The following is a 106,239-nucleotide window of genomic DNA, read 5'->3' as shown; positions in this document are numbered from 1 at the left end:
AGGCCCTGGCCGACGCCCACATGCCCCAGCTCCAGGTGGTGACCGAGGGGTTGCTGGCGCCAAGGCGTCTTCTCGGCCTCATCCGCGATTTCATCGTGTTCGAGGACGACGGCGGGGGACACATCGCCAAGAAGATGGCCGGCTACCACCAGTTCTACGCGGTGCGGGTGGCGGTGGGAGAGACCCTGCGGGCAGCGGAGCTGGCCCGTGCCGACCAGGTGGCGGAACCCGAGGGCCGCTACGAGGCGGGCGGGCAGCCGGGCGGCAGGCCCGGGGACCGCCGCGTGGGGGTGGTCTGGCACACCCAGGGTTCGGGCAAGAGCCTGACCATGGCTTTCTATGCCGGGCGGATCATCCGCGAGCCGGCGATGGAGAACCCGACTCTCGTCGTTCTCACCGACCGCAACGACCTGGACGACCAGCTCTTCTCGACTTTCTCGCGCTGCCGGGAGCTGTTGCGCCAGCCACCGGTTCAGGCCGAGAGCCGCGCACACCTGCGCGAGCTTTTGCGCGTGGAAGCCGGCGGGGTGGTGTTCACCACGATCCACAAGTTCTTCCCGGAAGAAAAGGGCGACCGTCACCCGGTGCTTTCCGAGCGGCGCAACATCGTGGTCATCGCCGACGAGGCCCATCGCAGCCAGTACGATTTCATCGACGGCTTCGCGCGCCACATGCGCGATGCGCTGCCGGGGGCGTCTTTCATCGGCTTCACGGGAACGCCGATCGAGCTGCAAGACGCCAACACCCGCGCGGTCTTCGGCGACTACATCAGCGTCTACGACATCCAGCGCGCCGTCGAGGATGGCGCCACGGTGCCGATCTACTACGAGAGCCGGCTGGCGAAGCTGGTGCTCGACGAGGCGGAGCGGCCGACGATCGACCCGGACTTCGAGGAAGCCACCGAGGGCGAGGAGGTCGAGCGCAAGGAAAAGCTCAAGACCAAGTGGGCGCAGCTCGAGGCCATCGTCGGCTCGGAGAAGCGACTCGCCATCCTCGCGCGGGACATCGTCGAGCACTTCGAGAAGCGCAACGAGGCGATCGACGGCAAGGCGATGATCGTGTGCATGAGCCGGCGCATCTGCGTCGAGCTGTATCGCGAGATCGTCCGGCTGCGGCCGTCCTGGGAGAGCGACGACGACCAGGAGGGCGCCGTCAAGGTGGTCATGACCGGCTCGGCGTCGGATCCGCCGGACTGGCAGCCGCACATCCGCGGCAAGAGCGGGCGCGAGGCGCTGGCCCATCGCTTCCGGAATCCCGGCGATCCGCTGCGGCTCGTGCTCGTGCGCGACATGTGGCTGACGGGCTTCGACGCGCCGAGCCTGCACACCATGTACCTCGACAAGCCCATGCGCGGGCACGGCCTGATGCAGGCCATCGCGCGCGTGAACCGGGTGTTCCGGGACAAGCCCGGTGGGCTCGTGGTCGACTACCTGGGCCTGGCCCACGAGCTGAAGCAGGCGCTGGCCACCTACACCGAGAGCGGTGGCACCGGCCGGACCGCCCTCGATCAGGACGAAGCGGTGGCGGTGATGCTGGAGAAGTACGAGGTGTGCTGCGGGCTCTTCCACGGCTTCGACCGGTCGACATGGACGTCGGGTTCGCCGCAGGATCGGCTGGGGCTGCTGCCCCAGGCCCAGGAGCATGTCCTGTCGCAGGAAAACGGCAAGGACCGTTGCCTGCGCGCGGTCCGGGAGCTGTCCCAGGCCTTCGCGCTGGCGGTGCCGCACGAGGAGGCGCTGCGCATTCGCGACGACGTGGCCTTCTTCCAGGCGGTGCAGGCCGTGCTCGCCAAGCGCGCTCCGGGGGACACGCGGCCGACGGAGGAACTCGACCACGCGGTCCGCCAGATCATTGCGCGCGCGGTGGCGCCGGAAGGAGTGGTCGATATCTTCGCCGCGGCCGGGCTGGACAAGCCCGACCTGTCGATCCTCTCGGACGAGTTTCTGGCCGAGGTCCGGGGCATGCCCCAGCGCAACCTCGCGGTGGAGCTGTTGCAAAAGTTGCTGAAAGGCGAACTGAAGACCCGTCGCCGCAAGAACGTGGTCCAGGCGCGCTCCTTCGCGGAGATGCTGGAGCGGACCATCCGCCGCTACCAGAACCGGGCCATCGAGGCGGCGCAGGTGATTGAGGAGCTGATTCAGCTTGCCAGGGAGATGCGCGAAGCCGGTGCGCGTGGCGAGCAACTCGGACTGACCGAGGACGAGCTCGCCTTCTACGACGCCCTCGAGACCAACGACAGCGCCGTCGAGGTACTCGGCGACGAAACCCTGCGCGGCATCGCCCGGGAACTTGTCCAGACGGTGCGCAACAACGTGACCATCGACTGGACGCTCCGTGAGAACGTTCGCGCCCAGCTCCGGGTCCTCGTCAAGCGTATCCTGCGCAAACACGGTTACCCTCCCGACAAGCAGGAAAAGGCGACCCAGACCGTTCTCGAGCAAGCGGCGCTGCTGTCGGAAGAGTGGGCGGCGGCATGAAGCCGTGGCGTGCCGCGCCGGCCGGCGATTCCGCCGCCTGAGGGCCCGCGCTCGCTGGAAGCTTGTCGCCACCGCACGATCCGCACCACAATGGGCGCCGCGCCGGGGGATCGCCCCCGGCCTGGAGGAATCCAGCGATGCCCCGTTCTCCGTTTCCGGCTTTCCGCAGGCCCTGGCCCTGGATCGTCCTCGCCCTGCTGCTGCCCGCCATCCCGCCGGGCGGCGCTTGGGCCCAGGATCCGGGGGCCGCCCCCCCGGTGCAGGCCGGGGGGCAGACCGGCTCCTCCGTGCCGGCCGCCCTGGCTTCGCCCCGGGCCACCTTCCGCACCTTCCTCGACGCGATGGTGGCCGTGCGCCGGGGAGAGAAAGACCGCCTGCGGGAGGCGGTGTCCTGCCTGGACCTCGCCGATCTGCCGCCGGCGGCCCGGGAGGAGGCGGGCCGCAAGTTCGCCCGTGACCTGAAGATCTTCCTCGACAAGACCGAGTGGGTCGACCTGGAACAACTTCCCGCGGAGTGGGCCGAACCGGCCTATGTCTGGCGCCGTTTTCCGGCGGGGGTGATCGCCCTCGAGCGTGACGACGACGGACGCTGGCTGTTTTCCCGGCAGACCCGCCAGGCGTTGCCGGATCTGCTCGAGTCCGTGCGCGACCGGGCCTTCATCGGCGGCCTGGAAGGGGGCGGTGGTGTGGAGCCCTCGGTGGCGGATCTGCTCCGCGCCCGGATGCCCGAGGCGCTGCGCGAACGAGCCTTCCTGCTCGAGAACTGGCAGTGGCTGGCCCTGCTCGCCCTGGTCCTGCTCGGTGTGATCGTCGACCGCGTTCTGCGCTACCTGGTGGGGGTGCGGATCCGCAAGCTGCTCGGCGGCCGCCTGCAGCGGGTGGATGCCGCGGTGATCACCCGCTTCGAGGCGCCGCTGGGCATTCTGACCATGACCGTCGTGTGGTCCATACTGCTGCCGCTGCTGGACCTGTCGATCAACGTGATCGGCGTGCTCGAACCGGCGATCCAGGTGTTGATGGCGGTGGCGGGGGTCTGGGCGACCTACCGGCTGGTGGACGTGGCGTCGGAGTACTTCGCCTCGCTCACCGCCGAGACGGAATCGAAGCTCGACGACCTGCTCGTTCCCCTGGTGCGCCGCGCGCTGAAAATCATCGTCGTCGCCTTCGGCATGGTCTTCATCGCCCAGAACCTGGACATCCCCATCGCCAGCCTGGTCACCGGCCTGGGCCTGGGCGGCCTGGCGTTCGCCCTGGCCGCCAAGGACACGGTGGAGAATCTCTTCGGCTCGGTGACGGTGCTGATCGACCGGCCCTTCCAGCTCGGTGACTGGATCGTCATCGGTGACCTGGAAGGCACGGTGGTGGAACTGGGCCTGCGTTCGACCCGCATCCGCACCTTCTACAACTCGGTGATCACCATTCCCAACTCCAAGCTGGTCAGCGCCGCGGTGGACAACCTGGGCGCCCGGGAATACCGCCGGATCAAGACCTACCTCTCGGTGAAATACGACACGCCGCCGGAAAAGATCGAGGCTTTCTGCGAGGGCATGCGCGAGCTGGTGCGCCGGCACCCCTTCACCCGCAAGGACTACTACAACATCTACCTCAACCGCTTCGGGGCCTCGGGTCTGGACATTCTCTTCTACGTCTTCCACAAGGCTCCCGACTGGACCACCGAACTGCGTGAGCGCCATCGCCTGTTCCTCGACATCCTCGAACTGGCCCGGCGCCTGGGGGTGGAGTTCGCCTTCCCGACCCAGACCCTGCACATCGCCTCGGTGCCCGAGGGTTTTGCGGGAGCCCCGGCGCCGCCGGCCCCCGAGGCCGTGCCCGGTTTCGAGGAGGTCGTCCGCCAGGGCCGCGAGCAGGCACGGCAGGTGATGGAGGAGAGCTGGGGGCAGGGGGTGCAACCGCCGGTGGATTTCGACGACCCCGACCGCATCCGTCCCACCCCCCTGGGCTGAGAGGTGGCCGACGGGGACAGCGGCGGCGCCCGAGGCGTCGAGCATCGGCTCAACGGCGACTTCGACCTCTCCCTGAGGGCGGGTTACCGCCCTCCTCCGCCGGGCAGCGAGATCGCCCGACAGGTGGCTGAACTGCTGCCCTTCGCCCTGTTCTTCGGCGGCCGGGAAGACACGGCCCTGGTCGACTCCCCCCTGCCCGAGAGCTGGCTGGCCCTGCTCGAGCAGGCGGGTGTCGAGCATGCCGCGGCCGTCACCGCGCCCTCGCTGAACGCGGGCCGGCCCCTGGCGCCTTTCGGCTGGAACGCCGACGCCGCCGAAAGGGCCCGGCGCTACGCGGTCCGTGGGGAGCATCCGCCGCTGGAGGTGGTGCGGCGGGTCAACGCCCGAACCTTCTCGGCCGCCATCGAGCGGGAGATCGACCCCGACTCGCCGTACGAGGGCCGGTTCGACTCGGTGGCCGCTGTCGAAAACTTTCTGCGCGACGCGTCCCCCGCCGAGCGTGTGGTCAAGGCCCAGCATGCCAACGCGGGGCTGGGCAATCGCCGACTGAGTGGCGCGGGCCTGGATCCGGCCACCCGGCGGCTGGTGGCGGAGTGGTGCGCCGGCGGCGATCCCGTGATCGTCGAGCGCTGGCTGCCCCGGCGGGAGGATCTCTGCCTGACGTTCCACGTCTCCCGGCGGGGTGCGATCGAAGACTTGGAAGTGCACGAGATGATCAACACCGCCGACGGGGCCTTCATCGGCGCGCTCTTCCCCGCCGGCAGGGACCGACCCGTCGCGCAGCGCGAAGCGCTGGGTCGGACCGCGGAGGTCGTCGCCCGTCGGCTGCGGGATGCCGGCTACTTCGGGCCCGTCTGCGTCGACGCCTTCACCTGGGGGGACGGGGGGCGCTTGCGCCCCCTGGCCGACCTCAACGCCCGGCGCCACGTCTCCGCGGGCGCCCTGGGGCTGTGGCGCCGCTGGGGGCGGGAGGTCACCGTCTACTGGCGGCTGTTCAAGGTGCCGCGAGTCCGCCTGCCGGATCCCGAACGGTGGACGGCGGTGCTGGGGCCCGACGCCTTCGACCCCGGTCACCGCCGGGGCGCGTTGCCCGTTTCGCCGCCGGTGGATGGCGCCGGTCGGCCCTGCCGGCGGGTCGCGGTACTCTTCGCCGGCCGGAACCGGGAAGATGTGTTCGCCATGGAGCGGCGGATGCGGGAGCGCTTCGAGCGATGAAGGTGAAACTGGTCGTGATCGCCGGGCCCACCGCCTGCGGCAAGACCCGGCTGGGAGTGGATCTGGCCCATCGGCTGGGGTCCGAGATCGTCTCCGCCGACTCGCGCCAGGTCTATCGGGGGCTCGACATCGGCACGGGGAAGGATCTCGACGAGTATTCCCGGGTGGACCCTCCCGTCCCCTGCCACCTGATCGACCTGGTGGACCCCGGCGAGTCGTTCAGCCTCTACCACTACCAGCAGGCCTGCTACCGGCTGCTGGCCCGCAAGGCCGTCGAGGAGCCCTTCGCCTCGGGCACCCCGCTGGTGATGGTGGGCGGGACGGGGCTCTACATCGAGGCGGTGCTGCGGGCCTATCGCCTGCCCAACGTCCCGGAGGACCCGGCGCTGCGGGAAGCCCTGGAGGCCGAGCCCCTCGAAGAACTGGTCCGTCGCCTGGAGGCCGCCGATCGGGAGCTTTTCGCCAGGACCGAGATCGCCAACAAGCGCCGGGTGATCCGGGCCCTCGAGATCGCCGCCCACGGCCGGGAGCACGAGGTGGTCTACAGCCGGGGGCCGGCGGTGGAAGTGGACTACCGGGTCTTCGCCGTCCACCCCGACCGGGCCGAGCTTTACCGCTGGATCGGCGAGCGGGTCCGCCGGCGTCTGGACGAGGGGATGATCGAAGAAGTCGAGGGGCTGGTGGCGGCGGGCCTGGACCGTCGGCGCCTGGAGTGGTTCGGCATGGAGTACCGGCAGATCGCGGCCTACCTGTGGGGAGACAAGAGTCGCGAGCAGATGGTCGAAGACCTCGAGCAAGCCATCCGCAACCTGGCCAAGCGCCAGCTTACCTGGCTGCGCGGCATGGGCCGCCGCGGCATCGCGGTGCGGTGGATAGCGCCCGGGGACCTGGAGACGGTGCTGGAAGCCGTCGGGAGCTGGTCATGAGCAGAGGTCTGTGGGTGGTGGTGCTGGCGTGGAGCGTGATCGGACTCGGTGGCTGCGGGCCGACGGGGGCGCCGCCGGCGGGTCCCGACCGGCTGGAGTTCAACCGCCTGGCGGTGCGGCTCGATCTGCCCTGGTTCTGGGTGGCCGACCGTAACGCCAACGGCGTGCCGGATGCCGACGAGGTGGTCAGACTGTTGTTCTATCCCGACGGGGGGAGCTGGGAGCAGGGCTATCGCCGGATCCTCGAGCTGGCGAGGCGCCCGGAGCCTGGCGCCGATCTCCCGGAGGCCGAGCGTCGGCGCCGACAGCGGGTGATCGACGATCTCGATCACGGCATTCCGACCCTGGTCTACAACGATCTGCGCGATCTGCCCGGGGATCACCGGGCACTGGTGCGGCACATGCTCGAGGTGGCCTACCGGATCGATGCGATCTACGCCCGCCAGACCGGGATGGACCGGCTGGAAACCCGGCTTCCCGACGACCCGGCCAGCCACAGCCTGTTCCGCCGCAACTGGGGTCCGGCCTGCCTGGCTCCCAAGACCCAGGACGATCCGGCGTGCTCGGCGATTCCCGGTGCGCCGCGGCCGGTCTACGGCGTCTATCCCGCCGCGTTGCAGGCCGACGAGGATTTCTGCCGGACGCTGGCGGCTCGGCCCGACGGCGAGGCACTGCTGGCCCCCTTCGTGGTGGTGCGGGGAGAGGGGCGGGAGCTGCGGGCCGTTCCCTACTCCGAGGCCTTCGCGCCGCAGACGCGGCAGGTGGCCGCCGAACTGCGCGCCGCCGCCGATGACTTGCGGGACCCCGACGAGGAGGCCCTGCGCGCCTACCTGCGGGCGGCGGCCCGGGCTTTCGAGGACAACGACTGGGAGCCGGCGGACGAGGCCTGGGCGGCGATGGGGCCGCGCAACTCCCGCTGGTACCTGCGGGTGGGCCCCGACGAGGTCTACTGGGAGCCCTGCGCGCGCAAGGCGGGTTTCCACCTGACCTTCGCGCTGATCAACAAGGGCTCGCTGGCGTGGCAGAACCGGCTGGATCCGGTGCGGCAGGAGATGGAACAGGCCCTGGCCGCGCTGATCGGCCCGCCCTACGAGCCGCGGGAAGTGTCTTTCCAGATGCCGGACTTCATCGACATCGTCTTCAACGCCGGCGACGACCGGAACGCCCTGGGAGCCACCATCGGCCAGTCCTTGCCCAACTGGGGGCCGGTGGCCAACGAGGGGCGGGGCCGCACGGTGGCCATGACCAACCTCTACACGGACGCCGACAGCCGCAGGATCCAGCGGGCCCAGGCCGCGTCGCTGTTCGACGCGGCGACGATGGAGGCCTACACCGACAGCGTCGAGCCGGGGCTGATGGCCACCATTCTCCACGAGGCGACCCACAACCTGGGCCCGAGCCACGAATATCTCTTCGAGGGCAAGAGCGACGCGGAGTGGTTCGGAGGGCCGCTCGCCTCGATCCTGGAAGAACTCAAGGCTCAGACCGGCGCCCTGTGGTACGTGGAGTTCCTGCGCGCCCGGGGGTTGATCACCGACGCCCTGGCCCGCCAGACCTATGTCGACTCCCTGCGCTGGGCGATGGACCATATTTCCCGCGGCATGGTCACCGCCACCGGCCATCCCAAGGCCTACAGCCAGCTCGCCGCGATCCAGGTCGGCTTTTTCCTCGATCAGGGCGCCCTGGGCTTCGACCTCCGGGCTCCGGCCGCCAACGGCAGCGACCGGGGCGCCTTCACGGTGGACTTCGACAAGCTGCCCCGGGCCGTCGAAGGGCTGATGCGCCGGGTCGGCCGGATCAAGGCCGGCGGGGACCGCGCCGCGGCGGAGAAGCTGGTGGCGCTCTATGTGGACGGCGACCGTCTGCCCCTGGAACTGATCGCCGAGCGCATCCTCCGCCACCCCAAGGCGAGCTTCGTCTACGCGGTGGACCCCTAGCCCCGGCAGTTCGGGGCGCGTCCCCGCCGGCGCCGTAAGTCTTTGTGTCCGAGTGAAGTAGTGCCGGGTCGGGGGGGCGTCCGCGGCCCTCGCCCCTCCTTGCCCGGGACTCTCGCCTCCCCGTCCACTACAATCCCGCGACCGCGCCCCCCCGCGGTGGGAGATGACCGATGGCTACAGCCGCCTCCTTCAATCCTTTCGCCATGGCCCAGGCTCAGTTCGACGGTGTGGCCGAACTGCTCGGGCTCGACGAGGCGACGCGGCAGCTTCTGCGGGAGCCGCTGCGGGAGTTCTCCTTCGCCATTCCCGTGCGCATGGACGACGGATCCCACCAGGTCTTCCGGGGCTTCCGGGTCCAGCACAACGATGCCCGGGGAGCGTCCAAGGGAGGCATCCGTTTCCACCCCCAGGAGAGCCTGGACACGGTGCGGGCGCTGGCGATGTGGATGAGCTGGAAGACCGCCGTGGTGGACATCCCCCTCGGCGGCGGCAAGGGTGGGGTGATCTGCGACCCGCACCACCTTTCCCTGCGCGAGCAGGAGCAGATCTGCCGCGGCTGGGTGCGGCAGGTGGCGCGCAACGTGGGGCCCCTGCTCGACGTACCGGCGCCCGACGTGATGACTTCCGCCCAGCACATGCTGTGGATGCTCGACGAGTTCGAGACGATCCACGGGGGCAAGTACCCCGGCTTCATCACCGGCAAGCCGGTGGGTCTCGGCGGCTCTCTCGGGCGTACCGAGGCCACGGGCTACGGCGTGGTCTACACCCTGCGCAATGCGCTTGCGCGCCTGGGCATCGAGGCGCGGGGGACCACCGCCAGCGTGCAGGGCTTCGGCAACGTGGCCCGCCACGCCATCGAGCTGTTCGCCCGGCTCGGCGGGATCACCGTTTGCGTGGCCTGCTGGGACCAGGCCGATCAGACTTCCTACTCCTACCGCCGGGCCGACGGCATCGATCTCGAGGAGCTGCGGGGGATCACCGACCGCTTCGGCGGCATCGACAGGGACCGAGCCCGCGACCTGGGCTACGAGGTCCTCGACGGCGGCGCCTGGATCGAACAGGAGGTGGACGTGCTGATGCCCGCCGCCCTCGAAAACCAGATCAACGCCGACAACGTGAACTCGATCGCCCCCAGCGTGAAGGTGATCGCGGAGGGAGCCAACGGTCCGACCACCCCGGAGGCCGACGCCGAGATCCGCCGCCGGGGCATTTTTCTGCTGCCCGACTTCCTGGCCAATGCCGGGGGTGTGACCTGCAGCTACTTCGAGCAGGTGCAGAGCAACATGAACTACTACTGGGAACGGGACGAGGTGCTGCGTCGCCTCGACCGGAAGATGACCACCGCCTTCGAGGGCGTGGTGGAACTGGCCGAGAGCCGCAAGCTCTACATGCGCGATGCCGCCTACGTGATCGCCGTCGACCGGGTGGCCCAGGCCTGCCATGATCGAGGTTGGGTCTGAGGAGATCCCGAGGGAGGCCCTCCATGCGGCCTGAAGAGCGTGCCGCCGCGATTCTCGCCTCACTGCGCGAACGGGCCCGGGAACTGGGTCGCGAACCGGAGTTCGAGCGCGCCGCCGCTCCCCTGTCGGCTGCGAAAGCCGAGCCCGGCTGGCGGGAACTGGTGGCGCTGATTCCCCGGGTGGACGCCGGCCTGCTGGGCCGCATCACCCGCCGGTTGATCAATCGTCTCTGTTGGGAGGACGCCGCCAGCGGGCAGGCCGAGGCGCTGCTGGCCCGTTACTCGGGAGTCGAGTCCATCAGCACCCACTCCCTCGACGAGAACGTTCCCCAGGCCCGCAACAAGCTGGGCACGCTGGGCTCCCTGCGTCACGAGACCTTCGAGCTGGCCAGTCGCACCTTCAGTGACGAACGCCTGCTGGCCATGCTGGCCCGCTGGATCCGGGAAGACCGGGCCTCGTTCCTGATCTCCGCCCTCGAGGCTCCCGACGCCTCCTTCCCCCGCATCGCCGCGGCGCTCGAGCATTACGCCGAGATCGAGCTGGAAGAAGACGACCTGTCCCGGGCCATGCGCACCGGCCTGCGGGTTTCCCTCCTGCGGCGTTTTTTCAGCGAGCAACTCGACTTCATCAATCACGCCAAGCCCCATGTGCGCGTGGAGGACTTCAGCGCCCTGCTCGACCACCTGATCGCCGAGGTCGATTCCCACGGCAAGCTGGGGGGCAAGAGCGCCGGGCTCTTCCTCGCCGAGAAGGTGATTCGCACGACCGCCGAGACCGACCCCCTCCTGCGCAACGTCAGGGTGCCCCGCACCTGGTACATTTCTTCCGACGGTCTGCTGGCCTTCATCCGCTACAACAACCTCGACGACGTCTACTCCCGCAAGTACATGAGCCTGGAGAGGATTCGCCGGGACTACCCCCACATCGTCCAGGTCTTCAAGAACTCGCCCTTTCCCCCGGGCATCGTCGCCGGCCTCGAGCGCGCACTCGACGACTTCGGTGAAGTGCCGTTGATCGTGCGCTCCTCTTCCCTGCTGGAAGATCGCTCGGGCTCGGCCTTTTCCGGCAAGTACAAGAGCCTCTTCCTGGCCAACCAGGGCACCCGCGCCGAGCGCCTCGAGGCTCTGACCGACGCCATCGCCGAGGTCTACGCTTCACTCTTCGGTCCGGATCCCATCGAGTACCGGGCCGAGCGGGGCCTGCTCGACGTGCACGAAGAAATGGGGGTGATGATCCAGGAAGTGGTGGGGCGTCGGGTGGGCCCGTACTTCTTTCCCGCCTATTCGGGCGTGGCCTTCTCCCTCAACGAGTTCCGCTGGTCCCCGCGGATCCGGCGGGAAGACGGCCTGATCCGCCTGGTGCCGGGGCTCGGCACCCGCGCCGTCGATCGCCTCGGTGACGACTACCCGGTGCTGATCGCCCCCGGCCAGAGCGACCTGCGGGTCAACGTCACTCCCGAAGAGGTGGCCCGCTATTCGCCCTCCCGGGTGGACCTGATCGATCTCGAGCGCAACGCCTTCGTCACCATGGAGGTACGGCAGCTCCTGCGCGAGACCGGTCTCGACTACCCCGGTCTGCTGCAGATCGTCTCGCTCTACGACTCGGGCCATTTGCGGCGTCCCTCGCCGGTGCGCCTCGACGTGGAAAAAGACGACCTGGTGGTGACCTTCGAGGGCCTGCGCACCGGCACCCCCTTCGTCCGCCAGGTGCGTAGGCTCCTCGAACTGCTCTCCGAGGCGACCGGCGAGCCGGTGGACCTGGAGTTCGCCAGCGACGGTGAGCATCTCTTCCTGCTCCAGTGCCGCCCCCAGAGCTACAGCGAGGAATCCCAACCGGCGTCGATTCCCGTCGACCTGCCCTGCGAGCGGATGGTCTTTTCCGCCCACCGCTACGTCTCGAACGGCCTGCTCGAGGGCATCACCCACGTGGTCTACGTCGACGGGGAAGGCTATGCGGCCCTCGAGACCCGTGAGCAGCTCCAGCAGGTGGCCCGGGCGGTGGGCGTTCTCAACGAGCGTCTGCCCCGCCGCGGCTTCATCCTGATGGGGCCCGGGCGGTGGGGCAGCCGGGGCGACATTCGGCTGGGCGTGGGGGTGACTTACTCCGACATCAACAATGCCGCGATGCTGATCGAAGTGGCCCGCAGGCAGGGCGGGCACCTGCCCGACCTCTCCTTCGGAACCCATTTCTTCCAGGATCTGGTCGAGGCGGGCATTCGCTACCTGCCCCTCTACCCGGACGACGAGGAAGCGGTGTTCAACGAGGATTTCCTGCTCCGCTCGCCCAACGGGCTCGAGGCCATCGCTCCGGAAATGGCAGCCTTGGGGGCCGTGGTACGGGTGATCGACGTGGAGGCGGTCAGCGGCGGCGGGCGCCTTCAGGTGCGCATGAACGCCGACCTGGATCGGGCGGTGGCCCTGATCGTCGGACCCGGCGAAGACGAGCCGACGGGCCCCATGGCCCCGGCCAGGTAGACTCGGTGCTTCGGACAACAGCCGAACTGGACAAGGGAGCCGCGACGATGACGAAGAGGAAGGGGGCCGGGCGCCTGAAGTGGATCCTGCTGCTGCTGGTGCTATGCGGTGGAGCCTGGGCCCTCTATGGTGCCACTCTCCGCGGGCCGAACGTGGCCATCGAGATCACTTCCGATCGGCCGGCGATCGGTCCGGGCACCCGGGTCCACGCTTCTTTCGCCGCCGAGCGCTGGGGCCTGGGCCGGATCCGCCTGGTCTTCGAGCAGGGCTCGTGCCGCAAGGTGCTGGCCGAGCAAACCCTCTCACGCCCCTCGGCTTTCGACCTGCTGGCCGCCGCCTCGGCGGGGGCCCGGGCGGAGCTGAGTGCCGAGGTCGGGAGGCAGAGCGTCGAATGCCTGGCCGAGGGATCGGCCACGATTCTCGCCGAGGCCGAGCGCATGTCCGGTCCTCTGCGGGGCGAGAAGTGGAGCCGGATCAGCGTCGAGCTGCCTGTCCGCCTGCGGCCGCCGTCGATCCAGGTGCTCAGCACGGCCCACTACGTCACCCAGGGCGGCAGCGGCGCGGTGGCCTTTCACGTTTCGGAGACCGCCGTGCGCTCGGGGGTGCGGGTGGGGGAACGCGACATTCCGTCCTATCCCCATCCCCGGGGGGGGACCGGCCACCGCGTGGTCCTCTTCGGCGTGCCGTGGGACATGGACAGCGCCAAGGAGATCCGCCTGTTCGCCGAGGACGACGCGGGCAACCGGGCGGAGGCCGCCTTCATCTTCGGCCGCCAGTTCCGCCGCAGGGCACCCCGCAAGGACGTCATCCGCCTGCCCGACAGCTTCCTCGAGCGGGTGGTGCCTTCCATCGAGGGGCAGACTCCCCGACTCGACACCAGCGGCAGCCTGATCGAGCGCTACCTGCGGATCAACCAGCAGCTTCGCGTCGCCAACCGCCGGACCGTCGCCGAGCTGGCGGAGAAGAGTGCCGGGGAGGCCCTGTGGGACGGCCCCTTCCTGCAACTCCCGAATTCGGCCCGCCGGGCCGGCTTCGCCGAGCGGCGGACCTACCTCTACCGGGGCCGGGTGGTCGACCACCAGACGCACCTCGGTCTGGACCTGGCTTCCGTGGCCCACGCCGACGTGCCCGCGCCCAACCGGGGCCGGGTCCTCTTCGCCGGCTATCTGGGGATTTACGGCAACGTGGTGATCCTCGACCACGGCCTGGGCCTGCTCAGCCTCAGCGCGCACCTCAGCCGGGTGGCGGTGTCGGTCGGCGACCTGGTGGACAAGGGGCAGACCGTCGGGGCCAGCGGGGCGACGGGACTGGCCGGTGGCGATCACCTGCACCTGGGACTCTTCGCCGGCGGGATCGCGGTCAGTCCCATGGAATGGCTCGATCCCCGCTGGATTCGCAACCGCATCGAGCCTGTTCTCGCCCACGGGGAGGCCCGGGAAACCGCCACGGGCAAGTAATCCGGGCTCTTTCGATGTGAATGGATGGCCGGTGCGGGCCTTGCTCGGCGGCCTTTTCACGGTACAGCCAGGGGGTCGATCCACCCGGGAGACCCGCCATGGACCGCTCCGCCCAGACCGTCGCCGAACTCATGGAGGCCCTGGCCCGCCAGACCGGCGCCTCCAGGCGTTTCGTGGAAAGCATACGCCTTGTTTTCGCCCAGCGGGGCGTCCTGCCCCATGACCCCGCCGAACCGTACTTCGACGCCATCGTCGACACCTTCCGGCGGGAAGAGGCGCTCGAGGCCCAGCGGGTGCGGAGTGCCGCGGCTCTCGAGAAGATGCAGCGGGCCCTGGTCACCTGGGAGCGCTGTCAGCGGGAGTTGGTCGCTCGGCTGCTGGCGATCGGCGAGGGCCTCGACGCCCGGGCCCGGCGCCTCGGCCGGGGCCGCTGATCTGCCGGCCGCGCACCCTTCCTATTGTCTTTTCAGCGATCGGGGCTTCAGGTTCCGGTTCCGCGGGCCGATAGGGAAGTAGGCGGTCGGTCCCCGTGGTGGGGAGCCGGCGCACCCCGTTGTCACAGTCCGACCCAGGAGGGAGGCGATGGCCATGAACATTCTTCTCGTCGACGATTCCGCCGTCATGCGGAAAGTTCTCACCCGAGCCCTGCGGCAAGCCGGTCTCGATATCGGCGACATCCTCGAAGCCGGGGATGGTCTCGAAGCCCTCAACGTGCTCGAGGGAGGGGCCAGCGTCGACGTGGTGCTCTCCGACTGGAACATGCCCAACATGAACGGTGTCGACTTCGTCGCCCAGGCGCGATCCAAGGGCTACGAGATGCCGATCATCATGGTCACCACCGAGTCCGGCGATGATCGCATCAGCCAGGCCACCGAGGCTGGAGCCAACGGCTTCGTCCACAAGCCGTTCACCCCCGATCGGCTGGCCGAGACGCTGGGTCGATTCGTTTGCGTTTGATTCGATTGGGCGAGGCTGCCCGGGGCGGGTGAAAAACATGACGCGTGCATGCTTGGAGATGGACGTGGCCTCCATCGTCGAGGAGTCGTTCCGCGAAGTGGTGGAGACCATGTTCGCTCTGCCCGTGGAGTCCATGGAACCTGCCGGAGTCGAGGATCCGGCCGTGGTCGGCATGATCGGCCTGGCCGGATCAGAGTTTCACGGGCTGCTTCAGGTTCACTGCACCCGGGCGGCGGCACGTCGGCTGGCCGCCGCGCTGCTCGGCGGAGAGGAGATGCTGGACGACCCGGCGATGATCTCCGACAGTCTCGGCGAGCTGGCCAACATGCTCGGCGGCAGCGTCAAGCAGCGCGTCGACTCTACGGGAAACAAGGTCGAAATCTCCCTGCCCTCGGTCCTCGAGGGGCAGTTCGAAACCCACGATGCCAGGGGCTCCGAGCGGAGCGAGAAGGCTTTCCGGGTCGACGGCGAACCAGTTCTCGTCTGCTTCGTCCGCGAGATCCAGGCGGCTGACTGACACCTGACAATCGTCGTCCTGCGAAGTTCAGCCGATCACGGCAGGTTCGGGGACCTGCGAGAGCAGGGACTCCAGCTTTTCCCGGGTCGCCGGCAGCACGAGGAAGCTGTCGGCGTGCCCGTTGCGTGCGGCGACCACCAGGTCCCGGGTCGGGCGGTCGGAGCACGCGACCACCAACGCCGGTCGCGAGGGAGGCGCCGCCAGGGACTTGAGCCGTACCAGGAGGTCCGTGGGGGAGCGGCTGACGACGAAGAGAATCTCACCCGCGCAGCAGCGGGGGCGAGCCTGCCCGACGGTGGCGCCGCACTCCTCGAGCATGCCACGCAGACCGAAGGCACCCGGGTCCGCCGGGTGAGCGGCGAGCAGAACCCGTCGCCCGGCGAGAGCTTCCCGCGCGGCGCCGCCCGCGCCGGACTCCGCGTCCGGAACGGCCCCACTCGCGGTACCGGGGGCCGCCCCCGGCGCCTGGTCTGAGTCGCCCCCCCCCGAGGCGGGTGCTGCCTGGCCGGGGGCGGGGGACTCGCCGGAGGATCGGTCGCCTTGCGCGGCGGGGCCCGCTTGCTGGGGGGCGCTGGGGTCGGCGGTCGCTCTCGCGTCGGCGGGCGGGCCGCTTGCGGTTTCCTGGGGCTGCCGGGGGGCTTGCGTCCCGGTCGCGGCGCCGACGCCGCCTGGATCGGCGGGCGCCTCGCTGTCCGCCGCGCCCGGCCCCGCCTGGGGATCTTTCGGCGCGTCCGCGGTGTTGTCGTCGTCTGCGCCGCCGGAAACCGCGCCTTTGCTGGCCTGGGCGATCTGCTCGGCGCTGATCATGCCCTGGGTGCGGTCGCTGGAAGCCAGCAACAAGGCTCCCTTGGGCTCGTCGGCGATGATGATGCGGCCTGCGATCACGTCCCAGGGGTGCGAGGCGTCCACGCGTGCGAGGATGCCCGGCCAGGGGGGCGGCGTGATCACTTCGAAGTCCGCGCCCCGGCGATATTCGGGGGCTTTGGGCATCTTTTCCCGCAGCACGTTGACCGCCGCGCCGCAGAGGATGTTGGCCACCTCGCCCACGGAATCGTGGAGGATCTCGGGGACTTCCCCGGTTTCGAGGACCTCCTTGACCTGCTCGGCGCCCATCAGGCTGAAGGAGGCGCCCGTGTGGACGGCTCCGACCAGGTCGAGGAGGAGAAGAGAAGGGAGCGGGCCTGACTGGTGGTCTTCCACGGGGAACACGTAGACCTGGGACCCGCCGAAAATCGACGCCAGTTCATCCCCTTCCAGATCGAGGGGCTGGATTTCCACCGAATGGCCGACGAGGGCCTCGACGTTTTCCGCGAGGACTTTGAGGAGTGTTTCCGGCTCCTCCCTCATCAACCTGGCCAGTACGGCTGCAGGACACTCGGCCACACTGCGTCTCCCGTGGGACACACGCTCCCGAAGCACTCTTCGGCAAGAAGCCGCACCACTTGAGGCTCGTGGTCTCAAGCGGGCAGAGTCTTCCCCCCGGGGCGGAAAAACCTGCCGGGTCCATCCTCACAAGACCCGGTTGCGGGGTTCCCGGGGCCGGCATCGATCTTGCGAGAGGGCAGGGTGGTCCAGAAGAGGATCGAGGGAGTCAGAGTGGACTTTCCCGTCCAGATGCCCGGTTCCCCTGCGACGAGCGCCGATCCGGCGCGCGGGAAGAGGCCGCCTCGGGATGAGGGCGGTCCGGCGACCTTCGCCGGTCTGCTCGAAACCCTCGAGCGGCGCCCCTTCCCCGCGCCCCGGCCGCCCGGCGATGCCGCTCGGGGGCGGGAGGAAGGGCCGGAGCGAGCTGACGAAGCCGCTTTCCCACCGCCTGTTTCTACCGCGGCCGCGAGCGCATCCGATCGCCAGCCCGCCCGCAAGGAGGCGAGGGATGCCGACAGGCAGGCCGAGGCTGCCGGGGCGGAGGTCCCCCGGGACCAGCAAACGCTCTCCGGGGTGATCGCCGATGGCCCCGTGTCGGCACATGCCGGGACGTCCCCGCCGGCCGGGGAAGTGACCCGGTCACCGTCCCGTGCCGGAGCGCTGCATGCCCTCGAACGGTGGTTTCCGACGGGTCCGCAGTCCCCGGCTTCGGAGACGGTCGCCGACCTGACCGCCAAGGTCACGCTGCGGCAACCCGGTGGCGGTCCACCGGCCGAGGGCTCCCGGGGGGCCGGCCGCGACGGCGACAACCTGCTCGCCCCCGCCCAGCCGGCGGCTGTCGAGTCCCAGGCTCAACAGGTGCGCAAACTCGACGGCCAGGCGGTCCGGCGAAGTGTCGAAGAAGCCCTCGAACGAGCCCGCCGGGGACGGCGTCCCGTGGTCCGCGCGGCGGCTCTGCCGCCGGAAGCGGCCCCGACCGCGCCGTCGAGGTCCACGCCTGCCGCGCCCTCTTCCCCGGAGTCCCCGGCTTCCTCTCCCGCCGATTCACCGGGTGCGTCCGAAGCGGCGCCCCGTGGGGAGGCGGGCCCGGCACCACGCGCCTCGGCCACGCCTGTGTCCCGGCCGGAGCACGCTCCCACCGCCGGGGGCCGCTCGCCGAAGGACCCGGGACCCGAGGGGGCCACGAGCCGGGGCGCGGGGTCGATGGCGCTCTCCGCCAGCGGGAGCGGGGGGGCGACACCCCCGGCCGCGGGGTCGGCTGTCACCGCCGGTAGAGCGACCCTGGTCGAGCAGATCGCCGCCAGGATCGCGCGCCTGACTCCGGGACAGAGCGTCACGGTGACCCTCGATCCGGCGGAGCTCGGCAAGGTGGCCATCCGCTTCGTGCGGCGAGGCAAGCAGTGGAAGGTGCAGTTGATCGCCGAACGCAGCGAGACCGCGGTTCTGCTGACGCGGGATCTTCAGCGTCTCGAGCCCCTGGTCGAGCGCAACCTTCCCGGCACACGGGTCGAGGTCGCCACGGGAGGAGACCCCCAGGGTGAGTTCCAGGACGGACCCGGCAACTCGGCTCGGGGGACCGAGGGCCGGGGCCTGCTCCCCGCCGACGAGGATGCTCCCGCCTCCCAGGGTCCGGGTGTGGTCACCGCACCCCGGCGCGTCGATCCCGACGCGTACCTCGACATTCTCGGCTGAAGCCGGTTCGCTCCGAACGGGATGATGCTTCCGCCCGACCCGGAAATTTTTGCCGCCCATCGGCCCCGTACCTCCCCCAAAACCCCGCCGGACGGGCGGCGGCGCTGGCACGGCGCTTGCTCTTTCCAGGATTCGCCGCACCACCGGCAAGGAGCAGACCCATGCAAGCAACGACTGGTGTCATCGATGCCTCGACTTACCGGCTGCAGAACGAGCCCAGCCTCTTCGCCACGGAAAAGCCGGAGCTGGGGCGTGACGAGTTCATGCAGCTTCTCGTGGCCCAACTCGAAAACCAGGATCCGATGAATCCGCAGGACGACTCGGAGTTCGTCGCGCAGCTCGCGACCTTCTCTTCGCTCGAGCAGCTGGTAGACATGAACAAGCGCATGGACAGCATGCTCGACAGCCAGGCGCAACTGGTCAACAGCCAGTCCCTGAACCTGATCGGGAGAGAAGTTCTGGCGGATACCGGGGGACAGGTTCAGCTCCGCAGTGACGGCGTCGCCGAAACGGTGGTCGTCGACCTGGCCGAGACCGTCACGTCGGCGCGTGTGGAAATCTACGACAGCCACGGAGGGCTGCTGCGTACGCTCGCCGTGGACGATCCGGGCCCCGGCAGGCACCAGGTGCAATGGGACGGACTGGACGAAAACGGCAACGCGATGACGGCTGGTATGTACGAATTCAGGGTCGTGACCCAGGACGGTGAAGGCCTCGAGCAGCAACAGCAGGGGTTCGTCCTCGTACCCGTCGAAGGCTTGCACGTCGGGGCCAACGGGCTGGCCTTCGTCAGCGGCAATCGCGTGATGACCTTCGACGAGGTCCTCGAGATCCGGGTCGGAGAGACGGAAGCCGAACCCGTCGAAGAGTCACCCTGAAGCAGGCGGACAGGGAATCACAGCGCGGAAATCAGCAATACCACCAGAGGAGAGGAGCATGGCACAGAGCGCTTTTTACACGGGACTTTCCGGCCTGCGGGCCCATTCGGCGGCGATCAACGTGATCGGTAACAACCTGGCCAACGTCAACACCGTGGGCTACAAGTCCGGGCGGGCGAGTTTTGCCGACTACTTCAATGTTTCCAGTGCCCGCCTCGGTGGTAACGGCAGCACGAACCAGGTCGGTCTCGGTGTGGGCATGATCGGGGTGCAGCAACTCTTCAACCAGGGCGCTCTCCAGCCCACCGAAGTGGAAACCGACCTGGCGCTGCAAGGCAACGGATTCTTCTACCTCAAGACGCCCGACGGGATGTCGACTTTTTCCCGGGCGGGGAACTTCTCGTTCAACGCCAACGGCGACCTGGTCGATCCCAACGGCAACCGGGTGCAGGGTTATATCGAGAAGGACTCCCAGGGCCGGATCATTCCCACCGGCGCGATCGGCGATATCAACATTCCCGTCGGGATGACCGCGCCGCCCGCCGTGACCAGCTATTTCGAGCCCCGCTTCAACCTCAATTCCGAAGCCCAGGTGGACGATCCCAATACGGCGGTGGACGAGTCGGAGCCTTTCCAGTTCAGCGTCGGCACCAGCGTCTACGACTCGCGGGGTGTCGAACACAACCTGACGATCCAGTTCGTGCCCCAGGACAGCGACGGCGACGGTCGCCTCGACCAGTGGTCCTGGGAGGCCCGCGTGCCGCGGGAGGACCTGGACATCACCATCAACCCGGGTGATCCCGACTACTACGTGGTGGACTCGGGCACGATGACCTTCGATGGTGACGGCAAGATGGTCACCCCCGCGGGCAACATCAGCCTGAGCATTCCCGCCTGGGCCAGCGGCGCCTCGGCCCAGACGGTCGAGTGGCGCCTCTACGATTCCCAGGGTTCTGCCCTGGCCCACAGCTACGCCGAAAACTCCGCCGTCGAGTCGATCGCCCAGGACGGCTATGGCCTCGGTCGGCTGCATTCTCTTTCGATCGGCCCCGACGGGTTGGTCTCCGGTGTGTTCACCAACGGTCAGACCCTCGAACTGGCGCAGATCGCCATCGCCAGTTTCAACAATCCCGACGGTCTCTTCCGCCGTGGCGACAACACTTACCTGACCTCCGTGGGTTCCGGTCAGCCGGCCATCGGCACGGCCCAGACGGGCGGGAGGGGCGCCGTCGTCGCCCGGGCCCTGGAGCTGTCCAACGTGGACATCACCGAGCAGTTCACCAGCCTGATCGTCGCCGAAAGGGGCTACCAGTCCAACAGCCGGGTGATCACCACCGCCGACGAGATCCTCCAGGAAACCCTCTCCATCAAGCGGTAATTCCAGCCTTCTTCTCCTGCTGCGCGTGAGGCGGGCACGGCCCTCGGCCGCTGCCCCGCCTCGCGCAAGGTGGGCCGTCAACTTCCCGTCGATCCGGCTCCTCCGGCTGCCGGGGCTTCGGCACCCACCTCCCGGGCCACCCGTCATCCAGCTCTCAAGTATCAGTCAGGAAAAGACATTCGGCATTTCGCCCGGACAGGCACGCGCCTTGCTCAAGGGCTGACCGGCGCCCCCCTTGCGGGCTGCCGGGAGAGCTTCGGATGGCCAAGGCCGAAAAGCAGACTTCCTTCGCGGCGTTGTTCGACCGGGAGGAGTTCCACGCCCTGCCCCTGAACATCGCCGCGCGCCTGGCCGAGGGCCGGGTCACCCTGGCTTCACTGCGCATGGTGGAGTCCGGTTCTCTGATTCCCCTCGAAACCCAGGTCGGCGAGCCCTCCCACCTGATCGCCGACGGCGCTGTCATCGGCCGCGGCGAGATCGTCGAGATCAAGGGCCAGCTTGCTTTCCGCGTGACGCGGTTGGGGCACAAGTCATGACTCCCGAACTGGCACCCTCCCTCGACCAGGGGCTCCAGGTGGTCGCCGCGCTGGCGGTGGTGCTGGGGCTGGTCATCGCCCTGGGCTACCTGGCCCGCCGGGGCGGGCTGAGGAGCGGGCGCGGTGTCCTGCGGGTCGAAGAGCGCCTGACCCTGGGCCGCGGTGTCCAGCTCGCCGTGGTCGTCGCCCAGGGGCGCCGCCTGCTGGTGGGAGTCAGCGAACGACAGGTCAGCCTGGTCAGCGATCTGGGCGAGGAGGAAGAAAAACCCGGCGGGGTGGAGAGCGAGGGATCCGACCTCCCTGACCGCCCGCGGGAGGGCGTGGCGAGTTTCGCCCACGAACTGACCCGCCGGCTGCGCCATGGGGAGATGTCCCGGTGAAGTGTGGTCCGCGCTTCGAGCCGCTCCTGCGCGTCGTCCTGGCGACGGCGCTGCTGTGGCTGCTGTTGGGACCCGGCACCGCGATGGCCGCACCCGGGGGATCGACCCTGGAGTTGAAAGTGACCGATCCGGCGACGGACGGCTTCGGCTCGAGCGCGGTGCGCATCATCGTGATGCTCACCCTGATCGCCGTGGCCCCCATGTTGCTGCTGCTGATGACCTCCTTCGTCAGGTTGATCATCACCTTTCACTTTCTCCGCCAGGCCCTCGGCACGCCCCAGATGCCGCCCAACCAGGTGTTGATCGCTCTCTCGCTCTTTCTCACGCTCTTCGTGATGAGCCCGGTGGTCGACGAGATTCACCAGCAGGCGTGGCAGCCCTACACAGAGGGCGAGATCGACACGCTCGAGGCGGTGCAGACCGCCGCCGGGCCGGTCAAGGAGTTCATGCTGCACAACACGCGGCAGAAGGACCTCAAGCTCTTCCTGCAGATGGGACGCTTCGAGCGACCGGAAAAGCCCGAGGATCTGCCGATGCGCGTCGTCGTTCCCGCCTTCGCCATATCGGAGATGCGCACCGGATTCGAGATCGGATTCTTGCTGTTTCTGCCCTTTCTCGTGGTCGACCTGGTGGTCGCGTCGGTGCTTTTGTCGATGGGCATGATGATGTTGCCTCCGGCGATGGTGTCGCTGCCCTTCAAGATCATGCTTTTCGTACTGGTCGATGGGTGGACCCTCGTCGTCGGTTCGCTGGTAGCGGGATTCCGCTAGGCGATCGGAGAGTCAGCGATGGATGAAATGACGGTCGTAGCTGTGGGAAGAGAAGCGATCAAGGTCGCCCTGATGGTAGGGCTGCCGGTCCTGCTCGCGGGGATGGTGGTGGGTGTGATGGTCAGCATCTTCCAGGTCGCCACCGGAATCCAGGACATGACCATCACCTTTATTCCGAAGATTCTCATCGTCTTTGCCGTGCTGGCCTTCGGTATGCATTGGATGATCAGCGTGCTCACCGGCTTTATCGAGCGGATCTTCACCTTGGTCTCGGGAGTGGGGCTCTAGCGTGGACACCCTGGCCATCCAGCTCCCCTGGGAGACCGCCATCGCCGGTGCGGCCCTGTCCATCAGGGCCCTGGCCTTCGTCTCCATCGCTCCCCTGGTGGGAGGCAGCGGCGTTCCCGTGCGGCTGCGGGTGGCCTTCGCCGTGATGCTCGTGCTGCTCCTGGCACCCGTGGTGCCGGCCCCCGATCCCGACGTGGGCCTGCTACGGCTGGTGCTGACGGAGTCGCTGGTGGGTTTCCTGCTGGGATTCGCCGGCAGGATGGTGATCGATGCCGCGCTCTACGCCGGCGGCGTGGCGAGCTACTCCTCGGGGCTGGCCATCGCCAACCAGCTCGATCCGATCACTCAGCTCAACCTGCCCATGCTCGGCGTGCTTTACCGACTGCTCGGCATTCTGACCTTCCTGGCCATCGGCGGTCACCGCCAGTTCGTCGCCGTGCTGGCCCGTTCCTACACCCTTCTGCCCGTCGGAACCGCCAGCCTGGAGGGTCCCTGGGTCGCCAGCGCCATTTCGCTGACCGGGAGGATGATCGTGCTGGGGGTGCGCCTGGCCGCCCCGGTGATCGTCTCCGGTCTACTGGTCGACACGGCCCTGATGCTCGTCGCCCGGGCCGTGCCGCAGATGCACATCCTCGTCGTTGGAGCGCCGATTCGGCTGGGTTTCGGTCTGCTCGCCGTGGGCCTGTCGTTGCAGATTCTCCTGCCTCTCATCGTCGAGTCGATCGATGGCTCGATGACTGACGCCGGCGCGCTGCTGCGCGCCCTGGGCGGGTAAGGGGAGGGGATATGGCGGGCCAGGAGAGCAAGAGCCAGAAGACCGAAAAACCGACCGGTCGCAAGCTGCGCAAGGCGCTCGAGAAGGGCAACGTGGCCCGCAGCGAGGACGTGGGCCAGACCGTGAGCCTGGCGGTCTTCCTGCTCTGGGCCAGTTTCGGCGGCGGTATCTTCCTCACCGGCCTGCTGGCCAACACCCGCTCGGCGCTGATCGAGGTGGGTCGGGCCCACGGGCCCGCGGTACTGCTCGACCGGTGCCTGAACAGCATGGTCGTGGCTCTCTCCCTGCTCGCGCCGCTGCTCGGCGCCCTGGTGGTTTTCGCGATCCTGGGCCAGATCGCCCAGTCCGGATTCCACCCGAAGAAGAATCCCATCGAGTTCGACCTGAAGAAGATCAACCTGGTCGAGGGGATGAAGAAACTGGTCGACGTCAAGAAGCTCTTCGCGGCGGGTAAGGCTCTGGTCAAGCTGTTGCTCTACGGCCTGCTTGCCGCGATGGTCGTCATACCGGAGTGGACGAAGATCTCCGCCCTGGCCTTTTCCGCGCCTTCGGGGATCTTCGACCAGGCGGCGACCATCGTCGGTCGAATCCTGACGCGCGCGTTCCTGCTGGGCGCCGCGATCTCTGTCATCGACTACGCCTTCACCCGCTATCGCTGGTACCAGGATCTCTACATGACCAAGCAGGAGGTCAAGGACGAGCACAAGGAGAACGAGGGAGATCCGCAGATTCGTGGCCGCATTCGCGGTATGCAGCGTGAGGCTTCCCGCAAGCGGATGATGTCGGCGGTGAAGACGGCCGACGTGGTGGTTACCAATCCGACCCACGTGGCGGTAGCCCTGAAGTACGACAAGGGCGATTTCGCGGCGCCGGTGGTGGTGGCCAAGGGTATCAATGAGCTCGCCCGGCGGATCAAGGAAGAAGCGCGGCGCCACGGCGTGCCGATCGTCGAGGATCCGCCCCTGGCCCGGGCTCTCGAACGGCTCTGTCCGCTGGGCGCCGCCATTCCCGAGGAGCTCTACCGGGCCGTGGCGGAGGTCTTCGCCTACGTTCTCGGCCGCCATTCCGGCGTGTATCGGCCCCATACCGAGAAAGAACTCGAAACATCGGACAAGGGAGATAGGCGGTGACCGGCGCGACGAGTCAAACCATGGGCGGCTCTTCCCAAGCCCATCTCGTGCTGCCGCTGGCGGTGTTGGCGACTCTCGCCCTGATCGTGGTGCCGCTTCCCACGCCCCTGCTCGACTTGCTGGTCACCGTCAATTTCGCCGGCGCGATAGTGGTGCTGCTCACCGCGATGTACGTGCCCGGTCCGACGCAGTTCTCGGCCTTCCCCTCGATCTTGCTTCTCCTGACCCTCTACCGCCTGGCGCTGAACATCGCCTCGACGCGGCTGATCCTGCTGCGGGGTGATGTGGGCACCAGTGCGGCGGGCGCCGTGATCCAGGCATTCGGGCAGTTCGTGGTGGGCGGCTCTTTCGTCGTCGGCCTGGTGGTCTTCCTGGTGCTGCTGGTCGTACAGTTCGTGGTCATCGCCCACGGTTCGACCCGCATCTCGGAAGTCATCGCCCGCTTCACCCTCGATGCCATGCCGGGCAAGCAGATGGCCATCGACGCCGACCTGAGCGCCGGCCTGATCACCGAGAAGGAGGCCGTCAGTCGGCGTGAGGCGATTCAGAAGGAATCCGAGTTCTTCGGAGCCATGGATGGTGCGGTGCGCTTCACCCAGCGTGACGCCATCGCCTCGCTGATCATCACCCTGATCAACGTCGGTGCGGGACTGCTGATCGGCGTGCTGCAGAAAGGTCTGCCCCTCGGCGAGGCGGTGAAAACCTACTCGGTGCTGACCATCGGCGACGGGCTGGTCTCGGCGATTCCCGCGCTGCTGGTGGCGGTGGCCGGTGGCGTGATCACCACCCGCGCCGCCCAGGAGCAGTCGCTGGGCGAGGCCGTGATCTCCCAGATCCTGATGTCGACCCGGCCGCTGCGCATCGCCGGCGGGACCCTCCTCGCCCTGGCCCTGATTCCCGGCATGCCCAAGATGGCTTTCATCGTGCTGGGCTTCGTGGCCTTTGCCGCCGCCCGGGTCGGTGACCGCAGGCGCCAGGCGGAGGAGATCGCCGAGGAAGCGGCGGCGGCCGAACCCGCCCCCGAGACGGAGGAAGAGGTCGAGCCCTTGTTGACCATCGACCCGCTCTGTGTCGAGGTGGGTTACGACCTGATTGCCGCCGTCGGTGCGGACCGTTCCGGTGGCATTCTGGACAAGATCAAGGGACTGCGTCGGCAGGTCGCCACGGAAATGGGTTTCGTCTTGCCCGCGGTGCGTGTGCGGGACAACTTGCAGCTTCCCCCCGACCGCTACCAGATCCTGCTGCGGGGGGTGAAGATCGCCGAGGGCCGGATTCCCCGGGGCAAGCTCCTGGCTCTCGATGCCGGCGCCACCCGGCAGATCGAGGGCGAGAAGACCACCGACCCCGCCTTCGGCCTGCCGGCGGTGTGGATCTCGCCCGAGAAGGCGGACGAGGCGCGGGGTGCCGGGTACACCGTGGTGGATCCGCCGTCGGTACTTTCAACCCACCTGATGGAAGTCATCCAGCGCCACGCACCGGACCTTTTGGGTCGGGAGGATGTGGCGCACCTGGTGGAGACCCTGCAGAAGACCCATCCCAAGGCGGTGGCGGAGCTGATCCCCGAGCGGATGACCATCGGCGAACTGCAGCGCGTGCTCCAGGGCTTGCTGCGTGAACGGGTGTCGATCCGCGATCTGCCGCTGATCATCGAGACCCTGGCCGACCACGCGCCTTCCGTGCGCGATACCCAGGCCCTGGTCGAACACGCCCGGCGCGCCCTGGGGCGGACTCTCGCCGACAGCCTGAAAACACCCCAGGGCGTACTCCAGGCCGTGGCCCTGGCCCCGGAGTTGGAGGCCGAGCTGACCGAGGCGTTGGCCGGTGAGGACGGAACGACGCTCTCGCCGTCCCGCGCCCGCGAGCTGGTGCAGCGGGTGACCACGGCCGTGGCGGGAACCGGCGGCCAGGCCGCAGTCGTCACCTCCCCGACCCTGCGCCCCTACCTGGCGACGCTGTTGCGACCCCACATGCCCCACACCCCCGTTCTTTCGACCCTCGAGATTCCCGCCGACGTGACCCTGCGCGCGGCGGCAACGGTGGCCTGAGATGCTGGTGAAGAGATTTCGTGCCCGTTCTTGCGCCCTGGCCCTGGACCAGGTCAAGCAGGCCCTGGGAGAGGACGCTGCGATACTCGAGACCCGGCGCACCGCCGACGGCGTCGAAGTCCTGGCCGCCGCCGAGCGCCCCGGGGCGAGTCGGGTGTCCCCCGGCGCCGCCGCACCTTCGGTTCCGGCCGCTGTCGGCGGGCGTGTCGGATGGCTCGCGGAGTCCCTCGAAAACGAAGGCTACTCGGATTTCCTGGCCGAACGTATTGCTGCCGCGGCCCAGGCCAACCTGGACGAGCAGGTGCTCGAGGACCGTCGCCGGGTGCTGGGCTACGCCCGGGATCTGCTCGCCCTCTGGCTGAGTACGCCACGGGAGGAGACTCCGTCCGGTACCAGCCTGCGGGTTTTCGTCGGTCCCCCGGGCGTGGGCAAGACCAGCACCTGCGCGAAGCTGGCGGCGCGGCACCTGGCGGCTCGACGGAACGTGGTGCTGGTATCCGCCGACGATCGGCGCCTTGGGGGCGCCGAGCAGCTCGAGGGCTACGCCCGCGTCTTCGGTGTGCCGTTTCACCTCGCTCGCAGCGCCGACGATCTCGAAGCCATCAGGCGCCGGGCCGGCTCCGAGGGCGCGGTGATCGTCGACACGCCGGGCGTCAGCCGGGGTGACGGCGAGTTGCTGGATCACCTGGTGGGCCTCTTCAAAAGTGTCGCCAGGGAGGAAATCGAACTCCTGCTGGCGGCGGATCACGACCTGGCCAGCATGGCCGACACCTTGCAGCGCTTTCGCCCCCTGGCCCCGGGGACCGTGGGCGCCACCCGAACCGACGAAGCCGTCCGGCGCGGTCCGCTGGTCAGTGCCCTCGCACGGGCCCGCATGCCCCTCGCCCACCTGGGCTGCGGGCCGCGTATTCCCGACGACCTCGAACACGCCGACGTGAAGCGACTGGCAGCCTGGGCGTTGCCGATGCCCGAGGAGAGACAACGAGCATGACCCAAGAAAAGCAACCTCAGAATCCTGCTCAACAGGCCGGGAAGGACGCACGCCGAAGACTCACCGACCGCGCGGCTCGCACCCTGACGCTGGCGATCACCTCGGGAAAAGGTGGCGTGGGGAAGACTTCCGTAGTGGCGAATCTGGCCTTTGCGCTGGCTCGCAAGGGGCTGCGGGTCACTCTGCTCGACGCCGATCTCGGCCTGGCCAACCTGGACGTTCTGCTGGGCATGGTACCGAAGAAGACCATCGAGCACTTTTTCGCCGAGGGGCTGCCTCTCACCGAGATCGTCCAGCAGGGACCCCTGGGTGTGCGGATCATTCCCGCCGGATCGGGTCTGCCGGAGTTGACGGCCTTGTCGCCGGGTGATCTCTACCGCTTCGTCGACCAGCTTCGAGGTCTGCGCGAGGACTGCGACGTGTTGTTGATCGACACGGCGGCGGGAATCAGCGACCAGGTGACGCGGATGTTGCTGCTGGCCGATCGAGTGCTGTTGGTCACATGGCCCGAGCCCACGGCCCTGGTCGACGCCTATGCCTCGCTCAAGGTCGCACTGCGACATCGCCTGACCCGGGAAGTCGGCCTGGTGGTCAACGGCGCGCGCAGCGAGGAAGAAGCCCGGCGGGTACATCATCGTCTTGCCACGGCGGCGCAAAAGTTTCTCGGCCGGGTCGTGGATTTCGATGGATGGATCGCCCTGGACGAGGCCGTGGCCGAGGCGGCGCGGCGGCAGCGCGCGGTGGTGCTTTCGAATCCTTTCGCTCCGGCCAGCCGCTGTTTCGAGCGCCTGGCCGCGACGATCACGACACGAGTGGAAGGACGCATGAGAGGAGCCGTCGACGATGGCTGGAGGAGCGATGAAAGGCCTGCGCAGCTCATGCACTGAGGAAGGAAAGGCAGTGAACCACGAATCCCCCCTTGTCGATCCCAACGCCGAGTGGACCCCCCAGGCCCGCGTGGCGGGATCTCCCGAGCGGGAGAAGCTGCTGCTGGCCCATGCCCCACTGGTCAAGTACCTGGCTCACCGCATCGGGTCGCGATTGGCCGGTCCGGTGGATTTCGACGACCTGGTGGGAGATGGGCTGCTGGGGTTGATGGAAGCGGTCGACCGTTTCGACCCCGCGCACAACGTACGGTTCAAGACTTATGCGGAATCCCGCATTCGAGGAGCGATTCTCGATGGAGTGCGCGGACGAGACTGGGCTCCGAGGTCACTGCGGCGGGCGGCCCGCAAGCTCGAGCAGGCGATCACCGCGGTGGAGCGGCGGCAGCGAAGACCGGCCACCGACGAGGAGATCGCCGCGGAGCTGCAAATCAGCATCGAGGAGCTGCAAGACCTCTACATGCAGGCCCGTGGCGTGCGTCTCAGTGCCCTGCCCGGGGCCGAAGAGGAGGGCCGCGATCCTGCCGATCCGGGGCTCGACCCCCTCGGCTGCGTGGAAGAAAAGGAGAAAAAGGCCCTGCTCGTCGAGGAGGTGGAGAACCTGCCCGAGAGGGAGCGGCTGGTACTCAGCCTCTACTACGAAAAGGGACTGACCCTCAAGGAAATCGGCGAGGTGCTCTCGGTGACCGAGTCACGGGTGTGTCAGATCCACACCCGGGCGGTCTCCCGGCTTCGTGCCCGCGTCGGTGATCGGCTGACCCTGCCGGAGTGTGCCCCATGAACGCGAGTCTTCGAACAAGAATCCTGCGTGCGTCCCGGCGCAGTCGCAAGCTCCTGGCGCTGGCCCGCTGTGTGCGCCGCAGGGAAGAGGAAGCGAAGAAAGTTCCGAGCCCGCCCCGTTGCCTGTCGGAGAAGCTGCGGCAGTCTGCGTTGGAGTGTGAAACATGAGTCGTCTGCTCAGCCAGGATGAGGTGGATGCCCTCCTGTCCTCTTTCGACTCGGATGTCGAGCAACCGGCGCTGGAGGGAGAGACCCTCTACGACTTGCGGGCCCCGCTGGTGCTGGCCGGCGACCGGCTGGCCCTCGTGCAGGCGGCGTGTGAGAAGCTGGCCCATTGCCTGGCGGACGTCCTGAGCCTCTTGCTGATCGCGGACAAACCGGTCAAGGGAAGATTCACCGGTATTTCTCAGCAGCCGGCGACGACGGTGCTCGGAACCCTCGCTCCCGGTGAGCCGCTGGGGGTCTTGCTCGACACCCACGAGGAGCCGGTGGGCGGGATCACCCTCCAGCCGGAGTTGGCGCTTTCGATCCTCGATCGCGTGCAGGGTGGTGATGGAGCGGTGCCCCAGGGGGCCCGTTCGCTGTCCAACGTGGAAAAGCGGTTGCTCGAAGAGTCCATGCGCCGGATGGCGCGGCACCTCGATACCCAGACCGCCCTGTCGCCGATACATGGCGGCGGCCTGGACCGCGACCCGATCTTCGGTCGTTTGGCCACCCGCGGTGGCACCTTGGCGGCCGCGGAATTCCTGATGAGCACGCCCCACGGTGACGCGGCCTGTCGGCTGCTGCTGACCCCGGTGCTGATTCACCGCCTGGTGGCGGACCGCCGGCGGGGGGACCCCGGTCCTCCGCCCGAGGAACTGCAAGCCGCGCTGGTCCGGGTGCCGGTTCGCGTCGAGCCGGTGATCCACGGGGCCCGGGCGACGCTGGCGGATCTCCAGCGACTCGGTCCGGGCCAGGTGCTGCAACTGGATGTCCTCGAGCACGAGGGCCTGGCCCTGCGCTTCAACGGCGAACTGCTGGCTGAGGGAACCCTCAAGCGGCAGGGACGGGAGCGGATCTTCGAAGTGAGTGCATTGACGGGCGCGCCGGCGGCGCCGCCCCGGGAGAAGGCGAGCTGATGAACGACGAAACCAAGCATGACGCCACCAGCGAGGAAGGCTCGACCCGCGTGGTCGACCCGAACCCCGGATCCGAGACGGCCTCCCTGGAGGGCGAAGCCTACCGCCTGGGTGAGATCGCCAAGATCAGCATGCTCGACCGGCTGGAACTGCCCATCGAGGTCCGACTCGGGCGCCTGAACTGGGAACTGGAGAAGGTCCTGCAGGTGCGGGTCGGCGACGCCGTTCCGATCGGACCCGACGGAGACGACGTGGTCACGCTCTACGTGCAGGACCGTCCTTACGCGGTGGGTGACCTGGTGGTGGTCGACGGCAGGTTCGCCTTCCGCGTCAGGGAGCTGGTTTCCGACTCGATGTTGGAGGTGGTCTGACCATGCGTGATTTCCTGCTGCTGCAGTTGATTTTCAACGTCCTGATCCTGGTTTCGCTGATGGTTCTCGCACGGGGTGCGGCGCCCGCGCGCCGTCGTCGTCGCCCGGCGTCCGATGCGGCGGACCGTCCGCCGGCGGCCGCGCCGGCCCCCCCGGCCCCGGTGCCGTCTCCGGCGGATCATCTCTCGAAACTGATCGAGCGGACCGAGCGCGAGGAACTGGTGGCCGAAGCCGCGCTGCGCGAACGCCTTTCGCGCTTCCGAACCCGGGTGGCGGGGTAGGCCGTGCTGCCCGCGCTCAAGGTGGGCGGCCGGTACAGGGCCGTGGTGGAGCGCATCGTCTCCAGTCGCCGGATCCTGCTCCGGCTCGGGGGCGAACGGATCTCCGCCCGGGTCGCAGCCCCCGTGCGCGAAGGCGAGGTGGTCACGGTGGAGGTCGAACACCTGGTGCCGGAGGTCGTGCTGAGAATCCGGCGGAAAGAAGTTCCCGCCGGGGCGGAAAAAAGTGCCGCGGTCGGTGGCGCCCTCCGTTCTGGAGACGGCACGGCGGCCGGCGGTGAAACGGAACGAAACTTGCAACAAGCGGATTGACGAGAACAAGAGGATTGACGAGTTGGAGACGCCGTTCCGGCCGGTGACCGGCCGCGCGGAACGGGAAGCGAGGAGAGGATGTTCCCACAGCTCTACACAGGGGCTTCAGGGATGGTTGCCGCCGAGAAGAACCTCGAGGTGGTGACCCACAACCTGGCCAACGCCAAGACGCCGGCCTACACCCCCGAAAGGGCCCTATTCGCGGCCTACCTGGACCAACGGCTGGGTGACGCCTCCGCGGGAGGCCCCCTGCCGGCGGCCCGTTCGGTGGCCCTGGGCGGGAACTGGCGCATCGAGCGACCGGGCCCGATGCGGTCGACGGGCAACCCCCTCGATCTGGCATTGGAAGGGCCGGGGTGGTTCCGGGTGATGACTCCCGGCGGTGAGCGGCTGACCCGGGCGGGCAGCCTGACCCGCACAGCCGATGGAGCCCTGGCCACCATGCACGGCATGAGAGTCCTGGACGATCAGGGCCGGCCGATCACGCTGCCCGAAGGCGAGTTGCAGATCGGGGCTGACGGGACCTTGACGGTGAACGACGAGGTGGTGGCGCGCCTGGGCATCGCCTCGGCGCCCATGTCGACCCTCGAACGGGACGGCGACACCTTGTGGCGGCCCCTCGGGCCCGTCCGTCCCCTCGAGCCGGAGTCCGTGCGCGTGGTCCAGGGGTTCATCGAGGATTCCGGGGTCCAGCCCGCCACCGAGCTGATCTCGATGGTCGCCGCCCAGCGGATGTTCGAAATGCAGCAGCGGGTGGTTCAGGCCACCGCCAATACCGTGGCCCGCAAGGCCCTCGAACTCGGTGGGGTGAAGTAGCCCCGCCGCACACGCTCCAGGAGGTACGCGCATGGAAAGATCGCTCTGGACCGCCGCCGCCGGCATGGCCGCCCAGCAGACCAATATGGACGTGGTGGCCAACAACCTGGCCAACGTCAACACCACCGGCTTCAAGAGATCCCGGGCGGAATTCCAGGATCTGCTCTATCAGACGCTCAATGCCCCCGGCACCGCCTCGAGTGCGTCGACGAATCTGCCCACCGGGATCCAGGTCGGACTGGGTACCCGTACCGCGGCGATCAAGCGGATCTTCGAGCAGGGTACCTTCAAGCCCACGGACAATCCTCTCGACCTGGTCATCGAGGGGGCCGGGTTCTTCAAGGTCATTCGGCCCGATGGGACCCAGTCCTACACCCGGGACGGCTCCTTCTCGGTCGACGAGAACGGCAATGTGGTCAACTCCCTCGGCTATCAGCTCGATCCTCCCGTGACCATTCCGCAGGATGCCAAGAGCATCACCATCGGTCGCGATGGAACGGTGAGTGTGCGCCTGGCCGACGAGACGGTCAGCCAGGTCGGCAACATCGAACTGGCGAACTTCGTCAACCCCGCCGGGCTGCAGAGCGTGGGGAACAACCTTTTCGTCAGCACCGTGGCGAGCGGCGATCCGGTGCTGGGAACCCCCGGTCAGGATGGTTTGGGGGAGGTCAGCCAGGGGTTCCTCGAGACCTCCAACGTGAACATCGTCACCGAGTTGGTGGACATGATCTCGGCCCAGCGGGCCTACGAGCTCAACTCCCGCTCGATCCGGGCCGCCGACGACATGCTCAAGCAGCTCGCGCAACTCGTCCGGTGAGGCCGTGATGCGATACTGCGTGCCTCTGCTGCTGGCGTTGATGGGTCTGGGTGCTGCCACGGCGCAGCATGGAGAGCCCCGGCTTCGCGTGCGCGTGCGTCCCTTCGAGAAGGTTCCTGCCTACCAGGAAGTGCGGCTCGGGCAGGTGGCGGATCTGCAGGGCCCGTCGGCGGAGTCGGTGGCGGACCTGTCCCTGGGGCGCGCGCCGGGACCCGGTCGGCGGCGCGTGGTTTCCCGGGCGGCGATCAGCCGGATGCTCGGTGCCGCTGGATTGGACGGCGAGGCCGTCGTGGTGGAAGGCGCCGCTCAGCTACGGCTGATGGGCATCGGTCAGCGCCTCGATGTGGAGCGAGCCCGGCAGGTTCTCGAGCAGGCGCTGCGCGCGAGCTTGCCGGGGGGAGAAGTGGAAGTTCTCGACCTCCAGGCCCCGGCGTCCCTGCAACTGCCTCCGGGTGAGTACGAGATCCGTCCCGGCCCGCTGCCGCGGCAGCCCCACAGCGGTCGCCAGCGCCTGGTGGTGGAAGCCGTATTCGCCGACGGAACGCGCAAGCGCATCGGTTTGCAGGCGCGGGTCGCGGTTCGCGGGCCGATGGTGGTTGCCGCCCGGGATGTTCCCCGGGGCGAGCCTCTGCGCGCCATGGACCTGCGCCTCGAAACGCGGGAATACGTCAGCGGCGCGCCGGTGGTACGAGACCCGGAGAGGATCGTGGGCAAGGTGCTCCGCAGCCCCCTGCGCCGGAACCAGCCGGTGCGGGCCAACCTGGTCCAGGAGGCCCGGGCTGTCCAGTCGGGCCAGACCGTCACCGTCGTCTATCGTCGAGGTGGCGTGTTGCTCGAAATGGAAACTCGGGCCCGGGGATCGGGGGGGGTCGGCAGCATCGTTCCCGTGATCGCCCAGGATGGGCGTCGGACGATTCGCGCGCGTGTGATCGGTCCCGGCAGGGTCGCCCTGCTCGGTTCGGAGGAGGAAGAGCGGTGAGTGTGCATCGGTTGGCATGGACGTGGGCTTGGAGCCTGCTCCTGCTGGTTGCGGTCGCTTCCGGCTGCGCGTCTCGAAGCGAGGTGGTGGAGCCCACGAACTACGCCGGTGATCTGCCGGAGCTGGAGCTTCCGCTCCAGCCCCGGAGCCTCTCCGAGGGTTCACTCTACGTCGAAGGATCGGCGGCCGAACTGGTCGGGGATTTTCGCGCGCGGCACGTGGGGGACATCCTCACGGTGAGAATCACCGAAAGTTCGCTGGGCAGGAGCAGCGCGGACGCGGACATCAAGAAGGACTCGAAGACCAAGCTCGAGGTGCCCGTGCTCTTCGGCTGGGAAAATAAAGTCAAGGGCAAGATCGGACCCGATTTCGACCCTTCCCTCGCGCTGCAAGCCGGGACCTCCAAGGAATTCAAGGGCGAAGGGGCGACCTCCCGGGCCCAGACCCTGACCGCCAACCTGGCGGTGCGGGTGATGGCCGTGGGGACCGGGGGGCGGATGTTGATCGCCGGCACGAAGAAGATCACCGTCAACCGGGAAAACCAGACCATCGCCCTGGCGGGCATCGTGCGGCCGGCCGATGTGCGTTCCGACAACACGATCCAGTCTTCGGCCATTGCCGACCTGACCATCCACTACGGCGGAACCGGTGACCTGGCCGACGTCACCCGTCAGGGCTGGTTTCATCGGCTGCTGACGAAGATCTGGCCGCTGTGATACGACGGCCGGAGCGGGCCCCGCTGGGGGGGACCTGCGGGAAGGAGCGACAGCTCGTGAAGACCAGACATGGCAGTTCCGGCTCTCGATGTACGGGCCTGGTGCCGGTGACTTTCGTCCTGGCTCTCGGTACAGCCCTCGCCGCGGGCACCGCCGTCACGCCGCCCGGCCCTCCACTGAAGGTCGAGCGGGTGGCGCCGACGTCGGACCGCTCCTCTCAGCGGGGCATGGTGCGCTTGAGAGACGTGGTGGACGTCCGCGGCGTGCGCGACAACCAGCTCGTCGGTTACGGGCTGGTCGTCGGCCTGGCGGGTACGGGAGACGGGACCCAGGCCAAGTTCACCATCCAGAGCCTGGCCAACGCGCTCCAACGCATGGGGGTCGTGGTCCCCCCTTCCTCGATCCGCGTGCGAAACGCGGCGGCGGTGATGGTCACCGCTGATCTTCCCGCCTTCGCGCGTCCGGGCAGTCGGCTCGATGTCACGGTGTCTTCCATCGGTGATGCCAAATCGCTCACCGGCGGGACCCTGCTGATGACCCCCCTCAAGGGGCCGGACGGGCGGGTGTACGCCCTGGCCCAGGGTCCGATCTCCCTTGGTGGAGCCTTTGCGGCGTCCGGGGGGGGCGGCAGCGTTCAGAAGAACCATCCGACCACCGGCCTGATTCCCTCCGGGGCCCTCGTGGAGCGCACGGCGGGCATCGACCTGGCGGGCCGGGACAGCTTCGAGTTGCAGCTTCGTTCCCCGGACTTCGAGACGGCCTTTCGCATCGAGAAGGCTCTCAACCAGGCCTTCGACGACTCGACCGCCCACGCCATCGATGCGGGGACGGTGAAGGTGATGATCCCCGATTTCCTGCGGGACAAGCCGGTGGAGTTCCTGGCCCATACCCTCGAGATCGGCGTCAGGCCGGATGTGCCCGCCCGGGTGGTGCTCAACGAACGGACCGGCACCGTGGTGCTCGGCGGCAACGTGATGATCTCCCAGGTGTCGGTGACCCATGGCAACCTGACCATCGCCGTGACTGAGCGCTACGGCGTCTCCCAGCCGGGACCCTTCTCCCAGGGCGGTGAGACCGTCGTCGTGCCCGAGGGGGAGGTGGTGGTGGACGAGGAGCCGGCCCAGCACCTGGATCTCGGGCCGGGGACCAGCGTGGAAGAGCTGGTCAAGTCACTCAAGAAGGTGGGGGTGACGCCGCGGGACATGATCGCCATCTTCCAGGCGATTCGCGCTGCGGGCGCACTCCACGCAGAACTGGTGGTGATCTGATGGATGGCGGCAACGAGGCGATCCGTAAGGCGGCCCGTGGGCTCGAGGCCGGGCTCCTGCGCCAGATGCTGCGAGCCATGGAAAAGGCCCAACTCGAGGACGGTCTCTTCGGCGGAGGAGCCGAGGGGAAGACCCGAGCGGCGGCCTTCGAGCTGATGCTCTCGGAGATGCTCGCCGAACGCGAGCCCCTGGGACTGGCCGAGCAGATCGCCGAGCAACTCGAGCGCGAGGAGGGGGGGGCTGCGGCCCTCGGCTCTCTACGAGACCCTTCTCCGGGTTGGTCCGATATTTTTCGGTGGGGGGCTCAAGAAACCCCGGAATCGGCCGATGAGTATGGCGGGTAGCCCCGTGGTAGCGCCCGTGGTAGCGAATGTGCGACAAAATACGGCCAAGGAGGAACAGTGATGAAGGTCAGTGGATCCGATCCCCTCAGCCGGCTTCGAGATCTGCTGCGGAAGATCGACGAGTCGGATCGCGCCCAGCGTAGCGACGATCGGTCGAGCCAGCGAAGCCCCGATCCCTCCGAGGTGACCCCCTCCGGCGATTCGGTGGATCTCTCCGCCCGGGCCAGGGAATTGCGCAGCCTGCGTGAGGCGGTGGAGTCCTCTCCGGAAAGTCGCCGCGACCTCGTCGAGCAACTTCGGGCGGAGATCGCCAGCGGACGTTACCGCATCGATGGCACCCGCATCGTCGAGGGCCTGCTTGCGGAAACGGACGAACTCGACCAGTGAGATCCGGGGCGACATCGGCGGTCGGGCGGCAGGACCCGGCGCAATCCCTCGCCGCCATTCTCGATGGTGAGCGAGAGGTGTTCGACGGCCTCGCCGAACTGGCCCAGGCGTTCCGCGCGGCTCTGACCGATGCCGACGCCCAGCGCCTCGACCGTCTGGCCGACCGGGCGCAGACCCTGGCGACCCAGTTCGAAATGCTCGAGGTGGAGCGCAACCGTCTCGAAGTCCAGGGTATCGAGGAGACGCGGGAGGTGAGCCGGGCGCGGGAGGCCTTCGCTCTCTCCTTGCAGCGTCTGTTGCGTGAAGGTGCTGTCGGCGGCGCGATTCTCGATCGTCTCGCTGACACGGCGGAGGCTCGCCGGGCCGCCGTGGCCGGTCTTTTCGGAAGCGCCTACCTGGCGGACGGGCGCTCGGCGCCCTGGAGGATCCAGGGTGCCGGACTCTCGAGGGAGGGCTGAAGATGGGAGTTTTCGACCAGTACTCCATCGGCACGAGTGCCATGCGGGCTTTCCGCCTGGGCATGAATATCGCCGGCTACAACGTGGCGAACGCCAACACACCCGGCTTTTCCCGGCGACGGGTGGAACTGGGCACCATGGCGACCATTGCCGTGCCTGGCGGCTATGCGGGCATGGGCGTCGACGTGGAGTCCTTGCACCGGATCCGGGATCCGTTCCTCGACTTCGCCGTGCGGCGGGAGAGCACGCGCTTCGGATTCGACAGCAGTCGGGCGGAGGTCCTCGGTGGCCTGGAGCCCGCCCTGGGCGAGGTGGACAGTGCCGCACTACGGGCTTCGATCTCCTCGTTCTTCGATTCCCTCGAGAACCTGGCGATCCAGCCCGACGACTCCGCGATTCGACAAGACGTCGTCTCGGCGGCGTCTTACATGGCGTCGACGATTCGGCAGGTCGATGGTTTCATCGGTGAGTCCCGCCGGAATGCCGATGACAAGGCCGTAGAGCAGGTCGATCGGATCAACGAGGTCCTCAGCCGCCTCTCCCGCCTCAACCTCGAGGTGACGGGGCTCGAAGCCGGGGGGCAGGAGGCCTCCGACGTTCGGGACCAGCGCGATCGGCTGCTTGACGAGTTGTCGCAGATGATCCCGGTGCGCGCCGTGGAGCAGGACAACGGCCAGGTCAGCGTCTTCCTCGAAGGCAGCGGAGACACGCTGCTGGCGGGCACGTCGGCCCACCCTCTCGAGATCGGTCGTGATGCGGACGGCCTGGCGCGTATCCTCGTCGACCGTTCCGGGGAACGGGTGGACTTGACGGATACGCTCCGGGGAGGGGCCCTCGGGGGCTATCTCGCGGCCCGCGACGAGCACCTGACGAGCTACCGCGAGCAACTCGATCTTCTCGCGGCGACCCTGATCGAGGAGTTCAACGCCGTTCACCGGGGTGCTTATGACCAGGCGGGCGACACCGGTCGCAACCTCTTCGAGCCGGATCCCCCCGGCGACAACGCTGCTGCGGCGATCCGGGTCAATGCCGAGATCCTCGACGATCCCACCAAGTTGGGGACGGCGGATGCTGCGGGAGAGCCGGGGAACAACGTGGCGGTGCTGGCGATGCTCGACCTTCGAACAGCCGGTATCTCGGGTCTGAGCGGCCTGACTTTCACCGGTTACGCCGCGGATGTGATCGCCAACGTGGGACGTGACCTGGCCGCGGCGGATGCCGCAACGGAGGCCAGCGAGGTGATCGTCGGGTCTCTCGAACTCAAGCGCCAGAGCGTGTCCGCCGTCAGCCTCGACGAGGAGGCGGCCAACCTGGCCCGGTGGCAGCAGTCCTTCGAGGCTGCCGCCCGTTTCCTGCAGACCGTCAATCGGGTCACCGAGACGGCGCTCAACCTGATACCCGGCTAGAGGGAGGCGCTGACGATGACTCTGCGTGTGAGTGACAGCCAGGCCCAGCAGGATTTCCTCCGCAACCTGCGCCGGGTGCGGGCGGACATGTTCGACGCCCTCGACCGCATGAACTCGGGTAAGCGGATTCGCTACGCTTCGGACGATCCCTATGCCTCCTCGGCGTTGATGCGCCTGCAGGAGGATGCCCAGTTGCTCGAGGCGCGGCGCCGGGGCATCTCTCAGAGCCGTGCATGGCTCGAACTGAGTGAGCAGGGTGTCAGCCAGATGGGAGACGTGCTCAACCGGGGCTTGACCTACGCGCTTCAGGCTTCTTCGGAGACCAACCAGCAGTCCGGCCTCGACGCGATCGCCGAGCAGGTGTCCGGGTTGATCAACCAGGTGCGTACCCTGGCGAACTACCGGGTCTCCGGGAATTACATCTTCTCGGGAACGATGACCGACCGCCCGCCCTACGACGATACCGGCGCCTACCAGGGGAACGATTCCGCGATCCGTATCCCCCTCGACGGTCAGAACCTCGAGATCAACTTCACGGCGGATGAACTCTTTGGGGTTTCGGGGGTTTCGGGCCCGCTCGAGCTGCTCGAACGATTCGAGGCGGCCCTCCAGGCCGGTGATACCGACGCCATCCAGGGCATGGTCGAGGAATTCCGGGATGCAGGCAAGCAGAACACCACTATCCTCGCGCGGATCGGAACCCGTCGACGGCTTCTGGAAGAGGCGGACATCAGGATTCAGAACAAGCAGCTCGAGATCTCCGAGCGGGCTGCGGAGTTGGGGTCGGCGGACATGGCCGAGGCCATCTCCGACGCGACGCGTCTGCAGACCGGCTACCAGGCGACCCTGGCGGCCGGCGCCCGGATCTTCGGCCCCTCCTTTTTCGACTACCTGAGCTGATGGTGTTGTGATGACGACCGTTTCCTGTACGCCGGAAAACACGCCCTCGCAAGCCGCGGGCCCTGCCCGCGGGGATGCGCCGGCGACGATCCGCTTTCCCGAGGCGTTGCCCGGTCTGGATGGGGCCGTGCTCTGGCAGCTGGTGGAGCACGAGGATGCCCGGCCCTTTCTCTGGCTGCGCTCCGAGGACCACCCGCCGCTCAACTTGCTCCTGATCGATCCGCGGATCGTCTGTCCCGGCTATGCCCCTGTCCTTCCACGCACGGACCGGGACAGAATCGGGCTCGCCGGTGGCGGCCGCCCCTTGATCCTGGCGATCGTGACCCTTGCGAAGAACAACGATGCGTTCGCCAACCTGCGGGCGCCGATCGTGATCAATCCCGACCGGATGCTGGGCGCCCAGGTGATTTTGGACGACGCCCGGTGGTCTTTTCGCGAGCCCATTCTGCCCCGACAGAATGGGGCTCCAGGGACAAGGAGGTCCCAGCCATGCTCGTGCTCAGCCGAAAAGTCGGCCAGTCGCTGATCATAGGAGAGGAGGTCCAGGTGAAGGTCGTCGATGTCCGGGGGCAGCACGTCCGGATCGGCATCGAGGCGCCGGATGGTGTTTCGATCGTCCGTGAAGAAATCCACCGCCAGGTGGCTGCGGCCAATATCGAGTCCGCGCGCGGCCAGGGCGTTCCCGAGGCCATCGCGGGACTCGCCTCCTTGCTCCGGCAGCAGGAAGATGTCGATGGCGGAGAAACTTCCGAGAACAGCCAAGAGGACTTGTGATGCCCATGACCACCCTGACCCCCGACCAGGTGGCTTCGAGGATCGGGGAACTGCCACCGATGCCGGCGGCGGCCTCGAAAGTTCTGAGGCTGCTCAACGAGAAGGAAACCACGGGGGAGGATTTGCGCAAGGTCATCGAGACCGATCCGGGTTTGACGACCTCTGTTCTCCGTCTGGTCAACTCCGCGCTTTTCAACCTCCCACAACGCATCACGACTCTTTCTCACGCGATCATGCTCCTCGGCTTCCTGCGTCTGCGCTCGCTGACGCTGGCCAGCGTGGTAGCGGGCCTCAAGGAGTTGATCCCTCCCGCCGCGGCCCAGGCGCGGGATGCCGTCTGGGAGCATTCGGTCAACGTCGCCGTGGCGGCGAGGGCCCTGTCGGTCAAGGCCAACCTGGCCTGGAGCGAGGAGGCCTTTGTCGCCGGCCTGCTGCACGACACCGGGAGCATGATCCTGCTGGTTTGCGAGCCCGACGCCTACGTCGCGATGCTGCAGTCCTGCGAGGGAGAACTGCCCGAGCCCGAGCAGGAGCGTGAGCGCCTGGGCCTGGATCATCAGCAGGTAGGCCGCTTGCTGCTCGGGAATTGGAATCTGGCTCCCCAACTGGTCGCCGCGGTCGGCGGGCACCATGGCGATGAGTTCGAGGAAAGCGAGCATGGCGCGCTGGTGGCGCTCGTGGCGCTGGCGGATCGCATGATGAGTCACGGGACCGCCCTGGAGGCTTGCGGGCTGGCGGCAACGCGTCTGGGGTTCGACACGGCTCAACTCGGGCAGCTGCGGGACGAAACGATGGAGACGGTCCACGAAGAGCGCGGAGAACTGCTGACCCTGTGAACTGTGCCCGGGGATGAGAAGGAAAAGGGGCGCCCGGGGGCGCCCCTTTTCGCCTGAGTCGATGCGGCGCTACTGGATGATGAATTCGACGAAGAGTACTTCCTTGACCGAGCCGGGAGGAAAGATCTGGGAGAACTCCCGGGTCAGCTCGCGCCGCAGGGATTCCTTGCCGAGGGGAGAGCTGACATCCTTGAACTGCTTGGATGAGAGGATGGAAAGCGTCTTGTCACGCAGGCGGGCCCGGAAGAGGTCATCGGACCGGATGCGGTCCCCCAGAGAGGGGTCGGTGACCACCACGCGGAGAGTCGCTTTCATGAACCGGTCACCCTTGGGATCGGCAAGATTGACCACGAAGGTGTCGAGAGTCGCGAGGTAGAACTGTTCCTCGGCCTTTGCGGGTGCGGCCCCCGTTTCAGACTCCGCCGCCGGGGTTTCACTGCCGCCCATCATGAACATCATTGCTGCACCACCGCCTCCGAGGACGACCAGTGCCGCCACCGCGATGATGATGATCAGGCCCATCTTGCCTTTTTTCGGCGTTTGTTCTTCCTGTTCCTTCTTCTCGTCTGCCATGATCCATGCTCCCTGGAGCCGAAGCCTATTTCGGCGGTTCGATCAACAACTCGACGCGACGGTTCTTGCGCCGACCTTCCTCGGTGTAGTTCTCGGTAATCGGCCGCGTGTCGCCAAAGGCGACCGCTTCGAGGTAAGCGCCTGGAACTCCCCGAGACTCGAGATATCGCACGACGGCGGAAGCACGCGCTCCGCTGAGTTCCCAGTTGCTGGGGTATATCTTGGACTTGATGGGCGCGTTGTCAGTGTGCCCCTCGATCCTGACTGAGGCGTTGGCGTTGAGGACCGTCTCGGCTACGTAGTCCAGGAAGAGCTTGGACTCGTCGGTCAGTTGCGCGCTTCCCGGCTTGAAGACCAGCTCGCCGTCGAGGCGCAACCGTACACCGTCGGCTTCCATTTCCGCGTTGGCCATTTGGTCGAGTTGTAGGCTCTCGAGCAGATCGACGATCTGCTCGTAAATCGTGGTGTTGCTCAACGACGGCGGGTTGAATTCCACGGTGACGACGGTGTCACCCGAGGGGATCTCGGTATAGCGCCTGTTCATCTGCACGCCGAATGCCTCGCGAATGTACCCGGCGACGATCTTGAAGCGCTCGGTTTCCATGGTGGAGAAGCTGAGTAGAAGAACGAAGAAACAGAGCAGGAGCGTCATCATGTCGCCGAAGGTCACGACCCATTCAGGGGCTCCTTCTTTGCATTCTTCCTGTTGCTGGGGGCACGACATGCGGGGGCTCCGGTTCAGGCGGCTTTCTTCTCGCCGTCCTTGCGCATCTTGGGATCGAGATAGGCGGCGAGCTTTTGTTCGACCGAGGCGGGGTGATCGCCCTCGACGATGGAGAGCACGCCCTGGACGACGACCAGGCGGGTGTTGACCTCCTCACGGCTGCGGTTCTTGAGCTTCTCGGCCAGGGGCTGGCAGAAGAGGTTGGCGATCAACGCGCCGTAGAGCGTGGTCAGGATCGCGACGGCCATGGACGGGCCGATAGTGCTGGGGTCTTCCATGGAGGCGAGCATCTGCACCAGGCCGATCAGCGTGCCGACCATGCCGAAGGCGGGTGCGGAGGAGGCCATGCCGTCGAGAATGTCGGCGCCGATCTTGTGCCGCTGCTGGAGGAAGGCGACCTCCGTTTCTAGCACCGTCCGGATCGCGGCGGGCTCCATGCCGTCCACCGCCAGGCGCACGGCCTTGGCCAGAAACGGGTCTTCGATTTCGACTTTCTCGAGAGAGAGCAGGCTCTCGCGCCGGGCCTTGCGGGACAGTTCGACGATGCTTTCGATCAGCGAGTCGATGGGGGTCACCTTGCCGAAGAAAGCGTTCTTCACCACGCCGATCGTGCCGAAAACGCGATTGAGAGAATTCTTGATGAAGGTCACCCCGAGGGTGCCGCCGACGACGATCAGGGCCGATTTGCTATCGATGAAAATCGTCGGGTCGTCGCCGATGACAATAGCGATCACGACCAGGGCAGTGCCGATCACCAGGCCGATGACTGTCGAGATGTCCACGCAACTCTCTCCCGGGCACGCAGGCCCCGCTACATCTCTTCTATCGGCCGCGGCCGGGAAAACTTCACCCGGAGGGGTCGGGAATCGTGATGTTCGTACCTCAGGTGTTCGGACGCGTTCGGCAAGCTCGCGGGTCCCGATCGGGACCGGTCGGCGGCGTTCAGTTCGTCCATCCGCGGCCGATAAGAAATGGCGAGAGGCCAAGATGGACTTTGTCGTAGGGCGCATTCCCCGGACCAACTCGTCCACCGAGAAGAACGTCACCCAAAGCCTGGGTATCGAGGCCCGCGTGCTCCACATGCGTGAGCCGCGGCGACGCAACCGGGACGCCGTCGAGGGCGAGGAGCGGCGCCGGGACCAGGGCACCGATCCGCCCGGCGCCAGGGTGCTGGTGGTACTGGTGCCCGAGGCCTACAAGCTGCCCGAGAATCTGGACAGCGGCGAGTACCGGGTCTTTCTCAGGTTCGTTCGCAAGTAGGCGGCCTGCCGGACCGCCCGCTCGAATTGCGGCCGAGATAGGGCATAATCAATGAAGCAAGCCGCGCTGGTGCCCTGCCGCAGCTTTCGCTTATTTTTCTCCATACGTGGGGGCGATCGGTTTCGACGGGGTGTGGAAAGCGCGGGTGGCACGCCGAGGTTTCCTGGCCCTCGTTAATCCCCGGGAAACGAAAATAGTCGCCAACAACGACTACGCTCTGGCTGCCTAAGAAGGCTGCCCGCCCCCTCCTCCCGGCTCGCGGGGGGGAATCGGGGCGTCAATTGACGCGAGCTGGCCAGAAGGTTGCCGGCCCAGCGGCCTTCGGTGAGAACAACGGGCTGGCGGTAGCGCAGCCTGCCCTTCGGCGGCGCCCACCGCGAGAACCCAAATGAAGCGGCTAAGCGTGTAGAAGCCCGACGTGGACCCTCCTCGGACGCGGGTTCGATTCCCGCCGCCTCCACCATTTGAAAAAAGACAACCCGTCTCTCCGCAGGTCTTCTCCGGGACGACGGGTTTTTTATTTCACCTTGTTTTCAAAGGGGTTACGTAAGCGGTCGAAAATCGGCGTTCTTCCCAGGTGCTTCGGACCCGGCTACAAGAGCCTCTGACTTTTCATCCGCCTACGGATGTTGAAATGAGGAGGCCAACGATGGCGAGTGAGCGTGCCCGGTGTGTCCGCCGTAGCGAGGACGAGTGGCGAGAAATTCCGGGAAACTTCGAGGCTTCGAAGCTGGGTGTCAGGGCCTTTTGCCGGCAGGAGCGAATCGGAGTGCCCAGCCTGCACCGCTGTCGTAAGCGTCTGGCCCCGGGCTCCACTGGCGCATGCGTCGAGCTGCGGCATCCAAACCCGGTAGCCGATCCTGGCGGCTGGGAATTGGACCTGGAACTGCCTGTGGCGGGCGTCTACGGTTGCGGGGTTGAGGGATGTTTCTCGCGGAACGCTCCCGGCGCATTCCGGGCGGTGGATGTCCAGGCGCTGGTGAAACGTCTAGCTGCACATAGCCGAAATCAGGGGCACGCACCCTGCGCTTGGTCGCGCAAGGTCGAACCCCAGCTACCGATTCGGCAGGTGTCTGCCTTGCCGCGAACCAGGTAGTAGGTGCCGAATCCGGTGTCGGGAACCGTGGGGTCTTGATAGGAAGTCCCGGGAACCCGCCAGGCCAGGCAGTCTGCGTCATCGAACGAAGCCGCCGCGAGCAATGCGTCCACAGGGCCCTGGAGAAGATCGTAGACATCGGCCACCGGGTCGGCTTCCCAGGCGAGGGTCTGTTTGTCGTCCGCCAGGACGAGGTTCGCGATCTCGCCGGGAAGGGGCCCGGGACCGGGGGGGCAGAAGAAGGCGTCCTGGCAATCGATCAGTCCGTCGCAATTGTCGTCGATGCCGTCGATGCAACTCTCCACTTGAGTTGGATAAACAGCCGCGCTATCGTCGTTACAGTCGCCGCCCCAGCGGCCGAAGCCGTCGCCGTCGCAGTCCGATTCATGAACGAAAAAGAATGTGGCGCCGACATCGATCTCGCCCGGAAGGTCCACGTATGGCGCCCCGGCGACGATGTCGTCAACGCCGTCCCCATTGATGTCTCCGCAGGAATCGACGCTCGTTCCCAGCTTGTCGCCTTCGATCGCTTCGCGGTCGAAAAGGGCGCGCACCATGGAACATCGAGCGGTCGAGAACACGGCCACCATGCCGACGCGAGCCTTGCCGTTGTGGTAAGAATGGGGCGCCCCGGCGGCGAGATCCGCGGTGCCGTCTTCGTCCAGGTCACCGACCATGGTGATGGCTTCCCCCAGCTTGCCGCTCGCCAGCCCGGGTGTGGCTTCCCCGCGGCAGAGGAGGCTGCCGTCCGCGCCTGAGAAGAAAAGTACGGCGCCCCGGCCGCCGTTCCAGCCCGGAGCCCCGGAGGCGATCTCCGCTGTGCCGTCGCCATCCATGTCCGGTACCGCCGCGACCGACTGTCCGAGATTGGCTTGATTTTCCGGCCGGGGATCGGTCATCGACCGGATGTAGGCCCCGTCGGCCCCCGAAAAAAGCGCTACGCTGCCGGCGCTGTTCCGGTTGGAGACCACGGTGCCCCACGCGCCGGCAATGATCTCGGGGACGCCATCACCTGTCATGTCGGGAGCTGCCGCGACGGCGGAACCGAGATTGCCGTTGGTCTGGCCTTCGGGCAGCTCGAGTTGCATGTGAAGTACGCACCCGCCGCCGTCGAAACTGAATACGTCGATGCGCCCGGCGTCATTGACGTCTGCGACGTCGGTCTGGATGGCCCCGGCGAGAATCTCGGGGAAACCATCGCCGTTGAGGTCGGGAATGGATGCGAGAGAGAAGCCCAGTCGGCCGGCGGTGACATCCTCGCAGCGGGCGAGCTCACGGCAATCCGAACCGGAGTAGAGAAAGACCGTGCCTGACCCGTACGGCCTGCCGACCGCCAAGTCAGGGGTGCCGTCACCATCGATGTCGCCGAGCCCGGCCACGGCGCCACCGAAGTCGGAAGTACCGGTGGGATCGATGATACGGCACCACAAGGAACGATCGGCTCCCGACACGACCATCACGGAGTCCCGAGAACCCGTAATCGGGATGCGTGTCGCCCCGATGGCGATATCCGGCACACCGTCACCGGTCACGTCCGACAGGCCGGCTACGGCCCTGCCGGCGCCGTCGCCGTCCTGTCGCCCGGGATCGAGCCACTTGATCCGGGATTCAGCCTTGGCGAACCCCTCGTCCGTGGCTCCATTGCAGTCGTTGTCGACGAGGTCGCACCTTTCTTCGACACCCGGATGAATCGCGGGGTCGGCGTCATGGCAGTCGCCGCAGGGTAGGGTGGGTGTGCAGCCGTCCACCGTGCAGTCGGCGTAGAAGTCGCGATCGCCGTCCGGGCACGCCGAGCCGGCTTGGGCATGTGGGAAGCCGACTCCCGCCAGCAGCAGGCAAAAGACCGTGCGGAGACGGGGTCGCGGAGAGGGCGGTACGGACAAGGGAAAACGGCGGAACGGAACGGAGGAAGAGAGCATCTCATCTCCTCTCGGGCAGGTGAAGAGATTCTGCGAAGCTCGGGGCGCCCACTATTGTCTCATACGTCGAAAACCGCCGGTCGGCAGTTCTTCTGCATGCAAAAGACCCTGTCGAAGAGTTGCTAGCGGTCGTAGAGGTGGTGATGAAAAATGTCGCTGGCGCCCTGGTAGAAGGCAATCGTGTCGCCTACCAGCGCGCGGTCGGCGGGGAGGGCCGTTCGGCGGTCCACAGGGTCGTGGAGCGGATGGTCGACCACGTCGATTCGTTGCTTGGGCGAGAGGTAGGCCAGCCTGCCGTCGCGGTACAGACCGAGCCTCTGGTAGTTGCCGATCAGGGCGCGTCCCTGATCGGGCGGCATGCGCAGAATGTTCTTGCCAAAGAAGCGACTCTCGTAGGGCACGCCGAGGATGCCGAGCAGGGTGGGGGCGATGTCGATCTGGGAGGCCAGGGTATCGATCTTCCGCGGCTCGATATACCTCGGTGCGTAAATGAAAAGAGGGATGTGGTAGCGAAACAGGGGAAGGGCCGAGCGGCCGGCGCTGCCCGCGCAGTGATCCGCCACGATCACAAAAACCGTGTCAGCGAACCAGGGGTGTGACCGCGATTCGGCCAGCAGCAGGTGTAAGGCGTAGTCGGCGTACTTGACCGCTCCCGCCCGGCCGGTTCCGGGGGGGATGTCGATGCGCCCCTTCGGATAGGTGTAAGGGCGGTGATTCGACGTGGTCATGACCTGAAAGAAGAAGGGCTTTCCCTGCTCGAAATCGCGGTCTGCCTCGAAAATCGTACGGCGGAAGAGATCCTCGTCGGCCATACCCCAGGCATTCTCGAAACTGATCTCCTCGGACGGTACGCTCGAAATATCCACGACGCCGTAACCGTTGCGGGAGAAGAAAGTGTTCATGTTGTCGAAATAGCCGCGTCCGCCGTAGAGGAACTTGGTGTCGTAGCCCATGTTCTGGAAGACGCTGCCCAGGCAGAACAGGCCGGCGTTCGCCGGACGTTTGAGCAGGGACCGGCCGGGCGTGGGTGGCACGGATAGGGTGATCGACTCGAGTCCGCGGGCCGTTCGAGTGCCAGTAGCATAGAAATTGGTGAAGACGAGCGATCGCTCCGCCAGCTCGTCGAGGTAGGGGGTGATGCCCTGCTCATTACCGAAGAAGCCCAGGTACTTGGCGCTGAGGCTCTCTACCGCAACGAGGATGACGTTGAGCCTCCGGCCGCCGTCCGGGCGGCCCCGGAATCGACGTCGCAGGTCAAGGGGTGCGCTTCCTATGAATTCAACGTCGGGCTCTTCGACGAGATGCCGAAGTCGTGAGGCTGTTTCGGCATCCGGCTGCGTCACATAGAAGGTTCTGTAGTCGAGTTCGTTGGCGGCGAAAGCGTGGAAGAACTGGTAGATCCCGTTGACGGCCAATTCGTTTTCGTACCGATTGGCCGAGATTTCATGCAAAGATTGCCCGATGGTGAGGTAGGAGACCGCGGGCAAGCACAAAATGCCAACTCCGATGGCCACGCGCCTCGGAAAGGGTTCATCGGCACGCGCTGCGCGTTGGACAGCTCCGCGGATCAGCAGGGCTGCAAGCAGGGTGGCCAGCGCGATGCCTTCAAGGAACAGGCCCACCGGATAGGACTGGGTGATGTTGTCCGTCACTTCTCTTCGGTAGACCAGGTAGTCGACGGAAATGAAGTTGAAACGCACTCCGAACTCTTCCCAAAAGAGCCACTCTGCGACTTGGGTGAAGAGCAGGCCATAGGCGTAGGCGAGGAAGAAAGCGTAGATCAGCCAGCGATGGAGGGGGCTGCGAAACAACCGTTGAGGGATGAAAACCAGGTAGAGTACGAAGGGGATGGCGCAGTAACTATTCAGTGCCAGGTCATAGACCAGTCCGACAGCGAAAATAGCCACCAGGTCCAGGGGGGCCGGTTGGATCTCGCTCCAACTCTGAAGGAGCAGACCGAGTCGGGTGAGTGTGAAAATGACGAGATTGAAGAGCACGGCGATGGTAACGAGATGAAAACGGCTCCGCTCAAGCCACCGGCTGATGCCCGGTGCAGGCGCAGCGGTCCTGGATTGCCGCATGTTCGGAGAACTCCTCCGCGACATTATGCATCAACTGCGCGCCCGTTGCACCAGGGTGCAGGGAGTCGGTCAGGGTCCGCCGTCGTGGCCCGGGACTGTCGGGGAAGAGGGGGGACGAGCGTAGTAGCGGCAGGCTATCCGGCCCCGCCGGTGGCATCGCTGGCGGCCCAGGCCTCGGCGTCCTTCCGGATCAACTCCCACACCTGTTCGGTCAGGCCAAGGGCCTGGCGCGCGGTGTCCAGGGTCGCTGGGGAAGAACTGTCGATGGTGGCATGAGCGAGCAGGCCCGAGTCATCCTTGGCTCCGCTGCCTGGCTGGGGAGCCAGGGCGAAATGCAAATCCCGGCTGAGATCTTCGGCCAGGCAGACCGTGGCGGCGAGGGGATGGGGGTAGCCCTCGATTTGAACCTGGTGGTGGGCGCCGACCACCATGGCGTACTCCGCGGGAAGCCCCCACAGCTCCACCATCCGGGCACCTGCTTTCGCATGGGCCCCGTCTATGGCCGGCCAGATGGCCGTCAGGTCCGGAGCCTGCCGGTCGCGACCCGCGTCGCCGAGAACCAGCAGGATCCCGGCAAATCCCACGTCGTGGAGCAGGCCGCAGAGGAAGGCCTGCTCTTCTCCCATGGGGGTGTACATCGAGATGATGCGGGAGATGTGCGCGGTGGCGCGGGCATGGTGGCGCAGGCGTTCCATGGCGCCGGTGTACGTGTCGGAACGGAAGACTCGCAGGTCCATTGCCGCCTGGAGCACCACCTGCTGGAGCTTTCTCAGTCCGATCAGGACGAGCGCGGCCCGCATGCTGTCGACCTGCCGCGAGCGGCTGTAGAAAGCCGACCGGGCCAGCGAGAGGATTTCGCCGGCAAGCATCGCGTCGCGTTCCAGCAGGGCTTCGACGGCCGAGAACTCCACGTCGGGATTCTGCGAGAGCGCCAGCAGTTCCGTTGCGACGGAGGGCAGGCGGGGTGGAGAATAGTTTGGCGATTCAAAGGTCCGGGCCAGCCGCGCGGTAAGCTCCGCCTCGCTGATCAGGCTCAAATCCGACATGTCCAGCGTGTGCTCGCCAAGACCGTAGTCGGCATCCGTTTTCTTGCGGCCGAGGTGTTCGGACACAACGCCTCCCGGAATGCTGCCCCCTCCCGGCTTATCGACCGGCGGGGCCGGGGCTTGAGACGAGACCGGGATCCGGTCGGCGGTCATGCGGCCCTTTGGGTGGTCCCTATGAAGAGGATGCGTCACCGCGGCGGGAGGTGAAACCCGCTATCCACTGCTCCTTGATGACATAGAGGGTGGGAATGTAGACCAGTGTGAGGATCGTGCCGGCCAGCAGACCTCCGATCGCGACCACGGCCAGGGGTGAGAGGCGTTCGAGGCCGATCGCCCACTCCGCGGCGATCGGAACCATGCCGACGATGGTGGTCACCGCGGTCATCAGGATCGGGCGGGTGCGGACGCGAATGGCCATGTGGACCGCTTCTTCCAGGCCATGGCCCTGCCGGCGGTAGAGCCGAATGAAGTCGACCAGGAGAATCGCGTTGTTGACGATCACGCCGGTGAGGAGAATGAAGCCCATGAACGCCGGCATGCAGCCGTGACGATCGGCGATCAGCAAGGCCCAGATACCACCGATGGCGGCAAAGGGAATCGAGAGCATGATCACCACCGGATCCAGGAACGAGCGGAAGATCACCACGAAGGTGAGGTAGAGGAAGAGCAGGGAAAGGGCGAGCGCCTTACCGAGCCTGCCGAAGGATTCGTTCATTTGCCGCATCTCGCCCTGTTCCCTCAGCGAGAAACCGGCGGGTAGTTCGAGTCCCTCCAGCGCCGCTCGTCGCTGGCTGTCGAGAAAGCTGACGGGCGCTCTCGCCCTGAGGCCATGGATGTTGACGGTGTAAGCCAGACCCTCCCGGGTGATGGTCGAGGGTACGAAGTTCTTTTCGATGCGCGCCAGGCTGCGCAGGGGAACTTGCGCGCCGCCGGGAGCCTGGATCGGCAGAGAGAGGAGTCTTGCCATATTCTCCCGGGTCAGGGGGTCGATTCTCAGCCGAATGCGCAGGCCGTCCTGGTTGAACACGCGCAACGATCCCGCCGGGACGCCCCGGGCGGCCAGCGCGACCTGGTAGGAGACGTCGACCGGGGTCAGTCCCTGTTGGGCGCAAGCGTCGCGATCGAAGATCAGGTGATACTCGGCGCGATCGACACTCCAGGTCGGATCGACCGATGTGAATCCCGGTCGTTCTCGGAGCCGCCGCGTGACCTCTGCGGCCAGCCGGGCCAGCTCGCGGAAGTCATCGCCACGGATCTGTACGTCGACCGTCGAGGCGATGCTCGAAAGCGGTGTCGCACCGAATTCGGTCACCTCGACGCTCTTGACTCCCGGCAAGGACAGGACGGCTCTTCGCAGTTCATCTTCCACCGCCCAGATCGATCGGGCCCGGTGAAACCGGTCGACCAGGTTGATCGTGATGTCGATTTGCTGTGCACTGCGCCCACGGCCGAAGGAAACCAGGGACGGCTCGGCACCGATGTAGGCCAGGTGGGAAATCAGGCCTTCTTGCCGGGCGACGATCCCTTCGATTTTTCGCAGCAGCTTCTCGCTGCGGGCGATGGAGTAGTCCGTTTCTGTTTCCACGTGGAGCATGACGATGCCGGTGTCCATCGGCGGCATCAGGTCGCGACCGATGATCTTCATCAAGCCCAGGGAGAGGGGCAGAAGGATGACGATGAGCCCCAGGAAAACGATGCGATGCCGGTTGACCGTTGCGAACGCCGCGGAGAAGAAATCGCGGGACCGGTCGACGAACACCGACTGGAAGCGGCGGGCCAGGGCGTTGATGAAGGCGAGTATAGGGTTCTCCCGGCGGTCGGAGTTACGGATGATCCAGGGTGCGATCAGGGGAATGATGGTCACGGAGACTACGAAGGACGAGGTCAGGGCGATGGCGAGCACGGTCGTCAGGGGTTGCATCACTTTCTGGACGTAGCCGCCGAGCAGCATGATGGGGACCAGCACGATGACCGTGGAGAACGTGCCGGAAAAGTCGGCCTGGAGTATTTCCCTGGTCGCCTGCCGGGCCACCACGCGCAGATCGCCCCCCTTCTCCTCGTAGTGCCGCTCGATGTTTTCGAGGACGACGATCGCGTCGTCGACCAGCATGCCGACCGCGAGAATCACGCCGGTCATGGTGACGATGTTGAACTCCATGCCCAGCAGCAACATCGCGGAGAACGTCAGAAAGTAGGTGAAGGGAATCGAAATTCCCGTGATCAGCGCTGAACGGGCGTCGGCGATCATCAGGAAGATCACCACGATCGTAAAGAGGATCGCGTCACGCAGCGAGCCCTTGAGATTCGCGATCGACTGGTCGATGATCCGTGATTGGGAATCCGCGACTTGCAGTGAGAGTTGGGGAAAGCGCGTGGCCAGGGCCGGAAGGGCTTCGTCGACCGCCTTGATCGTGGCGGCCGTGTTCGCCTTTTCATGGCGCAGAATATGGATTGCCACCGTCGCCTTGCCGTTGAAATGAAAGACCGACGTGGCGTCGGAGGTCGAGGAGCGGACCGTGGCGACATCGCGCAAGCGGACCACACGGCCTCCGAAGGTGATGGGAAGTTCTTCGAGTTGGCGATGGTTTTCGACCGCGCCACGGGTCTTGATCACGATCTGGGTGTCCTCGTTGATGAGGAATCCATCGGGGACGTCGCGATTGCCTTCGCGCAGCGCGTCCAGCAGGGCCGAAAAGGGCAGGCCGAGAGCGGCCATGCGGCCGGGGTCCACCTGGATCGAGATCTCGCGCCTCGAGCCGCCGAAGACCTCCACGCCGGATACTTCCGGGATATTCAGCAGGGCGTCTTTCAACTCGTTGTCGGCGATCTGTCGCACCAGGGCCAGGTCGAGACCCGCATCGGTGGCCGGGCCCACGGCCAGGGTCATGACGGGTACGGTGAAATCTCCGATCTTGAAAAGCTGGGGTTCGAGGACATCGTCGGGAAGTTGGGCGCGGACCTGGTCGACGGCGGCCATCACGTCCGTGACGGCTTCCTGAATGGGCTTGTCGTACTCGAACTCGACGGTGATGGCGCCGAACTCGTCCTTGCTCACAGAGGTGACGCGTCGCACGCCGCTGACCGTATGGCAGGCGCGCTCGAGGGGGCGGACCACGTAGGCGGCCACGTCTACCGAGGAGGCGCCGGGCTGGGAGACCAGCAGGGCGACCGTGGGACGTTGAACCGGGGGGAAGAGGTCGACCTTGATCGCCCCGGCACCGTAGATCCCCAGCACCAGGGTCAGCAGAGAAAACACGGCGACCAGGTGGGGGTGCTGGAAAACCCGGTCGATCAGGCCTGGTCGCTCGACTCTAGCCATGGGTCTTGACCTTGCCGGCAACCGGTGGATTGTGAACGGAGACCTTCGCCCCGTCGGTCAGGCGCAGCAGCAGGGACTCGCTGCCGCGGACGACGACGTCACCGGCGCGGATGTCACCGGCCACAGCGGCCCGGTGTTCGGTGGCGGCGAGGACGCGCACCGGAACGAGACGCACCACCCCATGGTCGAGCACGTGCAGGCGGGCGGTGGTGGGGCCCTCGACCACCGCGTCGAGGGGCACGACCAGGGCGTCCGCCAAGCAAGCGGTCTCGAGGAGGACGGTCACCGCGGATCCGGTCGGCAGGTCGAAGGGCGGCGTGGGCAGCGATACCTCGACCGTGCCGGCTCCTCCTCGGGCGGCGGGATGGATCCGGCTGATCTTCGCTTCGATCGTCGATCCGCCATGCAGGATCCGGGCGCGTGACCCCACGGCGAGGAAGGCCAAATCGTCGGCGGCCACGGTCACGACGATCTTGCAGGGCGTCGTGCTCTCCAGTTCGAGGAGAGGGGCCCCGGGGGCCACCACGTCGCCCACGCTCCCGTGGACCCGGGAGACCGTGCCGGTGAAGGGCGCCTTGATCGTGAACTGTTCGAGTTGGGCCACCAGGCCCGCCACCTCGCTCTTGCGTGTCGCGAGCTGGGCCCGGGCTTCCTGCCAGCGGTTTTCCGAAAGCTCGGCGACCTGGGCCGCGATCGCCCGGTTTTCGAGGAGCATCCTGTCGCGGCGGTAGATGCGCTCGAGATTGGCCACCGCCTGCTCGAGAGCCGCGATGGAGTGCTCGAGTTGACTCAACGCCGTGGTTCGCGCGGCCCGGTCGCCCGTGGGGAGTCCAGGAGTCCCGTCGAGTTCCGCGAGGGTCTGGCCGGCACGCACCGGGGTCCCTTCCCGCGCGGCGATCACTGTGATCTGGCCCGCGGTCCGGGCCCGGAGAATCGCACGCTGATCGGTGGCCACCACGCCATAGGCGGTGCGTTCGGCGATGAACAGCTCTTGCCGGACTCGCGCCGTGGTGACGGGAATCTCGGAGACTATCGCCGGTCGTTGGGAGTGGAGCTGCTGGTAGCGATGACGTGCGAGCCAGGCGCCGGCACCGGCGGCGACCGCGAGCAGGAACAGGAGCAGCCAGCGGGTCTTCACGGTATTTCCCCCTCGATGGTGGTGCGCAGGTCGTCAGCGGCCACGATCAGGTCGTTACGCGCTTGCAACAGGTTGGATTCGGCACCTCGGAGCCGGGCGCGCGCGGCGAGCAGGTCGTCGATGTTCCCTCGACCGCTGTCGTACTTGAGCTGTTCGAGACGCGCGACTTCGCGGGCCAGCTCGAGGGCTGCGCGGTGGGCTCCCAGTGCGGCCCGGGCGGTGCGAAGAGCGGCCAACGCGGACCGGACCTCGGCCCGGATGCGCCCCTCGAGGTCCCGAGTGTTCAGGGCGGCCGCCCGGGCCAGGTGTTCGCGGCGCTCGGCCAGGTGTCGCCGGCGTCCCATGTCGCTCAGCGGAATCGAGGCCGTCGCGGCCACCGTCCAGTAGGTGTCGTTGAACGAGTATCCGGCGGCATGAACCCCATGAAGTCGGGCGTCGAGCTGAACCTGTGGCCGACGCGCAGCCCGAGCGACCTGGGCTTCGGCCTGGCGCTCCTGCTCGAGGTGCCGCGCCTGTCGGAGGTCGCTGCGGCGGGTCAGGGCGATGGCGATCAGCGCTTCCTCGTTCTCCAGGGAGCCGAGTTCCGGCGCCGGGATCGCCGCGACCACGTAACCGCCTGCCGGGGGCCGCTCTTCTCCGAGCAGGGCGGCCAGGCGGGCGTCGAGGCTTGCGCGCCGTCCCCGCAGGTCTGCCAGGCGTGCTTGCGCCTCCTGGATCCTGACCTGGGCCTTGAGAGAGTCCACGTGGGCCAGCCGTCCGGCCTGTTCGCCCAGCCGGATATGCTCCAGCAGGGAGGCGAGGGCCTGTTTCTCCTGCTCCCAGGCCACGATCTGTCCGTCCAGGGAGAGTAGTCCCGCGTAGGTCGCCAGCACCTGGTGACGCAGGGAGGCGGTCGCTCGCAGCAGTCCCGCCCGCGCCGCCGCCGCACCCTGTTGCGCGGCCCGGGTGGCGCTCGCGAGGGCGCCTCCGCTGTAGAGCGGCAGGTGGTATCCCACACTCCAGGATCCGTAGGCGTCGTCGAAGGGCATGTTCTCCGGCCCGGAAGCGAGCAGGTCACGGGTCATCGGCCGGATCAGCATGTCGTCGCTCTGACGCTGGAAGGCGGCCTGCGCACTGACTTCGCCCATGCGGCGGCGCTTTTCGGCCTGCTCGCCGCTGGAGCGGGAACGCGCCGTGGCTTCGAGGGCTCCGAGGGCGGGGTGATGCGCCAACGCGCGGGCCAGGGCCTGATCAAGCGTCAACACCGCCTCGGCGGCGTTCGAAAGGCTGGCCGGCGTGATGGCAAGAGTGGCCCCGGCCAGGGCCGCCAGAAGCCGCCTCATGACAGCACGCCCCGCAGAAGGACATCGAGCACGGCCTCGCCTTGCGAGGCGATCGGGGGCCGCTGTTGGACGAGGATGTGCCGAATGGTCAGGGCTTGAACGGCTCCCATCAAGACCAGGGCCGCGGCGTCCGGATGGAGGTCTTCCCGGACTTCACCTCGCTCCCGGGCCAGGGTGAGATAGGCGCGGAGACGGCCGAGCTGCTCACCGAGTAAAGCTTCCATTTCAGCCCGGATCTTGTCATCGCGGTTGTAGGCGGAATCCGAGAGGAAGAGGATCGTCACCCCATCCACCTGGTCGAGAAAGGCCAGCAGGCTGAACAGGAATTGCCGGAGAAAGACCTCGGGAGGGTCGGCCGGGTCGCAGCCTTCGTAGAAGGAGCTGAAACGGTCTCTCGTTCGTCGCACCAGGTGAATCACCAGGTCCTGCTTGTTGCGAAAATGGCGGTACATGGCGGGTTCCGTAAACCCCATCCGCTCGGCGACCCTCTTCATGGTCAGGGCGGCGATACCGTCCTCGATCAGCAGGGCCATGGCCTGGTCCAGGATCTCTGCGCGTCGCTGGTCCCCCATGGGGTGCTCCTTGAAGTTAGTTAGTGATAACCAACTTAGCGTCCCGCCTCGCGCCTGTCAAGGCGGGGCGCCGAAGACCCCGTCTCGATGGCCAATAAAGGACCGGAAAAATCCGTATTTATTCATGAATAAACCGTTGATTAGCTCTTCGGCAGGATCCTACGTTGTCCTAAACAGCCAAGAACAGACTGTGAGGAGAGGGCCGACGTGAGGAGACCAGGCAAGCGGTGGCACGTTCCCCTGTGGGCGCTGCTGATCGTTGCGACAGCACCGGGTTGGATACCGCCTGGCGGTGCCAGCCTGGCCGGCCCGGAACCGGAGTCCGGCCAAGCCCCATCGCCGGCCCTGGTCTGGCCCTTGCCCCCGGCCCAGCCACGGATTCGTTTCGTTCGCACCCTGCAAGGCTCGGAAGACTACCGCAAACCCCGTTCCCGCTTACGGCGCCTGTTGATAGGGCCCCAGAGAAAGCGGGGCGTCAGCCTGCGCAAGCCCTACGGTGTGACCGTCGACAAGCAAGGACGGATCTACGTCACCGACACGGGCAACGGCCGGATCGTGGTCTTCGACGAAGCCGCTCAGAAGGTGCGGCACCTGAAAATCGACCCCCGAGTGCGCCTCATCACTCCGATAGGGATTGCCGTCGACGACCGACAGCGAGTGTACGTTTCGGATGCCAAGCTGGACCAGGTTTTCCGCATCGCTCCCGGCGGAGCGGTGGAATGGGCCATCGGCCCCGTGGAGGGATTAAGAAACCCGACGGGCATCGCCCTCGATGCCGGTCGCTCCCGCCTCTACGTCGCCGACTCTCACCTGCACCGGATATTCGTCTACGACGCGGAAACCGGTCGTCACCTGGAGACCTGGGGCCACCGGGGCAACAGCGACGGCGCGTTCAATTTCCCCACCAACTTGACCCTCGACGCCCTGGGAAACCTGTGGGTCGTCGATACCGGCAATTTTCGTGTCCAGCAGTTTTCTCCCGCGGGTCGACATCTTCAGACAGTCGGGGGCCTCGGTGATGCTCCCGGCAGCTTCACCCGTCCCAAGGGTATCGCTATCGACCCCGAAGGACACGTCTACGTGGTCGATGCCGCTTTCAACAACTTCCAGGTCTTCAACGGCCAGGGCCGGCTCCTGCTGGCCGTCGGCACTCTGGGCCGAAGCGCAGGAAGCTTCTGGTTACCGGCAGGCATGCACATCGATGCCAAGGGCCGCATCTACGTCGTCGATCAGGTCAATCGACGCGTGCAGGTATTCGAATATTTGCCGCAGAGGGGCGCGGACCGGCCCCGGCAAGCAGCCATGGTGGAAATCCAGCCGACAAGTTCCGGCTCCGAGAGGGAAGGTGAGGAGCCGGATTCCAACCGTGATTCGTCATGAAAGCAGGGAAGGAGACACATCCATGAAACGCATCATGCTTCCTCTCGCCTTGATCTCTCTCGTCCTCGTCGCCGGTGTCACGTGGGTCGGGGCCCAGTCGAGCGTCGTGGATACGAAGCACAACCTTTCGTCCACCGCGGGTGCCGACCAGATCACCGACAAGTCCACCAACGAGGACCAGATCTGCGTCTTCTGTCATACGCCGCACCAGGCGAGTCCGGCGGCTCCGCTGTGGAACCACACCCAGTCTTCCACGGCGTCCTACGGGGTCTACACGTCGTCGACACTCGACGCCAGCGACGTGACCGATATCGGCGGCGGCACGGATGTCTCGAATCTTTGCATGAGCTGCCACGATGGCACGGTGGGGGTCAACGACCTTGGCAACCCGGCCAACGACACCGGCGCCAATCCCACCATGGGTTCGGGAACGGAACTCGACGCCTCCGGTCGCATTCAGTCCGGCCGTCCGACCAACATGGGTACGAGCCTGAGCGACGACCATCCCGTCAATTTCACCTATGACGCCGCCCTGGCCACCGCGGACGGTGAACTCGCCACACCGGATTCCACGTCCTACGTGGACGCCGCCCACACTGTTCCCCTTTTCGGCGGCAAGGTTCAATGCGCCAGTTGTCACGACCCCCATGACAACACCAATGAGCCGTTTCTCACCAAGTCCAACGCGGGCAGCCAACTCTGCTCGACGTGTCACGTGAAGTAGGGATGGTGGGCGAGGTGAAGTCGGGATCTCCGTGCAGTCCGGGAACAACTCCCTCTGTTCCCGGACTCCCGGGGGGGGTCCTCCTGTTATTCAGCCTTGCTCTTTTTACCTTGGGGCAGCATGGGCCCTGCCTGGCCCAGGTCGACGACGAGCCCGACAACATCAACTTCTTCGACATCAGCGGCTCGGCGGATTGGGAGTTGTATCGCAGCGCCAGCACTTCGGCCGCGACCTCGGCCTCTTCCAGGGCATTTCGTCAGAAATACTCCCTCGACTTGGCCGGGTCGATCTGGGACTATCGTTTCGCCCGTTACAATCTCGGTCTGGACATGTTTCGCACGGACCGCAGCGCGACCTCCGGCGCCGAGGATTCCGACACACTGGGCTACCGTGCGGCGGTGACCTTCTTTCCCGCCCGTTCCTTTCCGCTCAGGCTGCACGCCCGAAAATCCACTACCGACGTGGCGGCGCTGTCCCTGGCCAGCAGCGACCGCCAGACGGCTTCCTGGGGAGCCGAGTGGTCGCTCAACCTGCGTGGTGATCAGAACATCCGGGCCCAGTACGACCGCTCTTCCTACGACCTGACGTCCCCGGTTTCCCTGGCCGAACGCAGGCGCCACACCCTGCTCGAGTACCGCAACCGGGGAAGGAACAACGACTTCACCGTGCGGTACAGCGGAAGCCGGCAGGAGGAGCTCTTGTTGGGATCCCTCTTCGATCGCAAGGACTTCTCTCTCAGTGAACGCAGGCGCTTCTCGGACGACTCCACCCTCATCACTACTGTTTTCCACACCCTGTCGGACGCCCGCTTTTCGACGGGGCAAACCGACAGCCTGACGATTCAACGCGTCAGCACCGTCTATGACCATCCCCGCCGGGATCGCTTCGGGTGGAACGTCAGCTACGACTACAGCAGTAACGACGGCCGTTTCGTCGACTCGACGAGTCACCACCTTCGTTTCGCAACGAGGGTGCGTGCGGGAACGCACTGGGAGATTACCAACCAGCTCAGTGGCGGGCGGCTCGATACCCGCACGAGGGACGGTGAGCGGGGTGAGGATCTTCTCGGCGGTGGCCTGGGGGCGCGCTTCCACGGCCGGGTGGGAGGCGCCTCGGTGAGTGGATCGGTAGGGATCGGCGTGACCAAGACCCGCTTTGGCGACGGGGAAGAGCGCCGTTTGAGCCATTTCAACCTGGGGGGCGATTTTCGGCTGCCCCTGGGCGCCGCGATGGACTTCTTCGCCGAGGCGAGTTACAGCAACGACGAGAACGACGTCACCGGCGTGGGCTACTCCCTCGACGAGGTCCGGGCCACTGTGGGCCTCGAGGGGGGAATACGGCGCGGACTCCGGGGCCGGGCGGCGGTATTTTACGTGGACCGTAATCGGGACACCTTCGATTTCGGACTCCAGAACAGCCGGGAAACCGGCCTCGAGGCCTCCCTGTCGGGCCATCGAGGGGGACTGACGGTGACCTACAGCCAGCGGGATGGAGTCTCGGATTTCATCCCCGACCCGGCGGGCGGGTCGCCCTTTCTCCCGGGGAACGACCTGGTCAACAGGGCGGATGTGCTGGTCGTGGGCGGACATTGCAGGCTGCGTTCGCGCTTGAGTCTGCGGCTGCAGGCACGGGTGGAGGACCGGACCTTTTCGAGCATCGGTGATGAGCGGATCGTAAGCTGGCACCCGGAGGTCGAGTGGAGTTACGCGGTCTGGCGCTTTTCCGCCGGCTATGCCCACTACTCCCGGGACAACAGCACGAGCTTCTCGGACGACACGTGGCTGATTCGCATTTCGCGGCGCTTCTCTTGAGGGTGACGACAGAGATGCTTCGTCCGGTATGGAGACGGGTCGAGATTACGCGCGGGTCGCGGCCTGTCGCAATGGCCTTGCTGCTGGTGACGGTCGCCCTGGCGGCCACGTCCTGCCACCACGCTCCCATCGCGACTCCGGAGCGAATCGTCTGGCCTCCGCCCCCCGCTCCGCCGCGGATCGAGTACTTGCAGGAAATCCGTACGCCGCGGGATCTCGGCCTGGGCGGCAGCGCGATGCGCCGTTTTCTGGGTTGGATGTTGCACGGTCGTCAACGACATGGACTGGCCCGGCCGCTGGCCGTGGCGATCGACGGCGAGCGGTTGGTGGTGGCCGATCCCGACGCCCGCAGCCTTCATATCTTCGATCGGGGCAAGCGCCGCTATAGACGTCTACTCGCCGGTGGCAAGGTTCCGCTGATCTCGCCGGTGGCAGTGGCCCTCGACGGTGACGGATGGCTCTTCGCGTCCGATTCGGCGGCGGGGAGAGTGCTGGTTTTCGACGCCCGGACGGGACGCTTCGTGCGGGACCTGGCCCCGGATGCCGAATTCGAACGGCCCACGGGGCTGGCCTTCGATCGTCATGGAGAGCGATTGCTGGTGGTCGATACCCTCGCCCACCGTGTGCTGGCCTTCGACCGGCGGGGGCGCCGTGTCATGACCCTGGGAGGTCGGGGTACCGGCGAGGGAGAATTCAACTTTCCCGCATCGGTCACCGTGGGACCGGGAGGCCGGATCTATGTCGCCGACGTGTTGAACTTCCGCGTGCAGGTCTTCACGGCGGAAGGCGCGTTCATTCGCGCCATCGGTCACGCCGGCCGGGGGCCGGGCGCCTTCGACAAGATCAAAGGTCTTGCGGTTGACAGCGCCGGGCACCTCTACGTGGTCGACGCCCTCCAGGATGTGATCCAGGTCTTCGACGAGGATGGAAGGCTGCTGACTGGTTTCAGCCGTGGCGGATCCGGTGCGGGAGAGGTGTGGCTGCCCGCCGGGATCTGCATCGACCAGGGAGACCGGATCTACGTCGCGGATTCCGCCAATCACCGTTTGCAAGTGTTTCGTTTCATCGGCTCCGAGGGGGATGGGGCATGATAGGTTGGCGCCCTTCGGTCATCGCTGCTTGCGTCTTGCTGACAACGACTCTCGTGCCGGCCGGCGATATCGCGTCGAGCAAGCACAATCTCTCGGTCACCGGCCCGGGATCGATCACGGCGGATACCGAGGACCGCATCTGCATCTTCTGCCATACTCCGCACAACGCCAATCCAGCGGTGCCACTGTGGAACCATCAAACTTCCACGGCGGGCTACAGCACCTACACGAGCACCACTCTCGATGCGTCGACGCCGATCGGCAACCCGGACGGCAGTTCCAAGCTCTGTCTGAGCTGTCATGACGGCACGGTGGCTTTGGGGCAGACGGTGAACAACGGATTGATCGCGCTGAGCGGAGCGGGCGCGGGCGGAAAGATGCCGGCAGGGAACTCGAACCTGGGGGTCGATCTCACTGACGATCACCCGGTCTCCTTCCAGCGTAGCGGCGCGAGCACGGACGTGACGGATCCTCCCGGAGGCGACGCGGTGGAACTCGACTCCGCCGGGAAGATCCAGTGCACTGCTTGTCACGACGCCCACAGCGAAGACAACGACCCGGTGACCCGCAAATTCCTCGTCAAGCAGAACCGGGCGTCCGCCCTCTGCCTGACCTGCCACCAGCCCGACTACTGGTCGACAAACCCATCGGCACACCAGTCTTCTGCGGCGAGCTATACGTCCCTGGACGGCGCTCACACCGGCTACTCGACGGTTGCCGACAACGGCTGCGAATCGTGTCACCGGCCCCATTCCGGGAACGAACCCCAGCGGCTGCTGAAGGAAGTCGAAGAACAGACCTGCGCCGCATGCCACGATGGATCGGTGGCGGCGGTGGACATCGTCTCGGAGTTCTCGAAGGCGGCTTCCCATCCGACGTTTTCCACGACGCCTTCCGTGCACGATGCCTCTGAGGAGCCGAACGACCCTTCCTATCCCCTGCCGGAGATTTCCCCGGGCGCCAGCCGGCACGCGGAATGCCAGGACTGCCACAATCCCCACGCGAGTTTCGACCAGGCCGCTTCGACGCCGGGCGGGGTGACCGGCGCCCTGAGCGGCGTCTGGGGCATCGATTCCGCCGGGGCCAAGGTCGATCCGGCCCAATACGAGTACGAAATCTGCTACAAGTGCCACGCTGACAGTGCGAACAAGCCACAGGAATCGGGCCTTCCCAACCCGCCCTACTCGGCGCGACAGATCGTGCAGTTCAACGTGCGGCTGGAATTCGACCCCGGAAATCCCTCCCACCATGCGGTCGAGGCGGCGGGCGCGAACGCGGACGTTCCGAGCCTGTTGCCGGGATGGACAACCAGCAGCATCTTGCGCTGCACCGATTGCCACAACAACGAGAGCGGCCCGGGGGCGGGGGGCGGCGGCCCCAATGGGCCCCATGGCTCGATCTACCACCCGATCCTGGAGCGGCGACTCGACCGCGGAATCAACAACACGGGCACCAACTTCGACGCCATGTACGCGATGTGCTTCAAGTGCCACGATCGGGCGAGCATCATGGGCGACAACAGCTTCAAGGAGCACCGCAAGCATATTGACGGTGAAAACACTTCGTGTCTCGTCTGTCACGATCCCCATGGTGTTTCCGCCACCCAGGGCAACGCGACGAACAATTCACACCTGATCAATTTCGATACGGACTATGTGACGCCTTCTTCCTCCGGAATCCTGCGTTTCGAAGACCAGGGAACATTCAAGGGGCGTTGTTATCTCACCTGTCACGGCAAGAACCACAACCCCAAGGGCTACTGAGGAGTCGTCTGATGCCGAGTCGACGACAATCGTTCTTTTCGAATCTCGTGTTGCTCGCCGCCGGCGTGGCGTTGACGAGCGCGGGCTTCTTTCCGGTCGTGGGCCAGGAGTGCGTCGATTGTCATGACGACAAGAACGAGGGCAAGGTAGTGCATGCCGCCGTCAGGGATTTCGGCTGTGACAGCTGCCACACGGGTGATGCCGAAGAGCACGACATCGGCCTGGTGGCTGATGAAATCACCGAACTCTGCCTGGCCTGCCATGACGACCCGACCGATGGCATGGACTTCCCCCACGAGGCCCTGGAAATGGGCAGTTGCATCGACTGCCACGACCCGCACACGTCGAACCAGCCGCGCCTGCTGCTCGAGCCGGTCAACGCATTGTGCACCGCGTGCCACGAGGATCAGGGCGTGGACCTGAACCTGCCGGTCGGCCATGCGCCGCTGACAGTCGATGGTTGCACGGCTTGCCACATGCCCCACGGAGGCCATGCGCCGGCCCTCCTGAGGGCTCCGGCAAACGCCCTGTGCGAGGCGTGCCATGTACCGACCGCGGGAGCGACCAGCGCGCCGGAGGCGGTCTTCGCCGGCCACGAGTTGCCCGGGCAGCTTCTCGAGCAGGCGCCGCGGGTGCCGCTCTCCGCCGAGGGCCGCGATCATCCCGTACTCAAGCACCCGGTCGGCGGTGGCGATGACCCCCGTCGGGAGGGTCGTCCCTTCGGTTGTACGAGTTGCCACCGGCCCCATGGATCGAGCCACCGGAAACTGCTTGTCGCCGCATCGAGCTGGGTGCTCTGCATCCAGTGCCATCGCTAGCTGCCCGCTGCCGGGGTCTTTTTGGTGCGGGGAGACTCGGTCGATCGACCGACCGGAGTCGGCGTCGGGCGCGGACGGCGGCGGACCGGCGATGGTCCCCGGTCCGATCTGCGCGGGTCAGAGGGGCCGGAAGGTCCAGCGCAGCTTGACCGACAGTTGATCGCGTACGGGGCGCAGCGCCAGGGTGCCGACCTGGCCGGCGGGGTGCTCCCAGTCGTGGTTCCAGACCACGTAGAGTTCGTTGCCCGGGCGCAGCGTCCAGCGCAGGCGGGAGTTGAGGCCGAGGTTGCGGGATTCGGAGTCGTACTGGAAATAACTCGAGAGCAGCAGATCCGGGTTGAAAGCGTAGACCAGCTTGAGCTGCCACAGGCGCTGAATGAAGTCTCCGGCGGGGAGACTGCCGAAGTTGTTCTCGGCCTCGGCCTCGACCTGGAAAGCGCCACGCGGGCTGGTCCAGCGGAAGTAGGACTCGTACTCCCGCAGGCGTCCACCGTAGAAAGTACCGAACCAGACCCGCCCGCCGATCTGCCAGGCGCGGTGGCGGGATGACTGGGCCTCGACACGGTAGCGGGTGAAAGAATAGCCGCCGGGGGCGATGACGACGCCGGGAGCGATCTCGAAGGGCTGATCCAGGCGCTCGAAAAGGGGCATGACGTTCGCTTCGATGTGTTCGCCGGATTCGGTACGGGCGTTGAAGGGAGCGGAGAACAGTTTCCAGGATTCAGTACGACCCCGGGAGTCGAGTACGAGAGCCCCGTAGAGTTCGAAGAAAAACTGCCGCACCCAACCGAAACGCTTGCCCGTGGGGCGAGGTTGGTAGGCGCCGCCGCCTTGGTACCAACGGGTGCCCGGGCGCGGCAAGAAACCGAGGGCCGGATCGAGACCCCGACCGAATTCCTTGTAGAGCAGATAGGCGTCCCAAAGGTCGTTGGGGTAGTCCACTTTCAGGCCCCAGCCGGATCGCTTGCCGAGGGCTTCGCCGCCCTGGGAAAGAGCGGTCCAGGCACCCACCGAGAAGTTCTTGTCCCCGTGAAAGGTCGAGGTCTGCCAGAGCAGATCGACGCCGTAGAGGGCACGATCGCGCGCGCCGTCCGGATCTCCCCGGGTGACGATGGTTCCGAGGGTCAAGTGGTCGTTGGCGTCGAAGGTGACACGGCCGGCAAAGAGATTGGCGGCGGGAAGGGTCGGCGTGGAGGCGGTCTGGACGTCGAGCAGAGCCACCCCCCAGCGTCCGCTCTGGCCGAGCAGCTTGACTCCCGCGTCGATGGGAACCGGCTGTCCTTCGTGCAGCCCGATGCGCCGGGAAAAGAAGGGGATGAAGTCGGTTCTCAATCCGCTGCCAAAGGAGAAGAGATTCGATCCTTCGAGGAAGAAAGAGCGCTTTTCCGGGAAGAAGAGGGGAAAGCGGGTCAGGTTGACCTGCCGCGTGTCCACCTCGGTCTCGGCGAAGTCCGTATTGACAGTCAGAACCGCGGAGATCTCGGAGGTCAGGTTCCAGGTCACGTCGAGCCCTGCATCACCGGAGAGGTGGCTGGTGTCGGCGGCGAGGTCGCGGTCGGAACGCGCCAGGGCGTAGGGGCTGATGGAAACGCCCCGGCCCTGGCGGAGGCGGTCGACCCCCTCCAGGCGCCCGGCCCGGCGCAGGTCGATCAGTCGCGCATCGAGGGTGGCGGCGGTCCAGCGCAAGGTGAGCCGGTCGCGGGCGACATAGCGTTCCACGTTCAATCCCCAGGAGGGCGCGTGGGGGGTGAAGCGTAGGGTCTGGGCGGGAATGCGGATCTCCGCGGTCCAGCCGTCCGCCGTCCGCCGGACCCGGGCGTCCCAGATGCCGTCCCAGTCGGTGGAGACGCTTTCCGGTCCGGAGATCAGTCCATCGAGGCGCGCCCCGGCGGCGTTGACGCGGAAGAGATAACCACGGCGCTGGTCGCCGAGGGTCTCGAGGACCACGGCGACCGAGTCGTCGCCGTAGAGATCGCCGTCCCTTTGCATCGTGTGGACGGCGATCTTTGCGGGATCGGGGTCACGGCAGGTGAAGGCGACGAAGAGACTGGTTTCATCGGTCAACAATCGCACTTCCGTGGCGTAGACGGTGGGTCGACCGGGTTGGGGATCCTGCTGAACCAACGTGGCGATGACGCCGGCGCCGGCCCAGGCCGGCTCATCGAGGCGGCCGTCGAGCCGGATGGCGCTGCCGTCCGCCGTGCCCGCCACCACCCGCGCCGCATCGCCGGCCCGGGCGGGTGAGGCGGTGGCCGCCAGCAGCAGGGCGAGGGCTCCGACGGTTCGGCCCGGCACGCAAGAGAGCATGGATGAAGATCCCGGGGCCGGAGCCCGGATGAGGGCGGGGGGGCACGCACCCGCAGGTGCGAGGCGGTTCCATCCTAGAGGGATCTTCCCGGCGCAGCAACGGGGCCTGGCGACCGTGCCCGGCTTTGTCGTGGCCGCCAGGGCGCGTTGCCAGGATACTGGAAGGCGAATGGGCGATTGATCTCGACTCGTGTCCCGGCCCGGGAGAGGCTCCGCCCGGGTTTGCAGGCGCACGGTGGTCCACTCGCAGGGACCACCGGTATCGGCAGGAGGCAGCGCCTCTTCGACGGGGGGGCTTTCCGGGCAGGCGTGCCCGCGGGCGACGACGAGGGCGCGGCCACCTCGGCGGTTTCTTCGCCACGGGGATACGGCGACAACCGGCTCGACTCGCGGCCCGCCGGATTCAGCGGGGGCGCAGTATCGCCGCCAGCGCCCGGTGGACCAGGCGCGCGGCGATGTAGGCACTGGCACTGTGGCCCGGCATGGGGCACAACTCCACCACGTCCAGGGCCACGATGCGCCGGGCCTGCGCGACCGCGTCGATCAGCCGGACCACGTCGTACCAGCCCAGGCCGCCGGGCTCGGGGGTACCCGTGGCGGGCAGCAGGGAGGGGTCGAAGGCATCGAGGTCCACAGTCAGGTAGACCGGTTCACCGAGGGAGTCCACCACGGCCGGGATCCAGCTTTCCCGTGGGCGTTCCAGGATTTCGTGGGCGTACCACACCCGCCGTGGATCCAGCCCGGCCAGTTCCGACACGTCGACGGAGCGCAGGCCGACCTGGGAAATGGGGCACCATTGCCGGGCCCGGGCCATCACGCAGGCGTGGTTGAATCGTGAGCCTTCGTACTCTTCGCGGGTGTCGGCATGCGCATCGATCTGCAGCACGTTCAGGCCCTCGAAGCGCCGGGCCGCGGCGCGGATCGCGCCGATACTCACCGAGTGCTCCCCGCCGATGACCACCGGGAAGCGATCTTCCTCGAAGATGGCGCTCACCTCGGCTTCCACCCGGTCCGCCAGGGTCTCGGGATCGGTGTCACAGGGGATCGGCGGCCGGGTGGTGAAGCCCACCGAGTGGGGCTCCCAGCCGGTTTCGATGTCCCACGTTTCGATCGCGCCGGAGGCCTCGAGGAGGGCTGCGGGCCCCTGGTCGGCGCCCTTGCGCCAGGTGCTCGTTCCATCGTAGGGGACGGGTACGATGACCACCCGGGCGGCGGCGGGGTCGCTCTCCTCGGGGGTCAGGTCGAGAAAGGCACCAGGGTGGAAGGTCACGGATCGCTCCCTGTGCGCCTTACTCGAGGTAGGTATAGCCGTCGAGTTGCTGCTTGTAGAACGAGAGCAGGCGGCGCGAATGGGCCGGCGTCATTCTGCCGTCCCGAATCGATGTCTGGCAGTCCCGCATCACGCGGCTGTAGAGATCTTCGGCGTCGTATTGCACGTAACCCAGCACTTGCCGCGACGTGTCGCCCTCCACGGCGTCCTCGAGCCACCAGCTTCCATCGGGCTCGACCTTGATCTGGGCCACGTTGGTATCGCCAAAGAGATTGTGCAGGTCGCCCAGGGCCTCCTGGTAGGCTCCCACGAGAAAGACGCCCAGGTAATAGGGCTCGTCCGAACGTACGGGATGCAGGTCGAGGGTGCCCTGCACGCCGTCGTCGCCGATGAATTTGTCGATCTTGCCGTCGCTGTCGCAGGTGATGTCGGCGATGATGCCGCGGACGGTGGGTTCCTCGCCCAGGCGCTGCAGGGGCACGACCGGGTAGACCTGGGAGATGGCCCAGGAATCGGGCAGCGACTGGAAGAGGGAAAAGTTGCCGAAGTAGATTTCGGAGAGGGCGTCGGGGATGCCCTCCAACTCGGCCGGCACTTCCTCGAGACCGGGCAGGATACTGTTGATCCGCTGCAGGCAGATCCAGTAGAGCCGCTCGGCCAGCCCGCGCATCTCGATCGGCAGGTAACCGAGGCTGAACAGCTCGAGGGCGGAATCGAAGGCGTGGGTCGCATCGTGGAAGTTCTCCGCCACGCGCCCCGGTTCGATGAAGTCGAGGGTGTCGTAGAGGTCCCTAACCGGTTGGGGGACGGCTTCGTAGCGCTTCTCGATTTCCGCCAGGGGTGGGACCTTGCCCGCGGCGCGAGTTACCGAGGCGGTGCCGATCACGTCGAAGACCAGCACGCTTTTGTGGGCCACCATCGCCCGACCCGATTCGCTGACGATGGCCGGCGGGCGCAGCCCCGCCCGTTGGCAGACGGTGGTCAGGCGGTAGACGATGCTCGATGCGTATTCCCAGACGGTGTAGTTGATCGACGGGGCATGGCCCGTCTGGCTGCCGTCGTAGTCCACCCCCAGGCCGCCGCCCACGTCCACGTAGCGCAGGTCGGCGCCCAGTCTGGAGAGTTCTTCGAAGAGCCGGGAGAACTCGTCGATGGCGCCCTTGATCGCCCGGATGTCTTCGATCTGGCTGCCGATGTGGCAGTGGATCAATTGCAGGCGATCGAGCATCCCGCGCTCGCGCAGCAGGTCGACGATTTCCAGCAGCTCCGAGATGAACACACCGAACTTGGCCTTGGTGCCGGCGGACTCCCGCCAGCGCCCGGTGCCCTGGCTGGAGAGCTTGATGCGCACGCCGACGGTGGGACGGACTCCCATCTCGTCTGCCAGGTGGAGCAGCCGGTGCAACTCTTCGCCCGAATCCACGACGGCCACGATACGGCGGCCGAGCTGGGCGGCCATCAGCACGGCCCGGAGGAAACGCTCGCCCTTGAACCCGTTGCAGATGATCAGGCGGTCGTTCTCGCCGGCGGTCATCGCGATGACCGCCAGCAACTCCGGCAGCGACCCCACTTCCAGGCCGAACCCCAGTTCGCGGCTGGTGCGGAACACGCTTTCCACCACGTGGCGTTGTTCGTTGACCTTCGTCGGGTAGACCGCGATGTACTCGCCCTTGTAGTCGTTTTCGGCGATGGCCTTCTGGAAGCAGTCGTGGAGGAAGCGGAGCCGGTCTTCGAGGATGTGGCTGAAACGCAGCAGCACCGGGGGATTGATGCCGCGTTCCCGCAGGCCTTCGACGATTTCGTAGAGATCGGCGGCCTGCCGGCTCTCACCGTCGGGCAGTACGGCCATGTGTCCCTGCCCGTTGACGGTGAAGTAGCCACGGCCCCATTCGTCGATGCGATAGTGCTCGACGGAGCGCTGTACGCTCCAGCCGGACGGCTTCTCGTGGCTGTCGGAACCCATCGGCCTGGCCTCCACGGCTGCCCGCGCCTCAGCGCAGTTCCGCCGCAGGCTGCTCGAAGACGATGTCCACCGGGATGCCGGCCCGGCCCAGGCGCTGAAGATCGGCCTCGAGTTCGGGGCCCATCACGCCGTAGCGTTCGATCAGGGCCTTGGCGCCCTCGTAGTCGCCGTCGCCCTGCAGGACGAGGATCTTCCGGGAGAGAGCATGCATCGCCTCGGTCATTTTGGCCGCGTCGATGCGATAGGTGCCGCTGGCCGCATCCCGGGTGAAGGCCCCCATCTCTTTGAAGAAATTGAATCGCACCAGGTTGGCCCGTCCGTGGGCGCTGGCCGCGCCGAAACGGATCGAGCGGAAGATGCTGGCGATGAAGGTGACGTAGTTGTCCATCAGCGGGCTGTCGCCCAGCTCGCCCATCTCGTGCAGGCGACCGACCATGTACAGGCCGAGCACGTCCGCCTTGCCCTCTTCGAGGGCCGAGGCCTGTTCTTTCATCGCCCGTCGAACCGTGCCCCGCCCGTCAATCGTGTTCTTGATGCCCAGCCCGTGGGCCACCTCGTGGAACATGGTGTTGGCGAAGAAGGCGTCGAAAGTGACGTGCCTGCGCTGGTCTTCGGCGATCAACTCCTCGGCGATGGGGACCAGGATCTTGTCGAACTTGGCCCGCATGGCGTTTTTGAGCTGCAGTCGCCGCGAGCCGCGAGTGAGCTGCACCTCCTCGTCGTTGGGAAGGTTGATGGCGATGGTCTTCGAGCCGGCGTTGCAGTCCCCGGCGTAGAAGAGAACGTCATAGGCGTTGAGTTCCGAGTCGGTGCCGGGCGTTTCCTGCTTGTAGGCGGCATCCACCGGCAGGCCCCGCTGGAGTTCGGGCAGGAAAGCGGAGTAACGCTCCAGGCGCCGGCTCCAGTCCATGTCCTTGACCAGCACATAGGCCTCGAAGGCGGCCTTGTAGCCGAAGAGCTGGTCCTCGTAGGTTTCGATGGGGCCGATGACGATGTCCAGCATGTTGGTCTTCATCTCCATCCAGGCCATGTCCGACGGTTGGTAGAGATCGCTCTCGAGGGCGTCGGCCCTCAGCTCGAGATAACGCCGAAGCTGCTCGTTTTCGGCCAGGGCCGCCGCCTCGCGCAGCTTGGCCGCCGCGACGGAGACTTGATCGTGGAAGAACCGGCTGTAGGGGATGGCTTGCAGGCTGCCGTCGTCGCCGCGACGGACCATCGTGTAGAGGCTGCGCAGCGCCGCGCCCTGCTCTTCGTCCTGAGCGGCGGCCTCTTCGAATTCTTCCCGGGTCATGTCCGCTGGATAGAAATTGGCGCCTGCGGGCTTGGGGCCGATGCCCTCGAGAAAGGGACGGTTGGCGTCGAGGCGGTCCCAGGGGCCGTAGTTGATCTCGGCGAAGCGCCTGAGGCCGGGGTCGTCGATGGAGGCCAGCCACTCGTCCTTCTCGCCCCAGGCCTGGATCCAGAAGGCCTGGTCCATGGCCCGGGCCGCTTCCACCAGCAGGGGCAGCATTTTGCGCTGAGACTCGCTGAGTCGGTTGAAATCGGTGGTCAGGGGGAAGGTCGTGTACTTCGACAAGAGCTTGTCCGCCGCGGGATGCGAGGCGGACTCTCCCGTCCCGCCGGGAGACGAGCAGGAGAGGAGGGAGAGGCAGAGAGTCGCGAGCAGCAGGTAGCGCATGACGTGGAACTCCTTGGGCGCACGGCGGCGCGGCGGGTCGCCGGCAAGCCGGGCGCGGGGAGCCCCTATTCTGAGGCCACCGCGGGCGTTTGCGCTACGACGATCGTCTGCCCCGGCGGTCGGCCGCCTCGAGCGACCGCTTCGACGACCCGGGCGCGCCGGCCTCGCCGCGGCGCAGGGAGTTTCTCGCAGAGCGGGGCATCGACGCCGAGACCCCTTTCGGCGCGGGCAGCGACGCGGAGGCGATCCGCGTGGCACGGCGGGGTTTCAAACGCCTGGTGTGCCCGAAGGGGACCGATGACCCGGCATGGACGCTGATGTTGTAGTCTCCCCATCCGACCGGTGCGAGCCGGGTTCGAGGCGGAGGAGCCCGATGCAGATCGTCCTGATGCGCCATGGCATCGCCATCGACCACGCCGATCCCCACTGTCCCGACGATTTTCACCGGCCGCTGACCGAGCAGGGACGCGAGCGCACCCGGCTGGCGGCCCGTGGGCTGGCCTGGATGGGAGTTCGTCCCGGGGCCATCGTCTCGAGCCCGCTGGTGCGGGCGCAGGAGACGGCCACCATCGTCGCCGAGGAACTGGGCTTCGACCCCGGAAAGGTCGCCACCACCGGTGCCCTGTCCCCGGCGGGAGATCCGGGGCAGCTCCTGGCGGAAGTGCGCGCCCTCGGGGTGGAGTCCGTGCTCTGCACCGGGCACCTGCCCGGCATGGACCTGATCGTCGCGGCGGCCATCGGCAGCGGACGGCGCCCCTTTACCAGCATGAAGAAAGCCGGGGCCGTGTGCATCGAGCTGTTTCCCCGGGGATGGGCCCAGTTGCACTGGCTCTTGCCGCCCCGGGCCTTGCGCCGCCTGGGGGGCGCCCGCCGGCCCTGACCCGTTGCGCGCGACGGGTGTTTCATGACGGGGGGTCAGACGTCGCCGGGTTGACGCTCGACCTGGTAGACCTTGCCGCCGTCCCGGTCGATGGCGCTGAGGCGACCACCGTAGACACAGCCCGTGTCGAGACCCACGGCCCTCCGGCCCAGGTGCAGGCCGAGCGCCGCCCAGTGGCCGAAGAAGATCCGCGTCGAGTCCCAGCTCTCGTGCTGCCGTTCGAACCAGGCGCGATAGTGGGAAGGCGCCTGGTCGGGGGAGCCGGTGTAGGGGAAGACGGGCCGGCGTCGGGACTCGACCATGCGCAGGCGTGTGAGAGTCTGGATCACGAAGGCGTGGCGTTCGGCGGGAGGCAGATTGTCCTTCCACTTGCGGGGCAGGGTGCCGCCGAAGAGCAGCTCGAGGATCGGCTCGCGCAAGGCGCCCGCCAGGGCGGCATGGGCGTCACGGGCCAGGTCCTCGGTTTGCGGGCGACTCCAGCAGGGCAGAACCCCGGCGTGGACCAGCACCTTGTCGCCCTCCACGTAGAGCAGGGGGCGGGCGGTGATCCACTCGATCACGGCGGGCAGGAGTTTGGCGCCGAAACGTGCCGCGAGTTCGTCCCGCCCCTTGCTGCCCCGCAGGTGGTAGCGGGCCAGGATCGCCAACTCGTGGTTGCCCAGGACGGTCACCAGTCGCGAGCCCTGGTCCATGGCCCAGCGCAGCACACCGCTGGAGTTGGGGCCACGGTTGACCAGGTCGCCGACCTGCCAGAGGCGGTCGGTGGCGCCCATCGGCAAGCGGCCGAGCAGGGCGTCGAGGCTCGCCGCGCAGCCATGGATATCGCCGATCACAAAGGTTGCCATGGGGCGATACGTTAACATTCACCGGGCGCGGCGGCCCCCGTTCCCGGCGCCCGGAGAGGAACGACACGTGGAACACAGGCCCCCCCAGGGCACCTTCGCAGCCATCGACCTGGGCTCCAACAGCTTTCACATGCTCATCGCGCGGGTGGTGGACGGTGAAATCACCCCCGTCGATCGTCTGCGGGAGTGGGTTCAACTCGGCGCGGGCCTCGACGAGAAGAACCGGCTGCGGCCCGAGGCGGAAAGGCGCGCGCTGGCTTGCCTGCAGCGCTTCGGCCAGCGCCTGCAGGATCACCCCGCTTCGGCGGTGCGGGCCGTGGGCACCAACGCTTTGCGCAAGGCGCGCAACGCGGAGGGCTTCCTGGACCGGGCCCGCCAGGCCCTCGGCCACCCGATCAAGATCATCCCCGGCAGCGAGGAGGCGCGACTGATCTACCTCGGTGTGGCGCACTCGTTCTACGACGATGCCCATCGCCGCTTGATCGTGGACATCGGCGGCGGTAGCACAGAGTGCATCCTGGGCACGGGCTACGACGTGGAGCGCACGGCGAGTCTCTACATGGGCTGTGTCTCTTTCACCGAGGCCTACTTCCCCGGGGGCAAGATCCGGCCCCAGCGCATGAAGAAGGCTGTCATCGCGGCGCGGTTGGAAATGCAGAACATCGAGCGGGACTTCCTGGACCGACCCTGGAGTCGCGCCATCGGGGCTTCGGGAACGATTCTCGCCATCGAGGAGGTGTTGCGCCGGGCCGGATGGACCGACCGGGGTGTCAGTCGGGAAGGGCTGGAAAAGCTGCGCGAAGCCCTGCTGGCGGCGGGGCAGGCGGAGCAGGTGCGTCTGCCCGGACTGCGGGCGGACCGGGCGGCGGTGCTCCCCGGGGGCGTGGCGATCCTGCTGGCGATCTTCGAGAGCCTGGGCCTCGAAGAAATGCTCACTTCTCACGGCGCTCTGCGGGAGGGTCTGCTCTACGACCTGGTGGGTCGGCTGAGCGACGAGGACGTGCGGGAGCGCACCATCGAGCGTTTCATGGAGCGCTACCGAGTCGATCGCGAGCAGGCCGGACGCGTCGATCGCACGGCCCAGGATCTGCTCGGCCAGGTGCTCGAGGCCTGGCAGCTCGACGAGGCCTACGCCCGCCGCAACCTGCGCTGGGCGGCGAGCCTGCACGAGATCGGCCTGGCCGTCTCCCACAGCGGCTTCCACAAGCACGGGGCTTACCTGGTGGCGCACTCCGACATGGCGGGCTTTTCCCTCGGGGGGCAGCAGACCCTTTCGACTTTGATTCGGGGTCATCGGCGTAAGCTCACGCCGGCGATCTTCGAGCCGCTCCAGCCCTCCAGGGCCCAGCGAGCCCTCAGGCTCTGCCTGCTGCTGCGCCTGGCGGTGCTGCTCAATCGCTCCCGCACCTCGCGCCCCCTGCCTCCCATCCGCCTCAAGGTCCGCAAGAAAGGGCTCCGCCTGGCCTTCCCCGAGGGTTGGCTCGAGGGGCATCCCCTGGTGCAGGCCGACCTGGAGCAGGAGGTCCGCGCCTGGGCGGCGCTGGATCTGCACCTGGAGTACCGCTGAAGAGCGCGCCCCCGGGAGCTTGTGCTAAGTTCTGGCGGTCTTGCGGGACCTGCGGCCCGGAAGGGAGGCTGGAGATGGCGCCGATTCACGACCATGTGCTCTCGCTGGTGGGGACCACCCCCCTGGTCCGGCTCAACCGGGTCACCGAAGGGGTGAAACCCGAGATCCTGGCCAAGGTGGAGAGCTTCAATCCCGGTGGCAGCATCAAGGACCGCATCGGCATCGCGATGATCGAGGCGGCGGAGGAGTCGGGTGCGCTGAAGCCCGGCGGCACCGTGGTCGAGGCCACCGCCGGCAACACGGGAGTCGGCCTGGCGCTCGTCTCGGCGATCAAGGGTTACCGTTGCATCTTCGTTCTGCCGGACAAGATGAGTGATGACAAGGTGCGCCTGCTCGAGGCCTACGGTGCCGAGATCGTTCGCACCCCTTCGGATGTTTCCCATGACTCCCCCGAGCACTACTCCCGGGTGGCCGCCCGCATCGCCCGGGAAACTCCGGGGGCCTGGCTGGCGGACCAGTTCGAAAACCCGGTCAACGTCCAGGCCCACTACCGGGGCACGGCGCCGGAGATCTGGAAGGACACGGAGGGCAAGCTGGACGCCTTCGTCGGCGGCATGGGGACCACCGGGACGATGATGGGTGTCGCCCGCTATCTCAAGGAGCGCAACCCCGGCATTCGCGTGGTGGCGGCCGACCCCCCCGGCTCGGTGTTCGGTGGGGGCGAGGTCGGCGGCTACCTTGTGGAAGGCATCGGCAACGATCACCACCCCGGGATCTACGATCCCGACCTGGTGGACGACTTCATCTATGTTCCCGACGCCCGGGCCTTTCACCTGGCCCGGAGGCTGGCCCGGGAGGAGGGGCTGATGGTGGGCGGCTCTGCGGGTACGGCCCTCGGCGCGGCTCTCGAAATCGCCCGGGACATGGACGAAGGCCAGCGGATCGTGGTGATGTTCGCCGACACGGGGCGCAATTACCTGGGGAAGGTCTTCAACGACACGTGGATCCACGAACAGGGGCTGGAGGAAGAGGCATGAGGCCCAGGCGCTTTGCAACGCGGGCGGTCCACGAGGGGCAGCACCCCGACCCCCGCACCGGCGCGGTGAACGTGCCGATCTGGCTGAGCACCACCTTCAAACAGGATGGCATCGGCAACTTCCGCGATGGCTTCGAGTATTCCCGCACGGGCAATCCTTCCCGGCGCTCGCTGGAGGCCACCTTGGCCGGCCTCGAGGGCGGCGCCTTCGGAAGCTGCTTCGCCTCCGGCTCGGCGGCGGCGGCGGCCGTGGCCGACCTGCTGCGCCCCGGTGACCACCTGCTGACCACCATCGACGTCTACGGCGGCACCTTCCGCCTGTTTCGGGACGTCTACGCCAAGTACGGCATCGAGTTCGAGTTTCTCGACACCGCCGACGCCGACGCACTGCTGGCCAGGGTGCGCGACGAGACCCGCATGATCTGGGTCGAGTCGCCGACCAACCCGCTGCTCAACATCCACGACATCCGCAGGCTGGCCCAGGGCAAGCCGGGGGACGTGCTGCTGGTGGTGGACAACACTTTCGCCACCCCCTGCTTCCAGCGGCCCCTGGACCTCGGTGCCCAGATCGTCGTGCACTCCACGACCAAGTACCTCGGCGGTCACAGCGATGTCGTGGGGGGCGCGGTAGTGACCTCGGACCCGGAGATCCACGAGAAGATCGCCTTCTATCAGAACGCCGCCGGAGGCGTGCCCTCGCCCTTCGACTGCTACCTGTTGCAGCGGGGCCTCAAGACTCTCCCCGTACGCATGCAGCGCCACGAGGAGAACGCCCGCCGCGTGGCTGCCTTCCTCGCGGCTCACTCGTCGGTGAAGAAGGTCTACTTCCCCGGTCTACCCGACCACCCGGGGCACGAGATCGCCCGCCGGCAGATGAGCGGCTTTTCCGGCATGGTCTCCTTCGTCATCGAGGGCGGTCGGGCGGCGGTGGACCGTTTCTTCGAGCGCACCGAGCTGTTCACCCTGGCCGAATCACTCGGCGGCGTCGAGTCTCTCTCCTGCCACCCCTACACCATGACCCACGGCACGATCCCCCCTGCCGAGAAAGAGCGTATCGGCATCAGCGAAGACCTGGTGCGCCTGTCGGTGGGTATCGAGGACGCCGAGGACCTGATTGCCGAGCTGGAAACCGCGCTGGGCTGACTCCCCGGGCCTCAGCATGGGCGATCTCATGCGGCTGTTGGGACTTCGGCTTCGTTCACCCGATCTATCCGCCATGCTGCGCACGACGTATAGGTCGCTATTCGTTGGCTGGATAAAGGCAGGGGGAGGTTGTCGCCGGGAGCCTTAAGGAAGTCGTTGAGCAGAACGATACGCCCGCCGGTCGCGTCTTCGGCCTCTCCATACAGGCTCTGATCATCCTATCGCTTGCATCCTTCTCGATTGAGACGCTACCAGAACTCCGGCCCGGCACTCGGCAGCTCCTCAATGTCGTTGAAGTGGGCTGTATCGCGATCTTCACCGGGGAGTGCCTGCCTCGCATCGTAGTGGCGACGCGGGGACTGCGCTTCGCCTTCAGCTTTTTCGGTCTGATCGACCTCGCGGCCATTCTGCCGTTTTACTTGGCCTCCAGCCTCGACTTTCGTTTCCTTCGCGCCTTCCGACTCCTTCGACTCTTTCGAGCGCTCAAGCTTTTCCGCTACAGCAAGGCCATTCAGCGTTTCCAGCGCGCGTTCGTGATCGCGAAGGAGGAGCTGGTTCTCTTCGCTTTTGTAACACTGCTCCTTTTGTACTGCTCGGCTGTTGGAATCTACTACTTCGAAAACGCAGCTCAGCCTGAAGCATTCGCATCAGTCTTTGACGGCTTGTGGTGGGCTGTCGCGACCTTGACGGCCGTGGGCTATGGCGATGTGTACCCCGTGACGGCCGGCGGTCGCCTGTTTACGTTCATCGTGCTCATGGTCGGCCTGGGCGTCGCTGCGGTGCCTACCGGGCTCGTGGCTAGCGCTCTGTCCGAGGCCCGGGAGGAGGAGGGTGCTGGCAACGATGGCTGAAAGCCTTCGAGATGGTACGAACCGGGGATGTACAGCGTGGCCATCTGGTTCCTGTTTGGCAAGCGATGCATCATGAGAGAAGTGGGTATAGCAGGTATATCAATTTAACTTCTTGATCGAAGATTGCAAATAGGTTAATTTCTGTCCGCTCGACTCCTGCAGTGCCGCACCCGAGGGGGGTAGGCATCGGCCGCGCTCGAGGCGTTTGGCGAACAGGCAGAAGCCGGTACGGTTCCGCGTCACAAGCTTGAGAGAGTTGCCGCGTCGATTGAAGAAGACGAATAGCGTGCTGGACAAAGGGTGCTCTTCCAGGACGCCCATGGCCAGCGCAACGAGTCCACCGAAGGGTTTTCGCATATCGACAGGGTCCCGGCAGGCCGGAATGCGGCGGGGCGCCGGCCTGCATTTTTGACGGTGGGTTGACAAGGCTTCTGGATCTGCGTATAACTGCGCCGAGCTTACGAGTTATGCACCCGGGGGCGGGGGGCCGCCGGGGCGGCATTTCATTCTTCCCCGAAGGGGGCGCCATGCGCGTGTTCTTTGCGGTTTTCCTCGTTCTTGTGTCGGCGCCGCTCCTTTTCGCCCAGCAGAGCGCGAGCTACCGGCTCGACGAGCATGTGGTCAACCTGGGTGGCCGTCCGGACGACGGGGTGACGGCGAGTTCGGCGAGCTTCCGGATTTCGCTCGACAGTCTGGGGGAGGCGGTGGTGCGGACAGGTCTGTCGTCATCGTCGTTCCGGATGGACGGTTCGTTCGGCAGTGCGTACCCGCCACCCGAGGAGGTGCTGGGCCTGCGGTTCACGGACAGCACGACATTGGCGTGGAATCCGGAGAAGTCGGTGGGCGTGTACGACGTCTACCGGGACCCGCTCGCCGCGCTTTCGGGAGGTGGCTACGGGACCTGCTGGCAGCAGGATCTCGTGGGCACGACGACGACGGATCCGGACGTGCCGGGGGCGGGGGGAGGCTATTTCTACCTGGTGACGGCGGAAAACCGCCTGGGAGAGGAGGGCACGAAGGGCCGCGACAGCGGTGGGGGTCCCCGTGACGGGGCCGTCTGCCCGTGATGATGAGGAGATGGCGAGATGATTCGATCGGAGAGGCCTGTTGTGAGGATCCCGGCCGTCCTGGCTCTGGTGCTGGGGCTCGCTGCCGGTTTGGCGCTGGCGGCGGATCCGCCGGACCGGATGCATTACCAGGGTGTCTTGCGGGACGCGTCCGACGCTCCGCTCGACGGCGACTACGACATGGTGTTCCGCTTCTGGAGTGCCGATGTGGCCGGTGACGAGATTCTGGTCGACCGACACGTGGCGGTGAATACCCAGGCGGTGACGGTGGCGGGCGGTCTGTTCAGTGTCCAGCTCGGCACGGGAGAGGTGCTCGACGGATCCGGGCCGGGGACGTACACGACGCTCTCGCAGGTGTTTGGCGACTATGGGGACATGTGGCTCGAGGTGCAGGTCGGCTCGGAGACCCTCTCGCCGCGGATCCCGGTGGCTGCGGCGGGGTGGGCGCTGAACGCGGGTCGTCTCGCCGGTCGTCCGGCGGGAGAGTTTCTCGACACGTCGTCGGCCACCCAGACGAAGATGGGCAAGCTGGCTGTCGATGCGACCGGGCAGGCGAGCTACGGGATCGAGGGTGCGGGCGACACGGCCGGCGGGTGGTTTCGCGACGCCGACGGCAGCGGCTATGCGTATGTGGGCATCGGTGACGTCGGAATCGAGGGCCATGGGGCCTTCAGGGGCGGTTTTTTTTCGGATAGCGACAGCAGCGGGTACGCGTACGTGGGAAACGGCGACACCGGGATCGTCGCGTATGGAAACATAAGGGGCGGTTCCTTTCACGATCGGGACAGTAGCGGGTACGCGTATGTGGGGACCGGCGACACCGGAATCGAGGCTTATGGAAACACGCGGGGCGGCTACTTCAAGGATCGTGACGGCAGCGGCTACGCGAACGTGGGAATCGGCGACGTCGGAATCCGGGCATATGGAAACGCGCAGGGTGGTTACTTCAAGGATCTCAACCAGAGCGGTTACGCGAACGTGGGAATCGGCGACGTTGGCATCGAGGCGTATGGGACCTTGAGGGGAGGGTACTTCGCGGACAGCAACGGAAGCGGTTACGCGAACGTGGGAACCGGTGACGTTGGCATCGAGGCGTATGGGATCTTGAGGGGGGGGCACTTCTCGGATAGCAACGACACCGGGTACGCGTACGTGGGGAACGGCGACTTCGGAATTCGAGCGTATGGAAGTGACTCCGGCGGCTACTTCAAGAATACGATCAGCAGCGGTTACGCGAACGTGGGTGCTCGCGACGTGGGAATAGAAGCGTACGGCAACTTGCGAGGCGGCTACTTCAAGGACAGCGACAGCAGCGGGTACGCGTATGTGGCTATCGGCGATCGCGGGATTCATGCATATGGCAACTTCGCAGGTGGCTATTTCGAGGATCTCAACTCCGGTACGTACCTGGACGCAAGCGTCGGCGCGTCATCGACCAGGGGCAACGGAGCGAAGAACTTCGTCCAGAACCACCCCTACGACCCGACCCGGAAGATCGTCTACACCTCCCTCGAGGGGAACGAGGCGGGGACCTACGTCCGCGGCAGCGCGCGGCTGGTCGATGGCGCGGTGCGGATTCCGCTCGACGAGACGTTCGCCTGGGTGACGAACCCGGACGTCGGGCTGACGGTCCAGCTCACGCCGCGCGGCCGCTCCTGCATCCTGTACGTGACCGCCGTCGGCACGGAGATGCTCGAAGTGTTGAGCGACGATCCGGCTTGCGCCGGCGCCGCCTTCGACTACCTGGTCCAGGGGCTGCGGATCGGCTTCGAGGGGATCCCGGTCGTCCAGCCGAAGGAGGCCGGCGAGGAGGCGCCGATCCCGTCGATGGCTGCGTACCGCGCGCTGGTCGAGCGGCAACCGGAACTCGTCGCGTTCACGCCGCTCGAGCGGTTCCGGTCGATGCCGGCGGTGGCGTTTCCGGAGAAGGTCGCCCCAATCGATCTTTCTCGAGCCCGCGCTCTCGTCGCGGCGATCCACGAGTTCGACCCGGCGGTCGATGCGACTCCCGACCCGGAGGAGCTTGCCGTGACCGCAGAAGGGGCCGATCCTGCGGGGCAAGACACACCCCCGGATGCCGAGGCGCCGGAGCAGCGCACTGTTGGCCCGGTAGAGCGTGGGGCCCGCGCTGCGGCCGTGGTCCCGGTTCCGGAGGATCGGGCCGAGCCGGCATCCCCGCTCCCACCGGGCGCGGTGCTGATGACGGTCACGGGGCCGGTCGAGCCCGGGGTGCTGCTCACGCTCGATTCGGAGCGTTCCGGGTCGTTGCGTACGGCGGCCTCGGCCGCCGATCCGGGCGTGGTCGGTGTCGCAGCGGGCAACTCGGCCGGTGACGGTGCGGCAGAGATCCCCGTGCTGACCTACGGAATTGCAGAGGTCCGCATCGACGCCGGGTACGGATCGATCCGTCCTGGCGATCTGCTCACCAGTTCTCCGACGCCGGGACACGCGATGCGCGCGATCGAGGTCGTCCCGGGGACGCTGGTCGGCAAGGCGATCGATGGGTTGGATACCGGCACGGGCAGGATCCGGGTGCTGCTGATGGCGCGCTGACCGGTATCCGCGCTGGCTCCGTCCCGGTTGCACGCTAGCGGTCGTCGGCTTGTTTCCGTGCACCGTGGTGTGACCTCGTAGCGAGTTCCGAGTGGAGGCGTCTCCAGAGGCGGGAGATCGTCTACTTCCCCGGTCTACCCGACCACCCGGGGCACGAGATCGCCCGTCGGCAGATGAGCGGCTTTTCCGGCATGGTCTCCTTCGTCATCGAGGGCGGTCGGGCGGCGGTGGACCGTTTCTTCGAGCGCATCGAGCCGTTCACCCCGGCCGAATCACTCGGCGGCGTCGAGTCTCTCTCCTGCCGCCCCTACGCCAGGACCCATAGTACGATTCCCGCCGTCGAGAAGCAGCGCATCGCCATCACCGAGGATCGGATTGGCGAGCTGGGGGCCGCGTTGAATGACTATTGGTGCGCTTCTCCGGAGAGACTTCTTCGTGCGCCTCGCAAGCGGCGTCTGACGGGAGCGCGCATCCACCGGATCCTGGGCACTGAGGGGCTGGAGGTCTCGGAGCGGACGGCGCGGACAGGGGGCCGCGAGGTGCACCGAGCGTTGCGGGATCCGCTGGAGCGGGCTTGACTTCCGCTGGCCTGCGCCCTGGGGATGGACGCCGAGGTTGACTTTTTCGAGATCGAGGTGATCGATGAGGCGGCAGGGGCGGGGCAGGCGGCGCGTGTTGCTGGTGCGGGCCTGCCGGCCAGGGCGCTGCTTCAATTGCCGGGTGGGTCAGATTGGGTTTGCCGCGCTCGGAAGGGGACGTAACGGCCAGCGCAGGTCAGGCGGGCGACGCCTCGTAGCCCAGAGAGCGGACTCGGGCACAGAGTTCTTCCACGTCGAGATCCTCGCCCTGGACCCGGGCCTGGGCAGCGGACAGGTCGACCTCGGCCCGGGTCACTCCCGGCGCCTGAGCGAGGGTGCGCTGGACGCTGCCGGCGCAGTGATTGCAGGTCATTCCCTCGATCTTCAAGGTAAGGGTTGCTGGGGGGTTCATCGTCGTCTCCGTCTCTTGTTTCGCCGGGCGTCGCCTGGAGTAGAGGGCGTAGCCCAGCACGCCGACCAGGGCCACGGCGAAGAGCTGATTGACCCAGCTCGGCAGCATGGCCCCGTGGCCGAGCATCTCCCGGGCGGCCAGCTTGCTGACCATCAGGTCGAGCAGCGCGCCGGTCCCCAGGGCAGTCAGGCAAACGCTGGCCAGGTAAACCAGGGCCGTCTTGCGTCCCAGCACCTTCCAGATCGTGGAGATGGTGGCGGCGTTGGTGGCGGGCCCGGTCATCAGGAAGACCAGCGCTGCGCCCGGGGAGATGCCTTTGAGCAGCAGGGCGGCGGCGATGGGTACCGAGCCCGTTGCGCAGACGTAGAGGGGGACGCCGATGACCATCATCGCCAGCATCGCCCCGAGCCCCGTACCGAGGTAGTTCATGAAGAAGTCATTGGGCACCACTGCGGCGATCACCCCGGCCAGGAGCAGGCCGATGATCAGGGCTTGGGCGATGTCTTCGGGCAGCGTGACGAAGCCGTAGCGCAGAGCGCGGTACAGGCGGCCCCGGGAAGCCGCCTCGTCCGAGCAGCAATCGTCGCTGCACGAGGGCGCCTCGTCGTCGGGCGCCTCAACTCCGGTTCGGTCCTCCCTCTCGAGCAGCGAAACGGCGGTTCCACCGAGCAGGCCCGAGACCAGGGCGGCGATGGGACGCACGACCGCCAGCAGGGGGCCGAGCAGGCTGTAGGTGACCAGGATCGAATCCACGCCGGTCTGGGGTGTCGAGATCAGAAAGGATGTGGTCGCTCCGCGGCTGGCGCCGTGGCGCCGAAGAGAGACACCCACAGGAATCACTCCGCAGGAGCACAGGGGCAGGGGAATGCCGAACAGAGAAGCCTTGATGATCGCCCAAAGACCCCGGCCGCCGAGATGGCGCTCGACCACCTCCGGGGGGACGAAGACGGAGAGCAGCCCCGCCACCAGGAAGCCCAGCATCAGGTAGGGCGCCATCTCCGCCAGGCTGGCCCAAGTCTCGACCAGTACGGTCTGTATCCAGGGCATGGTTTTTCGTCTCCAGCAGAACGACGATCCTGGTGGACCGGAGCGCCGTCCTTCCACTCGTTGCGGGAGGGATGCGCTGTGCTCACCACCTCCCCCGCACGAGGCCATTGTCCCAGAAGGTCGTGGTTGTGGCCACGGTCGGGGTGGGCCTCCCGGTTCCGGGTGGCCCATGATAAGCGCTGGCCTGCGGATTGTCGGAAGGGCCGACGACGGCTCTCTGCAGGGGACGGCGCGGCCCCGACGCCAACCTGTTCGGGGACGCCGCTGCAAGGCCGTTCACCGCTGCGCGCCCCGGCATCGGCGCCTTCGTTTTTTTACCAGTTTTTTGCGGACGCTTCCCTCGCTTCCCTCCTGTCCCGGGAAACGGCTCTCTCGATCCCGCCAGGATTCGGCGCGCCATCATCCCCAGTCAGTACGCCGGGAAGCATCTGCTGTTCATGCTGCGGCGAACCCAGGCGGCGTCGATGCCCCCCGGAAGAGCGGTTCAGGTTTGGCAGCGGAGTTCGACCCCCTCAGCCACCCCCTGGTGCGCTGGGACCGACGGGCCCTCGGCAGACAGACCCTGCTGGCGGTGGCCAGCGGCCTCGATGCCAGGGGCGGAACGCGGCTGAACGACGCCCCGGCCTTCGTGTTGGGCGGGTTTCGTGGCATCGCGGCCGGCGGACGGTGCTGGTGGTGACCGACGCCCGGGGAGGCTCCTCTCCGCGATCAGGCGAGGAAGTGCAGCAGTGCCTCGAGGAAGCCGACGTACCGATCTACGTGGCGGTCGTCGAGTCCCACGATGGGCGCACCCCGCTTTCCCGCGACATGACCGGTCTCGCCCAGGAATCGGAAGGGCGGATCCGTAAGATAGGCAACCCGGAGGATTTCAGCGCCATTTATGCCCGGCCTCTCGGCGACCAGGCCGGCAGCTACGACTTCGGATTTCCGCCACGGCCTGGCTCCGACGGCGAGCGGGAGGGCGAGGTCCGGGTACGGGACAGGCGCCTGCGGGTGAAGGCCCGCCGGGGTGACTTTCACGGCAAGGAGCGCGGGGCGAAAGAAACGGGCGCCCCGCAGGACGCCCGTCGCTGAAAACGATCGCTGGCGAATCTCAGTGGCTGGTGAGGAACTTCCGCATGCCTTCGGGGGTCGCTTCCATGGCATCCATGCCCTCGTCCCAATCGGCGGGGCAAACCTGGCCTTCGTGGGTGGCGACGAACTGGAAGGCCTTGAGGGTACGCAGGGCCTCCTTGGCGCTGCGGCCCACGGGCAGGTTGTTGATGGTGGCATGCATCACGGTGCCTTCCGGATCGATCAGGAACAGGCCACGCAGGGCCACGCCCGCGTCCTCGTTGAGCACACCGTAGGAGAAAGAGGCTTCCTTGTTGATGTCGGCCAGCAGCGGGTAGTTGAGGCTGCCGCCGAGGCCGCCGTCCTGCTTGGCGGTCTCGACCCAGGCCTTGTGAACGAACTGGGAGTCGACGGAGATGCCGAGGACCTGGCAGTTGCGCTCTTCAAAGTCCTTGGCGTGCTCGGAGAAGCTGAGCACCTCGGTGGGGCAGACGAAGGTGAAGTCGAGGGGGTAGAAGAGCAGGCAGACCCACTTGCCCTTGTAGTCGGCGAGAGAGAACTTTTTCAGCTCACCGTTGAAGTATCCCTCGAGTTCGAACTCGGGGGCCGGGTTGCCGACGACGTTGTAAGGGACGGGGATCTCGTTAGCTTCCATGTTAGTTTCTCCTGATTTGCGGCGCAGCAAGGGCCCGCGCCGGATGCGTAGGCTGGGAAATCGCCGAGCGCCCGGCGGGACCGGGCTGGCGCAAAATCCATTCTACTCAAATGCCCCCGCGGGGCCACCACGCGGGCTTCGCCCAGGCCGGGCGGGTGCTCTGCGATCGCTCCCCGGGTGATTACGGCTTGGATCGGCGGAGCCTGCGCATGGTGTGGATCGTCCTGGCGGCCTGGTCGATGTCGGTGGTGGGCGCCTGGCAAACGTGGTTTTCGCAGACGTAGATCGTCGGCCGGCCGTCATGGGCCGTGCGGCCGGCGAGGAGGGGTACCTCCGGGCTCCCCTCGGGACCCACGGCCAGCACCATGTTGGGCTGGAAGCCCTGTTCGAGGCGTCGAACGAGGGTTCGCGTGGCAGCGGCGTCGCGGGGGGCGATCACCGCAACCTCCTTGGAAGCGTCGGTGGCGTAGTCCAGGGCCAGCAGCAAGTGGGAGAAGGCCTGGGGGGCGCGACCGATGAAGCGCGGCGTCGAGGCGAAGACCGCGGCCGCGCGCTTGCCGAACTTGGGATCGACCATCAGGTCCGCCAGTCGCAGCAGGTTGCGAGCGGCGACCGAGCGACCGGCCGGGCGCACGTTGTCAGTCTGCTCACCCTTGCGGATCAGCACCGTGCGGTCCTTGCCGTCGGTGGTGAAGTAGTCCCCGGTAGAGGCGGCGAAGAGTTTTTCCTGGCGCGTGCTGAGATCGACGGCGGTCTTCAGCCAGCGGGGGTCGAAGTCGGCCTGGTAGAGCTCGATCAGCGCGTCGACCATGTAGGCATAGTCCTCGAGAAAGCCGCGAATATCGGCCTGGCCGTCCCGGTAGCGGTGGAGCAACCCGCCTTCGGCGTCGCGGCTGTGGGTGAGGATGAAGTTCATCGCCCGCACCGCCTGCTCGATGTAGCGGGCATCGTTCAGTTCCCGCCCCGCCCGGGCCATGGCGGCGATCATCAGGCCGTTCCAGTCGGTGAGGATCTTGTCGTCCAGGTGGGGATGGACGCGCTTCTCCCGCACCTCGAAGAGCTTGCGCAGCGAGGCCTTCAAGCTCTCGCTGCGACCGGTTCGGCGGTGCCCGTCTTTCAGGCTGAGGACGTTGGTGCCGTGCTCGAAATTACCATGTTCGGAGATGGCGAAGTTCTGTTCGAGTTCGGCGAAGGCCTCGTCGCCGACAATTCGCCGCAACTCGTCACGGGTCCAGACATAGAACTTGCCTTCTTCGCCTTCCGAGTCCGCGTCTTCGGCGGAGTAGAATCCGCCTTCGTCGTGGTGCAGGGCCCGCAGGACGTAATCGAGGGTCTCGCGCACCACGAGTTCGTATTCCTGGTCGCCGGTGACCTCCCAGGCGTCGAGGTAGGCCTGCACCAGCGAGGCCTGGTCGTAGAGCATTTTCTCGAAGTGGGGGATCAGCCAGTAGGGGTCGGTGCTGTAACGCGAGAAGCCTCCGCCCAGGTGGTCGTAGATGCCTCCGGCGGCCATGGCGTCGAGGGTCTTGCGTACCATCTGGAGCGCGGACTCGTCGCCCGCACGGCGATGGATCCGCAACAGGAGACGCAGGTCGTCGGAGGCGGGGAACTTCGGCGCTCCGCGGCTGCCGCCGTTGACCGGATCGAATTCGCTCTTCATCGCCTCGAGGAAGGTCCAGAAGAGCCGTTCGTCCAGGTCGCCCGCCCGCTCGCGGCGCTCGGCTTTTTCGATGTGATCGGTGAGTTTCCCGGCGTCCGCGACGATCGCTTCGCGTTTCTCATCCCAGGCCTGTCGGATTTGCGAGAGCAGTGCGAGAAAGCGCGGTTTGGGAAAGTACGTGCCGCCGAAAAAGGGCTTCCCCTCGGGGGTGAGGAACACCGACATGGGCCAGCCGCCCCGCTGACCCATGGCGTGGACCGCGGACATGTAGATCGCGTCGATGTCGGGCCGCTCTTCCCGGTCGACCTTGATCGCCACGAAGTGCCGATTGAGGAAGTCGGCCACCTCTTCGTCCTCGAAGCACTCGCGCTCCATCACATGGCACCAGTGGCAGGTGGAGTAACCCACCGAGAGGAAGATCGGCACCTTGCGGCTGCGGGCTTCGGCGAACGCCTCTTCGCCCCAGGCATGCCACCACACCGGGTTGTCCTTGTGCTGGAGCAGGTAGGGGCTCTTTTCCGAGCCCAGGTGATTGCGGCCCTGGAACATCTTGGCCTCCGAAGCCCTGCCGCCTTCGGCGCAGGCCGGCAGAAAGGCGAGGGCTGCGAGGGCCGGGGCGACCACGCGCAGCAGGGAAGAGTCACGCCGAGCTTTCATGGGGAAGGGGTTTCCTTTGGTGGTGAAGATAACCGGTTGCCAGGGACCGTTATACGTCCTGCTCCCGCGCCCTGCCAGCTCACCGGAGCCGGGCGCGGGGATGTCGAGGCAGTACAATCAGCTCCCGACGGCCGCCAGGAGGTGCAGTATGAAGAAGGTGATGAAGGATCGTGCAGCAGTCGCCATGTTGAGCCTGGGGCTGGTCGTGCCGGCCCTGGCGTCCTCGTCCCGGGTCACCGCCGTTACCGTCTATCCGGCCGGGGCGGAGGTGGTTCGCACTCTGCGCGCCTCCTTGGAGCCCGGGGACCAGGTGATCGTCTTCGAGGGATTACCGTGGGGCATCGATCGAGACTCCCTCCAGGTGGCGGGCAAGGGGCACGGGCTGGTCCTCGGGGCGGTGGATCTCGACGAGGTGGTGCGCGAGCCCCGGGCCAGCGCCGCCTGGCAGGCGGCCGACGCCGAGGTGCGGCGGCTGGAAGCGGAGATCGCCTCCATGGAAGGCGAGGCGGCGGTGGACCAGGAACTCGAAAGCTACCTGCGGGCTCTCAAGGCCACCAGCGCCCAGCGTGCCGCCGAAGAGACAGGCCGGGGAGCGGTGGATCCGGCCTCCGTCCGGCAGGTCTACGCCTTCGTGGCCGAGTCTCTGGGGCAGATCAAGCAGCGGCAGGTCCAGCGCGCCCGGCGCCAGGAAGAACTCCGGCGGGAACTGAAGGTGGCGCGTGCGCGTCGCAAGGCCGCCCAGGGCCGGGGCGACCTGCGGTTTCTCAACGCCGCCGTGCATCTGAGGGCGGAAGCGGCGGGGCCGGCCGAGCTGACCCTGCGCTACCTGGTGCGGGAGGCCTCCTGGCGGCCGGTCTATCGCTTCGCGCTCGATCCCGCGCAGCGGCAGATGACCCTGGCCTACGAGGCCGTGGTGCGCCAATCCACCGGCGAGGACTGGGATGACGTGGCACTGGCGGTCTCCACATCGACGCCCTCGGCGGGCCTGGCGGCACCGCGTCTCGTGAGCTGGTACCTGCGCCGGCGGCCCGTCCATCGGGCGCTGGAAAAGCGTCGGCAAGGCCGCGTCGAAGGGCCTCGAGCGTCTCGCGACGCGACCACGGGGGTCGAGAGCGCGAGGCTCGATGAAGCGCTCGCCGCGCCCGCCCGCATCGAGCCGGCCCAGGTCGACCCTGCAGGCTACGACGTGACCTTCCGCGCCGCCGGCCGGTCGCGCGTGCCCGCCGACAACCGGGATCACCGGGTGGTGCTGCGGCGCGAAGAACTCGACGTGGAACTCTCCCACCTGGTCGCCGCCGAGCTGCGGCAGGGGGCGTTCCTCGTCGCCCGCACCCGTGTGCCCGAGGACTATCCGTTGCTCGCGGGCAAGGCGCGGGTCTACGTCGGTACCACCTTGCTGGGACGTCTCACCCTGGCCGCCCACGCCCCGGGGGAAGAGCTGAAGATCTCCTTCGGAGAGGACAAGCAGGTCAGGGTGAGGCGGCTGCGCCTGCCCGGCAGGCAGTCTTCGTCGGGCTTGACGGGCAAGTATCGCCTGCAGCGCTTCGCCTACCGCACCACCATCGAGAACCCATCGGGTCGGCCGATCGAGGTCGGTGTCGAAGAGCGCATGCCCGTGTCGGAGGACGAGCGCATCCGCGTCGAGCTGGGCGATGGGACCACCGGTGGCTGGGAGAAGGATCCCGAACGGCCCGGTGTGATGACCTGGAAGCTCGAGATCCCGCCCCGCTCCGAAAGGAGCGTCGAGGTGCACTACAGTGTCCGGGCGCCGAAGGATCTGCCATGGCCCCTGTGAAGGCCCCCGCCGTCGGTCACTCCCGCAGCGATCCGTCGGGACGGGTGCGGCGAAGGGCGGCGAGGATGGCGACGATCATCGCACCGATCGACGTGGAAGCCGCCAGCATGAACATCACCACCACCTGGTAGGCCACCGCCTGCAACGGGGGCGAGCCGGCGAGGATCTGGCCGGTCATCATTCCGGGGAGCGAGACGACGCCCGCGGCGGCCATGGCGTTCATCAGGGGCACCAGGCCCGTGCGCACCGCCTCGGTCAAAGGTTCGGCGAGGGCCTCCCTGCGGGTTGCTCCGAAGGCCAGGCGCAGTTCGATCTCGTCCCGCCGGGTGTCGAGATGCCCGAGAAAGCGATCGAGGCAGAGAGAAATCCCGGTCAGCGAGTTGCCGAGGATCATTCCCACCAGGGGAATGACGTAGCGCGGTGCGAACCAGGGATCGGCCCCCACCACCACCTGGGTCACCACGCTGCCCACCAGCAGGGCCGCGGTGGAGATGGCCAGCCACGCGTCCAGGTGTACACCGGGGTAACGATGGCGGGTGCGGGCTACCGCCTCCCGGGCGGCGAAGAGGGTCATGGCCATCAGCAGGCCCACTACCAGCCAGGCCCGGTCGAGGGCGAAGACCCGCTCGAGAACCAGGCCCAGCAGCCCGAGTTGGACGACGGTGCGTAGGGAGACCAGCGCCAGGCGGCGCCCGATGCCGAGGCGCAACAGCAGCGAAAGCAACCCCGCCGCGAGCACCAGCCCGGTGGCGGCGAGCAGGTGGGGCCAGCCCAGTTCGATGGTGGCCGCGCTCATGGCCTGTCGTTTCCGGCGATCACCTGCACCGCCCCATCGGCCAGGCGCAGGCGGCGGTCCGCGTCGGCTCCGAAGCTCTCGTGGTGCAGCACCACCAGCGCCGCATGTCCCGGACGCCGCGCCCAGCGGGTGATCAGCTCCCAGCAGGCCGCACTGCGCTCGGGGTCGACACCCGAGAGGGGCTCGTCGGCCAGCAGCACGGGCGGGTCCCAGAGCAGACCGCGCACCAGGGCCAGTCGGTGGCGCTCGCCTCCCGAAAGGCGACCGGTGGCCCGTTCCAGGTCCAGGTTGTCGAGGCCCACGGCGGTCAGCAGTTCCCGGGCCTTCTTCTCGTCGAAGCGCCGGCCCCGTCCGGCTCGCAGTCCGAAGGGAAAAGCCAGGTTCTCGCGCAGGGTTCCCGCGAGCAGGGGGGCGTCCTGGGCCAGCCAGGTCACCCGGGCCCGCCACTCGGCCAGCCGCCCCGCGGGACCCCACCTGCGGCCGGCCAGGCGGCGCTCGGCCGCCGGCGCCGGGTCGAGGCCCGCCAGGGCGCGCAGGAGGGTCGTCTTGCCCGCCCCCGAAGGCCCCTCGAGCACGGTCAGACTGCTTTCGGCGAGTGTCACCACGGTTTGGCGGAAGAGCACCCGAGACTCACCGATCCGCCCCTCGAGAGGGCCGCATGCAAACCACGCCTCCATGCCGTGCAGCATACCCTCGGTGGCCGGTCAGCGGCGACGGGCGGCGATGATGGCGGCGACCAGATCGTCGGGGATCGTCTCGGGGACTTCCTGCTCGGCGCGGGCGAAGAGCCGCTGCCCGATTTCCACCGTCCGGCGGTAGGTGTCCAGGTAGTTCACGCAGTCCGAACAGAGAGCCATGTGCCGTTCGAAGACGGCGACCTGGGCGTCGGGGAGGGATCCGGCCAGGTAATCGGCGATGAACTCGGCGAACTCCCTGCAGGTCATGGCGCCTCCCCACCCATCTCGCGGGCCAGCAGGGTGCGCAGGGCCTGCCGTGCCCGATGCAGGCGGATCTTCACGGCATTGGGCGTCACCCCCAGCATCACGGCTGTCTCGGAAGTGTCAAAACCTTCGATGTCGCGCAGCAGCAGCACGTTTCGGTAGTTTTCCGGGAGGGCGTCGATGGAGCGGCGGACGAAACGGCGGGTCTCCTCCCTTTCGAGAGCCTCGAGAGCTTCCGGTCGCCAGGGCCCGACGGGCCGGGCGTGGTGACCATCCTCCCGGAAGTGGGGCAGCAGCTCCTCGATCGAGCCTTCCGGTCGCCGTCCCCGGCTGCGCAACCGCATCAGGGCGGCATTGACGGCGATACGGTGCAGCCAGGTGGAAAGCTGCGCGCCGCCCTCGAAGCGGTCGAGCGCCCGGAAGGCCGAAAGGAAGGTTTCCTGCAGGGCGTCGCGGGCCTCTTCCTCGTCCCGCAGGTAACGTCGGATCACCGACAGCAGGCGGCCGCCTTCGTCGCGGACCAGTTCTTCGAACGCCGCTTCCTCGCCCGCGCGCAGGCGGTCGAGCAGCCGCCGTCGAGCGGCGGGGTTTTCGCCGGAAGCCATGCCGGCACCATAGCACGCGGGCATGGAGGGCGGAGGGTGGGGACTGCCTGCTATTCTCTGCAGTCTCGAAGAAGGAGTTCGATCATGCCCCGTCTGCCGTTCGTGTTGCCGATGCTCTTTGCCGCTTCTTCGCTTGCCCTGGCTGCCGCGCCGGAAGCGTCCCACCCGTTCTCCGTGCACGACATGCTGGCCATGGAGCGGATTTCCGACCCCCGGCCTTCGCCGGACGGCAGCCGGGTGGTCTTCACCTTGCGCAGCACGGATCTCGAGGCCAACCGCGGCCGCACCGACCTTTACCTGGTGGGCATCGACGGCCAGGGGCTCAAGCGCCTGACGACCCATCCCGGCGGCGATTGGGGGGGGCGCTGGGCGCCGGATGGTGAAACGATCTACTTCCTCTCCACCCGCAGTGGCAGCTCCCAGGTGTGGAAGATCGCGGCCGGCGGCGGCGAGGCCCAGCAGGTCACCGACTTGCCCCTGGACCTGGGCAACCTGCTGATCTCTCCCGACGGAAGGTTCCTGGCCTTCAGTGCGGATGTCTTCATCGACTGCAAGGATATGCAGTGCACCGCCGACCGCCTGGCCGAGCGTGAAAAGCGGAAGGCCAGCGGGAGAGTCTACGAGCGCCTGTTCATCCGCCACTGGGACACATGGAAGGACGGCCGTCGCTCCCATCTCTTCGTCCTGCCCGTCGCCGGGGGTGAGCCGGTGGACGTCTCCCGCGGCCTGGACGCCGACGTGCCCACCAAGCCCTGGGGTGGCACCGAAGAGATCGCCTTCACTCCCGACGGCAAGGGGGTGGTCTTCACCGCCCGGGACGTGGGCCGGGAGGAGGCCTGGTCGGTGGACTTCGACCTCTACCTCGCGCCACTCGACGGCTCGCAGGCCCCGGTCTGCCTGACCGATGACAACGAGGCCTGGGATACCCAGCCGGTGTTCTCCCCCGACGGCCGGACTCTCGCCTGGCTGGCCATGGCGCGGCCGGGCTTCGAAGCCGATCGCTTCCGGGTCAAGCTGCGCACCTGGCCCGAGGGCAAGACCCGCACCCTGACCGAGGGCTGGGATCGCTCACCGGGGTCGATCCTCTTTGGGCCCGGGGGCAAGACGATCTACGCGGTGGCGACCCACTTGGGCCAGCGATCGATCTTCTCCATCGATGTGGCCGACGGAAAGGTCAGCGAGCTGCATCACGAAGGCACCGTTTCGGGATTGGCTTGGGCCGGAGACCGGCTGCTCTTCGGCCTCGACACCCTGGCTTCTCCCGTCGAACTCCACACCCTGCGGCCCGACGGCGGCGGCCTGCAGAAGATCACCGGCATCAACGACGCCAAGGTGGCCTCCGCCCGCATGGGGGCCTACGAGCAGTTCACCTTCGAGGGCTGGAACGGCGAGACCGTGCATGCCTACCTGGTCAAGCCGGTGGACTTCGATGCCACGAAGAAATATCCGGTGGCCTTTCTGATTCATGGTGGACCCCAGGGATCATTCGGTAACCATTTCCACTACCGTTGGAACCCCCAAGCTTACAGCGGTGCGGGCTATGCGGCGGTGATGGTCGATTTTCACGGTTCCACCGGCTATGGCCAGGCCTTCACCGATTCGATCACCGGAGACTGGGGCGGCAAGCCCCTCGAAGATTTGCAGAAGGGGCTCGCTGCGGCCCTGGCGCGCTATCCCTTCCTCGACGGCGATCGCGTGGCGGCTCTCGGAGCTTCCTACGGCGGCTACATGATCAACTGGATCGCCGGCAACTGGCCCGACCGCTTCACCTGCCTTGTCAACCACGACGGCAACCTGGACGAGCGGATGGCCTACTACGACACCGAGGAGTTGTGGTTCCCCGAGTGGGAGCACGGCGGCACCCCCTGGGACAACCCCGGGGGCTACGCCAAGCACAACCCGGTGAATTTCGTCAAGAACTGGAAGACGCCGATGCTGGTCATTCACGGCGCTCTCGACTACCGGGTGGTGGACACCCAGGGGATCTCCACCTTCACCGCCCTCCAGCGCAGGGGCATCCCCAGCAAGTTGCTCTACTTCCCCGACGAAAATCACTGGGTGCTCAAACCCCACAACAGTATCCAGTGGCACGAGACGGTGATCGATTGGCTCGACCGCTGGACCCGGTAGGCGACTCGCCCCGGTCCGGCCGAGCGGCCGCGAGCCTGTCGATGACGGGCCGCCGCGCCTTGTGCGGCATCACGGGGCCCCCTTCCCGCCTCCGGCGGTGTCGTTTGCGCGATCCCCGTGCCGGCAAGAACTCAAGGGAGGCGACGCTCTCTGCGGCCCCTTACTGGCGGGCATCAACAGGTGGATTGTCGCGGGCATTCGGAACCACCGGCGCAACCGATGGCCGGGCGGCGGTGTTGAGTGAGGGTGAGGGCGGCGATGGGGCCGCCGGGAGCCGGCGTGTGAAAGCCTTGACGCAATCGGACCGGGCCGAGCCCGCGAAGGTGGATCTCGACCGCCTGGCGTGCCGGGCGAGAGCCGGAAGCGTGGAGGCCTTCGAGGCGATCTACCGGGCTCAGGTGGGGCGGGTGATGGCGGTTTGCCTGCGACTGAACGGAGGTTGTCGGGGCCAGGCGGAGGACCTGGTCCAGGAGACCTTTGTCAGGGCCTGGCAGAAGCTCGCGCTCTACCGGCCGGGTACGGAGTTCGCGGCCTGGCTGCGCCGGGTGGCGATCAACGTGGTCCTCGGTGCTCGGCGCAGCGATCAGAGACGTTGGAAGCGGGAACAGGCGGCCGCCCCCCGGCCTGCCGACGGCTGCCATCCGGGTCAGAAGCTGGATCTCGAGCGGGCCATCGCCCGGCTGCCGGCGCCCCAGCGTCACGTCTTCGTGCTGCATGACGTGGAAGGCTTGAAACACGAGGAAATCGCCCGTTGCCTCGGCATCCGGGTCGGCACGTCGAAGGCGCGCCTGCACCGCGCCCGCGCCCGACTCCAAGAGGAGATCGCCCGATGAGCGACCTGGATCGGCGGATCGCAAAGTTGCCTCGAGACATGCTTCCGGCGACCGATCTCTGGCCCGCTATCGAAACCCGGTTGCGCTCGGATCGTCGGCTCCCGGCCCAGGGCGCGGGAAGGGCGTTTCAGCGCGCCGGGAAGATCGGCGCCCTGGTCGCCGCAGCGTTGGTACTCGTCGCCGCGGCGCTCTACGGGCTGCGCGGTCCCGGTCTGCCCGTCCGCGCGTGCCGAACCCCATCCCGCCCGCGCCCGGTCACCACCGTCGCGCCGGTGGATTCCGCGGCCTGGACCCGGCGGCACTTCGAGCAGGCCATCGAGCCTCTCCGGCGCCGCCTGGATGCCCGTCGCGACGAGCTGTCCGCGGAGACCATCCGCGTCGTCGAAGAGCAGTTGGTCGTCATCGACGGTGCGATCGCCGAACTCCGCCGGGCGTTGGCCGCCGATCCGGGAGACGGTCGCGCCGAGCGTTTTTTCGCGGGCCTCTATTTCAGCAAGATCCGGCTGCTCGAGCGCGCCAACAGCCTTCCCGCAGGTACCTGAGCGGCTGCCGCCACGACCAAGGAGACGACCGTGATCAGCCATACTCTTCGCGTTCCCCTCTACCTTTCCATGGTGCTTGTCCTGCTCCCGTCGCCGTGGGCGCTGGCATCGACTCGTGTGGACAGAACCGTTCCCGCGGGCCCGAGCGTCTACGTCAGTGTCGAACTCGTCTCGGGATCGCTGGATGTCAAGGTCTGGGACCGCAACGCGATCCGTGTTGTCGGAACCCTGGGCGACGATGTGCGCGGCCTGGAGATCGACGAGGGAGGGGGAGAAGTGGGAATCTCCCTGGACCTGCCCCGGGGGCGTGGGTCGCGACAGGTTGCAGCCGACCTGGAACTCTACGTGCCGCGGGCGGCTTCCCTGGAGATCGAGACGGTTTCCGCGGACGTGGCTGTCGCAGGCACCACCGGTGACCTGGAAGCGGAGACCGTCAGTGGAAACATCCGCGTCACCTCCCCACCGTCTTCGATGGAGATCTCCGCCGTCAGTGGAGATGTCATCATCGAAGGGGAAGCGCTCCTTTCCCGGTTGGACGTCGAGGTGGTTTCCGGAGAGGTGGTGGTGACCGCCCCGCCCGCGCCGGCGGCGAGGATCGACATCGAGGCGGTCAGCGGCAATGTGCGCCTGGCCTTGCCGGTGTCGGTTTCCGCACGTTTCGACCTGGAGACCTTCAGCGGTAGCATCCGCAACGACTTCGGGCCCCAGGGGGCCGGGGCCGCCGGCGTACTTCCGGCCAAGGAGCTGGAGTTCACGATGGGAGAGGGAAGCGCCAGGGTTTCGGTGGAGGTCTTCAGCGGCCGGATTCATCTGGCGAGGCGGGAGTGACGGGCCCGATCGAGGCGCTCAGCAGGTGTCTACCGGTGATGCTTGCGGGGCGAGCGCGCGTTGGATGGCCGCCTCGAGTTGCTCCCTGTCGATGGGCTTGGTGACGTAGTCGTCCATGCCCGCCGCCAGGTGCTTTTCCCGGTCGCCTTTCATGGCCAGGGCGGTCAGGGCGATGATCGGCAGGTGGCCGCCGCGGGCGGCTTCTCTCCGGCGGATCTCCCGGGTGGCCTCCAGGCCGTCCATTCCGGGCATCTGCACGTCCATCAGGACCAGGTCCACGCTCTCCTCTTCGAGAAGCTCGAGGGCCTGGTACCCGTTTTCGGCCAGGAGGACTTCGTAACCTGCGCCTTCAAGGAGTTTTGCGGCCAGGACGCGGTTGACGGCATTGTCCTCGACGACCAGGATCCGCTTGCGCTCGGCTTTGCGATCCGCGGGGCGGGCGCGTGCCGCTTCGGCCTCCGCCCCGGCCTCGATCGGACCTTCCAGGGCGAGATGCAGCTCGTGCGAGGTGGTGGGTATGGCCAGGACGCCGTCGATCAGCCCGTCCCACGCCGCCGGCTTCTCCGCCCCGACAAAGGCGCGGAGGAAGACCCTGACGTTGCGCCCGCGGGATGATGCCCGCAGTGTGCGGACCAGCCCCAAGGGGTCCATGCCGGTGATCTCCCGGTCGATGATCAGGACGTTGTCGGCCGGCCCCGGGGCGGGCTCGCCCAGCAGCGTTTCGAGAACCTTCCAGTCTTCCGCGGGCCGCAGGGGCGAGGCTCCCAGGTCCCTGGTGCTATCGGCGATCAATTCCTGGACCTCGGGATGGCGACCGAGCAGCACTACCTGGGGCGGGTGCGGGAGCCGGAGGCGGGCAGCCGGTCCGGCGTCCTCGTCGGCGGCACGCTGCATGCGCAGCACGGCGGTGAAGGTGCTTCCCTGTTGGGGTTGGCTCTGGACTTCGATGCGGCCGTTCATCATGGCGGCCAGTTGGCGGCAGATCGCCAGTCCGAGGCCCGTACCGCCATAGTGTCGGTTCGTCGAACCGTCGGCCTGGGCGAATTCCTTGAAGATCTGGGCCTGCTTGTCCGCCGGGATGCCGATACCGCTGTCACGAACCGCCAGCGCCAGGTCGATCCACCGGTCACCTTGCTCGACGACATCGGCGCGGACGGTGACATATCCACCGGGAGTGAACTTCAAGGCATTGCCCAGCAGGTTGACCAGGATCTGCCGGATGCGAAAGGCGTCGGCGACGACGAAGTCCGGCACTGCGCTGCTGACGTGGCAGGCCATGTCGATGTTCTTTTCCCTGGCTGCGATTCCCATGAGCCGGACGGTTTCCTCGATCCACGGCGCCAGCTGGAAGCGAATCGGATCCAGGTGCAGCTTGCCCGCTTCGATCTTGGAGAAGTCGAGCACGTCGTTGATCACCTTGAGGAGGGAGCCCGCCGAGTCCTTGACCATGCGCAGGTACTCTCTCTGTTCCGACGAGAGTTCGGTCTCGAGGGCGAGGTCGGTCATGCCGATGATGCCGTTCATCGGTGTGCGAATCTCATGGCTCACGTTGGCCAGGAATTCACTCTTGGCGCGGTTGGCGGACTCCGCGGCTTCCTTGGCCTGCCGGAGGTCCGCCGTGCGCTCCTCGACTCGGCGCTCGAGTTCGTCCCGGGAGCGGTTCAGTTCGCTCTCGCGCTCTTCGATGCGTTCGAGCATCTTGTCGAAGGCCCGCCCCAACGCCCCGATTTCGTCGGGGGGATAGGATCCGATTCTCAGGGAGCAGTCGCCCTCGCGTTCCACCCGCTCGGCGATGGCGGCGAGCCTTTCGAGGGGAGAGACGATCCGCTGGGAGATCGTCGACGCCAGGGGAAGGGCCAGCCCCACAGCCAGCAGCATCACCAGGACGCCCGTCCGGCCATAGGTCCACAGCCGCTGGATGATGGGGACCGGCTGGGCCCGCAGGAGAAGTGAGCCGAAAGCCTGGCCACCGGCGGTCAGGGGCTGAAGCCACTCGTAGGAGTCTCCGGTGAGATCCGCTGCCTGCTTCGCGAGGTCTTCCTCGAGGGTTTCAGCGTGGGACTTCCAGTGGTAGAAGAGGCTGCCATCGGGGAGGAAGATCGCGATCTCCACGAAGCGGGGATTCCTGCGCAGGAAATCGAGGCTTCGCTCCAGCTGCTGAGGATCGCGCTCCATCACTGCGTGGATGCAGTGGGCTCGGGCCGCCCGGGCGATCAGTTCCAGGTCGTCGACCAGGTGCGAGCGGGCCGACCAGGTATCGACAATGAACAGGGCCACCGCGGCGGCCAGCAGGGCGCAGCCGCAGACCAGCAGAATGGCCGCGATCACCCGTGTTCGAATCGGGATCTCTATCGGCCGGGACATCGTGCGCTCCCCATTCGCCCCTTTCCTGCGCCGCTGAGGCTGTGCTTTTCGCCGGTAAGTGATTCTTGAGACACGTCCCGGTTCCGAAGGGAAAAGTTGGATCCTGCCTGCGGGAAAGGCAATCATGGATGCGCCCGGGAGCGGGCAGGTGTCGGGGGCGAATGTATAACGAAATTGCGGGGCAGGGACGACTCCGGACGGAGTAGAATCCCCGCGAGGAGGCGCAGACAAGGTGTCGGATTCCATGAGACCCGCTTCGGCGGTGGATCTTCGTTCGGATACCGTGACCCTTCCCACTCCGGACATGCGCCGGGTCATGGCCCAGGCGAAGGTGGGCGATGATGTTTACGACGAGGACCCCACCGTCATCGAGCTCGAGCACCTGGCGGCCGGACTGGCGGGTAAGCAGGCCGGCCTTTTCGTGCCCTCCGGGTCGATGGCCAACCTCATCGCCCAGATGGTGCATGCGGACCGGGGGAGCGAGGTGGTGCTGGGCGAGGCGAGCCACGCCGTGCTCTACGAAGTCGGGGCCGGGGCGGCCATCGCCGGCGTGCAATACAGCGTGATTCCGGGTGACGGTCGCTTCACCGCCGAGCAGGCGCGGGAGAGGATCAAGCAGCCCACTTTCCACACCCCCGGCACGTCGCTGCTGTGGATCGAAAACACCCACAACATGGGGGGCGGGACGATTTTCCCGACCGCCGAGATCAAGGCCATCGCCGCCGTGGCCCGCGAAGCGGGGCTGCCGCTGCACATGGACGGAGCGCGGGTGTTCAACGCCGTGGTGGCCAGCGGCGAGACCCTGCGGGAGGTGGCGCGGGACGTGGATTCGCTGTCCTTCTGCCTGTCCAAGGGGCTTGGCGCTCCGGTGGGCTCTGTCCTGGTGGGAACCCGCGAGTTTCGCACCCGTGCCCATCGCTTCCGCAAGATGCTCGGCGGCGGGATGCGCCAGGTGGGCATCCTGGCCGCGGCGGGGATCTACGCCCTCGAGCACCACGTCGAACGCCTGGCCGAAGACCACCGCCGCGCCCGGCGCCTGGCGGAAACACTCGCGGAATGGCCCGGCGTGAGCGTCGACGTGTCGGCCGTGGAGACCAATATCGTGATGGTCGATCTGCACGAGGCGAATGCCACCGACCTCGCCCGCCTTTGCGCCGAGAGGGGGGTGCTCTTCCACGCCCTGACCCCCCGGCGCCTGCGCCTGGTCACCCACCTCGATGTGGACGACGCCCACATCGACCGGGCGCTGGAGGTGATCAGTGCGGCGTTGGGCTGAAGGCCTTCGCCTTTTTGTCGCCCGCTGCTGGCTTTCCGGCGCTTGAAAGTCCACAGAGGAGGATGAAGATTTTCCGGGTGGGGGTATGCCCGGAGGCCGGCTATGGTCGAAATCCCCGATCTGGCCGAGGTCGAGAGACTGGCGGAAGCAGGGCAGGACGAACTCTGTCGGAAACTCGTCCGGCGAGTGCTGGATTCCATCGAGTCGCTATCGGCAGACGATCTTTGTCGCCTGGCGCGACTGGCCGAACGGCTCGGCATGGTCGTGGAGGCCACGACCTTATGGCAGCACAGGCTAGAAGCCAGGCCGGAAGATATCGAAGCCCTCGAGCACCTGGCGGCGGCCTGCCAGGCGGCGGGTGATCTCGCCGGTGCGATCACCATGCTCGAAAGACGCGTGGAGCTACCCGGTGTCGCTGCCGAGACTTTCAGTGATCTTCTGTCTTTGCTCGTTGAAACCGGGCACCGTGCCCAGGCCGGACAGGTGCTCGATCGCCTGGCGCGAGAGCGGGGAGTCGACGACCCGCTCGTCAGCCGGTTGAGAGATCTTCTCGAGGAGGCTGGTGGGGGGCCGTCCACCGGCGCCGACGAGGACGAAGCAGCCGAGAGCGAGTCCCTGCCCACCGATGGCGATGTGCTCCGTTTTCTTCACCTGTTTCGTGGGCGCGAGGACGTCTACGCCCGCATGTGGAAGGACGCGGATGACAGGGTGGGTTACAGTCCGGTGCGCCGGGCGCTGACGCCCAAGGTCGTACGGGATCATCTGGTCGGCCACGTGACCGTGGGATCCTACGTCGTTCGCCTGGATGGCAGCGTGGGGTTCTTCGCCCTGGATCTCGACCTGGTCAAGTCGGCTTTGGCCTCCGCCGAGGGCAACCATGCCAGGGCCGTCGAACTCAGAGACAAGGTGCGCGCCTGCGGAGCGTCCATCGCCAGGAAACTCGGCGATATGGGTCTCGATGTGCTGGTGGAAAGTTCTGGCTTCAAGGGGCGCCATTTCTGGGTTTTTCTCGACCCGCCCCAGCCGGCGGACCGCATCCACCAACTGGGACGAGCGCTCCTGGCCGAGTTGGACCCCCGGGATCCGGACTTTTCCCTGGAGTTCTTCCCGAAACAGGGCGCAACGGGCGACAAGCTGGGGAACCTGATCAAGTTGCCTCTCGGGATTCATCTCCGCACCGGAAGGCGTTCTCTGCTCCTCGACGACCAGGGGCACCCTCTCGATCGCCCCTTCGCGCGGTTGAGACGGGTCGGTTCTTTGGATCCACGGCAGCTGGCGTCCCTCGAGGCTCGTTTCGCATTCGTCATTCCGAAGACCACGGACGACGGACGGACCGCTGCCGAGCCTGCTGCGCGGGAGTCACCGCCGCCGCCGATGCCGCCGTCAGGCCCCGCCCCCCCTGCGCCGCCGCCCCTGTGGACCGCCGCGGATTTCGAGCAGGATCCCGCTACCGTGGCTCTGCTCGGTGGGTGTCCCCTGTTGGCCGAACTGGTGCGTGGGACCATTGAAGACCAGGTGATCACGGCCAAGGAAATTTCCACACTTCGTGCCACCCTGGGCCATCTTCCGCGTGGCGTCGGAGCGGTGAACTACCTGCTTGATCGTTGCCCGGGTGTGCCGGAAAGCGCGTACATGAAGACACGGCTTTCAGGGAACCCGGTTTCCTGCCAAAGAGTGCGCCAACGTTTGCTGCCCCGCTTTCCCGACGTGGCTTGCGACTGCGAATTCGAGGGAACCGAAGCCAGTTACCCCACGCCGCTGCTGCACGTCAGCTCCGAGTCTCTTTCCAGGAGCACGGCCGAGGCGGAGATCGAGGCCCAGGATCCCGAGCGGATCGGCAGGCGACTCGGTTGGATCGAGCATCGTCTGCATGAGCTGTCGGAAGAGGCCAAGAGGGTGAGAAGCCGATTGATCGCATACCTGCGCGCCACAGGCGCCGACAGGCTCGATCTGGGGGAAGGAATGTGGGTTCTCACCGAGGAGGAAGGGGTGACCAGTCTGCGGTGGAAACCACGAGGTGGGGAGGCGTCGCCAGCAGCGGAAGATCCCGATGAGAACCCTCGTTGTTAGCCAGCAGGGAGCACGACTGCGTCTGCGCGGTGAAGAGCTGATCGTCGAGCAGGGGGCCGTCAAGCTGGCGACCGTCCGTCTTGGCGAAATTCTGCAACTCGTGATGATGGGCAGCATCGAGCTGACTCCGGCCGCTCGCGCGGCCTTGCTTCGGAGAGGTATCGACACGGTGTTCATGACCGTCGGCGGACGCTACCTGGGCCGGCTGATCGGTGCCTCACACGGGAATGCCCCGCTACGCATAAGCCAGTACGAGAGCTTGACGGTGCCCTCGACCGCCATCCGGCTCGCTCGACAGATTGTCAAGGGCAAGGTCACCAATCAGCGCCGGCTGTTGATGCGGGTACAAAACCGAAGGCCGCATCCAGACCGGGCAGCAGCGATCATCAGGCTCGCATGGTGTGAACGCGAGTTGGATTCCGCCTCCGAGATCGACGTGATTCGCGGTCTCGAGGGTGATGCGGCGTCGGTCTACTTCGGAGCCTTCGGAGGGTTGATGACCCACGAACGATTCCTTTTCGAAGGGCGCAACCGGCGCCCGCCTCGGGATCCGGTCAACGCTATGCTCAGTTTCGGCTACGCCTTGCTTCAGGCCAGTGTCGAAGGCGCTGTCTACCGCGCGGGGTTGGATCCCTACCTGGGCGCGCTCCATGCGCCCCGGCAGGGTGCCACGGCGCTGGTCTTCGATTTGATGGAGGAGTTCCGGCCGCTGGCGGTGGACTCGCTGGTGCTGCGCTTGATCAACCAGCGCCAGGTCGACCCCGGGGATTTTCGTAGATTCCAGGTGGGAACGGCACCGGAGGAGATCCTGGCAGCCGACAACGATGGGGTGTCCTCGGATACCGGGGGTTCCTCCCCGGAAAGTGCCCCGGTGGTGGGTGTCCACCTGGCCGATGCGGGCCGCAAGATTCTCATCGGGGCCTACTACCGTGCCCTGCGGCGGCGGACACACCACGTGGGCCGCGGCATGCGCCTGACCCTTTCAAGGATCATCGTGGAACAGGCTTACGCGCTTGCCCGATGGATCCAGGGGCAGGTTGACGACTACCGGCCCCATTGCCCGAGGTGATGATGCCACACCTGATCGTCTCCTACGACGTTGTCGACGACAATCGCCGCAACCGCCTGGCTAAGCTGCTCAAGGGCTATCTTCAACGGGTGCAGAAGAGCGTCTTCGAGGGTGAGTTGACTGCCCGGCGGCATCATACCCTGCGGAGCCGGATCGAGAAGGTGATCGACCAGGATGAAGATTCGGTACGGATCTATCTTCTCTGCCGACGCTGCGTACCGGCACTGGAGATCGTGGGGACGGGCGTTCCCGTGGAGCCTCCCGACGAAGACATTTTTGTCTGACCCATCGCCGCCCTGCTGGTGTGCCAGTGCTGTTTTCGGGGGATTCGGCGCGGGCGGATCCGGGGTCGGGGCCGAAGCGTTCCGACTTGTACTAGAATCTCTCCATCGCACCGTCGCGAAAGGGGGTCACTCGAATGGCCGAAAAAATCGGCTCAAACAAGAAAGAAGGAACTTGCGTAGTGATCGGCGGCTTGGGCAACAAGCCTTACGAGAGCCGGCCCTATACCTGGAACCACGACCAGGTCAACGTCGGAACTCCTCTGGCCGCTGTCGCGCGTCTCGTGCCCCGGGCCAGGGACCTGCGCGTGTTGGCCGTGGGCAACAGCGCTGTGTGGGACAAGCATCACTCGGGTCTGCAGAGCGATCTGAAAGGCGCGTCGGTGGATCACATCCTTATCGAGGACGAAAGCGAAGATGCCTTGACCCGGCTTTACCGGGATATTCATCATGAGGTGACACGGGCTTCTTCGGTTGTCGTCGATATTACCGGCGGGTTTCGGCCCTTGGCGTTCGTTGCCTATTGGGCGGTACTCTTCACCCGGGCCGAGCGTTCAGCAAGGGGAGACCTGTCGATGGGCATGTACTACGCGAGATTTGCGGATGGCGACGATCGAGCCGTGCCGATCATCGATCTCAGCCCGTTTCTGATCTCGGTCGCCTGGCAGGAGGCTACCGGATTCTTTCAGCGTTACGGCTCCCTTGATCCGCTCGTCAAGGTTCTGGACTTGAAGGTACGCAATGCATTCGAGCAGTCGAGTGTGGACCGCAAAGTGCGGGAGGCGTTGAGTCGGCTCAAGGGGCGTTTATCGGATTTACAGAGCTGCCTCAGCCTCGGGCTCGTGGTGCCCGTCGGGGAGACTGCGGCTGAAGTGCGCGACAAAATGAACGAACTCAGAGACCATGGCCTGGTGGATCTGCTCCCCCTCGGGGCGTCGGCGGTGGATGGTACGGCAAGGGCTGTGAGTGCTTTAGCCGCGGATGGCGACAAGCATTGTCTCTGCAGCGAGGAGCTGGAGCGGCAGCTCCGCCTCGCCCGTTGGTACGTCGAACATAATCGACCCGGTCTGGCCTTGTTGGCGATCAGGGAGTGGATCATCAACAGAACCATTTTCGCCGGTGATGAAGCGGACCGGACCGGGTGGCTGGACTACCCCGGCACACGTCGCAGGATCGAGCGACAACTCAATGCGCGTGCTGATTGGCTCCGCGACTCGGGAAACGCCGACGGATGCGAGGGGGACAGAGTCGCAGCCGTCTGGTCGTCGGTGGCCAAATATCGAAACCAGATCGCGCACGCAGGGAATAGCGCTGATGCGAGAGCTCTCGGTGACAGGGTGGCTCCCAAGATCACCGCATGGATCGAGGATCTCGAAGCTCTGCACAGGGATGAGGGCGTGTGGGGCTCGGGCCATACGGGAACGAGCGGCACCGTCATTCTGCAGCCGCTGGGTACCAGTCCCGGTGTGCTCTATACCGTACTGAAAAAAGTTCCTCATGACAGCCTGATCGTGTTGGGGTCGGAACAGTCTCTCCCACTCGTGGATTCGGCCCTGGCCGCTGCGGGTGTGGACGTGCCGTCGACTCGCGTGCAGTTGGAAAGCCCTTGGCAGGCTCACAAGGAATTTCGCCGTGTGCGGCAGGAGATCGAGGCGGAGCTGCGGTCGGCGAGCGATCTCGTGGCCGTTTTGACCGGCGGGACGGCGGCGATGACGGTGTTGGTGAACAGTCTGGCGCGCTTCTCCGAGACCCTGGGAACACGTGTCCGGCGATTACTGTTACTGGACTCGCGGAACCCGGAAGTACAACGAACCGATCCGTGGCACCCGGGAGAGTTGGAGTGGATCGACGCGGAAGATTCGACGGTTACCGGCTAGTCGGCGGTGGAAAGAACGCCTTTTGCGCCAGGCGTTGAGCGCCGGGCGACAGGTGCGGCGGATCTGGAAGTGCCTCGGGACGAGTGCGCCCGGTAATATGTGCCGACCCGTGGCTTCCGCCCCCGGAGCGAAGCCTCTATCCATGTCATGAACATTGAGGACTAGAGATCGAGGCGGAAGTCGTCGTCGGGCTCCGGGGGGGTGGCGGGTGGCGGGGCGGTTCTGCGCTCAGCCGGGGCAACCCGAATGGCTTGCAGGGCGGGTTTCTTCTTCTTGCGATCGAAGCCTTCGACCCACCAGACCCGGACCCGCGCTCCCTGGCGTCGAGCACTTTCGGGAAGCAAATCAAGGCTGGTGAAGATGTCCTGGCCGGATTCAGTACGAATGAAGCAGAATGGCCTGCCCTCGGGGAGAGATGTCACGGTGCCCGGGGCATCGCCGTCGGGCTCCTGGCGGCCCGCCGCCCAGTCCTTTCTGCAGGCGGCCAGCAGATCGCGAAACGCGTCGGGTAGATTGGTGTCCGGTGCCTCCTCCTGCGCACGCTCGAGGAGATCTTCGAGTTCCATGCGGATCGACCAGCCTTCCTGTTCGCGAATGGCCAGGGCGAGCGAGGCGCTTCGCAGCGCGGCAGCGGGGGAATCCCGGGTCAGGGCGAGGCGGGCGAATCGTTCGATGGTGCGAATCTTGGTCTGGAGTTTGCCGGGGCCGAGAAGGGAGTGACAGGTTGCCCGAAAAGCCTCCTGGGTTTCGCCTGCTTCCTCGGCAATGGAGGCCAGGGTGTCGAGAATATATGGCGCACGTTCTCTCCTGGTGATCTGGCGAATCTCCTCGAGCGCTTTTCCGGGCTCGCCGAGAGCCGCGAGAGCCATCGCGCCCCATCGACCGAAGTCTCGGTGTCCGGGATAGGCGGCAAGTGCCGATTCTGCTGTTTCGCGGGCACCCGCCCACAAGCGTAATTCGACCAGCGCCTTGATGCGGGCAAAGTACCATTGTTCGAGTTCAGGCATCAGTGACTGGTCGCCGAAGCGCCTCGGATTTTTGTCCAGTTCCTCGATCTGAAGCTTGTCCGTCCAGTCGATGATCTCCCGCCAGGCGCGCTTGGCCTTGGCGACCTTGACCACGGAGAAAACGGCGCGCTTGAGAGCGAGTTCGTCGGCCCCAAGAGCCAGCATGCGGTTCGCGGCCGCTGCGGTCGAGGCCAAGTTACCTTTTTCGATAGCCGGCCGGAGCACGCCGGTATAGACCGCCCAGATGGCTTCCCGTCGAGCCATGACGTCTTCCGGATGCTCCTCGAGAATGACTTCGCAAATTTTCAGGGCTTCGTCCGGCTTGCCCAGGTGACGCAGGCAGTGGGCCAGCCTCCATGCCACATCCGGGTGCCTTCGTTTCGACCACGCTTCGCGAAAAAGGGGTTCGGCTTCGGCGTATTTCTTGGCCTTCCTGAGTTCTTCTGCTTTTGAGAGGGCACCCGGGGCCATGCTGCCTCCCTGCTCCCCGCAAGGTTCAACCTGTGGTGCCCGGCGCCTTCCGTCAAGTGGTGCGAGGCAGCTGCATTTCGACAGTCTGGGCGAAAACAAGCCGAATGTTGGCAAGTGCCTGAAAAATAGGAGCTTCCATGATCAGGCGCCGGGAGACCGTCGAAGCCGTTAAGTTATAGAAATTGCGAGCCTTATGTGCTTAGCGCCATCGGGCTCACGGCGCGGGTGGGGCCATGTTCGCGAGACCGTCGAAACACGCCTTGGAAGTCTCCTGCTGCCTTACTGTTAGGATATATGGAGACGCGCGCGATGCCCCGACTAAAAGGGGATTACGACTTTGCTTTCAACGATTTACACGGTTGCCAATGTTTTGACGCGCGCGATGCCCCGACTAAAAGGGGATTACGACTCCATCATGACTAGGATGTTCCTCGAT

The 106,239-nt window shown here is 66.7% G+C and carries 93 protein-coding genes, 1 other RNA gene and 1 pseudogene; 70 read left to right on the top strand and 25 right to left on the bottom strand.

Annotated elements, in window-relative coordinates; all coding sequences use genetic code 11:
• The 11 genes from Q9Q40_08710 to Q9Q40_08660 form a co-directional block, all read left to right on the top strand.
• The coding region (locus tag Q9Q40_08710) for a type I restriction endonuclease subunit R (GenBank protein ID MDQ7007300.1) at positions 1 to 2,477 on the top strand (2,477 nt) is incomplete at its 5' end.
• Between the two features lie 137 nt (positions 2,478 to 2,614).
• A complete protein-coding gene (locus tag Q9Q40_08705; protein MDQ7007299.1) occupies positions 2,615 to 4,441 on the top strand; it encodes a mechanosensitive ion channel family protein in 1,827 nt (608 codons plus the stop codon).
• Positions 4,442 to 4,444: 3 nt separating this feature from the next.
• The gene (locus Q9Q40_08700) at positions 4,445 to 5,656 is read left to right on the top strand and encodes a hypothetical protein (protein ID MDQ7007298.1); all 1,212 of its coding nucleotides are present in this window, start codon (positions 4,445 to 4,447) and stop codon (positions 5,654 to 5,656) included.
• Entirely contained in the window at positions 5,653 to 6,582 is a 930-nt protein-coding gene (gene miaA / locus Q9Q40_08695) for a tRNA (adenosine(37)-N6)-dimethylallyltransferase MiaA (GenBank protein ID MDQ7007297.1), read from the top strand. The genes Q9Q40_08700 and miaA overlap by 4 nt, the downstream gene beginning before the upstream one ends.
• Positions 6,579 to 8,519, top strand: coding sequence for a hypothetical protein (locus tag Q9Q40_08690; protein ID MDQ7007296.1), 1,941 nt, complete (start codon positions 6,579 to 6,581; stop codon positions 8,517 to 8,519). The genes miaA and Q9Q40_08690 overlap by 4 nt, the downstream gene beginning before the upstream one ends.
• Before the next feature lie 170 nt (positions 8,520 to 8,689).
• Positions 8,690 to 9,979: a Glu/Leu/Phe/Val dehydrogenase gene (locus Q9Q40_08685; protein MDQ7007295.1), complete on the top strand. Its 1,290-nt coding sequence runs from the start codon at positions 8,690 to 8,692 to the stop codon at positions 9,977 to 9,979.
• Between the two features lie 23 nt (positions 9,980 to 10,002).
• A complete protein-coding gene (locus Q9Q40_08680; protein MDQ7007294.1) occupies positions 10,003 to 12,453 on the top strand; it encodes a PEP/pyruvate-binding domain-containing protein in 2,451 nt (816 codons plus the stop codon).
• A gap of 47 nt (positions 12,454 to 12,500) precedes the next feature.
• Positions 12,501 to 13,910 carry a M23 family metallopeptidase gene (locus Q9Q40_08675; GenBank protein MDQ7007293.1) on the top strand — a complete coding sequence of 470 codons (1,410 nt, stop codon included), beginning with the start codon at positions 12,501 to 12,503 and terminating at the stop codon, positions 13,908 to 13,910.
• Positions 13,911 to 14,008: 98 nt separating this feature from the next.
• Entirely contained in the window at positions 14,009 to 14,344 is a 336-nt protein-coding gene (locus Q9Q40_08670) for a hypothetical protein (protein ID MDQ7007292.1), read from the top strand.
• A gap of 148 nt (positions 14,345 to 14,492) precedes the next feature.
• Positions 14,493 to 14,867: a response regulator gene (locus tag Q9Q40_08665; protein ID MDQ7007291.1), complete on the top strand. Its 375-nt coding sequence runs from the start codon at positions 14,493 to 14,495 to the stop codon at positions 14,865 to 14,867.
• A 37-nt stretch (positions 14,868 to 14,904) separates the two neighbouring features.
• Complete coding sequence (locus tag Q9Q40_08660) at positions 14,905 to 15,384, top strand: chemotaxis protein CheX (protein ID MDQ7007290.1); 480 nt, start codon at positions 14,905 to 14,907, stop codon at positions 15,382 to 15,384.
• A 27-nt stretch (positions 15,385 to 15,411) separates the two neighbouring features.
• Here the strand turns inward: Q9Q40_08660 and Q9Q40_08655 are convergent, their stop codons facing one another.
• The gene (locus tag Q9Q40_08655) at positions 15,412 to 16,767 is read right to left on the bottom strand and encodes a hypothetical protein (protein MDQ7007289.1); all 1,356 of its coding nucleotides are present in this window, start codon (positions 16,765 to 16,767) and stop codon (positions 15,412 to 15,414) included.
• A 183-nt stretch (positions 16,768 to 16,950) separates the two neighbouring features.
• Between Q9Q40_08655 and Q9Q40_08650 the strand changes: the two genes are divergently transcribed.
• The 30 genes from Q9Q40_08650 (at position 16,951) to Q9Q40_08505 (ending at position 41,059) form a co-directional block, all read left to right on the top strand.
• A complete protein-coding gene (locus Q9Q40_08650; GenBank protein MDQ7007288.1) occupies positions 16,951 to 18,441 on the top strand; it encodes a flagellar hook-length control protein FliK in 1,491 nt (496 codons plus the stop codon).
• Between the two features lie 161 nt (positions 18,442 to 18,602).
• Complete coding sequence (locus tag Q9Q40_08645) at positions 18,603 to 19,319, top strand: flagellar hook assembly protein FlgD (protein ID MDQ7007287.1); 717 nt, start codon at positions 18,603 to 18,605, stop codon at positions 19,317 to 19,319.
• 58 nt (positions 19,320 to 19,377) lie between these two features.
• Positions 19,378 to 20,697 carry a flagellar hook protein FlgE gene (locus Q9Q40_08640; protein MDQ7007286.1) on the top strand — a complete coding sequence of 440 codons (1,320 nt, stop codon included), beginning with the start codon at positions 19,378 to 19,380 and terminating at the stop codon, positions 20,695 to 20,697.
• A gap of 260 nt (positions 20,698 to 20,957) precedes the next feature.
• Positions 20,958 to 21,233, top strand: a complete 276-nt coding sequence (locus Q9Q40_08635) for a FliM/FliN family flagellar motor switch protein (protein ID MDQ7007285.1) — start codon at positions 20,958 to 20,960, stop codon at positions 21,231 to 21,233.
• Positions 21,230 to 21,613 carry a flagellar biosynthetic protein FliO gene (locus tag Q9Q40_08630; protein ID MDQ7007284.1) on the top strand — a complete coding sequence of 128 codons (384 nt, stop codon included), beginning with the start codon at positions 21,230 to 21,232 and terminating at the stop codon, positions 21,611 to 21,613. Before Q9Q40_08635 ends, Q9Q40_08630 begins: the two co-directional genes overlap by 4 nt.
• The gene (fliP, locus tag Q9Q40_08625) at positions 21,610 to 22,383 is read left to right on the top strand and encodes a flagellar type III secretion system pore protein FliP (GenBank protein ID MDQ7007283.1); all 774 of its coding nucleotides are present in this window, start codon (positions 21,610 to 21,612) and stop codon (positions 22,381 to 22,383) included. Before Q9Q40_08630 ends, fliP begins: the two co-directional genes overlap by 4 nt.
• Positions 22,384 to 22,401: 18 nt before the next feature.
• Positions 22,402 to 22,671, top strand: a complete 270-nt coding sequence (gene fliQ / locus Q9Q40_08620) for a flagellar biosynthesis protein FliQ (GenBank protein ID MDQ7007282.1) — start codon at positions 22,402 to 22,404, stop codon at positions 22,669 to 22,671.
• 1 nt (position 22,672) lies between these two features.
• Entirely contained in the window at positions 22,673 to 23,446 is a 774-nt protein-coding gene (locus tag Q9Q40_08615) for a flagellar biosynthetic protein FliR (protein ID MDQ7007281.1), read from the top strand.
• An 11-nt stretch (positions 23,447 to 23,457) separates the two neighbouring features.
• Positions 23,458 to 24,576 (top strand): EscU/YscU/HrcU family type III secretion system export apparatus switch protein, encoded by a 1,119-nt coding sequence (locus tag Q9Q40_08610; GenBank protein MDQ7007280.1) that lies wholly within the window; start codon positions 23,458 to 23,460, stop codon positions 24,574 to 24,576.
• A complete protein-coding gene (gene flhA / locus Q9Q40_08605; GenBank protein ID MDQ7007279.1) occupies positions 24,573 to 26,621 on the top strand; it encodes a flagellar biosynthesis protein FlhA in 2,049 nt (682 codons plus the stop codon). Before Q9Q40_08610 ends, flhA begins: the two co-directional genes overlap by 4 nt.
• A 7-nt stretch (positions 26,622 to 26,628) precedes the next feature.
• Positions 26,629 to 27,612 carry a hypothetical protein gene (locus Q9Q40_08600; protein ID MDQ7007278.1) on the top strand — a complete coding sequence of 328 codons (984 nt, stop codon included), beginning with the start codon at positions 26,629 to 26,631 and terminating at the stop codon, positions 27,610 to 27,612.
• Positions 27,609 to 28,499 carry a MinD/ParA family protein gene (locus tag Q9Q40_08595; protein MDQ7007277.1) on the top strand — a complete coding sequence of 297 codons (891 nt, stop codon included), beginning with the start codon at positions 27,609 to 27,611 and terminating at the stop codon, positions 28,497 to 28,499. Before Q9Q40_08600 ends, Q9Q40_08595 begins: the two co-directional genes overlap by 4 nt.
• 13 nt (positions 28,500 to 28,512) lie before the next feature.
• A complete protein-coding gene (locus tag Q9Q40_08590) occupies positions 28,513 to 29,277 on the top strand; it encodes a FliA/WhiG family RNA polymerase sigma factor (protein ID MDQ7007276.1) in 765 nt (254 codons plus the stop codon).
• A 163-nt stretch (positions 29,278 to 29,440) separates the two neighbouring features.
• Positions 29,441 to 30,397 (top strand): FliM/FliN family flagellar motor switch protein, encoded by a 957-nt coding sequence (locus Q9Q40_08585; protein ID MDQ7007275.1) that lies wholly within the window; start codon positions 29,441 to 29,443, stop codon positions 30,395 to 30,397.
• Positions 30,397 to 30,768, top strand: coding sequence for a FliM/FliN family flagellar motor C-terminal domain-containing protein (locus Q9Q40_08580; GenBank protein ID MDQ7007274.1), 372 nt, complete (start codon positions 30,397 to 30,399; stop codon positions 30,766 to 30,768). Before Q9Q40_08585 ends, Q9Q40_08580 begins: the two co-directional genes overlap by 1 nt.
• Before the next feature lie 2 nt (positions 30,769 to 30,770).
• On the top strand, positions 30,771 to 31,049 hold the full coding sequence (locus Q9Q40_08575; GenBank protein ID MDQ7007273.1) for a hypothetical protein: 279 nt from the start codon (positions 30,771 to 30,773) through the stop codon (positions 31,047 to 31,049).
• Between the two features lie 3 nt (positions 31,050 to 31,052).
• Positions 31,053 to 31,358, top strand: a complete 306-nt coding sequence (locus Q9Q40_08570) for a hypothetical protein (protein MDQ7007272.1) — start codon at positions 31,053 to 31,055, stop codon at positions 31,356 to 31,358.
• 78 nt (positions 31,359 to 31,436) lie between these two features.
• Positions 31,437 to 32,174: a flagellar hook basal-body protein gene (locus Q9Q40_08565; GenBank protein ID MDQ7007271.1), complete on the top strand. Its 738-nt coding sequence runs from the start codon at positions 31,437 to 31,439 to the stop codon at positions 32,172 to 32,174.
• A gap of 31 nt (positions 32,175 to 32,205) precedes the next feature.
• The gene (gene flgG / locus Q9Q40_08560) at positions 32,206 to 32,991 is read left to right on the top strand and encodes a flagellar basal-body rod protein FlgG (GenBank protein MDQ7007270.1); all 786 of its coding nucleotides are present in this window, start codon (positions 32,206 to 32,208) and stop codon (positions 32,989 to 32,991) included.
• Positions 32,992 to 32,998: 7 nt separating this feature from the next.
• Complete coding sequence (flgA, locus tag Q9Q40_08555) at positions 32,999 to 33,970, top strand: flagellar basal body P-ring formation chaperone FlgA (protein ID MDQ7007269.1); 972 nt, start codon at positions 32,999 to 33,001, stop codon at positions 33,968 to 33,970.
• Positions 33,967 to 34,686 (top strand): flagellar basal body L-ring protein FlgH, encoded by a 720-nt coding sequence (locus tag Q9Q40_08550; protein ID MDQ7007268.1) that lies wholly within the window; start codon positions 33,967 to 33,969, stop codon positions 34,684 to 34,686. Before flgA ends, Q9Q40_08550 begins: the two co-directional genes overlap by 4 nt.
• A gap of 56 nt (positions 34,687 to 34,742) precedes the next feature.
• Positions 34,743 to 35,954 carry a flagellar basal body P-ring protein FlgI gene (locus tag Q9Q40_08545; protein MDQ7007267.1) on the top strand — a complete coding sequence of 404 codons (1,212 nt, stop codon included), beginning with the start codon at positions 34,743 to 34,745 and terminating at the stop codon, positions 35,952 to 35,954.
• Positions 35,954 to 36,298 carry a hypothetical protein gene (locus tag Q9Q40_08540; GenBank protein ID MDQ7007266.1) on the top strand — a complete coding sequence of 115 codons (345 nt, stop codon included), beginning with the start codon at positions 35,954 to 35,956 and terminating at the stop codon, positions 36,296 to 36,298. Before Q9Q40_08545 ends, Q9Q40_08540 begins: the two co-directional genes overlap by 1 nt.
• 60 nt (positions 36,299 to 36,358) lie before the next feature.
• A complete protein-coding gene (flgM, locus tag Q9Q40_08535) occupies positions 36,359 to 36,685 on the top strand; it encodes a flagellar biosynthesis anti-sigma factor FlgM (GenBank protein ID MDQ7007265.1) in 327 nt (108 codons plus the stop codon).
• Positions 36,682 to 37,143 carry a hypothetical protein gene (locus Q9Q40_08530; GenBank protein MDQ7007264.1) on the top strand — a complete coding sequence of 154 codons (462 nt, stop codon included), beginning with the start codon at positions 36,682 to 36,684 and terminating at the stop codon, positions 37,141 to 37,143. The genes flgM and Q9Q40_08530 overlap by 4 nt, the downstream gene beginning before the upstream one ends.
• Positions 37,144 to 37,145: 2 nt before the next feature.
• Positions 37,146 to 38,549, top strand: a complete 1,404-nt coding sequence (gene flgK, locus Q9Q40_08525) for a flagellar hook-associated protein FlgK (GenBank protein ID MDQ7007263.1) — start codon at positions 37,146 to 37,148, stop codon at positions 38,547 to 38,549.
• A gap of 15 nt (positions 38,550 to 38,564) precedes the next feature.
• Positions 38,565 to 39,449 carry a hypothetical protein gene (locus tag Q9Q40_08520; GenBank protein ID MDQ7007262.1) on the top strand — a complete coding sequence of 295 codons (885 nt, stop codon included), beginning with the start codon at positions 38,565 to 38,567 and terminating at the stop codon, positions 39,447 to 39,449.
• Between the two features lie 10 nt (positions 39,450 to 39,459).
• A complete protein-coding gene (locus Q9Q40_08515; GenBank protein MDQ7007261.1) occupies positions 39,460 to 39,975 on the top strand; it encodes a flagellar assembly protein FliW in 516 nt (171 codons plus the stop codon).
• 20 nt (positions 39,976 to 39,995) lie between these two features.
• Positions 39,996 to 40,223 (top strand): carbon storage regulator, encoded by a 228-nt coding sequence (locus tag Q9Q40_08510; GenBank protein MDQ7007260.1) that lies wholly within the window; start codon positions 39,996 to 39,998, stop codon positions 40,221 to 40,223.
• Entirely contained in the window at positions 40,223 to 41,059 is an 837-nt protein-coding gene (locus tag Q9Q40_08505) for an HDOD domain-containing protein (GenBank protein ID MDQ7007259.1), read from the top strand. Before Q9Q40_08510 ends, Q9Q40_08505 begins: the two co-directional genes overlap by 1 nt.
• 69 nt (positions 41,060 to 41,128) lie before the next feature.
• Here Q9Q40_08505 and Q9Q40_08500 read toward each other — a convergent pair whose 3' ends face one another.
• The 3 genes from Q9Q40_08500 to Q9Q40_08490 are packed head-to-tail and all read right to left on the bottom strand — an operon-like array spanning position 41,129 to position 43,138.
• On the bottom strand, positions 41,129 to 41,632 hold the full coding sequence (locus Q9Q40_08500; protein ID MDQ7007258.1) for a flagellar basal body-associated FliL family protein: 504 nt from the start codon (positions 41,630 to 41,632) through the stop codon (positions 41,129 to 41,131).
• A 25-nt stretch (positions 41,633 to 41,657) separates the two neighbouring features.
• Entirely contained in the window at positions 41,658 to 42,356 is a 699-nt protein-coding gene (locus tag Q9Q40_08495) for a flagellar motor protein MotB (GenBank protein MDQ7007257.1), read from the bottom strand.
• A gap of 14 nt (positions 42,357 to 42,370) precedes the next feature.
• Entirely contained in the window at positions 42,371 to 43,138 is a 768-nt protein-coding gene (locus Q9Q40_08490; GenBank protein ID MDQ7007256.1) for a MotA/TolQ/ExbB proton channel family protein, read from the bottom strand.
• A gap of 205 nt (positions 43,139 to 43,343) precedes the next feature.
• Between Q9Q40_08490 and Q9Q40_08485 the strand changes: the two genes are divergently transcribed.
• Positions 43,344 to 43,616, top strand: a complete 273-nt coding sequence (locus Q9Q40_08485) for a hypothetical protein (protein ID MDQ7007255.1) — start codon at positions 43,344 to 43,346, stop codon at positions 43,614 to 43,616.
• A 108-nt stretch (positions 43,617 to 43,724) separates the two neighbouring features.
• Positions 43,725 to 44,079, top strand: a transfer-messenger RNA (tmRNA) gene (gene ssrA / locus Q9Q40_08480).
• Between the two features lie 545 nt (positions 44,080 to 44,624).
• Here the strand turns inward: ssrA and Q9Q40_08475 are convergent.
• From Q9Q40_08475 to Q9Q40_08445, 7 genes are all read right to left on the bottom strand, one after another.
• The gene (locus Q9Q40_08475) at positions 44,625 to 46,631 is read right to left on the bottom strand and encodes a MopE-related protein (protein MDQ7007254.1); all 2,007 of its coding nucleotides are present in this window, start codon (positions 46,629 to 46,631) and stop codon (positions 44,625 to 44,627) included.
• A 122-nt stretch (positions 46,632 to 46,753) separates the two neighbouring features.
• Positions 46,754 to 48,712, bottom strand: a complete 1,959-nt coding sequence (locus Q9Q40_08470; protein ID MDQ7007253.1) for a sulfatase-like hydrolase/transferase — start codon at positions 48,710 to 48,712, stop codon at positions 46,754 to 46,756.
• A 134-nt stretch (positions 48,713 to 48,846) separates the two neighbouring features.
• Positions 48,847 to 49,824: an HDOD domain-containing protein gene (locus Q9Q40_08465; protein MDQ7007252.1), complete on the bottom strand. Its 978-nt coding sequence runs from the start codon at positions 49,822 to 49,824 to the stop codon at positions 48,847 to 48,849.
• 106 nt (positions 49,825 to 49,930) lie between these two features.
• Positions 49,931 to 53,077 (bottom strand): efflux RND transporter permease subunit, encoded by a 3,147-nt coding sequence (locus Q9Q40_08460; protein MDQ7007251.1) that lies wholly within the window; start codon positions 53,075 to 53,077, stop codon positions 49,931 to 49,933.
• Complete coding sequence (locus Q9Q40_08455) at positions 53,070 to 54,215, bottom strand: efflux RND transporter periplasmic adaptor subunit (protein MDQ7007250.1); 1,146 nt, start codon at positions 54,213 to 54,215, stop codon at positions 53,070 to 53,072. The genes Q9Q40_08460 and Q9Q40_08455 overlap by 8 nt, the downstream gene beginning before the upstream one ends.
• Positions 54,212 to 55,537 (bottom strand): TolC family protein, encoded by a 1,326-nt coding sequence (locus Q9Q40_08450; GenBank protein ID MDQ7007249.1) that lies wholly within the window; start codon positions 55,535 to 55,537, stop codon positions 54,212 to 54,214. The genes Q9Q40_08455 and Q9Q40_08450 overlap by 4 nt, the downstream gene beginning before the upstream one ends.
• Entirely contained in the window at positions 55,534 to 56,109 is a 576-nt protein-coding gene (locus Q9Q40_08445; GenBank protein MDQ7007248.1) for a TetR/AcrR family transcriptional regulator, read from the bottom strand. The genes Q9Q40_08450 and Q9Q40_08445 overlap by 4 nt, the downstream gene beginning before the upstream one ends.
• Positions 56,110 to 56,316: 207 nt before the next feature.
• On the opposite strand from Q9Q40_08445, the gene Q9Q40_08440 reads away from it, so the two are divergent.
• The 6 genes from Q9Q40_08440 (at position 56,317) to Q9Q40_08415 (ending at position 63,696) form a co-directional block, all read left to right on the top strand.
• A complete protein-coding gene (locus Q9Q40_08440; GenBank protein MDQ7007247.1) occupies positions 56,317 to 57,489 on the top strand; it encodes an SMP-30/gluconolactonase/LRE family protein in 1,173 nt (390 codons plus the stop codon).
• Between the two features lie 22 nt (positions 57,490 to 57,511).
• Positions 57,512 to 58,213, top strand: a complete 702-nt coding sequence (locus Q9Q40_08435) for a cytochrome c3 family protein (protein ID MDQ7007246.1) — start codon at positions 57,512 to 57,514, stop codon at positions 58,211 to 58,213.
• 110 nt (positions 58,214 to 58,323) lie between these two features.
• Positions 58,324 to 60,024 carry a hypothetical protein gene (locus Q9Q40_08430; protein MDQ7007245.1) on the top strand — a complete coding sequence of 567 codons (1,701 nt, stop codon included), beginning with the start codon at positions 58,324 to 58,326 and terminating at the stop codon, positions 60,022 to 60,024.
• Between the two features lie 14 nt (positions 60,025 to 60,038).
• On the top strand, positions 60,039 to 61,115 hold the full coding sequence (locus tag Q9Q40_08425; protein ID MDQ7007244.1) for a 6-bladed beta-propeller: 1,077 nt from the start codon (positions 60,039 to 60,041) through the stop codon (positions 61,113 to 61,115).
• Positions 61,112 to 62,878 (top strand): cytochrome c3 family protein, encoded by a 1,767-nt coding sequence (locus Q9Q40_08420; GenBank protein MDQ7007243.1) that lies wholly within the window; start codon positions 61,112 to 61,114, stop codon positions 62,876 to 62,878. Before Q9Q40_08425 ends, Q9Q40_08420 begins: the two co-directional genes overlap by 4 nt.
• An 11-nt stretch (positions 62,879 to 62,889) precedes the next feature.
• A complete protein-coding gene (locus Q9Q40_08415; protein ID MDQ7007242.1) occupies positions 62,890 to 63,696 on the top strand; it encodes a cytochrome c3 family protein in 807 nt (268 codons plus the stop codon).
• A gap of 117 nt (positions 63,697 to 63,813) precedes the next feature.
• On the opposite strand, the gene Q9Q40_08410 is transcribed toward Q9Q40_08415, so the two are convergent.
• The 4 genes from Q9Q40_08410 to Q9Q40_08395 form a co-directional block, all read right to left on the bottom strand.
• Positions 63,814 to 66,003 carry a DUF5916 domain-containing protein gene (locus Q9Q40_08410; protein MDQ7007241.1) on the bottom strand — a complete coding sequence of 730 codons (2,190 nt, stop codon included), beginning with the start codon at positions 66,001 to 66,003 and terminating at the stop codon, positions 63,814 to 63,816.
• A 403-nt stretch (positions 66,004 to 66,406) separates the two neighbouring features.
• Positions 66,407 to 67,273 carry an agmatinase gene (gene speB / locus Q9Q40_08405; protein MDQ7007240.1) on the bottom strand — a complete coding sequence of 289 codons (867 nt, stop codon included), beginning with the start codon at positions 67,271 to 67,273 and terminating at the stop codon, positions 66,407 to 66,409.
• Positions 67,274 to 67,292: 19 nt separating this feature from the next.
• Complete coding sequence (speA, locus tag Q9Q40_08400; GenBank protein MDQ7007239.1) at positions 67,293 to 69,236, bottom strand: biosynthetic arginine decarboxylase; 1,944 nt, start codon at positions 69,234 to 69,236, stop codon at positions 67,293 to 67,295.
• 28 nt (positions 69,237 to 69,264) lie between these two features.
• Positions 69,265 to 70,914, bottom strand: a complete 1,650-nt coding sequence (locus Q9Q40_08395) for a Zn-dependent hydrolase (GenBank protein MDQ7007238.1) — start codon at positions 70,912 to 70,914, stop codon at positions 69,265 to 69,267.
• A gap of 89 nt (positions 70,915 to 71,003) precedes the next feature.
• Here Q9Q40_08395 and Q9Q40_08390 point away from each other — a divergent pair, with 89 nt between their 5' ends.
• Positions 71,004 to 71,240 (top strand): hypothetical protein, encoded by a 237-nt coding sequence (locus Q9Q40_08390; GenBank protein MDQ7007237.1) that lies wholly within the window; start codon positions 71,004 to 71,006, stop codon positions 71,238 to 71,240.
• A gap of 47 nt (positions 71,241 to 71,287) precedes the next feature.
• Positions 71,288 to 71,794: a phosphohistidine phosphatase SixA gene (sixA, locus tag Q9Q40_08385; protein ID MDQ7007236.1), complete on the top strand. Its 507-nt coding sequence runs from the start codon at positions 71,288 to 71,290 to the stop codon at positions 71,792 to 71,794.
• Positions 71,795 to 71,829: 35 nt separating this feature from the next.
• Here the strand turns inward: sixA and Q9Q40_08380 are convergent, their stop codons facing one another.
• Positions 71,830 to 72,639: a symmetrical bis(5'-nucleosyl)-tetraphosphatase gene (locus Q9Q40_08380; GenBank protein MDQ7007235.1), complete on the bottom strand. Its 810-nt coding sequence runs from the start codon at positions 72,637 to 72,639 to the stop codon at positions 71,830 to 71,832.
• 67 nt (positions 72,640 to 72,706) lie between these two features.
• Between Q9Q40_08380 and ppx the strand changes: the two genes are divergently transcribed.
• The 7 genes and pseudogenes from ppx to Q9Q40_08345 all read left to right on the top strand — a co-directional run bounded on the left by ppx (position 72,707) and on the right by Q9Q40_08345 (position 81,434).
• Positions 72,707 to 74,206 (top strand): exopolyphosphatase, encoded by a 1,500-nt coding sequence (gene ppx, locus Q9Q40_08375; protein ID MDQ7007234.1) that lies wholly within the window; start codon positions 72,707 to 72,709, stop codon positions 74,204 to 74,206.
• Positions 74,207 to 74,280: 74 nt separating this feature from the next.
• A complete protein-coding gene (locus Q9Q40_08370) occupies positions 74,281 to 75,243 on the top strand; it encodes a pyridoxal-phosphate dependent enzyme (protein MDQ7007233.1) in 963 nt (320 codons plus the stop codon).
• Entirely contained in the window at positions 75,240 to 76,385 is a 1,146-nt protein-coding gene (locus tag Q9Q40_08365) for a cystathionine gamma-synthase (protein MDQ7007232.1), read from the top strand. The genes Q9Q40_08370 and Q9Q40_08365 overlap by 4 nt, the downstream gene beginning before the upstream one ends.
• Positions 76,386 to 76,525: 140 nt before the next feature.
• Positions 76,526 to 77,236: pseudogene (locus tag Q9Q40_08360) on the top strand (ion transporter).
• A 527-nt stretch (positions 77,237 to 77,763) separates the two neighbouring features.
• The gene (locus tag Q9Q40_08355; protein ID MDQ7007231.1) at positions 77,764 to 78,303 is read left to right on the top strand and encodes a hypothetical protein; all 540 of its coding nucleotides are present in this window, start codon (positions 77,764 to 77,766) and stop codon (positions 78,301 to 78,303) included.
• 18 nt (positions 78,304 to 78,321) lie between these two features.
• Positions 78,322 to 80,856, top strand: a complete 2,535-nt coding sequence (locus Q9Q40_08350) for a hypothetical protein (GenBank protein MDQ7007230.1) — start codon at positions 78,322 to 78,324, stop codon at positions 80,854 to 80,856.
• 116 nt (positions 80,857 to 80,972) lie between these two features.
• Positions 80,973 to 81,434 carry a PLP-dependent transferase gene (locus Q9Q40_08345; GenBank protein ID MDQ7007229.1) on the top strand — a complete coding sequence of 154 codons (462 nt, stop codon included), beginning with the start codon at positions 80,973 to 80,975 and terminating at the stop codon, positions 81,432 to 81,434.
• A 196-nt stretch (positions 81,435 to 81,630) separates the two neighbouring features.
• Here the strand turns inward: Q9Q40_08345 and Q9Q40_08340 are convergent, their stop codons facing one another.
• Positions 81,631 to 82,893 carry an SO_0444 family Cu/Zn efflux transporter gene (locus tag Q9Q40_08340; GenBank protein MDQ7007228.1) on the bottom strand — a complete coding sequence of 421 codons (1,263 nt, stop codon included), beginning with the start codon at positions 82,891 to 82,893 and terminating at the stop codon, positions 81,631 to 81,633.
• A 490-nt stretch (positions 82,894 to 83,383) separates the two neighbouring features.
• Here Q9Q40_08340 and Q9Q40_08335 point away from each other — a divergent pair, with 490 nt between their 5' ends.
• On the top strand, positions 83,384 to 83,572 hold the full coding sequence (locus tag Q9Q40_08335) for a hypothetical protein (GenBank protein MDQ7007227.1): 189 nt from the start codon (positions 83,384 to 83,386) through the stop codon (positions 83,570 to 83,572).
• Positions 83,566 to 83,967: a hypothetical protein gene (locus Q9Q40_08330; protein ID MDQ7007226.1), complete on the top strand. Its 402-nt coding sequence runs from the start codon at positions 83,566 to 83,568 to the stop codon at positions 83,965 to 83,967. The genes Q9Q40_08335 and Q9Q40_08330 overlap by 7 nt, the downstream gene beginning before the upstream one ends.
• A 19-nt stretch (positions 83,968 to 83,986) precedes the next feature.
• Here the strand turns inward: Q9Q40_08330 and Q9Q40_08325 are convergent, their stop codons facing one another.
• A complete protein-coding gene (locus tag Q9Q40_08325) occupies positions 83,987 to 84,601 on the bottom strand; it encodes a peroxiredoxin (GenBank protein MDQ7007225.1) in 615 nt (204 codons plus the stop codon).
• Between the two features lie 181 nt (positions 84,602 to 84,782).
• Positions 84,783 to 86,918 carry a thioredoxin domain-containing protein gene (locus Q9Q40_08320; protein MDQ7007224.1) on the bottom strand — a complete coding sequence of 712 codons (2,136 nt, stop codon included), beginning with the start codon at positions 86,916 to 86,918 and terminating at the stop codon, positions 84,783 to 84,785.
• A 148-nt stretch (positions 86,919 to 87,066) separates the two neighbouring features.
• On the opposite strand from Q9Q40_08320, the gene Q9Q40_08315 reads away from it, so the two are divergent.
• On the top strand, positions 87,067 to 88,713 hold the full coding sequence (locus Q9Q40_08315; protein ID MDQ7007223.1) for a DUF4139 domain-containing protein: 1,647 nt from the start codon (positions 87,067 to 87,069) through the stop codon (positions 88,711 to 88,713).
• A 16-nt stretch (positions 88,714 to 88,729) separates the two neighbouring features.
• Here the strand turns inward: Q9Q40_08315 and fetB are convergent, their stop codons facing one another.
• From fetB to Q9Q40_08295, 4 genes are all read right to left on the bottom strand, one after another.
• A complete protein-coding gene (gene fetB, locus Q9Q40_08310; protein ID MDQ7007222.1) occupies positions 88,730 to 89,509 on the bottom strand; it encodes an iron export ABC transporter permease subunit FetB in 780 nt (259 codons plus the stop codon).
• On the bottom strand, positions 89,506 to 90,132 hold the full coding sequence (locus Q9Q40_08305) for an ATP-binding cassette domain-containing protein (GenBank protein MDQ7007221.1): 627 nt from the start codon (positions 90,130 to 90,132) through the stop codon (positions 89,506 to 89,508). The genes fetB and Q9Q40_08305 overlap by 4 nt, the downstream gene beginning before the upstream one ends.
• 81 nt (positions 90,133 to 90,213) lie before the next feature.
• Positions 90,214 to 90,453 (bottom strand): zf-HC2 domain-containing protein, encoded by a 240-nt coding sequence (locus Q9Q40_08300; protein MDQ7007220.1) that lies wholly within the window; start codon positions 90,451 to 90,453, stop codon positions 90,214 to 90,216.
• A complete protein-coding gene (locus tag Q9Q40_08295; protein MDQ7007219.1) occupies positions 90,450 to 91,055 on the bottom strand; it encodes a sigma-70 family RNA polymerase sigma factor in 606 nt (201 codons plus the stop codon). Before Q9Q40_08295 ends, Q9Q40_08300 begins: the two co-directional genes overlap by 4 nt.
• 84 nt (positions 91,056 to 91,139) lie before the next feature.
• On the opposite strand from Q9Q40_08295, the gene Q9Q40_08290 reads away from it, so the two are divergent.
• The 4 genes from Q9Q40_08290 to Q9Q40_08275 all read left to right on the top strand — a co-directional run bounded on the left by Q9Q40_08290 (position 91,140) and on the right by Q9Q40_08275 (position 95,388).
• Positions 91,140 to 93,185, top strand: coding sequence for a S9 family peptidase (locus Q9Q40_08290; protein ID MDQ7007218.1), 2,046 nt, complete (start codon positions 91,140 to 91,142; stop codon positions 93,183 to 93,185).
• A 281-nt stretch (positions 93,186 to 93,466) separates the two neighbouring features.
• Positions 93,467 to 94,018: an RNA polymerase sigma factor gene (locus tag Q9Q40_08285; protein MDQ7007217.1), complete on the top strand. Its 552-nt coding sequence runs from the start codon at positions 93,467 to 93,469 to the stop codon at positions 94,016 to 94,018.
• The gene (locus Q9Q40_08280; protein ID MDQ7007216.1) at positions 94,015 to 94,560 is read left to right on the top strand and encodes a hypothetical protein; all 546 of its coding nucleotides are present in this window, start codon (positions 94,015 to 94,017) and stop codon (positions 94,558 to 94,560) included. Before Q9Q40_08285 ends, Q9Q40_08280 begins: the two co-directional genes overlap by 4 nt.
• A gap of 30 nt (positions 94,561 to 94,590) precedes the next feature.
• A complete protein-coding gene (locus Q9Q40_08275; protein MDQ7007215.1) occupies positions 94,591 to 95,388 on the top strand; it encodes a DUF4097 family beta strand repeat-containing protein in 798 nt (265 codons plus the stop codon).
• Positions 95,389 to 95,406: 18 nt separating this feature from the next.
• Here the strand turns inward: Q9Q40_08275 and Q9Q40_08270 are convergent, their stop codons facing one another.
• Complete coding sequence (locus Q9Q40_08270) at positions 95,407 to 97,752, bottom strand: response regulator (GenBank protein ID MDQ7007214.1); 2,346 nt, start codon at positions 97,750 to 97,752, stop codon at positions 95,407 to 95,409.
• Between the two features lie 244 nt (positions 97,753 to 97,996).
• On the opposite strand from Q9Q40_08270, the gene ltaE reads away from it, so the two are divergent.
• The 5 genes from ltaE to Q9Q40_08245 all read left to right on the top strand — a co-directional run bounded on the left by ltaE (position 97,997) and on the right by Q9Q40_08245 (position 104,325).
• Positions 97,997 to 99,028 (top strand): low-specificity L-threonine aldolase, encoded by a 1,032-nt coding sequence (gene ltaE / locus Q9Q40_08265; protein MDQ7007213.1) that lies wholly within the window; start codon positions 97,997 to 97,999, stop codon positions 99,026 to 99,028.
• A gap of 102 nt (positions 99,029 to 99,130) precedes the next feature.
• Positions 99,131 to 101,098, top strand: coding sequence for a CRISPR-associated primase-polymerase type A1 (locus Q9Q40_08260; protein ID MDQ7007212.1), 1,968 nt, complete (start codon positions 99,131 to 99,133; stop codon positions 101,096 to 101,098).
• Positions 101,079 to 102,167, top strand: coding sequence for a CRISPR-associated endonuclease Cas1 (cas1, locus tag Q9Q40_08255; protein ID MDQ7007211.1), 1,089 nt, complete (start codon positions 101,079 to 101,081; stop codon positions 102,165 to 102,167). Before Q9Q40_08260 ends, cas1 begins: the two co-directional genes overlap by 20 nt.
• Positions 102,167 to 102,451, top strand: coding sequence for a CRISPR-associated endonuclease Cas2 (cas2, locus tag Q9Q40_08250; protein ID MDQ7007210.1), 285 nt, complete (start codon positions 102,167 to 102,169; stop codon positions 102,449 to 102,451). Before cas1 ends, cas2 begins: the two co-directional genes overlap by 1 nt.
• Before the next feature lie 134 nt (positions 102,452 to 102,585).
• Complete coding sequence (locus Q9Q40_08245; protein ID MDQ7007209.1) at positions 102,586 to 104,325, top strand: TM1812 family CRISPR-associated protein; 1,740 nt, start codon at positions 102,586 to 102,588, stop codon at positions 104,323 to 104,325.
• 161 nt (positions 104,326 to 104,486) lie between these two features.
• Here the strand turns inward: Q9Q40_08245 and Q9Q40_08240 are convergent, their stop codons facing one another.
• Entirely contained in the window at positions 104,487 to 105,803 is a 1,317-nt protein-coding gene (locus tag Q9Q40_08240) for a tetratricopeptide repeat protein (protein ID MDQ7007208.1), read from the bottom strand.
• Positions 105,804 to 106,239 lie beyond the last annotated feature (436 nt).

The organism is Acidobacteriota bacterium, assembly GCA_030949985.1.
Classification (GTDB): Bacteria; Acidobacteriota; Polarisedimenticolia; order J045; family J045; genus JALTMS01.
Note: the sequence above shows the minus strand (reverse complement) of the source record. Positions and strands in the feature narration are given on the sequence as shown.

What these genes read in the sequence shown, in the direction of transcription:
- Q9Q40_08680 (MDQ7007294.1), top strand. Translation starts at nt 10,003, where the DNA reads ATGCGGCCTGAAGAGCGTGCCGCCGCGATTCTCGCCTCACTGCGCGAA.
- Q9Q40_08245 (MDQ7007209.1), top strand. Translation starts at nt 102,586, where the DNA reads ATGGCCGAAAAAATCGGCTCAAACAAGAAAGAAGGAACTTGCGTAGTG.
- Q9Q40_08630 (MDQ7007284.1), top strand. Translation starts at nt 21,230, where the DNA reads ATGACTCCCGAACTGGCACCCTCCCTCGACCAGGGGCTCCAGGTGGTC.
- Q9Q40_08425 (MDQ7007244.1), top strand. Translation starts at nt 60,039, where the DNA reads ATGCTTCGTCCGGTATGGAGACGGGTCGAGATTACGCGCGGGTCGCGG.
- Q9Q40_08260 (MDQ7007212.1), top strand. Translation starts at nt 99,131, where the DNA reads ATGGTCGAAATCCCCGATCTGGCCGAGGTCGAGAGACTGGCGGAAGCA.
- Q9Q40_08670 (MDQ7007292.1), top strand. Translation starts at nt 14,009, where the DNA reads ATGGACCGCTCCGCCCAGACCGTCGCCGAACTCATGGAGGCCCTGGCC.
- Q9Q40_08540 (MDQ7007266.1), top strand. Translation starts at nt 35,954, where the DNA reads ATGGATGGCGGCAACGAGGCGATCCGTAAGGCGGCCCGTGGGCTCGAG.
- Q9Q40_08460 (MDQ7007251.1), bottom strand. Translation starts at nt 53,077, where the DNA reads ATGGCTAGAGTCGAGCGACCAGGCCTGATCGACCGGGTTTTCCAGCAC.
- sixA (MDQ7007236.1), top strand. Translation starts at nt 71,288, where the DNA reads ATGCAGATCGTCCTGATGCGCCATGGCATCGCCATCGACCACGCCGAT.
- Q9Q40_08685 (MDQ7007295.1), top strand. Translation starts at nt 8,690, where the DNA reads ATGGCTACAGCCGCCTCCTTCAATCCTTTCGCCATGGCCCAGGCTCAG.
- Q9Q40_08320 (MDQ7007224.1), bottom strand. Translation starts at nt 86,918, where the DNA reads ATGAAAGCTCGGCGTGACTCTTCCCTGCTGCGCGTGGTCGCCCCGGCC.
- Q9Q40_08475 (MDQ7007254.1), bottom strand. Translation starts at nt 46,631, where the DNA reads ATGCTCTCTTCCTCCGTTCCGTTCCGCCGTTTTCCCTTGTCCGTACCG.
- flgG (MDQ7007270.1), top strand. Translation starts at nt 32,206, where the DNA reads ATGGAAAGATCGCTCTGGACCGCCGCCGCCGGCATGGCCGCCCAGCAG.
- Q9Q40_08485 (MDQ7007255.1), top strand. Translation starts at nt 43,344, where the DNA reads ATGGACTTTGTCGTAGGGCGCATTCCCCGGACCAACTCGTCCACCGAG.
- Q9Q40_08420 (MDQ7007243.1), top strand. Translation starts at nt 61,112, where the DNA reads ATGATAGGTTGGCGCCCTTCGGTCATCGCTGCTTGCGTCTTGCTGACA.
- Q9Q40_08380 (MDQ7007235.1), bottom strand. Translation starts at nt 72,639, where the DNA reads ATGGCAACCTTTGTGATCGGCGATATCCATGGCTGCGCGGCGAGCCTC.
- Q9Q40_08395 (MDQ7007238.1), bottom strand. Translation starts at nt 70,914, where the DNA reads ATGCGCTACCTGCTGCTCGCGACTCTCTGCCTCTCCCTCCTCTCCTGC.
- cas1 (MDQ7007211.1), top strand. Translation starts at nt 101,079, where the DNA reads ATGAGAACCCTCGTTGTTAGCCAGCAGGGAGCACGACTGCGTCTGCGC.
- Q9Q40_08445 (MDQ7007248.1), bottom strand. Translation starts at nt 56,109, where the DNA reads ATGGGGGACCAGCGACGCGCAGAGATCCTGGACCAGGCCATGGCCCTG.
- Q9Q40_08675 (MDQ7007293.1), top strand. Translation starts at nt 12,501, where the DNA reads ATGACGAAGAGGAAGGGGGCCGGGCGCCTGAAGTGGATCCTGCTGCTG.
- Q9Q40_08515 (MDQ7007261.1), top strand. Translation starts at nt 39,460, where the DNA reads ATGACGACCGTTTCCTGTACGCCGGAAAACACGCCCTCGCAAGCCGCG.
- fliQ (MDQ7007282.1), top strand. Translation starts at nt 22,402, where the DNA reads ATGGATGAAATGACGGTCGTAGCTGTGGGAAGAGAAGCGATCAAGGTC.
- miaA (MDQ7007297.1), top strand. Translation starts at nt 5,653, where the DNA reads ATGAAGGTGAAACTGGTCGTGATCGCCGGGCCCACCGCCTGCGGCAAG.
- Q9Q40_08295 (MDQ7007219.1), bottom strand. Translation starts at nt 91,055, where the DNA reads ATGGCTTCCGGCGAAAACCCCGCCGCTCGACGGCGGCTGCTCGACCGC.
- Q9Q40_08290 (MDQ7007218.1), top strand. Translation starts at nt 91,140, where the DNA reads ATGCCCCGTCTGCCGTTCGTGTTGCCGATGCTCTTTGCCGCTTCTTCG.
- Q9Q40_08410 (MDQ7007241.1), bottom strand. Translation starts at nt 66,003, where the DNA reads ATGCTCTCTTGCGTGCCGGGCCGAACCGTCGGAGCCCTCGCCCTGCTG.
- Q9Q40_08415 (MDQ7007242.1), top strand. Translation starts at nt 62,890, where the DNA reads ATGCCGAGTCGACGACAATCGTTCTTTTCGAATCTCGTGTTGCTCGCC.
- Q9Q40_08500 (MDQ7007258.1), bottom strand. Translation starts at nt 41,632, where the DNA reads ATGGCAGACGAGAAGAAGGAACAGGAAGAACAAACGCCGAAAAAAGGC.
- Q9Q40_08315 (MDQ7007223.1), top strand. Translation starts at nt 87,067, where the DNA reads ATGAAGAAGGTGATGAAGGATCGTGCAGCAGTCGCCATGTTGAGCCTG.
- flgM (MDQ7007265.1), top strand. Translation starts at nt 36,359, where the DNA reads ATGAAGGTCAGTGGATCCGATCCCCTCAGCCGGCTTCGAGATCTGCTG.
- Q9Q40_08575 (MDQ7007273.1), top strand. Translation starts at nt 30,771, where the DNA reads ATGCGTGATTTCCTGCTGCTGCAGTTGATTTTCAACGTCCTGATCCTG.
- Q9Q40_08280 (MDQ7007216.1), top strand. Translation starts at nt 94,015, where the DNA reads ATGAGCGACCTGGATCGGCGGATCGCAAAGTTGCCTCGAGACATGCTT.
- speA (MDQ7007239.1), bottom strand. Translation starts at nt 69,236, where the DNA reads ATGGGTTCCGACAGCCACGAGAAGCCGTCCGGCTGGAGCGTACAGCGC.
- Q9Q40_08470 (MDQ7007253.1), bottom strand. Translation starts at nt 48,712, where the DNA reads ATGCGGCAATCCAGGACCGCTGCGCCTGCACCGGGCATCAGCCGGTGG.
- Q9Q40_08660 (MDQ7007290.1), top strand. Translation starts at nt 14,905, where the DNA reads ATGACGCGTGCATGCTTGGAGATGGACGTGGCCTCCATCGTCGAGGAG.
- Q9Q40_08640 (MDQ7007286.1), top strand. Translation starts at nt 19,378, where the DNA reads ATGGCACAGAGCGCTTTTTACACGGGACTTTCCGGCCTGCGGGCCCAT.
- Q9Q40_08370 (MDQ7007233.1), top strand. Translation starts at nt 74,281, where the DNA reads ATGGCGCCGATTCACGACCATGTGCTCTCGCTGGTGGGGACCACCCCC.
- cas2 (MDQ7007210.1), top strand. Translation starts at nt 102,167, where the DNA reads ATGATGCCACACCTGATCGTCTCCTACGACGTTGTCGACGACAATCGC.
- Q9Q40_08690 (MDQ7007296.1), top strand. Translation starts at nt 6,579, where the DNA reads ATGAGCAGAGGTCTGTGGGTGGTGGTGCTGGCGTGGAGCGTGATCGGA.
- Q9Q40_08340 (MDQ7007228.1), bottom strand. Translation starts at nt 82,893, where the DNA reads ATGCCCTGGATACAGACCGTACTGGTCGAGACTTGGGCCAGCCTGGCG.
- Q9Q40_08300 (MDQ7007220.1), bottom strand. Translation starts at nt 90,453, where the DNA reads ATGACCTGCAGGGAGTTCGCCGAGTTCATCGCCGATTACCTGGCCGGA.
- Q9Q40_08365 (MDQ7007232.1), top strand. Translation starts at nt 75,240, where the DNA reads ATGAGGCCCAGGCGCTTTGCAACGCGGGCGGTCCACGAGGGGCAGCAC.
- Q9Q40_08450 (MDQ7007249.1), bottom strand. Translation starts at nt 55,537, where the DNA reads ATGAGGCGGCTTCTGGCGGCCCTGGCCGGGGCCACTCTTGCCATCACG.
- Q9Q40_08665 (MDQ7007291.1), top strand. Translation starts at nt 14,493, where the DNA reads ATGGCCATGAACATTCTTCTCGTCGACGATTCCGCCGTCATGCGGAAA.
- Q9Q40_08610 (MDQ7007280.1), top strand. Translation starts at nt 23,458, where the DNA reads ATGGCGGGCCAGGAGAGCAAGAGCCAGAAGACCGAAAAACCGACCGGT.
- Q9Q40_08355 (MDQ7007231.1), top strand. Translation starts at nt 77,764, where the DNA reads ATGCGCGTGTTCTTTGCGGTTTTCCTCGTTCTTGTGTCGGCGCCGCTC.
- ltaE (MDQ7007213.1), top strand. Translation starts at nt 97,997, where the DNA reads ATGAGACCCGCTTCGGCGGTGGATCTTCGTTCGGATACCGTGACCCTT.
- Q9Q40_08520 (MDQ7007262.1), top strand. Translation starts at nt 38,565, where the DNA reads ATGACTCTGCGTGTGAGTGACAGCCAGGCCCAGCAGGATTTCCTCCGC.
- flgA (MDQ7007269.1), top strand. Translation starts at nt 32,999, where the DNA reads ATGCGATACTGCGTGCCTCTGCTGCTGGCGTTGATGGGTCTGGGTGCT.
- Q9Q40_08495 (MDQ7007257.1), bottom strand. Translation starts at nt 42,356, where the DNA reads ATGTCGTGCCCCCAGCAACAGGAAGAATGCAAAGAAGGAGCCCCTGAA.
- Q9Q40_08635 (MDQ7007285.1), top strand. Translation starts at nt 20,958, where the DNA reads ATGGCCAAGGCCGAAAAGCAGACTTCCTTCGCGGCGTTGTTCGACCGG.
- flgK (MDQ7007263.1), top strand. Translation starts at nt 37,146, where the DNA reads ATGGGAGTTTTCGACCAGTACTCCATCGGCACGAGTGCCATGCGGGCT.
- Q9Q40_08585 (MDQ7007275.1), top strand. Translation starts at nt 29,441, where the DNA reads ATGAGTCGTCTGCTCAGCCAGGATGAGGTGGATGCCCTCCTGTCCTCT.
- Q9Q40_08645 (MDQ7007287.1), top strand. Translation starts at nt 18,603, where the DNA reads ATGCAAGCAACGACTGGTGTCATCGATGCCTCGACTTACCGGCTGCAG.
- Q9Q40_08325 (MDQ7007225.1), bottom strand. Translation starts at nt 84,601, where the DNA reads ATGGAAGCTAACGAGATCCCCGTCCCTTACAACGTCGTCGGCAACCCG.
- Q9Q40_08705 (MDQ7007299.1), top strand. Translation starts at nt 2,615, where the DNA reads ATGCCCCGTTCTCCGTTTCCGGCTTTCCGCAGGCCCTGGCCCTGGATC.
- Q9Q40_08580 (MDQ7007274.1), top strand. Translation starts at nt 30,397, where the DNA reads ATGAACGACGAAACCAAGCATGACGCCACCAGCGAGGAAGGCTCGACC.
- fetB (MDQ7007222.1), bottom strand. Translation starts at nt 89,509, where the DNA reads ATGAGCGCGGCCACCATCGAACTGGGCTGGCCCCACCTGCTCGCCGCC.
- Q9Q40_08595 (MDQ7007277.1), top strand. Translation starts at nt 27,609, where the DNA reads ATGACCCAAGAAAAGCAACCTCAGAATCCTGCTCAACAGGCCGGGAAG.
- Q9Q40_08350 (MDQ7007230.1), top strand. Translation starts at nt 78,322, where the DNA reads ATGATTCGATCGGAGAGGCCTGTTGTGAGGATCCCGGCCGTCCTGGCT.
- Q9Q40_08505 (MDQ7007259.1), top strand. Translation starts at nt 40,223, where the DNA reads ATGCCCATGACCACCCTGACCCCCGACCAGGTGGCTTCGAGGATCGGG.
- Q9Q40_08565 (MDQ7007271.1), top strand. Translation starts at nt 31,437, where the DNA reads ATGTTCCCACAGCTCTACACAGGGGCTTCAGGGATGGTTGCCGCCGAG.
- Q9Q40_08240 (MDQ7007208.1), bottom strand. Translation starts at nt 105,803, where the DNA reads ATGGCCCCGGGTGCCCTCTCAAAAGCAGAAGAACTCAGGAAGGCCAAG.
- Q9Q40_08270 (MDQ7007214.1), bottom strand. Translation starts at nt 97,752, where the DNA reads ATGTCCCGGCCGATAGAGATCCCGATTCGAACACGGGTGATCGCGGCC.
- Q9Q40_08435 (MDQ7007246.1), top strand. Translation starts at nt 57,512, where the DNA reads ATGAAACGCATCATGCTTCCTCTCGCCTTGATCTCTCTCGTCCTCGTC.